Source organism: Mitsuaria sp. MSU3D, assembly GCF_056867975.1.
In genome coordinates this window covers 3,634,383-3,746,879 of sequence record NZ_CP200314.1, presented here as the reverse complement: position 1 = coordinate 3,746,879, position 112,497 = coordinate 3,634,383, and the positions used below count along the sequence as shown (strand labels likewise).

Annotated in this window: 103 protein-coding genes, 1 tRNA gene and 1 pseudogene (2 of these 105 running past the window's edge); 62 read left to right on the top strand and 43 right to left on the bottom strand. The window is 69.9% G+C overall.

Annotation, left to right across the window (positions count from 1 at the left end; genetic code table 11):
- The 21 genes from AC1VNM_RS16400 to AC1VNM_RS16300 form a co-directional block, all read left to right on the top strand.
- Positions 1-128 carry the 3' end of an EpsD family peptidyl-prolyl cis-trans isomerase gene (locus AC1VNM_RS16400; protein WP_483107604.1) on the top strand. The gene continues 889 nt to the left of window position 1, outside the view, so only the last 128 of its 1,017 coding nucleotides appear in the window; its start codon lies off the left edge, out of view; the stop codon is at positions 126-128.
- Positions 128-1,024, top strand: coding sequence for a polysaccharide export protein EpsE (epsE, locus tag AC1VNM_RS16395; protein ID WP_377160879.1), 897 nt, complete (start codon positions 128-130; stop codon positions 1,022-1,024). The genes AC1VNM_RS16400 and epsE overlap by 1 nt, the downstream gene beginning before the upstream one ends.
- A 43-nt stretch (positions 1,025-1,067) precedes the next feature.
- Entirely contained in the window at positions 1,068-2,486 is a 1,419-nt protein-coding gene (epsF, locus tag AC1VNM_RS16390) for a chain length determinant protein EpsF (RefSeq protein ID WP_377160881.1), read from the top strand.
- Between the two features lie 44 nt (positions 2,487-2,530).
- Positions 2,531-3,406 (top strand): polysaccharide biosynthesis tyrosine autokinase, encoded by an 876-nt coding sequence (locus AC1VNM_RS16385; RefSeq protein WP_377160883.1) that lies wholly within the window; start codon positions 2,531-2,533, stop codon positions 3,404-3,406.
- A gap of 133 nt (positions 3,407-3,539) precedes the next feature.
- Positions 3,540-4,472 (top strand): exosortase B, encoded by a 933-nt coding sequence (gene xrtB, locus AC1VNM_RS16380; protein WP_431099900.1) that lies wholly within the window; start codon positions 3,540-3,542, stop codon positions 4,470-4,472.
- The gene (locus AC1VNM_RS16375) at positions 4,469-5,245 is read left to right on the top strand and encodes an exosortase C-terminal domain/associated protein EpsI (protein ID WP_483107603.1); all 777 of its coding nucleotides are present in this window, start codon (positions 4,469-4,471) and stop codon (positions 5,243-5,245) included. Before xrtB ends, AC1VNM_RS16375 begins: the two co-directional genes overlap by 4 nt.
- Positions 5,246-5,271: 26 nt before the next feature.
- The gene (locus AC1VNM_RS16370; protein ID WP_483107602.1) at positions 5,272-6,891 is read left to right on the top strand and encodes an O-antigen ligase family protein; all 1,620 of its coding nucleotides are present in this window, start codon (positions 5,272-5,274) and stop codon (positions 6,889-6,891) included.
- A complete protein-coding gene (locus tag AC1VNM_RS16365; RefSeq protein ID WP_377160892.1) occupies positions 6,888-7,955 on the top strand; it encodes an acyltransferase family protein in 1,068 nt (355 codons plus the stop codon). The genes AC1VNM_RS16370 and AC1VNM_RS16365 overlap by 4 nt, the downstream gene beginning before the upstream one ends.
- Before the next feature lies 1 nt (position 7,956).
- Entirely contained in the window at positions 7,957-8,580 is a 624-nt protein-coding gene (locus AC1VNM_RS16360; protein ID WP_483107601.1) for a serine acetyltransferase, read from the top strand.
- Positions 8,581-8,584: 4 nt separating this feature from the next.
- Positions 8,585-10,063, top strand: coding sequence for an Atrophin-1 multi-domain protein (locus tag AC1VNM_RS16355; protein ID WP_483107600.1), 1,479 nt, complete (start codon positions 8,585-8,587; stop codon positions 10,061-10,063).
- Between the two features lie 44 nt (positions 10,064-10,107).
- Complete coding sequence (locus AC1VNM_RS16350) at positions 10,108-11,415, top strand: glycosyltransferase family 4 protein (protein ID WP_377160898.1); 1,308 nt, start codon at positions 10,108-10,110, stop codon at positions 11,413-11,415.
- Positions 11,408-12,628: a glycosyltransferase family 2 protein gene (locus AC1VNM_RS16345; RefSeq protein WP_377160900.1), complete on the top strand. Its 1,221-nt coding sequence runs from the start codon at positions 11,408-11,410 to the stop codon at positions 12,626-12,628. Before AC1VNM_RS16350 ends, AC1VNM_RS16345 begins: the two co-directional genes overlap by 8 nt.
- A 4-nt stretch (positions 12,629-12,632) precedes the next feature.
- A complete protein-coding gene (locus AC1VNM_RS16340) occupies positions 12,633-13,535 on the top strand; it encodes a WecB/TagA/CpsF family glycosyltransferase (protein ID WP_483107599.1) in 903 nt (300 codons plus the stop codon).
- A gap of 125 nt (positions 13,536-13,660) precedes the next feature.
- Positions 13,661-14,797, top strand: coding sequence for a polysaccharide pyruvyl transferase family protein (locus tag AC1VNM_RS16335; protein ID WP_483107598.1), 1,137 nt, complete (start codon positions 13,661-13,663; stop codon positions 14,795-14,797).
- Complete coding sequence (locus tag AC1VNM_RS16330; RefSeq protein ID WP_377160906.1) at positions 14,797-15,846, top strand: glycosyltransferase family 2 protein; 1,050 nt, start codon at positions 14,797-14,799, stop codon at positions 15,844-15,846. Before AC1VNM_RS16335 ends, AC1VNM_RS16330 begins: the two co-directional genes overlap by 1 nt.
- A 1-nt stretch (position 15,847) precedes the next feature.
- On the top strand, positions 15,848-17,365 hold the full coding sequence (locus AC1VNM_RS16325; RefSeq protein ID WP_483107597.1) for a lipopolysaccharide biosynthesis protein: 1,518 nt from the start codon (positions 15,848-15,850) through the stop codon (positions 17,363-17,365).
- Between the two features lie 123 nt (positions 17,366-17,488).
- Positions 17,489-18,049 (top strand): acyltransferase, encoded by a 561-nt coding sequence (locus tag AC1VNM_RS16320; RefSeq protein ID WP_377160910.1) that lies wholly within the window; start codon positions 17,489-17,491, stop codon positions 18,047-18,049.
- A gap of 31 nt (positions 18,050-18,080) precedes the next feature.
- Positions 18,081-19,160, top strand: coding sequence for an acyltransferase family protein (locus AC1VNM_RS16315; RefSeq protein ID WP_483107596.1), 1,080 nt, complete (start codon positions 18,081-18,083; stop codon positions 19,158-19,160).
- Between the two features lie 200 nt (positions 19,161-19,360).
- Entirely contained in the window at positions 19,361-20,461 is a 1,101-nt protein-coding gene (locus tag AC1VNM_RS16310; protein WP_483107595.1) for a glycosyltransferase family 2 protein, read from the top strand.
- A gap of 86 nt (positions 20,462-20,547) precedes the next feature.
- A complete protein-coding gene (locus tag AC1VNM_RS16305; protein ID WP_377160916.1) occupies positions 20,548-21,555 on the top strand; it encodes an NAD-dependent epimerase in 1,008 nt (335 codons plus the stop codon).
- A 46-nt stretch (positions 21,556-21,601) separates the two neighbouring features.
- Positions 21,602-22,942 (top strand): UDP-glucose dehydrogenase family protein, encoded by a 1,341-nt coding sequence (locus tag AC1VNM_RS16300; protein ID WP_377160918.1) that lies wholly within the window; start codon positions 21,602-21,604, stop codon positions 22,940-22,942.
- Positions 22,943-23,034: 92 nt separating this feature from the next.
- Here the strand turns inward: AC1VNM_RS16300 and AC1VNM_RS16295 are convergent, their stop codons facing one another.
- Complete coding sequence (locus tag AC1VNM_RS16295; RefSeq protein ID WP_483107594.1) at positions 23,035-24,666, bottom strand: Atrophin-1 multi-domain protein; 1,632 nt, start codon at positions 24,664-24,666, stop codon at positions 23,035-23,037.
- A 562-nt stretch (positions 24,667-25,228) separates the two neighbouring features.
- Here AC1VNM_RS16295 and kdsA point away from each other — a divergent pair.
- A complete protein-coding gene (gene kdsA / locus AC1VNM_RS16290; RefSeq protein WP_377160922.1) occupies positions 25,229-26,068 on the top strand; it encodes a 3-deoxy-8-phosphooctulonate synthase in 840 nt (279 codons plus the stop codon).
- 25 nt (positions 26,069-26,093) lie between these two features.
- On the opposite strand, the gene AC1VNM_RS16285 is transcribed toward kdsA, so the two are convergent.
- The 11 genes and pseudogenes from AC1VNM_RS16285 to AC1VNM_RS16235 form a co-directional block, all read right to left on the bottom strand.
- Positions 26,094-27,398 (bottom strand): acyltransferase family protein, encoded by a 1,305-nt coding sequence (locus AC1VNM_RS16285; protein WP_483107593.1) that lies wholly within the window; start codon positions 27,396-27,398, stop codon positions 26,094-26,096.
- Between the two features lie 129 nt (positions 27,399-27,527).
- Positions 27,528-28,781 (bottom strand): non-hydrolyzing UDP-N-acetylglucosamine 2-epimerase, encoded by a 1,254-nt coding sequence (wecB, locus tag AC1VNM_RS16280; RefSeq protein ID WP_483107592.1) that lies wholly within the window; start codon positions 28,779-28,781, stop codon positions 27,528-27,530.
- A 7-nt stretch (positions 28,782-28,788) separates the two neighbouring features.
- Positions 28,789-29,340 carry a dTDP-4-dehydrorhamnose 3,5-epimerase gene (rfbC, locus tag AC1VNM_RS16275; RefSeq protein WP_377160928.1) on the bottom strand — a complete coding sequence of 184 codons (552 nt, stop codon included), beginning with the start codon at positions 29,338-29,340 and terminating at the stop codon, positions 28,789-28,791.
- Positions 29,340-30,230 carry a glucose-1-phosphate thymidylyltransferase RfbA gene (gene rfbA, locus AC1VNM_RS16270; protein ID WP_377160930.1) on the bottom strand — a complete coding sequence of 297 codons (891 nt, stop codon included), beginning with the start codon at positions 30,228-30,230 and terminating at the stop codon, positions 29,340-29,342. The genes rfbC and rfbA overlap by 1 nt, the downstream gene beginning before the upstream one ends.
- A gap of 14 nt (positions 30,231-30,244) precedes the next feature.
- On the bottom strand, positions 30,245-31,126 hold the full coding sequence (gene rfbD / locus AC1VNM_RS16265; protein WP_483107591.1) for a dTDP-4-dehydrorhamnose reductase: 882 nt from the start codon (positions 31,124-31,126) through the stop codon (positions 30,245-30,247).
- Positions 31,127-31,213: 87 nt separating this feature from the next.
- The gene (gene rfbB, locus AC1VNM_RS16260; RefSeq protein WP_483107590.1) at positions 31,214-32,278 is read right to left on the bottom strand and encodes a dTDP-glucose 4,6-dehydratase; all 1,065 of its coding nucleotides are present in this window, start codon (positions 32,276-32,278) and stop codon (positions 31,214-31,216) included.
- 85 nt (positions 32,279-32,363) lie between these two features.
- Positions 32,364-33,644 carry a nucleotide sugar dehydrogenase gene (locus AC1VNM_RS16255; RefSeq protein WP_483107589.1) on the bottom strand — a complete coding sequence of 427 codons (1,281 nt, stop codon included), beginning with the start codon at positions 33,642-33,644 and terminating at the stop codon, positions 32,364-32,366.
- A gap of 106 nt (positions 33,645-33,750) precedes the next feature.
- Positions 33,751-35,138 (bottom strand): annotated as a pseudogene (locus tag AC1VNM_RS16250) (mannose-1-phosphate guanylyltransferase/mannose-6-phosphate isomerase).
- Positions 35,139-35,266: 128 nt separating this feature from the next.
- On the bottom strand, positions 35,267-36,289 hold the full coding sequence (gene galE, locus AC1VNM_RS16245; protein ID WP_483107588.1) for a UDP-glucose 4-epimerase GalE: 1,023 nt from the start codon (positions 36,287-36,289) through the stop codon (positions 35,267-35,269).
- 16 nt (positions 36,290-36,305) lie between these two features.
- Entirely contained in the window at positions 36,306-37,478 is a 1,173-nt protein-coding gene (locus tag AC1VNM_RS16240) for a porin family protein (protein ID WP_377160940.1), read from the bottom strand.
- A 41-nt stretch (positions 37,479-37,519) separates the two neighbouring features.
- A complete protein-coding gene (locus tag AC1VNM_RS16235; RefSeq protein WP_483107587.1) occupies positions 37,520-38,914 on the bottom strand; it encodes an undecaprenyl-phosphate glucose phosphotransferase in 1,395 nt (464 codons plus the stop codon).
- Between the two features lie 137 nt (positions 38,915-39,051).
- On the opposite strand from AC1VNM_RS16235, the gene AC1VNM_RS16230 reads away from it, so the two are divergent.
- Together AC1VNM_RS16230 and ubiB are read left to right on the top strand one after the other, a co-directional pair.
- The gene (locus tag AC1VNM_RS16230; protein WP_377160944.1) at positions 39,052-39,585 is read left to right on the top strand and encodes a hypothetical protein; all 534 of its coding nucleotides are present in this window, start codon (positions 39,052-39,054) and stop codon (positions 39,583-39,585) included.
- A 22-nt stretch (positions 39,586-39,607) separates the two neighbouring features.
- Positions 39,608-41,161, top strand: coding sequence for a ubiquinone biosynthesis regulatory protein kinase UbiB (gene ubiB / locus AC1VNM_RS16225; RefSeq protein WP_483107586.1), 1,554 nt, complete (start codon positions 39,608-39,610; stop codon positions 41,159-41,161).
- Positions 41,162-41,313: 152 nt separating this feature from the next.
- Here the strand turns inward: ubiB and AC1VNM_RS16220 are convergent, their stop codons facing one another.
- From AC1VNM_RS16220 to AC1VNM_RS16200, 5 genes are all read right to left on the bottom strand, one after another.
- A complete protein-coding gene (locus AC1VNM_RS16220) occupies positions 41,314-42,168 on the bottom strand; it encodes a sigma-70 family RNA polymerase sigma factor (protein WP_483107585.1) in 855 nt (284 codons plus the stop codon).
- 148 nt (positions 42,169-42,316) lie between these two features.
- Positions 42,317-42,586: a type III secretion system export apparatus subunit SctS gene (gene sctS / locus AC1VNM_RS16215; RefSeq protein WP_483107584.1), complete on the bottom strand. Its 270-nt coding sequence runs from the start codon at positions 42,584-42,586 to the stop codon at positions 42,317-42,319.
- Between the two features lie 10 nt (positions 42,587-42,596).
- Positions 42,597-43,286 carry a type III secretion system export apparatus subunit SctR gene (sctR, locus tag AC1VNM_RS16210; RefSeq protein ID WP_483107583.1) on the bottom strand — a complete coding sequence of 230 codons (690 nt, stop codon included), beginning with the start codon at positions 43,284-43,286 and terminating at the stop codon, positions 42,597-42,599.
- The gene (locus AC1VNM_RS16205) at positions 43,283-43,504 is read right to left on the bottom strand and encodes a FliM/FliN family flagellar motor switch protein (protein ID WP_483107582.1); all 222 of its coding nucleotides are present in this window, start codon (positions 43,502-43,504) and stop codon (positions 43,283-43,285) included. The genes sctR and AC1VNM_RS16205 overlap by 4 nt, the downstream gene beginning before the upstream one ends.
- Before the next feature lie 131 nt (positions 43,505-43,635).
- Positions 43,636-44,265 carry a hypothetical protein gene (locus AC1VNM_RS16200; RefSeq protein ID WP_483107581.1) on the bottom strand — a complete coding sequence of 210 codons (630 nt, stop codon included), beginning with the start codon at positions 44,263-44,265 and terminating at the stop codon, positions 43,636-43,638.
- A 251-nt stretch (positions 44,266-44,516) separates the two neighbouring features.
- On the opposite strand from AC1VNM_RS16200, the gene AC1VNM_RS16195 reads away from it, so the two are divergent.
- The 8 genes from AC1VNM_RS16195 (at position 44,517) to AC1VNM_RS16160 (ending at position 53,729) form a co-directional block, all read left to right on the top strand.
- A complete protein-coding gene (locus tag AC1VNM_RS16195) occupies positions 44,517-45,242 on the top strand; it encodes a FliH/SctL family protein (RefSeq protein ID WP_483107580.1) in 726 nt (241 codons plus the stop codon).
- Positions 45,239-45,451, top strand: coding sequence for a hypothetical protein (locus AC1VNM_RS16190; protein ID WP_483107579.1), 213 nt, complete (start codon positions 45,239-45,241; stop codon positions 45,449-45,451). Before AC1VNM_RS16195 ends, AC1VNM_RS16190 begins: the two co-directional genes overlap by 4 nt.
- Positions 45,448-47,259 carry a type III secretion system outer membrane ring subunit SctC gene (sctC, locus tag AC1VNM_RS16185; protein WP_483107578.1) on the top strand — a complete coding sequence of 604 codons (1,812 nt, stop codon included), beginning with the start codon at positions 45,448-45,450 and terminating at the stop codon, positions 47,257-47,259. The genes AC1VNM_RS16190 and sctC overlap by 4 nt, the downstream gene beginning before the upstream one ends.
- Before the next feature lie 42 nt (positions 47,260-47,301).
- Complete coding sequence (locus AC1VNM_RS16180) at positions 47,302-48,558, top strand: hypothetical protein (RefSeq protein WP_483107577.1); 1,257 nt, start codon at positions 47,302-47,304, stop codon at positions 48,556-48,558.
- 85 nt (positions 48,559-48,643) lie between these two features.
- Positions 48,644-50,770, top strand: a complete 2,127-nt coding sequence (locus AC1VNM_RS16175; RefSeq protein WP_483107576.1) for an FHIPEP family type III secretion protein — start codon at positions 48,644-48,646, stop codon at positions 50,768-50,770.
- Between the two features lies 1 nt (position 50,771).
- On the top strand, positions 50,772-51,821 hold the full coding sequence (locus AC1VNM_RS16170) for a hypothetical protein (RefSeq protein ID WP_483107575.1): 1,050 nt from the start codon (positions 50,772-50,774) through the stop codon (positions 51,819-51,821).
- Positions 51,815-53,182, top strand: coding sequence for a FliI/YscN family ATPase (locus AC1VNM_RS16165; protein ID WP_483107574.1), 1,368 nt, complete (start codon positions 51,815-51,817; stop codon positions 53,180-53,182). The genes AC1VNM_RS16170 and AC1VNM_RS16165 overlap by 7 nt, the downstream gene beginning before the upstream one ends.
- 19 nt (positions 53,183-53,201) lie before the next feature.
- Complete coding sequence (locus tag AC1VNM_RS16160; RefSeq protein WP_483107573.1) at positions 53,202-53,729, top strand: hypothetical protein; 528 nt, start codon at positions 53,202-53,204, stop codon at positions 53,727-53,729.
- 46 nt (positions 53,730-53,775) lie between these two features.
- Here the strand turns inward: AC1VNM_RS16160 and AC1VNM_RS16155 are convergent, their stop codons facing one another.
- The 9 genes from AC1VNM_RS16155 to AC1VNM_RS16115 form a co-directional block, all read right to left on the bottom strand.
- Positions 53,776-54,918 (bottom strand): EscU/YscU/HrcU family type III secretion system export apparatus switch protein, encoded by a 1,143-nt coding sequence (locus AC1VNM_RS16155; protein WP_483107572.1) that lies wholly within the window; start codon positions 54,916-54,918, stop codon positions 53,776-53,778.
- A gap of 18 nt (positions 54,919-54,936) precedes the next feature.
- On the bottom strand, positions 54,937-55,767 hold the full coding sequence (locus tag AC1VNM_RS16150) for an EscT/YscT/HrcT family type III secretion system export apparatus protein (protein ID WP_483107571.1): 831 nt from the start codon (positions 55,765-55,767) through the stop codon (positions 54,937-54,939).
- Positions 55,768-55,809: 42 nt separating this feature from the next.
- Positions 55,810-56,538, bottom strand: a complete 729-nt coding sequence (locus AC1VNM_RS16145) for a GNAT family N-acetyltransferase (protein ID WP_483107570.1) — start codon at positions 56,536-56,538, stop codon at positions 55,810-55,812.
- Positions 56,535-57,254, bottom strand: coding sequence for a hypothetical protein (locus tag AC1VNM_RS16140; RefSeq protein ID WP_483107569.1), 720 nt, complete (start codon positions 57,252-57,254; stop codon positions 56,535-56,537). Before AC1VNM_RS16140 ends, AC1VNM_RS16145 begins: the two co-directional genes overlap by 4 nt.
- The gene (gene sctJ / locus AC1VNM_RS16135) at positions 57,251-58,066 is read right to left on the bottom strand and encodes a type III secretion system inner membrane ring lipoprotein SctJ (protein ID WP_483107568.1); all 816 of its coding nucleotides are present in this window, start codon (positions 58,064-58,066) and stop codon (positions 57,251-57,253) included. The genes AC1VNM_RS16140 and sctJ overlap by 4 nt, the downstream gene beginning before the upstream one ends.
- Positions 58,066-58,425: a hypothetical protein gene (locus AC1VNM_RS16130; RefSeq protein ID WP_483107567.1), complete on the bottom strand. Its 360-nt coding sequence runs from the start codon at positions 58,423-58,425 to the stop codon at positions 58,066-58,068. Before AC1VNM_RS16130 ends, sctJ begins: the two co-directional genes overlap by 1 nt.
- Positions 58,426-58,438: 13 nt before the next feature.
- Entirely contained in the window at positions 58,439-58,993 is a 555-nt protein-coding gene (locus AC1VNM_RS16125; RefSeq protein ID WP_483107566.1) for a hypothetical protein, read from the bottom strand.
- Positions 58,994-59,083: 90 nt separating this feature from the next.
- Complete coding sequence (locus AC1VNM_RS16120) at positions 59,084-59,227, bottom strand: hypothetical protein (RefSeq protein ID WP_483107565.1); 144 nt, start codon at positions 59,225-59,227, stop codon at positions 59,084-59,086.
- A gap of 149 nt (positions 59,228-59,376) precedes the next feature.
- The gene (locus AC1VNM_RS16115; RefSeq protein ID WP_377160952.1) at positions 59,377-59,583 is read right to left on the bottom strand and encodes a hypothetical protein; all 207 of its coding nucleotides are present in this window, start codon (positions 59,581-59,583) and stop codon (positions 59,377-59,379) included.
- 180 nt (positions 59,584-59,763) lie between these two features.
- On the opposite strand from AC1VNM_RS16115, the gene AC1VNM_RS16110 reads away from it, so the two are divergent.
- The 4 genes from AC1VNM_RS16110 (at position 59,764) to aspS (ending at position 64,331) form a co-directional block, all read left to right on the top strand.
- Positions 59,764-61,209, top strand: a complete 1,446-nt coding sequence (locus AC1VNM_RS16110) for a high affinity choline transporter 1 (protein WP_377160954.1) — start codon at positions 59,764-59,766, stop codon at positions 61,207-61,209.
- A gap of 127 nt (positions 61,210-61,336) precedes the next feature.
- The gene (locus AC1VNM_RS16105) at positions 61,337-61,675 is read left to right on the top strand and encodes an FmdB family zinc ribbon protein (protein ID WP_483107564.1); all 339 of its coding nucleotides are present in this window, start codon (positions 61,337-61,339) and stop codon (positions 61,673-61,675) included.
- A 21-nt stretch (positions 61,676-61,696) separates the two neighbouring features.
- On the top strand, positions 61,697-62,371 hold the full coding sequence (locus AC1VNM_RS16100; protein ID WP_377160958.1) for a DUF502 domain-containing protein: 675 nt from the start codon (positions 61,697-61,699) through the stop codon (positions 62,369-62,371).
- A gap of 166 nt (positions 62,372-62,537) precedes the next feature.
- A complete protein-coding gene (gene aspS / locus AC1VNM_RS16095) occupies positions 62,538-64,331 on the top strand; it encodes an aspartate--tRNA ligase (RefSeq protein ID WP_377160960.1) in 1,794 nt (597 codons plus the stop codon).
- Between the two features lie 95 nt (positions 64,332-64,426).
- Here aspS and AC1VNM_RS16090 read toward each other — a convergent pair whose 3' ends face one another.
- Positions 64,427-64,936, bottom strand: coding sequence for a hypothetical protein (locus AC1VNM_RS16090; RefSeq protein WP_483107563.1), 510 nt, complete (start codon positions 64,934-64,936; stop codon positions 64,427-64,429).
- Positions 64,937-65,157: 221 nt separating this feature from the next.
- Between AC1VNM_RS16090 and AC1VNM_RS16085 the strand changes: the two genes are divergently transcribed.
- Entirely contained in the window at positions 65,158-66,750 is a 1,593-nt protein-coding gene (locus AC1VNM_RS16085; protein ID WP_377160964.1) for a hypothetical protein, read from the top strand.
- Positions 66,751-66,796: 46 nt separating this feature from the next.
- Here the strand turns inward: AC1VNM_RS16085 and AC1VNM_RS16080 are convergent, their stop codons facing one another.
- From AC1VNM_RS16080 to AC1VNM_RS16070, 3 genes are all read right to left on the bottom strand, one after another.
- A complete protein-coding gene (locus tag AC1VNM_RS16080) occupies positions 66,797-67,540 on the bottom strand; it encodes a flagellar basal body L-ring protein FlgH (RefSeq protein ID WP_483107562.1) in 744 nt (247 codons plus the stop codon).
- 69 nt (positions 67,541-67,609) lie between these two features.
- Complete coding sequence (locus tag AC1VNM_RS16075) at positions 67,610-68,239, bottom strand: cell division protein FtsI (protein ID WP_483107561.1); 630 nt, start codon at positions 68,237-68,239, stop codon at positions 67,610-67,612.
- A gap of 2 nt (positions 68,240-68,241) precedes the next feature.
- Complete coding sequence (locus tag AC1VNM_RS16070; protein WP_431099856.1) at positions 68,242-68,655, bottom strand: hypothetical protein; 414 nt, start codon at positions 68,653-68,655, stop codon at positions 68,242-68,244.
- 303 nt (positions 68,656-68,958) lie between these two features.
- On the opposite strand from AC1VNM_RS16070, the gene nudB reads away from it, so the two are divergent.
- From nudB to clsB, 3 genes are all read left to right on the top strand, one after another.
- On the top strand, positions 68,959-69,537 hold the full coding sequence (gene nudB, locus AC1VNM_RS16065) for a dihydroneopterin triphosphate diphosphatase (protein WP_483107560.1): 579 nt from the start codon (positions 68,959-68,961) through the stop codon (positions 69,535-69,537).
- Positions 69,538-69,656: 119 nt separating this feature from the next.
- Entirely contained in the window at positions 69,657-70,361 is a 705-nt protein-coding gene (locus AC1VNM_RS16060) for an endonuclease/exonuclease/phosphatase family protein (RefSeq protein WP_377161774.1), read from the top strand.
- A complete protein-coding gene (gene clsB, locus AC1VNM_RS16055) occupies positions 70,358-71,632 on the top strand; it encodes a cardiolipin synthase ClsB (RefSeq protein ID WP_377160974.1) in 1,275 nt (424 codons plus the stop codon). Before AC1VNM_RS16060 ends, clsB begins: the two co-directional genes overlap by 4 nt.
- A gap of 207 nt (positions 71,633-71,839) precedes the next feature.
- On the opposite strand, the gene AC1VNM_RS16050 is transcribed toward clsB, so the two are convergent.
- The 3 genes from AC1VNM_RS16050 to hutU form a co-directional block, all read right to left on the bottom strand.
- Positions 71,840-73,213 (bottom strand): alpha/beta hydrolase, encoded by a 1,374-nt coding sequence (locus tag AC1VNM_RS16050; protein ID WP_483107559.1) that lies wholly within the window; start codon positions 73,211-73,213, stop codon positions 71,840-71,842.
- A 49-nt stretch (positions 73,214-73,262) separates the two neighbouring features.
- Positions 73,263-74,822, bottom strand: a complete 1,560-nt coding sequence (gene hutH, locus AC1VNM_RS16045) for a histidine ammonia-lyase (protein ID WP_483107558.1) — start codon at positions 74,820-74,822, stop codon at positions 73,263-73,265.
- A gap of 75 nt (positions 74,823-74,897) precedes the next feature.
- On the bottom strand, positions 74,898-76,613 hold the full coding sequence (gene hutU, locus AC1VNM_RS16040; protein WP_483107557.1) for a urocanate hydratase: 1,716 nt from the start codon (positions 76,611-76,613) through the stop codon (positions 74,898-74,900).
- A 141-nt stretch (positions 76,614-76,754) separates the two neighbouring features.
- Between hutU and hutC the strand changes: the two genes are divergently transcribed.
- The 7 genes from hutC to AC1VNM_RS16005 all read left to right on the top strand — a co-directional run bounded on the left by hutC (position 76,755) and on the right by AC1VNM_RS16005 (position 85,120).
- Entirely contained in the window at positions 76,755-77,489 is a 735-nt protein-coding gene (gene hutC / locus AC1VNM_RS16035) for a histidine utilization repressor (RefSeq protein ID WP_483107556.1), read from the top strand.
- A 122-nt stretch (positions 77,490-77,611) separates the two neighbouring features.
- The gene (locus AC1VNM_RS16030) at positions 77,612-78,166 is read left to right on the top strand and encodes a HutD/Ves family protein (protein ID WP_377160987.1); all 555 of its coding nucleotides are present in this window, start codon (positions 77,612-77,614) and stop codon (positions 78,164-78,166) included.
- A complete protein-coding gene (gene hutI / locus AC1VNM_RS16025; RefSeq protein ID WP_483107555.1) occupies positions 78,163-79,416 on the top strand; it encodes an imidazolonepropionase in 1,254 nt (417 codons plus the stop codon). Before AC1VNM_RS16030 ends, hutI begins: the two co-directional genes overlap by 4 nt.
- Positions 79,417-79,485: 69 nt before the next feature.
- A complete protein-coding gene (hutG, locus tag AC1VNM_RS16020; protein ID WP_483107554.1) occupies positions 79,486-80,310 on the top strand; it encodes an N-formylglutamate deformylase in 825 nt (274 codons plus the stop codon).
- Positions 80,307-81,662: a formimidoylglutamate deiminase gene (gene hutF / locus AC1VNM_RS16015; protein ID WP_483107553.1), complete on the top strand. Its 1,356-nt coding sequence runs from the start codon at positions 80,307-80,309 to the stop codon at positions 81,660-81,662. The genes hutG and hutF overlap by 4 nt, the downstream gene beginning before the upstream one ends.
- A gap of 79 nt (positions 81,663-81,741) precedes the next feature.
- Positions 81,742-83,298, top strand: coding sequence for a methyl-accepting chemotaxis protein (locus AC1VNM_RS16010; RefSeq protein WP_377160995.1), 1,557 nt, complete (start codon positions 81,742-81,744; stop codon positions 83,296-83,298).
- A gap of 265 nt (positions 83,299-83,563) precedes the next feature.
- A complete protein-coding gene (locus AC1VNM_RS16005) occupies positions 83,564-85,120 on the top strand; it encodes a methyl-accepting chemotaxis protein (protein ID WP_483107552.1) in 1,557 nt (518 codons plus the stop codon).
- Position 85,121: 1 nt separating this feature from the next.
- Here AC1VNM_RS16005 and AC1VNM_RS16000 read toward each other — a convergent pair whose 3' ends face one another.
- The gene (locus AC1VNM_RS16000) at positions 85,122-86,804 is read right to left on the bottom strand and encodes a GGDEF domain-containing protein (protein ID WP_377160999.1); all 1,683 of its coding nucleotides are present in this window, start codon (positions 86,802-86,804) and stop codon (positions 85,122-85,124) included.
- Between the two features lie 110 nt (positions 86,805-86,914).
- On the opposite strand from AC1VNM_RS16000, the gene AC1VNM_RS15995 reads away from it, so the two are divergent.
- Together AC1VNM_RS15995 and AC1VNM_RS15990 are read left to right on the top strand one after the other, a co-directional pair.
- Positions 86,915-87,799 (top strand): DUF429 domain-containing protein, encoded by an 885-nt coding sequence (locus AC1VNM_RS15995; RefSeq protein WP_483107551.1) that lies wholly within the window; start codon positions 86,915-86,917, stop codon positions 87,797-87,799.
- Positions 87,800-87,877: 78 nt separating this feature from the next.
- A complete protein-coding gene (locus AC1VNM_RS15990) occupies positions 87,878-88,810 on the top strand; it encodes a ketopantoate reductase family protein (protein WP_483107550.1) in 933 nt (310 codons plus the stop codon).
- Between the two features lie 75 nt (positions 88,811-88,885).
- Here AC1VNM_RS15990 and rocF read toward each other — a convergent pair whose 3' ends face one another.
- The 4 genes from rocF to AC1VNM_RS15970 all read right to left on the bottom strand — a co-directional run bounded on the left by rocF (position 88,886) and on the right by AC1VNM_RS15970 (position 92,843).
- A complete protein-coding gene (rocF, locus tag AC1VNM_RS15985; protein WP_377161005.1) occupies positions 88,886-89,806 on the bottom strand; it encodes an arginase in 921 nt (306 codons plus the stop codon).
- 44 nt (positions 89,807-89,850) lie between these two features.
- On the bottom strand, positions 89,851-90,798 hold the full coding sequence (locus AC1VNM_RS15980; protein WP_377161007.1) for an LOG family protein: 948 nt from the start codon (positions 90,796-90,798) through the stop codon (positions 89,851-89,853).
- A gap of 120 nt (positions 90,799-90,918) precedes the next feature.
- Positions 90,919-91,668, bottom strand: a complete 750-nt coding sequence (locus AC1VNM_RS15975; protein WP_483107549.1) for a HesA/MoeB/ThiF family protein — start codon at positions 91,666-91,668, stop codon at positions 90,919-90,921.
- A 14-nt stretch (positions 91,669-91,682) separates the two neighbouring features.
- Positions 91,683-92,843: a trypsin-like peptidase domain-containing protein gene (locus tag AC1VNM_RS15970; RefSeq protein WP_377161011.1), complete on the bottom strand. Its 1,161-nt coding sequence runs from the start codon at positions 92,841-92,843 to the stop codon at positions 91,683-91,685.
- Positions 92,844-92,856: 13 nt separating this feature from the next.
- Between AC1VNM_RS15970 and AC1VNM_RS15965 the strand changes: the two genes are divergently transcribed.
- Together AC1VNM_RS15965 and pdxA are read left to right on the top strand one after the other, a co-directional pair.
- Positions 92,857-93,609 carry a Nif3-like dinuclear metal center hexameric protein gene (locus tag AC1VNM_RS15965; protein ID WP_377161013.1) on the top strand — a complete coding sequence of 251 codons (753 nt, stop codon included), beginning with the start codon at positions 92,857-92,859 and terminating at the stop codon, positions 93,607-93,609.
- Complete coding sequence (gene pdxA, locus AC1VNM_RS15960) at positions 93,606-94,634, top strand: 4-hydroxythreonine-4-phosphate dehydrogenase PdxA (RefSeq protein ID WP_483107548.1); 1,029 nt, start codon at positions 93,606-93,608, stop codon at positions 94,632-94,634. The genes AC1VNM_RS15965 and pdxA overlap by 4 nt, the downstream gene beginning before the upstream one ends.
- A gap of 36 nt (positions 94,635-94,670) precedes the next feature.
- Here pdxA and AC1VNM_RS15955 read toward each other — a convergent pair whose 3' ends face one another.
- Together AC1VNM_RS15955 and mscL are read right to left on the bottom strand one after the other, a co-directional pair.
- Positions 94,671-97,088, bottom strand: coding sequence for a DUF1631 family protein (locus AC1VNM_RS15955; RefSeq protein WP_483107547.1), 2,418 nt, complete (start codon positions 97,086-97,088; stop codon positions 94,671-94,673).
- Between the two features lie 117 nt (positions 97,089-97,205).
- A complete protein-coding gene (gene mscL / locus AC1VNM_RS15950) occupies positions 97,206-97,649 on the bottom strand; it encodes a large conductance mechanosensitive channel protein MscL (RefSeq protein ID WP_377161020.1) in 444 nt (147 codons plus the stop codon).
- A 221-nt stretch (positions 97,650-97,870) separates the two neighbouring features.
- On the opposite strand from mscL, the gene petA reads away from it, so the two are divergent.
- The 7 genes from petA (at position 97,871) to AC1VNM_RS15915 (ending at position 103,195) form a co-directional block, all read left to right on the top strand.
- A complete protein-coding gene (petA, locus tag AC1VNM_RS15945) occupies positions 97,871-98,467 on the top strand; it encodes a ubiquinol-cytochrome c reductase iron-sulfur subunit (protein WP_297529861.1) in 597 nt (198 codons plus the stop codon).
- 32 nt (positions 98,468-98,499) lie between these two features.
- Positions 98,500-99,900 (top strand): cytochrome b, encoded by a 1,401-nt coding sequence (locus AC1VNM_RS15940; protein WP_377161023.1) that lies wholly within the window; start codon positions 98,500-98,502, stop codon positions 99,898-99,900.
- Positions 99,901-99,926: 26 nt separating this feature from the next.
- Positions 99,927-100,709 carry a cytochrome c1 gene (locus AC1VNM_RS15935; RefSeq protein ID WP_483107546.1) on the top strand — a complete coding sequence of 261 codons (783 nt, stop codon included), beginning with the start codon at positions 99,927-99,929 and terminating at the stop codon, positions 100,707-100,709.
- Positions 100,710-100,875: 166 nt separating this feature from the next.
- Positions 100,876-101,493 carry a glutathione S-transferase N-terminal domain-containing protein gene (locus AC1VNM_RS15930; RefSeq protein WP_067276593.1) on the top strand — a complete coding sequence of 206 codons (618 nt, stop codon included), beginning with the start codon at positions 100,876-100,878 and terminating at the stop codon, positions 101,491-101,493.
- A gap of 13 nt (positions 101,494-101,506) precedes the next feature.
- Positions 101,507-102,043 carry a ClpXP protease specificity-enhancing factor gene (locus AC1VNM_RS15925; protein WP_483107545.1) on the top strand — a complete coding sequence of 179 codons (537 nt, stop codon included), beginning with the start codon at positions 101,507-101,509 and terminating at the stop codon, positions 102,041-102,043.
- A 130-nt stretch (positions 102,044-102,173) separates the two neighbouring features.
- Positions 102,174-102,249: transfer RNA gene (locus AC1VNM_RS15920), tRNA-Thr, on the top strand.
- A 265-nt stretch (positions 102,250-102,514) separates the two neighbouring features.
- Positions 102,515-103,195: a DVUA0089 family protein gene (locus AC1VNM_RS15915; RefSeq protein WP_483107544.1), complete on the top strand. Its 681-nt coding sequence runs from the start codon at positions 102,515-102,517 to the stop codon at positions 103,193-103,195.
- 100 nt (positions 103,196-103,295) lie between these two features.
- On the opposite strand, the gene AC1VNM_RS15910 is transcribed toward AC1VNM_RS15915, so the two are convergent.
- The gene (locus AC1VNM_RS15910) at positions 103,296-103,631 is read right to left on the bottom strand and encodes a hypothetical protein (RefSeq protein WP_088403237.1); all 336 of its coding nucleotides are present in this window, start codon (positions 103,629-103,631) and stop codon (positions 103,296-103,298) included.
- Positions 103,632-103,887: 256 nt separating this feature from the next.
- Between AC1VNM_RS15910 and secA the strand changes: the two genes are divergently transcribed.
- Both secA and AC1VNM_RS15900 read left to right on the top strand, forming a co-directional pair.
- A complete protein-coding gene (gene secA, locus AC1VNM_RS15905; RefSeq protein WP_483107543.1) occupies positions 103,888-106,647 on the top strand; it encodes a preprotein translocase subunit SecA in 2,760 nt (919 codons plus the stop codon).
- 336 nt (positions 106,648-106,983) lie between these two features.
- Positions 106,984-108,081, top strand: coding sequence for an FxDxF family double-cut PEP-CTERM protein (locus AC1VNM_RS15900; RefSeq protein WP_483107542.1), 1,098 nt, complete (start codon positions 106,984-106,986; stop codon positions 108,079-108,081).
- On the opposite strand, the gene AC1VNM_RS15895 is transcribed toward AC1VNM_RS15900, so the two are convergent.
- Positions 108,082-109,350, bottom strand: coding sequence for a hypothetical protein (locus AC1VNM_RS15895; RefSeq protein WP_483107541.1), 1,269 nt, complete (start codon positions 109,348-109,350; stop codon positions 108,082-108,084).
- A gap of 138 nt (positions 109,351-109,488) precedes the next feature.
- On the opposite strand from AC1VNM_RS15895, the gene argJ reads away from it, so the two are divergent.
- Positions 109,489-110,718, top strand: a complete 1,230-nt coding sequence (argJ, locus tag AC1VNM_RS15890; protein WP_377161037.1) for a bifunctional glutamate N-acetyltransferase/amino-acid acetyltransferase ArgJ — start codon at positions 109,489-109,491, stop codon at positions 110,716-110,718.
- A 62-nt stretch (positions 110,719-110,780) separates the two neighbouring features.
- Here the strand turns inward: argJ and AC1VNM_RS15885 are convergent, their stop codons facing one another.
- The gene (locus AC1VNM_RS15885; protein ID WP_483107540.1) at positions 110,781-112,184 is read right to left on the bottom strand and encodes a hypothetical protein; all 1,404 of its coding nucleotides are present in this window, start codon (positions 112,182-112,184) and stop codon (positions 110,781-110,783) included.
- A 146-nt stretch (positions 112,185-112,330) separates the two neighbouring features.
- Here AC1VNM_RS15885 and AC1VNM_RS15880 point away from each other — a divergent pair, with 146 nt between their 5' ends.
- Positions 112,331-112,497, top strand: partial view of a response regulator gene (locus AC1VNM_RS15880; protein ID WP_483107539.1) — the beginning only. 811 nt of this gene lie beyond the right edge of the window; the window shows 167 of its 978 coding nt (coding positions 1-167); it begins with the start codon at positions 112,331-112,333; its stop codon lies off the right edge, out of view.

The following is a 112,497-nucleotide window of genomic DNA, read 5'->3' as shown; positions in this document are numbered from 1 at the left end:
CCACCGGCACTCCGGCGCCCACCCCCGATCCCGCGGTGCCGGCCGTCACGCCCGCCGCCTCCGACAGCCCCACCGGCGCCAGCGGCCCGGTGGACAACAACCTTGCCAAGGGCCTAGGCATCAAATGATGAATACGCGTCGCTTCCCGATCCTCTCCTTCGCTTCGGCGGCCTCCACGGCCGTCACGGCGGTCCTCGCGCTGTCCCTCGCCGGCGGCGCCGTCGCGCAGGCGCCGGCCCGTCCAGCCGCCGTGTCGACCGTGCCCGCCGCGCCGACCGGCCTGGCCTCCGGCGCCACCGCCGAATACCGCCTGGGATCGGGCGACGCCATCCGCATCAGCGTGTTCCAGAACCCGGACATGCTGCTCGAGACCCGCGTGTCCGAAGCGGGCACCATCACCTTCCCGCTGCTGGGATCGATCCGCATCGGCGGCCTGTCGATCAGCGACGCCGAACAGCGCATCGCCGACGGCCTGAAGAAGGGCAACTTCGTCAAGCAGCCGCAGGTCACCATCGTGGTCCTGAAGGTCACCGGCAACCAGGCCAGCGTGCTGGGCCAGGTGAACCAGCCGGGCCGCTATCCGCTCGAGGTCGCCGACACGCGCCTGACCGACCTGCTGGCCAACGCGCGCGGCGTGGCGTCCACCGGCGGCGACACGGTCGTGCTGTCCGGCGTGCGCGGCGGCAAGCCGTTCCGCCTCGAGGTGGACCTGCCCACGCTGTTCGGCGCCAACGGTCGCGAACAGGATGTGGTCGTGCTCAACGGCGACGTGCTGTGGGTCGACCGCTTCCCGATGGTCTACATCTACGGCGAGGTCCAGAAGCCCGGCCAGATTCGCCTGGAGCGCGGCATGACGCTGCTGCAGGGCCTGGCGGCCGGCGGCGGTCTGACGCTGCGCGGCACCGACCGCGGCATCCGCGTGCACCGCAAGGACGCGTCGGGCAAGGTGCAGGAGATCAAGCCCGGCATGGACGAGGCGCTGAAGGACGGCGACGTGATCTTCGTCCGAGAGAGCCTGTTCTGAGTTGTGTGATGCCGGGCCGTCGAGGTCCGGCTGAGGAGTGCCCGTGACGCCAAGCAAACTGTTTTCCATCCTGCGCGCGCGCTGGTCCCTGGTCCTGCTCGTCGTGCTGCTGACCACGCTGACCGCCTTCGCCGTCAGCCTGGTGCTGCCCAAGAAGTACGTCGCCACGGCCTCGGTGGTGGTGGACGCCAAGCCCGATCCGATCTCGGCGCTGATCTATCCGGGCCTGGCGTCGCCGGCCTTCATGAACACCCAGGTCGACGTGATCAGCAGCGACCGCGTCGCGCTGCGCGTCGTGCGCGACCTGCGCCTGTCGGAGGTCCCCGCGATCCGCGAGCAGTGGCAGACCGCCACCAGCGGCGAGGGCACGATCGAGCAGTGGCTGATCGCCTTCCTGCAGGCCAACATGGACGTGAAGCCCTCGAAGGAGAGCAACGTGCTGACGGTGGCCTACCGCGCGCCGGACCCGCAGTTCGCGGCCGCGCTCGCCAACGCCTTCGTCAAGGCCTACGTCTCGACGACGCTGGACCTGCGCGTCGACCCCGCGCGCCAGTACGCCGGCTACTTCGACCAGCAGGCCAAGGTCGCGCTGGAGAAGCTCGAGAGCACGCGCGCCAAGCTCTCCGCCTATGAGCGCGAGCACGGCATCATCGCCACCGACGAACGCCTGGACGTCGAGAGCAACCGCCTCTCGGAGCTGTCCTCGCAACTGGTGGCGCTGCAGGCGCTGTCGGCCGAGTCCGGCAGCCGCCAGGGCCAGGCCGCGCGCGGCGCGGACCAGCTGCCCGACGTGCTGGCCAACCCGGTGGTGATGCAGCTCAAGGCCGACCTGAGCCGCGCCGAGAGCAAGCTGCAGGAACTGAGCACCCGCTACGGCGACAACCACCCGCAGGTGATCGAGGCCAAGGCCACGGTGACCGACGTGCGCGGCAGGCTGCGCACCGAGATCGGGCGCGTCAGCGGCGGCGTCACCGTCACCAACACGATCAACAAGCAGCGCGAGGCGGAGATCCGCGCCTCGCTGGAGGCGCAGCGCGAGAAGGTCGCCAAGCTCAAGGCCGCGCGCGACGACGCCAGCGGTCTGATGCGCGAGGCCGAGAGCGCCCAGCGCGCCTACGAGAACATCACCACGCGGCTGACGCAGACCAGCCTCGAGAGCCAGACCACGCAGAGCAACGTCAACATCCTGACCGAGGCGGTCGCGCCGCTGAAGCCCTCGTCGCCGAAGATCCTGCTGAACACCGCGCTGGCCTTCGTCGCCAGCGTGATCCTGGCGGTCGGCCTGGCGCTGCTGCTGGAGATGCGCGACCGCAAGGTGCGCGATGCCGACGATGTCATGGCCGTGCTGCCGCTGCCGATGCTGGGCGTGCTGCCCGCGCCGGGCCGGCGCGCCTCGGCGCTGCCGTCGGCGGAACGTCGACTGCTCGGGCATACCGCCCGACCCGGCCGAGGGACCGCCTGATGTCCGATGTGAAGGAACCCATTCCGTTGGCCCAGAGGAAATCCGTGGACGCACCGACCAACAGCAAGTCTTCCGGCCCGGGCGTGCATGACCGCTCGATCGGCGCGATCATCGCCGAGACCCGCAACCTCAGCGCCGACCAGGTCGAGCGCGTGCTGCAGTACCAGCGCGAACGCGGCATCCGCTTCGGCGAGGCTGCCGTGGCGCTGGGCTACGCCAACGCCGAGGACGTGCTGGAAGCGCTGTCCAAGCAGTTCCACTACCCCTACGCCCCGAGCGAGCGCAAGGTCCGCAGCCCCGAGCTGGTGGCGCTGAACACGCCGTTCTCGTCGCAGGCCGAAGTCTTCCGCGGCATCCGCAGCCAGATCACGATGCGGCTGTATCGCGAGAACGAGCCGCGCCGCGCGCTGGCCGTGATCAGCCCCGACTCGCTGGACGGCAAGAGCTACTTCACGGCCAACCTGGCGGTGACGCTGGCCCAACTGGGCGGCCGCACGCTGCTGGTGGACGCGGACCTGCGCCGCCCGCGCCAGCACGAGATCTTCGACGTCAACAACCAGGCCGGTCTGTCCTCGATCCTGTCGGGCCGCAGTGAGCCGCGCGTGATCCAGCAGGTGGAGGGCATGAACAGCCTGTTCATCCTGCCGGTGGGCGCGGTGCCGCCCAACCCGGTGGAGCTGCTGGAGCGGCCCGCCTTCGGGCTGCTGATGCGCGAGCTGGCCGGCAAGTTCGACCACGTGCTGGTGGACACCTCCGCGGGCCAGTACGGCGCCGACGCGGCGATCGTGGCCGCGCGCTGCGGCGCGGCGCTGGTGCTGGCGCGACAGAACAAGTCGCGGGTCACCGCGCTGCAGGAACTCACCGACAGCCTCGACGGCGTGTCCACGACACTCGTCGGGACCGTCATGAACGAGTATTGAGTCAGGGCCGCGAAGAGCCCTCGTCGGCCCGGCATGCACCGGGCCTCCGCCGCGACGCGCGCGATCCCCGCCGGATCGCGACGTCGCCGTCTGCCCGTCGCCGACCGTCTTTGCAGGGATCGCAGTGAAAGTCATGGCTAGCAATCTGTTCCTACGCTCGGGTGACCGCGCGGGCCCCGGGCCGGGGCGCGGCTTCTGGGCGCTCAACCGGCTGGCGCTGGTGGCGCTGGCCGTGGGCCTGGCGCTGCTGTACGTGCCGACCTTCATCGACTTCATCCACGGCCCGTGGCGCGGCGACCGCAACTCCCACGGTCCGATCGTGCTGGCGCTGTCGGCCTGGTACTTCTATTTCCAGACCCGTCGGCTGGCCTCGCAGGGCGAGACCTTCGACGTGCGGCCCGCGCCGCTGGCCGGCTGGTCCGTGCTGGTGCTGGGCCTGGCCGGCTATGTGCTGGGACGCTCGCAGTCGATCGCGCTGCTGGAGCTGGGCTCGCTGCTGCCGGTCCTGCTGGGGCTGGCGCTGATCCTGGCCGGCCCCGCGATCGCGCGCCGCTATTGGTTCGCGTTCTTCCTGCTGCTGTTCGCGGTGCCGCTGCCGGCGTCCATCGTCGACGTCATCACCCAGCCGATGAAGCTGGCCGCGTCCTGGGGCGCCGAGCACATGATGTTCGCGCTGGGTTACCCGGTGGCCCGCGCCGGCGTGATCCTGCAGATCGGGCCCTACCAGCTGATGGTGGCGGACGCCTGCGCGGGCTTGAACTCGCTGTTCACGCTCGAGGCGCTGGGCCTGCTCTACATGAACGTGGTGCGCCATGAATCGGTGTTCCGCAACATCGCGCTGGCCATCCTGATCGTGCCGATCTCGTACTGCTCCAACGTGATCCGCATCCTCATCCTCGCGCTGCTGACCTACCACTTCGGCGACGACGTGGGGCAGGGCTTCATGCACGAGTTCTCCGGCATGGCGCTGTTCCTGACGGCGCTGATGCTGATCGTGGTCGTGGACGGCCTGCTGCGCACGTTCTCGCTGCGCTGGGCCCGCTGGCGCGGCAAGGAGGCGGCATGAGCACGTCGATGAATCCGGGAACCCCGGGAACGCCCGCCACCCCGCCGGCGTCGACGCCGCCCGCGATGCTGCGACTGCCCAAGCTGTCCGTGGCCACCTGCCTGGCCGGCGTGGCGCTGATGGCCGTCGCGGCCGGCGGCGCGTGGCTGGCGACGCCGCGTCTGCAGGCGGTGCAGGGCGCGCCCAGCCTGGATGCGACCGTGCCCAAGGCCTTCGGCGACTGGCGGGCGATCGTGGACTCGGCGCCGCAGATCGACGTTTCGCAGGGTGTGGAGACGGTGCAGGAACAGCCCTACGACCAGACGGTGATGCGCACCTACGTCAACAGCCGCGGCGACCAGGTGATGGTGGCGCTGGCCTGGGGCGAGCGGCAGCGGCAGGACGTCAAGGTCCACCGGCCCGAGGTCTGCTATCCGGCGCAAGGCTACTTCGTGCGCGCGATCGGCGACGGCCGCGCGGTGCCGACGGCCGGTCGCGCCGAGCCGGTGCCCACGACGCAACTGCTGACCGAGGCCCGCGGCGGCGGCGGCTACGAGGCGGTGCGCTACTGGATCCGCATCGGCACGCAATACGGCGGCGACGGCCTGGCCGCGCGCTGGTACATCCTCAACGAGGGTTTCCGCGGCCGCATCCCCGACGGGATGCTGGTGCGCGCGTCGCAGCGGCTGAACCGGCCCGAAGGCGCCGCGCAGTCGCAGGTGGTGATGGAAGGTTTCCTGCGCGAGCTGGTGGACGCGGTGCCTCCGGGCACGCGGCCGCTGCTGGTGCGCTGAAGCCCGGATGACAGGATGACGGCGGCATGAGGATCGGATTGCGGACAGGATCAGGCACGGAGATCGGGCGCGGAGATCGGGCGGCGGGCGCGGTCGGACGGATCGCGGGCGCGTGGCGCGTCTGGCGCGATGGCCTGGACGGGATGTCCCTGCTCGGCCTGGCCGGGCTGCTGGCCGGCGCCGTCGCGATCGGCCTGATGACGGTGATGGTCGGCGGCATGGCATCGGACCGCCCCGCGCTGCTGGCGGTGCTGCCGCTGATGCTGGTCACGGCCTTCCTGTTCCTCTACAGCCGCGAGGCCTTCCTGCTGGCGGTGCTGCTGGTGCGCGCCGGCGCCAATCCGATTTTCGAGGAGACCCGGCTCGCGGCCATCGGCGGCCTGGGCGGCCTGCTGAACGCGCTGATCATCGTGCTGGCGGGGATCATCATCGCGCGCGATCCCAAGCGCGTGCCGCGCGTCGCCTGGATGGTGTGGCTGCCCTTCGTGGCGGTGCAGGCGCTGGGGCTGCTGTATTCGCCGGACAAGGTGCAGGCGCTGCGGCTCTATCTGGGCCAGCTGTCGGTGATGGCGCTGTTCCTGGTCAGCTTCTACCTGGTCAAGGAAGAAGCGGATCTGAACAGGATGCTCAAGTTGGTCACCTGGTCGTCGGTGCCTGTCGCAGTTGTCACGCTGATTTACATCGGCCTGGGCAAGACCGCTGGTAGCGTGGACGCCTTCGAAGCTTCCGCCGGCCGGTACGGCGGACCGTTCCCTCACGCCAACATCCTGGCGTTCTATCTCGTGTTGTCCGTGGGCGTCATCTTCTATCGCTGGAAGAGCGGTCTGGCCGGCCGCGGCGTCCTGGCGACCGCGACGGTCGTGCTCTATCTGCTGCTGCTGATCGGGCTGCTGTTCGCGACCAAGACCCGCAGCGCGTGGATCTCCGTGCTGTTCATCTTCGTCGTCTACGGCCTGTTCCGCGAGCGGCGCTATCTCATCTATCTGGTGATCGGCGGCATGCTGGCCATGCTGATCCCCGAGGTGCGCGAGCGCGTCGTGGGCCTGGCCGAAGGCAACCAGGTGGTGCAGTTCGCCAAGCTGAATTCCTTCGCCTGGCGCAAGCTGCTGTGGTCGGACGCGCTGTCGTGGATGGCCACCTCGCGCATGGCTTTCGGCTACGGCGCGGAGTCCTTCGTCTTCCATTCGCAGACCTTCTTCTCGATGGCCGGCGGCCGCAGCTGGGGCGCGCACAGCGCCGTGGTGCAGGTGTTCTTCGAATACGGCGCACTGGGCGTCGCGGCCTACGGCTGGGTCTTCCTGTCGACCGCGCGCATGCTGCGCGCGCTGCTGCCGGTGCGCAGCCTGCTGGCGCTGATCTCGCTGGCGCTGCTGTTGTCCAACTTCCTGGTCTCGTTGTCGGACAACATGCTGTCCTACCTCATCTACAACTGGTACTTCTGGTTGACGATGGGCGTGGTGTGCGCGCTGGCCTGCCGCATCGCCGGCGCGGCCGAGGCGCGCAAGCGCCTGCCGTGGGGCATCCGGCCGAGCAAGTACCGGCCGCGGCAGCCGCATGACCGCGTCAGCGAGTTCCCCGCCACGCTGCCCCGCGTCAGCGAGTTCTCGGCCACGCTGCCGATGCACGGCGCGGAGCACGCGCGATGAGCGTCGACCCGGACCGCGATCAGCGCCGCGACCAGGGCCTGGATCTGGCCCTCGCCGCCGGCCACCGGCCCAGCGAGCGCCAGCCCGCGCTGGACGGCGTGCGCGCGGTCAGCATCCTGGCCGTGCTGTGGACCCACCTGTTCCCGCTGCGCGTCGGCGGCACGCCGTTGAACGAGTCGCTGGGCATCTTCGGCATGGCGCTGTTCTTCATCCTGTCGGGCTACCTGATCACCGGGCAGCTGCTGAAGCGGCCGACGGTGTCGTCCTTCATCGCACGGCGGCTGCTGCGCGTCGTGCCGGCCGCGTGGATCTGCCTGGCGGTGGTCTGGTCGGTCAAGCCGGAGAGCCTGGACACGGCGCTCAGCTACCTGCTCTTCTACGCCAACCTGCCGCCGCAGCGGCTGGTGCCGCCGACCGACCACTTCTGGAGCCTGTGCCTGGAGGTGCAGTTCTACATGCTGTCGGCGCTGCTGCTGTGGCTGCGCCCGCGCGCGATCTGGTGGCTGTTCCCGGCCCTGCTGCTGGCGACCACGGCGATGCGCGTCGGGCACCAGGTGACCGCGTCCAGCATCACCTGGTTCCGCTGCGACGACCTGCTGGCCGGCGCCTGCCTGGCGCTGCTGATGCACTCGCGCCACTGGGCAGTGGCACGCGACGTGCTTGCACGTACCGGCATGGTTCCGCTGTTGCTCGTCGTGCTGCTGGCCTGCAGCTTCCTGCCGCATCCGGGGGTGAATCCGCTGGGCTTCCTGCGGCCGTATGTCGCCGCGGCCTTCGTCGGATCGCTGCTGGCGCAGCCCACGCACCGCTTGTCGCGCGTGCTGGGCGGGCGGGTGTTCATCTACATCGCGACGGTCTCCTACGCCCTCTACATCTGGCATCTGCCATTGGCCGCCACCTGGCTGGGCAGCGGCGACGTGGTCACCAAGTACCTGAAGCGGCCGCTGCTGCTGATCGCGCTGTTCGCGATCGCGCATGTGTCGACTTTCCAGGTCGAGCGCCGGTTCAACGACCTCGCCAAGCGCGTCGGCGCCGGGCGCGGCCAACGGTTGAAGGAGGTCTGAGATGACGTCCACGACCCATGTGCCGCGTGCGCCTCGCAATGCCCGCGAAGACGCCGACTGGCAGGCCGATCTGGCCCGCTGCGGCGGTGCGTCCGCGCTGCGCCGCGAGCAGTCGCTGTGGGCGCTGCGGGTCTACCGCTACGGCCGGCGCGTCGACGCGATGCCCGAGGGCAGCGCGCGGCGCTGGTCCCTGCGCTTCTACTGGCTGGCCTTCCGCGCGGTGGAGACCGTCACCGGCATCAGCCTGCCCAAGGAATGCCGCATCGGGCCCGGCCTGCGGATCTGGCATTTCGGCGGCGTGTTCGTGAACCCGGGCACCGTCATCGGCGCGAACTGCACCCTGCGCCAGGGCGTGACGCTGGGCAACCGCGTCGAGGACGGGCCGTGCCCGGTGCTCGAGGACGGCGTCGAGCTCGGCGCCTATGCGCAGGTGCTGGGCGGCGTGCGCCTGGGCGCGGGCTGCAAGGTGGGCGCGATGTCGGTCGTGCTGCGCGACGTGCCGGCGGGCGCGACCGCGGTCGGCAATCCGGCGCGGGTCGTCGCGCGTGAGACGACGCCGTCGTCCGACGAGGTCGCCGCGCGCGTTCCGTCGGACCTCGCGTCCCCGATGACCATGGAGGAATGACACGATGACCTGGGATCGACGACGCTGGTGCGCGGCCGCGGGACTGAGCCTGACGGCCACCGCGCTGCCATCGGCGCTGTGGGCCGCCGGGGAGGGGCGTGACGCCCGCGCCACGCGTGACACGCGCGCGGCCGACGCGGCCCGGGGCGAGCGTTTCGGCACGGTGCTGCGGCCGTTCTCGGCGCAGTCGCCGTGGAACAGCCGGCCGGTCGAGCCGGTGCTGGACGACTGGGAGATTCCCAAGGCGTCCTACTCGCCGGCGCTGGAGTCGGGCAAGTGGTCGACCGGCGTCTTCGTCTGCCAGCCGGATGATCCGCCGATGCGCGTGCTCGGCCTGCCGGGCCAGAAGGGCGTCTGGGATCCGGATGCCGAGACGACGCAGCCGGAAGTCGTGCTGCCGCACTGGCCTGCCAGCGTGAATCCGGCCGAGGGCCTGGACGGCCACGCCGACATCGTCGACGCCGAGGCCGGCATCATCCATTCCTTCTACAAGCTCACCCGCGTCGACGACCAGTGGTGCGCCAAGCAATACGCCTGGACGCGGCTGGACGGCCGCGGCTGGGGCGACCCGGCCCACTACTTCCAGGGCGCGCGCGCGGCCGCGGTGCCGACGATGGGCGGGCTGGTGCGCCGCCATGAGCTGGAGGAGGGCGCCGGCCCGATCCGCCACGCGCTGGCGATCTCGCTGACCTTCAACGGGCTGAGCGCGGACCCGGGGTATGTCTTCCCCGCGACCTCGGCGGACGCCGGGCTCAACAACAACAACGGCCGCATCCCCGAAGGCGCGCTGCTGATGCTGCCGCCGGACTTCGACGTCTCCAAGGTGGACGACGCGCGGCTGCGCCGCATCGCCGAGGCGCTGAAGGTCTACGGCGGCTACGTCGTCGATCGCAACGTGGGCACGCCCTTCGTCGTCTATTGCGAGATCGGCAGCAACGCCAAGCTGCACACCGCCAAGCTCTGGAACAGCCGCGCCGCCAGCGACCTGGAGCGCATGCGCCTGGCGCTGCGCCGGGTGAGCTCGGCCAAGGGCTGGCTCGATGGCAACGGCAAGCCGGTCGAATTGCGCCAGCCGATGAACCTGCTGTCGATGCGCGGCGCGTGGCGCTCCGAGCGCGACGACGCGCAGGCGCGCTTCGAGACCTGGCAGCAGGCCGTCGTGCTGAAGGACGCCAAGGCGGGCCTGGCCGTCGTCAACAACTCGGGCCGCCACATCACCGCGGTGAACTGGGCCAAGCCGCAGCCGGGCCAGAAGCTGACGCTGACCGCGCGCACCGGCAACGGCGCGACGCTGCGCCTGCAGCTGCGCGGCGGCGAGCAGGGCGCCAAGGGCGCCGTCGCCTACGACAGCGGCGACCTGGCGGACGGCAAGTCGGTCACCTTCGAGTGGCCAGAGAAATTCGCGGGCTCGCGCCTGGTGGTGCGTGCCACGGCGTCGGGCGATTGCTGGGCCCGCGGCGACCTGCTGCCGGCCTCGACCTGACAGATCCGCGCTGAATCCGGGAGGAACGATTGATCACGAAGCAGTTGGATGACCAAGCCCCTCAAGGCCAGCCCCCGGCCGGCGCGCGCCCGCGCGTCGCCTACCTGGTGAACCATTACCCCAAGGTCAGCCATACCTTCATCCGCCGCGAGATCCTCGCGGTCGAGCAGCAGGGCCTGGACGTGCTGCGCCTGGCCATCCGCGGCTGGGACGACGACGCGCCCGATCCGATCGACCAGGCCGAGAAGGCCCGCACGCACTACCTGCTGAAGGACGGCACGGTCGGCCTGCTGAAGGCGACGCTGGCGCAGGCCGCGCGCGCGCCGGGCCGCTTCCTGTCCGCGCTGAAGCTGGCGCTGCGCATGAGCCGCCGCGCCGACCGGCCCTGGCCCTTCCACCTGGTCTACCTGATGGAGGCCTGCGCCGCGATGCCGGTGCTGCGCGCCGCGCGCATCCAGCACCTGCACATCCACTTCGGCACCAACCCCGCGGAAGTGGGCATGCTGATCGAGGCGCTCGGCGGTCCGGGCTACAGCATGACGGTGCACGGTCCGGAGGAATTCGACCGGCCGGACTTCCTGCACCTGGGCGCGAAGATCCGCGGCGCGCGCTTCGTCGCCGCGATCACTTCGTTCTGCCGCAGCCAGCTGTCGCGCTGGGTCGCGTACACCGAGTGGCCCAAGCTGCGCATCGTCCATTGCGGGCTGGATCCGGAATTCCATTCGGTCGAGGCGCCGCCGCCGCACGGCAAGCGCCTGATCTGCATCGGCCGCATGACCGAGCAGAAGGGCCATCTGCTGCTGATCGAAGCCGCCGCGCTGGTCGCGCGCGAGGTGCCGGACTTCGAGCTGGTGCTGGCCGGCGACGGCGAACTGCGCAAGACCATCGAGCAGCGCATCGCGCAGCTCGGCCTGCGGCGCAATGTCCGCATCACCGGCTGGATCTCCAGCGATACCGTGCGCAGCGAACTGCTCGCGGCGCGCGCGCTGGTGCTGGCGAGCTTCGCCGAGGGCCTGCCGGTCGTGATCATGGAAGCGATGGCGCTGGGCCGCCCTTGCGTCAGCACCTGCATCGCGGGCATCCCCGAACTGATCCGCGACGGCGAGAACGGCTGGCTGCTGCCCGCCGGCGATCCCGAGGCGCTGGCGCGCGCCATGCTCGCCTGCCTGAGGCTGGACGACGCCGAGCTGGCGCGTGTGGGCCAGCGCGCGCGGGCGTCGGCGCTGGAGCGCCACGACGTCGATCGCGAGGCCGCCAAGCTGGTCGCGCTGTTCGAGGAGTACGCTTCGCCCGCGAAGACCTATTCGCCTCATCGTGCCGCATCGGCCGCGAAGGAGGGGGCGCATGCCTGAGCTGTTGTCCACCGTGTCCGCCGTGGCCTGGACGCTGATGCTCGTGATCAGCCTGCTGGTGCTCGCGCCGGCGGCGCTGGTGCTGTGGCAGGTGCTGCTGGCGCTGCTGCCGGACCGCCGCGAGCTGCCCGCGTTCGAGCGGCCACCGCGCATCGCCGTCGTCATGCCGGCGCACAACGAAGGGCGCGGCCTGCGGCCGACGCTGATGCAGGCGCTGGCGCAACTCGGACCATCGGACCGCATCGTCGTCGTGGCCGACAACTGCAGCGACGACACCGCCGCGCAGGCGCGCGAGTTCGACGTGACCGTGGTCGAGCGCACGCACGCGACCGAACGCGGCAAGGGCTACGCCCTGGACTTCGGCGTGCGCGCGCTGGAGCGCATCTCGCTCGAGACCGGGCAGGCGCCGGACGTCGTGATCGTGCTGGATGCCGACTGCACGCTCGGCCCGCAGCTGTTGACGCGCATCGCCGCCGTGGCGCATGCGACGGGCCGGCCGGTGCAGGCGACCTACCTGATGTCGGCCGCCAACGACGGCCTGAAGGCGCGCGTGGCGGAGTTCGCGATGCGCGTGAAGAACCTGGTGCGGCCGCGCGGCATGCACCAGGTCGGCCTGCCTTGCGGGCTCTACGGCACCGGCATGGCCTTCCCGTGGGACGTGGCGGTGCAGGCGCCGCTGGCCAGCGGCCACCTGGCCGAGGACATGCAGCTGGGCGTGCGCCTGGCCCAGCTGGGCGCGCCGCCGCTGCTCTGCGAGGACGCGCGCGTGACCAGCGTCTTCGCCAACAGCAGCGAGGGCGAGGCCAGCCAGCGCACGCGCTGGGAGCACGGTCACCTGGCGATGCTGGTCGGCGAAGGGCCGCGGCTGCTGTGGCAGTCGATGCGTCCGGGACGCGGCGCGCAGCTGCTGCAGGTGATGGACATGCTGGTGCCGCCGCTGGCGCTGCTCGGCATGCTGCTGGTCGGCTGGACGCTGGTCCAGCTGCTGCTGGCGCTGGTGCTGGGCTGGACGGCGCCGTTCGTGCTGTCGCTGCTGGGCCTGGGTGCGCTGCTGCTGGCGATCGTGCTGGCGCAGCACCGCTGGGCCGGCGACATCCTGACGCTGGGCGAGCTGGCCCGCGCGCCGTTCATCCTGCTGGCCAAGATTCCGCTGTACCTGCGCTTCATCGTCAAGCGTCAGGTGGACTGGGTGAGAACCAAACGAGATGTCTGATCCCATGAGCCTCACACCCCCTCCGCCGGCGACGTCCGCCACGCCCGCGACGTCCTTGCCTCCGGTCGCGTCCACGGCGTCCACGGCGTCCACGGTGTCCACGACGCCCGCCGGCGCCACTGACACCGGCCCCGCGGCGCTGCCGACCATCCACGTCGACGGGCTGCCCTTCGTCGCCACCACGGTGCCGGTGTTGACCGCCCACATCGTCGACGAGGCCACCGCCGGTCGCGGCGGCTGGGTGGTGACGCCCAACATCGACATCCTGCGCCGCTGGCGCCTGGAGCCCGCCTTCCGCGCGCTGGTGGCCGATGCGACGGTGTTCACCGCCGACGGCCGTCCCATCGTGTGGGCCAGCCAGCTGCAGGGCACGCCGCTGCCGACGCGGTTGACCGGCTCCGACCTGTTCAACGCGCTGATGGGCGCGGCCGCTGCGGCCGGACTGCGCATCGCGCTGATCGGCGGCAACGAAGGCGCAGCCGAAGCCGCCGCCGCGCGCCTGATCCCGGAGGCCGTGGCCGCGGGCCGCGTGCGCTGCCTGTGCCCGCCGTTCGGTTTCGAGCAGCAGCCGCAGGAGATGGCCAGGATCGAGACCTTGCTGACGGGCTGGCAGCCGCACATCGTCTTCATCGGGCTGGGCTCGCCCAAGCAGGAGAAGCTGGCTGCGCGTCTGCGACCGCTGGCGCCGCGCGCCTGGTACCTGGGCGTGGGCGTGAGCTTCAGCTTCGTGGCCGGCGACGTGAAGCGCGCGCCGGGCTGGATGCAGCGCAGCGGCCTGGAATGGGTGCACCGCTTGACGCAGGAACCCGGCCGGCTGGCGCGGCGTTACCTCGTCGACGGCATTCCCTTCGCGGCCGGGCTGCTGTGGCGATCGGCCACGCGGCGAGGCCGGAGTTCCGCAGTCTGAGCAAGACCTGGCCCCGCGCCGATCACGAGCTGCATTCCGAACCCGTCCCGACTTCCGACTCCCGACGCCAGATTCCGTCCCGCCCCCCACGGCCCCCGACCTGGTCCCACCTTTCCGGATTCCGCATGACCGACTTCCTGTTCAACGGCTACTACGGCTACCGCAACACCGGCGACGACGTGTTCTGCGTCGTGGCGGACTGGGGCAGCCGCAAGTACTGGGGCGCCCGCGACCTGGCCTTCGTCGCCACCGAGCTGCCGGTGTTGAGCCAGCCCGCGCAGGCCATCATCCCGATCGAGCGCCGCTACCCCGGCCAGCAGACGCTGTCGCGCACGCTGTCGGGCCTGAGCGCGCGGCACATGGTGTATTTCGGCGGCTCGACGCTGCACTCGCCGCAGGAGCTGTGGGTGAACCTGCTGCGCCAGTCGCTGGTGCAGAAGGTCGGCCGCAAGTCGATCGCGGCGGCCGGCGTGTCGGTCGGCCCGTTCAAGTCCACGGACGGTGAACGCGAGATCCGCAAGCTGATCGGCGAGATGAGCTACATCGCGGTGCGCGATCGCGCGTCGTTCGAGATCGTGAAGGCGATGAACGTCGACACGCCGGTGATCCAGGCCTTCGATCCGGCGCTGCTGATGCTGGACGTGATGGCGGACTCGCCGGCGCCGGTGCTGCCGGCGCGGGCGACGGGACGGCCGGTGATCGGCGTGAGCGTGTGCAACGTGGAGCGCTACTACGGCAAGGGCAACCTGGAGAACGAGCAGCGCCGCGTGGCCTCGGTGAAGGCGACGGTGAAGGCGCTGGCGGAGGAGGGCTTCGCGCTGCGCTTCTTCGTGTTCAACGGGCATGCGGCGTCGGGCGACGACGCGGTGACCGACGAGGTGATCGCCTCGCTGGACGGTTATCCGCATGTGGAGCGGCTGCCGTACGACGACGATCCCAAGCGGGTCTACGCCGAGCTGCAGCGCTGCGACGCGATCTTCGGCGTGCGGCTGCATGCGTGCATCCTGGCCTACACGGCGGGCGTGCCCTTCATCCTGGTCGAGTACCACCGCAAGTGCGGCGACTTCCTCGACGAGATCGGCTACCGGCCCGAGGGTCGCGTGGGCGATGCGACCGCCGATCCGGTCGAGGCCGCGCGCCGCATCGCGAAGCTGGCCGTCGGCGGCCGCGCCGCGCCGCCGTGGACGCGTTCGATCCAGGACTCGTGCGAGATGGCGCGCCTGAACTTCACGGCCGCGCCGTACAGCGAGGGGCGCCGCTGATGTCCGTGCCGTCTTCCTCCTTCGCTCCTTCCGGCGGCGTCGACGCGGTGCCGCGGATCTCCGTCGTCATCCCGCTCTACAACAAGGAAGGGCAGATCGCCCGCGCGCTGGATTCGGTCTTCGCGCAGAGCTTCCAGGACTTCGAGATCGTCGTCATCGACGACGGCTCCAAGGACCGCGGCGCCGACGTGGTCGCGGCGATCGCCGATCCGCGCGTGCGGCTCCATCGGCAGGCCAATGCCGGCGTGTCGGTGGCGCGCAATCGCGCCGTCGAGCTCGCGCGGGCGGACGTGATCGCCTTCCTCGACGGCGACGATGCCTGGTACCCCGATCACCTCGAACGCCTGTGGCAACTGCGCGCGGACTACCCGGGCACCGTCGCGTGGGCGATGAACTACCACGTGGTGGACCTGGCCGGCAGGCTGACGCCCGGCGTGTCGGTCGTGACCGAGCCGCGGCTGGTGCTGACGCCGGAGAACTACTTCCGCATCGCGCGGCATGGCACGCCGGTCTTCTCGTCCGCGGTGGCGGTGGACAAGGCGGCGCTGCAGCGCGTCGGCGGATTCCCCGCCGGCGTGCGGCTGGGCGAGGACCTGGACACGTGGATCCGGCTGCTGTTCTCGGGACCGATCGCCTTCGACGCGCGGCCCGGCGCGTACTACCACGCGGACGGCGACGACCGCGCGCTGGTGCGCAACCCGCCGCCGCCGCGTTACGTGTTCTTCGACACCGACGAGGCCTGGATGCGCGCGCATCCCGAGGCCACGCAGGTGGCGCAGGACATCGAGGCCTTCCACGATTTCTTCCGGCTGGCGCATGCGCATCACCAGATCAAGTGGGGCGACAAGGCCGCGGGGCGCGCAGTGCTCAAGGACTGCCGCTCGCGCGCCTTCGCGGCGGAACGCGACCGCCTGAAGCGCCTGAGCCTGCTGCCGCAGCCGCTGTACCGCGCGCTGGGACGGGTGCAGGCGACGCTGCGGCGGCGCGCCGAGGCGCCGTCGGCGTCGCCCTCGTCGCCCTCGTCGACCACGCAGGCGTCGCGGGGCTGACGTGGGACAAGGCAAGCTCGGGGCCAACCTGGTCAGCAACGTCGCGTTCTTCGCGCTGAACATCGTCGTCTCGCTGTGGCTGGTCTCCTACCTGGTGCGCCAACTGGGCGTCGCCGCCTACGGCCTCGTGCCGCTGGCGGTGACCGTGGCGGGCTACTTCAACGTCATCACCGCGGGCTTGAATGCCGCGGTGGGGCGGCATCTGACGGTGGCGATGAGCAGCGGCGACCAGGCGCGCGCCAACGGCATCTTCAACTCCTCGCTGTGGGCGTCCGCGCTGGTCGGCCTGCTGATGTGCGTGCTGGGCCTGCCGCTGCTGACCCAGATCGCGCACTGGATCGACGTGCCGGCCGGCTGGGAGCGCGACGCGGGCTGGCTGTTCTTCCTCACGGTGGGCGGACTGGCGGTGACGACGCTGGGCACGCCCTTCCAGTCGGTGGTCTACAGCCGCAACCGCTTCGACCTGCAGAACCTGGGCAACATCCTCGGCCTGGTGGCGCGCGTCGTCGTCGTGCTGGTGCTGTTCCAGCTCACGATGCCCAAGCTCTGGCACGTCGGCGCGAGCGTGCTGTGCGCGGCGCTGGCCACGATCGGCGTGGTGATCGTGGCGTCGCGCCGGCTCGCCCCCGCGCTGCGACCGCGTCTGGACGGCTTCTCATGGCCGGTGGTGAAGGAACTCGGCGGCACCGGCGGCTGGGTCTTCATCAGCCAGATCGGCACGCTGCTGCTGATCAACATCGACCTGCTGGTGGCCAACAAGGTTGTCGGCGCGGCGGCGGGCGGGCAGTACGCGCTGGTGCTGCAGTGGTCGATGCTGCTGCGCAATTTCGCGCTGGTGGTGTCGGGGGTGTTCGGTCCGACCATCCTCACGCTGCACGCGCAAGGCAAGCTCGACGAGATGATCGACTACGCGCGCGCCTCGGTCCGCAACCTCGGGCTGGTGATGGCGATCCCGATCGGCATCGTCTGCGGCTTCTCGGAGTCGATCCTGCATGTCTGGCTCGGTCCCACGTTCGCGCCGCTGTGGCTGGTGATGGTGCTCGCGACCGGGCATCTGGCGCTCAACCTCGCCTACCTGCCGCTGCACAACGTCAGCTTGGCCACCAACCACGTGAAGGTGCCCGGCGTCCTGCAGGTCGTGGCCGGCGTGGTGAACCTGGTGCTGGCGATCGCGATGGCCAGGGCCTGGGGCCTTTACGGCATCGCCATCGCGGGCGGCCTGGTGCTGCTGCTGCGCAACCTGATCTTCACGCCGCTGTACGCCGCGCACATCCTGCAGCGGCCCTGGTGGACCTTCGCCCGCGAGGCGCTGCCCATCCTGATGATGGCGATGCTGGTCTTCCTGGCCTCGCTGGCGGTGTCGCGACTGGCGGTGCCGGCATCCTGGCCCGCGCTCGCGCTGGCCACCTGCAGCGTGGGCGCCGGCGCGGCGCTGCTGCTGTGGACGGCGTTCCTGCGGCGCGAGGATCGCGACGCGGTGCTGGGCAAGCTGCGGCGCAAGCTGAAACGCGCGGGCTGAGGCCGCGCGCTTGAGACGGTATTCAGGGGCGCGCGCACATTGCGACGGCGCACCGGCGGGACCAGCATCCTCCACGGGAGCAGCAGGTGCCGCCACGATGGACGGACAACGGAGAAACACGGCATGGGAAGGCTCTCGAGGATGGTGCGGCGCCTGCTGGGACGACCCGCGCCGACGGTGACGTTCAAGTCGCGCGGCGACGGTTGCGGCATCGCCGGCCGCAACGATTTCGTATTCCCGGAACGGATCTCGCTCGGCCACCACGTCCACATCGAGGGCGGTGGCTATTTCAACGGGCAGGGCGGGCTGACGATCGGCGACCACGTCATCTTCGCGCCCGGTGTCGCGGTGATGACCTCGATGCATCGCTACAAGGACGCGACGATGGTCCCGTACGACGAGGTCGACCTGTTGCGTCCGGTCACCATCGAGCGCTTCGTCTGGGTCGGCATGCGGGCGATGATCCTGCCCGGCGTGACGTTGCGCGAGGGGACCATCGTGGGCGCCGGCGCGGTGGTCACGAAGTCCCATCCGCCGGGCGCGATCCTCGGCGGGAATCCCGCGGTGCAGATCGGCACGCGCGACATGGCGGCCTTCCAGGCGATGGTCGACGGCGGCCGGCACTACCTGAAGCTCAAGCAGGAGCAGGGCCTGCGCAAGCGCGAGGTCCTGGATCCGCGTTAGGCAGTTCAAGGACGTTCAAGGCAGTACGACGATGACGACGGCGCGGCTCTCCTCTCCCGACGCGGCGCGATCCGACTGGGTCGACATCGCCAAGGGCTTCGGCATCCTGCTGGTGGTGTATGGCCACGTCGCGCGCGGGCTGGTCAACGGCGGCGTGGCGATGGATCCGTGGTGGTTCACGACGCTGGACTCGGCGATCTACAGCTTCCACATGCCGCTGTTCTTCCTGCTGTCGGGCTGGTTCTTCGTCGGCTCGCTGACGCGGCGCGGCCCGCGCGACTACCTCGCCGGCCGCGTGGCCACCGTCCTCTATCCCTACGTGCTGTGGTCGCTGCTGCAAGGCGGCATCGAGTTGCTGATGTCGCGCTGGACCAGCAAGCCCGTCTCGCTGGCCGAGGTGCTCGCGCTGGGCTGGACGCCGCGGGCGCAGTTCTGGTTCCTCTACGCGCTGTTCCTGATGAGCCTGCTCGGCGTCGCGATGTGCTGGCGCCGCCCGAAGGCCGGCGTCGCCGCGTTGACGCTCACGGGCGCGGCGCTGATGGCCCTGCAGCAGCGCGACTGGCCGATGCCGGCGGCGCTGGTGTCCAGCCACCTGCTGTACTTCGCCGCCGGCGCGTGGCTCGGCGCACGCGGGCTCGGCACGGCGACCGCCTCGCGGCTCGCGCTGGCGGGCGTGCTCGCGGGCGGAGTCGCCCTCATCGCGTTGCAGGCCGCGGGCATCGGCGAAGCCAAGCTGCTGCGGCTCGCCGCCGCGACGCTGGGGCTGTCGCTCGTGTGCGTGCTGGCCATCGCGCTGGCCACCGGCGGCCACGGGCAGCGGATGGCGGCCCTGGGGCGGGCGTCGATGGCCATCTTCCTGGCCCACATCCTCGTGGCCAGCGGTGTCCGCATCGTGTTGACCAAGGTGTTCGGCATCACCAGTCCCTGGCCGCACCTGATCGTCGGCGTTGCCGCAGGCACGCTGCTGCCCTGGTGGTTCTGGCGCGCCGCCCAGGGGCGTGCCGCGATGGTGCTGTTCGAATTGCCCGCCGTCTGGCGCCGGCGCCTGGCCGGTTCCGCGCCACGCCGCCATGACGCGCCTGTGACCGCCGCCGCCCACGGCGAGCGCTGAAGGCGCGCCGCCGAGCCGTCCTTCGGGGACAACGCCGCCATGACGCCGCGTTGGTGCGGCGTTAACCTCTTTGGTGCGTATGGCGTGCAGCCGGCACCAGGCCGGGGCAAATCCAAGCTCCCGCGGCAACAACGTGGAGCGCCGACGTCCTTGCCGGGCTCGCGGGCTCCCGGTCGCGTGTGATCGCCACCGGGACTGCCATGAGCACCTCGTCCATCCCTGCGACTGCGTCCGACGACGTGCGTCTGTCCGTCGTCATCCCGCTCTACAACAAGGAAGGGCAGATCGTCCGCGCGCTCGACTCGGTCTGCGCGCAGACGGTTCGTGACTTCGAGGTGGTCGTCGTCGACGACGGTTCCACCGACGGCGGCGCCGCGCTGGTCCAGGCGTACGGCGATGCACGCGTGCGTCTCCTCCGGCAGCCCAACGGCGGCGTGTCCTCCGCCCGCAACCTCGGCGTCGAGGCGGCGCGATGCCCGGTGGTGGCCTTCCTGGACGCCGACGACACCTGGTACCCCGACCACCTCGAGCGGCTCTGGCGCCTGCGCCTCGAGTACCCGCAGGCCGTCGGCTGGGCCACGAACTACGAGGTCGCCTCCCCCGACGGCCGCCGCACGCCCGGCGTGAGCTCCGAGACCGCGCCGCGCGTCGTGCTGACGCCGGCGAACTACTACCGCATCGCGCTGCAGGGCTCGCCGGTGTGCTCGTCGGCGGTGATGGTGGACAAGGCCGCCCTGGCGAACGTCGGCGGCTTCCCGGTCGGCGTGCGGCTGGGCGAAGACCTCGACACCTGGATCCGCCTGATGTTCACCGGGCCCATCGTCTTCGACCCGAAGCCCGGCGCCTGCTACCACGCCGACGGCGACGACCGGGCGCTCAACCGCCATGCGCCGCCGGCCCGCTACCGGTTCTTCGAGACCGGCGAGGCCTGGCGCCGTGCCCATCCGGAGGCGGTCCAGGTCGGCGCGGACATGGAAGAGTTCCACAACTTCTTCCGCATCTCCCATGCGCACCACCAGATCAAGTATGGCGACAAGTTCGCGGGTCGCTCGGTGCTCAAGGGCGTCCAGACGCAGGTCTTCGCCGACGAGCGCCGCCGCCTGCTGCGCATGAGCCTGATGCCGCAGGCGCTCTACCAGGGGCTGACCCGCCTCAAGCGCGCGCTGCGCCCGCCGCCCGGCGCGGCGGCAACGGATTCCGCCTTCGATTCGACGCTCGATTCCACCCTGGGCGCGACTCCGGCCGCCGCGGCAGGCACGGCGGCCGCTTCCGGGAAGCCGGCCACCCGCGTTTACCCCTGACTGAGCGGGGCCGGAGACGCGGCGGCGTCATCCGGCTGGGTGAGAATCGGCGCCTTCGCGTTACGTCTCATCCCCGGGGAGCAGGTTTGAAAGTTCTCGTCACCGGCGCCGCCGGCTTCATCGGCATGCACGTGAGCCAGATCCTGCTGGCCCGCGGCGACCAGGTCGTCGGCCTGGACAACCTCAACGACTACTACGACCCGACGCTCAAGCACGCCCGCCTGGCGCGGCTGAGCGGGAAGCCGGGCTTCGAGTTCGTGCAGATGGACGTCGCCGACCGCGCGGGCATCGCCGAGCTGTTCGCCAAGCACGGCTTCGATCGCGTCGTGCACCTGGCCGCGCAGGCCGGCGTGCGCTACTCGCTGGTGAACCCGCATGCCTACATCGAGTCCAACATCGTCGGCTTCACCAACATCCTCGAGGGCTGCCGCCATTCGGGCGTGAAGCACCTGGCCTACGCGTCCAGCTCCAGCGTCTACGGCGGCAACACGCACATGCCCTTCAGCGAGCATCACGGCGTGGACCACCCGGTCAGCCTGTACGCCGCGACCAAGAAGGCCAACGAGCTGATGGCCCACACCTACAGCCACCTGTTCAACCTGCCGACGACGGGGCTGCGCTTCTTCACCGTGTACGGGCCCTGGGGCCGGCCGGACATGGCGCTGTTCCTGTTCACGAAGGCGATCCTCGCGGGCGAGCCGATCAAGGTGTTCAACCACGGGAAGATGATCCGCGACTTCACCTACATCGACGACATCGCCGAAGGCGTGGTGCGCGTGCTCGACCGCACCGCGACGGCCGACCCGGCCTACGACCCGGTGCAGGCGGATCCGGCGCGCTCCAACGCGCCGTACCGCGTCTTCAACATCGGCAACCACGACCCGATCCCGCTGATGGACTTCATCGGCGCGATCGAGCAGGCCGTGGGCCGCGAGGCGGTCAAGGAGTTCCTGCCGCTGCAGGACGGCGACGTGCCGGCCACGCATGCGGACGTCGAGGAACTGGCCGCGTGGACGGGCTTCCGTCCCGCGATGCCGGTGCCCGAGGGCATCCGCCGCTTCGTCGCGTGGTACCGCGACTACTACCAGGTCTGACCGGCCGCCACCACCGACCGCCACTGCTTCCAGCTGGAGAGAACGAATGAAAGTGACGACCATCGGCACCGGCTACGTGGGTCTCGTGACCGGCGCGTGCCTGGCCGAAATGGGCAACCACGTGGTGTGCCTCGACGTGAACCCCGACAAGATCCAGGTCCTCAACGACGGGGGCATCCCCATCCACGAGCCAGGCCTGGACGCGGTCGTGGCGCGCAACCGCGCCGCGGGCCGGCTGCAGTTCACCACCGACGTCGACGCCGCCGTCGCGCACGGCACGCTGCTGTTCATCGCCGTGGGCACGCCTCCGGGCGAGGACGGCTCGGCCGACTTGCAGTACGTGCTGGCCGCCGCGCGCTCGATCGGCGAGCGCATGACCGACTACAAGGTCATCGTCGACAAGAGCACCGTGCCGGTCGGCACCGCGGACAAGGTCCGCGCCGCCGTCGCCGAGGCCCTGGCCCGGCGCGGCGTCGACGTGAACTTCTCGGTGGTCTCCAACCCGGAGTTCCTGAAGGAAGGCGCGGCGCTGGAAGACTTCATGAAGCCGGACCGCATCGTCGTCGGCTCCGACGACGAGCAGGCCACGCTGATGATGCGCGCGCTGTACGCGCCGTTCACCCGCAGCCACGACCGGCTGATGGTGATGGACGTCAGGAGCGCCGAGTTCACCAAGTACGCCGCCAACGCGATGCTGGCCACGCGCATCAGCTTCATGAACGAGCTGGCGCTGCTGGCCGAGAAGGTCGGCGCCGACATCGAGCTGGTGCGCCGCGGCATCGGCTCCGATCCGCGCATCGGCTACCAGTTCCTGTACGCGGGCGCCGGCTACGGCGGCTCGTGTTTCCCCAAGGACGTGAAGGCGCTGGTGCGCACCGGCCGCGAACACGGCCAGGACCTGAAGGTGCTGAACGCCGTCGAGGAAGCCAACGACCGCCAGAAGCTGGTGCTCGTGGACAAGGTGGTGGAGCGCTTCGGCCCGGACCTGAGCGGCCGGCGCTTCGCGCTGTGGGGCCTGGCCTTCAAGCCCAACACCGACGACATGCGCGAGGCGCCGTCGCTGGTGGTGGTGGAGGAACTGGCGCGGCGCGGCGCGGCGGTCGCGGCCTACGACCCCGTCGCGATGGGCGAGGCCGCGAAGCTGCTGAGCCAGGTGCCCGGCGTCAGCTTCTGCGAGCGGGCCGAGCACGCGCTGAGCGACTCCGACGCGCTGATCGTGATCACCGAGTGGAAGGAGTTCCGCACGCCGGACTTCGACCGCATCAAGACAGCGCTGAAGCAGCCGGTGGTCTTCGACGGCCGCAACCTGTACGAGCCGGCGACGATGGCGATGCTCGGCATCGAGCATCACGCGATCGGCCGCGGCACCGGGCCCAAGCCCGTCTGATCAGTCCTGCCGAAGCCCGGCTGACCGTCGCGCTGCCGACCGCCTGATCCAGCGCCGCGGCAGGCTGCATCAGCCCGCCGCGGCCAGTCCGGTCAACCGGCGCAGACGCTGCCGGCCGGTCCGCCGGTCTTGACCAGCGTCGGACGCAGCGTCGATTCGACGTTGTCCACGCCGCTGCGGGCCCAGGTGGTCACCTTGAAGCTGGCCACGTTGGGCCAGACCAGCGTGGTCGACTGCCCGTCGGTCAGGTAGCCGCTGTCGTAGACCACGGCACCGCTGACCTTGTCCGCGATGGTCATGCGGAACGAGGCCCCGCCGGTCGCGTCGACGTCCAGGCGGAAGGTCTCGCCGGTGGCCGGGACGGCCCAGGTGACCGGGTTCATCGCGCGGCCGGTGGCGTTGGCCTGCTCGATCTGCGTGATCGTCGCCGGGAACACCAGCGCCTGGCGCCAGGTGTCGAACTCGCCGCTGACCGTGCCCTTGGTGCGCCACCAGCCGCCGCGCATCGACAGCAGGTTCAGCGCCGTGCTGGTCACCGTCGAGCTGGTGTTGCCGTTGCCGTCCTTCCAGGCCGAGGCGCTTTCCACCGGGCGCATCGCCGCGCGCATCAGCTCCAGGTCGTTCGCGGTGGCGTTGCTCCAGCCGTTGCGGTGCAGCTTGAGGTCGGCACCGATCTCGACGTAGATGACGAAGGGCGTGCCGGTGTTGCGGTCCACCACGTAGGCGCCGTAGGCCTTCAGCGTTTCGGCCACCTTGCGCAGCTCGGGCGTCGCCAGGGCCTGTGCGTTGAAGCTGGCCGGCAGCATCATCAGCGTGCCCATCGGGATCTGGCCGCTGTTGGTCGTCGCGGCATTGCTGTCGGCGGACGTGGCCGGGAAGCGGTAGGTCGGCGCGGCGCTCAGGCCGGTGGCGTCCAGCGACATGGCCAGCGCGTGGCGGTACATCGTGTCGCCGTCGACGGCCTCGGCGGTGCGGATCAGGCCGCCGAGCGTCGACACGCCGGCCGCGCGCGCGCCCTGGTAGTAGTGCGAGGGATCGCCCATGCCGCGACCGGCCAGCGGGGTCCAGGCGTACTGCTTCGCGACCCAGGCGCCGTTGACCTGCTTGAGGCCCCAGAACGAATGGACGATGCCGGTGCTCGGGTCGACGATCTCGGCGTGGCCGTCGGTGCCGGTGGCCGGCGTGGTCGCGGCCGGCCAGTGGGCGATGGTGACGCTGGGGCGATAGACCTCGCTGTCCGGGTCCCAGACGCCTTGCGTGGTGGCGCCGGTGACGACCATCGGCGCGTCGCCGGCGGAGGCCTCGAAGGCGGCGCTCGACCAGGCGCCGGCGGCGACGGTCGGGGTGTACAGCGCGGTGGGAATCGTCGCCGTGCCGAGCACCGGCGAGACCGGACGGCTGTTCCACGGCGAGTCCGGGCTGAACGGGCGGGCGAAGCTGCCGAAGTTGCCGGCCGTGCAGGCGGCCGCCGCGGCGGGGCGGGCGGTTGTGGCCAGCACCACGGACACGCCGGCGACGGCCTCGCTGGCCGCGGGGCTGACCGGCGTGCCGGCCGTGGCGGCGGGTACCGACGCCACGATGGGCGGCGTTTCCAGCGATTGGATGGCGACCGTGGCGCCACTGCCGCCGCCACCACCGCCGCAACCGGTCAGCAGCAGGCCGACCGCCAGGGCGCAGGCGCTCAGGCCGGTGGAAACTCGCAGGGAAGAAGAGATATTCGTCATGGTGATTGAATTACTGCTGATGCGCGTGAGCGCGTTGACGATTAATAGGCCTCGATCTCTTCTTCTTGCGCGCCGCGAATGACACGTCATTCGTCGGGCGGGATTCTTGTTACTGGATGTTGGCGACCCGGATATCTGGCTGCTGATTTCCTCCATGCCCGGGAGGTGTTGCAGCCATGAGTCAGTATGGGGAGAGGACGCGGCGGTTCTCCACCCGCTGGTCGGGTCGCGTGGCGTGATTCCGTGGAATATTCGGCGCCTCTCAGGACGTACCGTTTGAAACATCCGGGTCGAGGATTGACAACCCCACGAATGTCTCGGATCACGGGGTTATTGCGGTCCGTTACATACTCGGAGGTCGGGAGGGATATTCCGTTCGATATTCGAAATTGAAACCCGCAAAACGCACGGAAACGCGTCGGGAAAAACCGCCGGGACGTGTCGGCGAAACGCTGTCATCACGCCAGCGCGGGTCGGCGCGCCCGCCGATCGAGGGGGTGGACACGGGGCGGGCCCGCCGGGGGCGCGTGGGATACTGCCGCCTTCGTCTGAGGGAATCGAGATGGTCAAGATCAATGACATCGTGGTCGACAACGCCAAGCCGTTCGTGCTGTTCGGCGGGGTCAACGTGCTGGAGTCGGAGCAGTTCGCCGTCGACGTCTGCGGCGAGTACGTCCGCGTGACGAAGGAACTGGGCATCCCCTACGTGTTCAAGGCCTCGTTCGACAAGGCCAACCGCTCCTCGATCAAGAGCTATCGCGGTCCCGGCCTGGAAGCCGGCCTGAAGATCTTCGAGGCGGTCAAGAAGGCCCACGGCGTAGCCGTGCTGACGGACGTGCATGAGCCCCACCAGGCCGCCGAAGTGGCCGCCGTGTGCGAGGTGCTCCAGCTGCCGGCCTTCCTGGCGCGCCAGACCGATCTGGTGATCGCGCTGGCCAAGACCGGCCGGGTCATCAACATCAAGAAGCCGCAGTTCGTCAGCCCGCCGCAGATGAAGAACATCGTCGAGAAGTTCCAGGAGGGCGGCAACCCGAACGTGATGCTGTGCGATCGTGGCGCGCAGTTCGGCTACGACAACCTGGTCGTCGACATGCTGGGCTTCGGCGTGATGAAGCAGGTCAGCGGCGGCAAGCCGGTGATCTTCGACGTGACCCATGCGCTGCAGCAGCGCGAGTCCGGGGCCGCCGCGTCGGGCGGCCGCCGCGGCCAGGTGACGGAGCTGGCCCGCGCCGGCATGGCGATCGGCCTGGCGGGGCTGTTCCTGGAAGCGCATCCGGACCCGGAGAAGGCGCTCTGCGACGGTCCCAGCGCGCTGCGCCTGTCGCAGCTCAAGCCCTTCCTGGAACAGGTCAAGGCCGTTGACGACCTGGTCAAGGGTTTCCCGGCGCTCGACACGCAGTGAGTCGTGCCGCGGCGCAGGCCGCCCGTCAGGCCCGTCCTGGCGTGGGGGTGACGGGCTGCGCTTGCGCGGTCGCCGGCAGGCGGCCGTTGAACAGCAGCCGGGTCACGGCGAAAGGCCGCACCACCCAGCGGTGGAAGGCCAGGCTCAGCGCCAGCGTGCCGCAGGCGATGAGCGCGAACTTCAGTGTCGCGGGCCAGTCCAGCGGCAGCAGCAGCAGCGCCAGCGCCACCACCATCAGGTGGTGGACCAGGAAGATCGTGTAGCTCGCGTCGGCGAGCGCGCTGCTCAGACGCTCGCCCACACCGCCGTGCGGGCGTCCCCGCCACCGGGCGAGCAGGCCGATGACCGCCCCGGTGGCCAGCCAGATGCCGAGCAGTTCCACCGCCAGCGCCAACTCGCGCGCCAGCGCGTGGGGCAACGTGCCGCTGGCGGCGTCGCCCCAGTTGGCGGCGAAGGCCGCCACCGGCAGCAGCCACCACGGCGTGCGCAGCCAGCCGTCCAGCCATGTCGGGTGCTGTCGCATCGCCAGTCCGGCCAGGAACATCGGTGCATGGAAAGCCAGGTTGAACAGCGTCAGGCCGCCCGGACCTGGCGCATAGGCCAGGCCGCTCAGCCGGACGAGGACGAGCAGGGCGTGGCTCAGCAGGGCGCCGGCCAGTGCGACGGTCAGCCAATGGATCGGTGTCGCCGCGCCGCCGCTGAATCCGGCCAGACGCTGCGCCGGCTTCCGGGTGATCCGGGCCATCCATCGCGGAGCGATGCCCCGCGCGGCCGGTTGCGCGGCCGGTGTCGGCATGGCGCCGCGGATTGCCACGCACCCCAGTACCAGCAGGTTCATCACCAGCAGGTCGCGAACGAACCAGAGGTGGGACATCGGCGTCGATAACGACGCCAGCGCGGCCCAGGGATCGCCGCCGCGGTGCCAGGCCAGCAGGGCGGTCTGCGCGGCGTTGAGCAGGGCCCAGCAGGTCAGCAGCGGCACGCCCAGGCGCACCATCTGGCGCAGCACCAGGTCCGGTGCCGCATGGCGCGTCAGGCTGCCGGCGAAGAGCAGTCCCGACAGCAGGAAGAAGCCGGGAACCCGGAAACTGTGGATCAGCGCGACCAGCGCGTCGAAGGCGACGCCGCGGTGCGTGTCGGCGACCAGCCAGTCCCCGGCGCTGACGAAGACGTCCGCGGCATGCAAGGCGATGCCCAGCACCATCAGGGTGGCGCGGATCCTGTCGAAGTCGATGCCGGCCGAGCCGGCTGCCGCGGTTGTCGCGGTGGTGGACGGCCCGCCAACGGCGGAACCGGCCACCTCCCCGTGCGGGGCGATGGGAACGTGCATGGCTTACCTCCTCTGCACCAGCCGGCGCCTCTCCGTGCGCCTGAGCCCGCGACTGTACGAGGCGCGCACCGCTCACGTGCATCCACCTGTAAGCAGTTCTTTCAGAGCCCCCCGGAACGAGGGGGAGACTCAGCGGAGCAGGTCCTCGGCAAGCCGGGAGACGATGCGGGTGGCGGTGTGGCCGTCCCACAGTGGCGGGCGGCGCACTTCAACGTTGGGCTGGCCCTCACCCTCACCCTCTCCCGCAAGCGGGAGAGGGAGTTCCGCACTGCGCCTGCCACCCCCTCTCCCGCTTGCGGGAGAGGGCAGGGGTGAGGGCCTGCGGCCGTCGATGTCATCGAGCCGTTGCAGCGCCAAAGCCAGGATCCGCGCCGGATCGGTGCCGGCGATCTGGTTGGTGCCGAGGTCCACCGTCACCGGCCGCTCGGTGTTGTCGCGCAGCGTGAGGCAGGGGATGCCCAAGGCGGTGGTCTCTTCCTGGAGTCCGCCGCTGTCGGTGAGGACCAGCGCCGCGCGGCGCCACAGGGCCAGGAACGGGCGGTAGGGCAGGGGAGGCAGCAGGTGCAGCCCCGGCGCGGGCGTGAGGCCGATTGCCTCCAGGCGTGCGCGCGTGCGCGGATGCACCGGGAACAGCAGCGGCAGCCGGGCCGCCAGCGTGCCGAGCGCCTGCATCAGTGCGGCGAGCTGCGCCGGATCGTCCACGTTGGCCGGCCGGTGGAGCGTGACGACACCGAATCGGCCCAGGGTCGCATCGCTGGCGCCAGCGGCGGCGAGCGCCGCCTGCGCCGCTGCTTCGGCGGTCTGCGCGTCGGCATCGCCGGCATCGAGCCGTTGCAGCTGGAAGAGCAGGTTGTCGACCATGACGTGGCCGACCTCGACGATGCGGGCGTCCGGATGGCCTTCGCGGCGCAGGTGCGCGGCCGCGCTGGGTTCGGTCGTGAAGAGCCAGTCCGCGATCGCATCGGTCGCGCGGCGGTTGATCTCTTCGGGCATGGTCATGTCGCCGCTGCGCAGTCCGGCTTCGACGTGCGCCACCGGCACGCCGAGCTTGCGCGCCGTCAGCGCGCAGGCCAGCGTGGAATCGACATCGCCGACGACGATGCAGGCCGCGGGACGGTCCGCGATCACGTGCGGCTCATAGGCCTGCATGATCCGCGCGGTCAGCTGCGCATGACCGCCGCCATGGCAGTCCAGCGAGACGTCGGGCGGCGGCAGGCCGAGTTCGTCGAAGAACACGCCGCTCATCGCGGCGTCGTGGTGCTGCCCGGTGTGGATCAGTTTCCACGCGAGCCGGCCGTCGGCCCGCAGCGCTCGCACCAGCGGCGCGAGCTTCATGAAATTCGGTCGCGCGCCGGCGATCAGATGAATCAGCGGCGCGGCCATCGGCAGCTCAGTCGAAATATTTCGCGTCCGCGAGCAACGGCGCCTTGGCGTCCTTCTCGGCGAGCTTGAATTCGACGGGCAGCTTCGGCCAGTCGATGCCGATCGCCGGATCGTCCCAGCGCACCGAGCCCTCGGCCTGCGGGGCGTAGAGGTCGGTGGTCTTGTAGAGGAAGTCGGCCGTCTCGCTCAGCACCAGGAAGCCGTGCGCGAAGCCCGGCGGGATCCACAGCTGGCGGTGGTTCTCGCCGGTCAGCTCGACACCGACCCACTGGCCGAAGTTGGCGCTGGAGCGGCGCATGTCGACGGCGACGTCGAACACCGCGCCCGCCGTGCAACGCACCAGCTTGCCCTGCGCATGCGGCGGCAACTGGAAGTGCAGGCCGCGCAGCACGCCCTGGCTGGAGCGCGAATGGTTGTCCTGCACGAAGCGCACGTCATCGCCGGCGGCGGCGTTGAACTTCGGCTCGGTCCAGCTTTCCATGAAGAAGCCGCGCGCATCGCCGAAGACCTTCGGCTCGATGATCAGCACCTCGGGCAGCGCGGTCGGAATCACATTCATCAGAACACCTTCTCGTTGAGCACCTGCTTCAGGTATTGCCCGTAACCGTTCTTGAGCATCGGCTGCGCCAGCTTCTCAAGCTGCTCGGCCGTGATCCAGCCCTTGCGGAAGGCAATCTCCTCGGGGCAGGCGACCTTCAGGCCCTGGCGCTTCTCCAGCGTCGCGATGAACTGGCCGGCTTCCATCAGGCTGTCGTGCGTGCCGGTGTCCAGCCACGCGTAACCGCGGCCCATGATCTCGACACGCAGCTGCTGCTGCGCGAGGTAGCGCGCATTGACGTCGGTGATCTCGAGCTCGCCGCGCGGGCTGGGCTGGATGTCGGCGGCGATGTCGCAGACCTGGCGGTCGTAGAAGTACAGGCCGGTGACGGCGTAATGGCTCTTCGGCGCCTTGGGCTTTTCCTCGATGCTGACCGCGCGCTTGGCGGCGTCGAACTCGACCACGCCGTAGCGCTCCGGGTCGTGCACGTGGTACGCGAAGACGGTGGCGCCGTCGGTCTGCACGTCGGCGCTGTCCAGCAGGCCGGCGAAGTCGTGGCCGTAGAAGATGTTGTCGCCCAGCACCAGCGCGCTCGGGGCGCCGCCGATGAAGTCCTTGCCCAGGATGAAGGCCTGCGCCAGGCCGTCCGGGCTGGGCTGCACGCAGTACTGCAGGTTGATGCCCCAGCGCGCGCCGTCGCCCAGCAGGGCCTCGAAGCGCGGCAGGTCCTGCGGCGTGCTGATCAGCAGGATGTCGCGCATGCCCGCCAGCATCAGCGTGCTGAGCGGGTAGTAGACCATCGGCTTGTCGTAGACCGGCAGCAGCTGCTTGCTGATCGCCAGCGTCGCCGGATGCAGCCGGGTGCCGGAGCCGCCGGCCAGGATGATGCCCTTGCGGGTGTCGTTGCCCATCGTGCTGTCTCCTCTCACAGGATCTCGTCGAGCAGCCGGTCCACGCCGGTCTGCCAGTGCGGCAGCACCAGGCCGAAACGGTCCTGCAGCTTGTGGTTGTCCAGGCGCGAATTCAGCGGGCGCGGGGCCGGCGTCGGGTAGGCGCTGCTGGGCAGCGCCTCGACCTGCTCGGGCTGGACCTTCAGCGCCACGCCCTTGTCCCGCGCGCGCGTCAGCACGTGTTTCGCGTACTGGTGCCAGCTGGTCTCGCCGCTGGCGACCGCGTGGTAGGTGCCGCACAGGGCGCGGTCCTGCAGCGTCGCGCGGATCAGGTGCGCGGTGATATCGGCGAGCAGGTCCGCGCCGGTGGGCGCGCCGATCTGGTCGGCGACGACCTTCAACTGCTCGCGCTCGGCGGCGAGCCGCAGCATCGTCCTGGCGAAGTTGCCGCCGCGCGCCGCGTAGACCCAGCTGGTGCGCAGCACCAGCGCGTCCGCGCCGCTCGCGGCGATCAGTTGCTCGCCTTCGAGCTTGGTCTTGCCGTAGACGCTCAGCGGACCGGTGGGCGCGTCCTCGAAGCGCCAGTCGTCGCCGGCGCCGTCGAAGACGTAGTCGGTCGAGTAGTGCACCAGCAGCGCGCCGAGTGCCTTGGCCTCCTCGGCCAGCACGCCGGTGGCGAGCGCATTGATCTGGCGGGCGGCGTCGGGCTCGCTTTCGGCCTTGTCGACGGCCGTGTAGGCCGCGGCATTGACGATGACGTCCGGCGCGACGCGGCGCACCATGGCGCGCAGCGTGTCGCTGTCGCCGAGGTCGCCGCCTTCGCTGCGGTCCAGCGCGATCAGCTCACCGAGCGGGACGAGCGCGCGCTGGAGTTCCCAACCCAGCTGGCCGTTCTTTCCAAGCAGCAGGACTTTCATGTCAGCCCCTCGCGTGCCGGGTACGGCCCGCGATCCCCCGAGGGGATGCGAGTCGGCTTGGGGCGGCCCGGCGCTCGACTCGCGCGTTCATGGGGTGCTCCCGTACTGCTTGGACACCCACTCGCGGTACGCGCCCGAGAGCACGCGCGAGGACCATTCCTCATTCGCGAGGTACCACTGCACCGTCTTGCGGATGCCGGTCTCGAAGGTCTCGGCGGGGCGCCAGCCCAGGTCGCGTTCGATCTTGCGGGCGTCGATCGCGTAGCGGCGGTCGTGGCCGGGGCGGTCCTTGACGTAGGTGATGAGGCGGGCATATGGACCGGCCGGATCGGGGCGAAGCTCGTCGAGCAGCGCGCACACCGTCTTCACGATGTCGATGTTGGCCTGCTCGTTCCAGCCGCCGATGTTGTAGGTCTCGCCCAGCGTGCCGCCGGCCAGCACCGCGCGGATGCCCGAGCAGTGGTCGGTGACGTAGAGCCAGTCGCGGATCTGCTGGCCGTCGCCGTACACGGGCAGCGGTTTGCCGGCCAGCGCGTTGACGATCATCAGCGGGATCAGCTTCTCGGGGAAGTGGTACGGGCCGTAGTTGTTGCTGCAGTTGGTCGTGACCACCGGCAGGCCGTAGGTGTGGTGCCAGGCGCGGACCAGATGGTCGCTGGCCGCCTTGGAGGCTGAGTACGGGCTGTTGGGCTCGTAGGGGTTCGACTCGGCGAAGGGCGGGTCCTCGGCCTTCAGCGAGCCGTAGACCTCGTCGGTCGAGACGTGGTGGAAGCGGAAGGCCGCCTTGGCGTCGCCCTCGAGCGCTGACCAGAACGCGCGCGCCGCCTCGAGCAGCGTGAACGTGCCCTCGACGTTGGTGCGCATGAAGGCGCCGGGACCGTGGATGGAGCGGTCGACGTGCGACTCGGCGGCGAAGTGCACGATCGCGCGCGGCTGGTGCGTGGCGAGCAGCTGGTCGACGAGCGCGCGGTCGCAGATGTCGCCCTGGACGAAGACGTGTCGCGCGTCGTCCTTCAGCGAGGCCAGGTTCTCGAGGTTGCCCGCGTAGGTGAGGGCGTCGAGGTTGACCACCGGCTCGTCCGACGTCTTGAACCAGTCGAGCACGAAATTGCTGCCGATGAAGCCGGCGCCGCCGGTGACGAGGATCGTCATGGAACTTCCCTGAAATGTCTGTGATCCACGCGGATCGTCGGTGATGAAGGCGGGCGCGGCGACGGCGACCCGGCGCCGTCCGGCGTCAGAGTCGCCAGACCCGCAGGCCGGCCGCGCGCAGATTGTCGCTGTTAAAGGCGGCCTTCACGTCGATGAAGGCGCCGCCCTCGACCAGCTTGCCGGCGAGGTCGGCGGCGTTCAGCGCCTTGTACTCGCGGTGGGCCACCGCGGCGACGATCGCATCGGCGCGCGGCAGGTCCTCGTAGGCGTGCAGCTGCACGCCGTACTCGTGCATCGCCTCGTCGGCCTCGGCGGCGGGGTCGGTCACGAAGACCTCGACGCCGTAGCTGCGCAGCTCATGGATGATGTCGATGACCTTGGAGTTGCGCAGGTCGCCGCAGTCCTCCTTGAAGGTCAGGCCCAGCACGTTGACCTTGGCGCCCTTGACGTGCGAGCCCGCGGCGATCATCTGCTTGATGGTCTGCTCCGCGATGAACTTGCCCATGCCGTCGTTGATGCGCCGGCCCGCCAGGATGACCTGCGGGTGGTAGCCAAGCATGTCGGCCTTGTGGGTCAGGTAGTACGGATCCACCCCGATGCAGTGGCCGCCGACCAGGCCCGGCTTGAACTTGAGGAAGTTCCACTTCGTGCCCGCGGCCTCCAGCACCTCGGAGGTGTCCAGGCCGAGGCGCTCGAAGATGATCGCCAGCTCGTTCATCAGCGCGATGTTCAGGTCGCGCTGCGTGTTCTCGATGACCTTGGCGGCCTCCGCCGTCTTGATGCTCGACGCGCGGTGCACGCCGGGCACGATGATCTTCTCGTAGGTCTTCGCGACGATGTCCAGCGTCTGCGGCGTGTCACCGGAGACGATCTTGAGGATCTTCGTCAGCGTGTGGGCCTTGTCCCCCGGGTTGATGCGCTCCGGGCTGTAGCCGACGAAGAAGTCCTGTTTCCATTTCAGGCCGGATTCGCGTTCCAGCACCGGGATACAGACCTCCTCGGTCGCGCCGGGGTAAACGGTCGATTCGTAGACGACGACGGCGCCGCGCTTCATGTGGCGCCCGACGCTGGTGGACGAGCCGATCAGCGGCTTGAAGTCGGGGATGTGGGCCTGGTCGACCGGCGTCGGCACGGCCACGATGATGACGTCGGCCTCGGCCAGGCAGGCCGGATCGCTGTGGTATTCGGCGTGGACGGCGGCCCGGACTTCCTCGTCCGTCAGTTCCCGCGAGGGGTCGGTGCCGGCGCGGCACTTGGCGACCTTGTCCACCGCGATGTCGAAGCCGATCGTCCGGCCGTGCTTGCCGAATTCGACCACCAGCGGCAGTCCCACATATCCCAACCCGACGACGGCGATCACGGACACGGCCTTCTCCTGTTCTTTCCGAGGACGGCTTTGTATCCGACTTTCGTCCGTCTTTCGTGTCGCTGCCCGAACCGTCCCCCCGGGTGAGGGTCCGGGCGGGACGGGCTCAGTTCCGGCCGTAGGTGTCCTGGTAACGCACGATGTCGTCCTCGCCCAGGTAGGAGCCGGACTGGACCTCGATGATCTCCAGCGGCAGCTTGCCGGGGTTGGACAGCCGGTGCACCTGGCCCAGCGGGATGTAGGTGGACTGGTTCTCGGTCAGCAGCAGGGTCTTGTCGCCGTTGACGATCTCGGCCGTGCCCTGCACGACGATCCAGTGCTCCGCGCGGTGGTGGTGCATCTGCAGGCTCAGCGACGCGCCGGGCTTGACCATGATGCGCTTGACCTGGAAGCGCTCGCCCATGTCGATGCTGTCGTACCAGCCCCAGGGGCGGTGCACCTTGCGGTGCAGGTTCTGCTCGCCGCGCTGCGTGGCGGTCAGCTGGTTGACGATCTTCTTGACGTCCTGGCTCTTGCTGCGGTCGGCGACCAGCACCGCGTCCGGCGTCTCGACGACGACGATGTTGTCCAGCCCCACCGCGGACACCAGGCGGCTGGTGGCGTGCACCAGCGTGTTGCGGCTGTCCGCGATGATCGCGTCGCCGCGGCTCGCGTTGCCGGATTCATCCTTGTCCGCGACCTGCCAGACGGCTTCCCACGCGCCCAGGTCGTTCCAGCCGGCGTCCAGCGGCACCATGCGCAGCGCTCCATCACGGCGTAGTCGATCGATTCCGACGGCACGGCCGCGAAAGCGTCCTTGGCCGGCCGCACGAAGGCGCCGTCCACCGCCTTGGCGGCGAAGGCGACGCGCGTGGCCTGGTCGATGTCGGGGCGGAACTGCTGCAGCGCTTGCAGCCAGACGCTGGCGCGCAGCACGAACATGCCGCTGTTCCAGTAGTAGCCGCCCTGGTCGAGGTACTTCTGCGCGGTCGCCGCGTCGGGCTTCTCGACGAAGGCCTCGACGCGCAGGCCGGCGCCCTCGGCACCGGCGCGGATGTAGCCGTAGCCGGTTTCCGGCCGGTCGGGCGTGATGCCCAGGATCACGATGGCACCGTCCCTGGCCTGACGCACCGCGTCCTGCAAGGCGGCGGTGAAGGCCGGGCTGTCGGTGACGGTCTGGTCCGCGGGGGTGACGACGAGCACCGGGTCCTCGCCGCCTTCGATCGCCTGCAGTGCCGCGAGCGTGATGGCCGGCGCGGTGTTGCGGCCGACCGGCTCCAGCACGACGGCGCCAGGCACGAGCTTCTGCTCACGCAACTGGTCCAGCACCATGAAGCGGTGCTCCTCGTTGCCGACGACGATCGGGGCCTTCACCGCGATGTCCTCGGCGGACAGCGCGGCCAGCCGCTCCGCGGCCTGCTGGAACAGGCTGTTGTTGCCGCTCAGCACGAGGAACTGCTTCGGGTAGCCGGCACGCGAGAGCGGCCACAGCCGTGTGCCGCTGCCGCCGGCCATGATCACTGGTTGCGTGTCGATTTTGCTCAAGGTACTGCTCCCTCTGTCTGGGCGCGCCCGTCCGTCGAACGAGGGCGCGTGTGGTTCTGCGGATTCTGGAAAAGGGCGGTAGTGTCGCCGACGGCCGATCAGCCTTCGAAGCCGTTCGGATTGGCCGACTGCCAGCGCCAGCTGTCCTCGCACATGCGCTGGAGGTCGAACCGGGCGGTCCAGCCGAGCTTGTCCCGCGCCAGCGCCGGATCGGCGTAGCAGGCGGCGACGTCGCCGGGGCGGCGGGCGACGACCTCGTACGGGACCTCGCGGCCGCTGGCGGCGGCGAAGGCCTGGACCAGTTCCAGCACGCTGTAGCCGCGGCCGGTCCCGAGGTTGACCCAGATCGATTCGTCGCCGCGCAGCAGGAAATTCAGCGCCGCGACGTGGCCTTCGGCCAGGTCGACGACGTGGATGTAGTCGCGCACGCCGGTGCCGTCGGGGGTGTCGTAGTCGTCGCCGAAGACCGACAGCTTCGCGCGCCGGCCCACGGCCACCTGCGTCACGTAGGGCATCAGGTTGTTGGGGATGCCGCGCGGGTCCTCGCCGATGCGGCCGCTCTCGTGCGCGCCGACCGGGTTGAAGTAGCGCAGGCAGGCGGTCTGCCAGCGCGGATCCGACGCGCCCAGGTCGCGCAGGATGCCTTCGCCGATCAGCTTGGTCGCGCCGTACGGGTTGACGGCCATCAGCTCCGCGTCTTCGCGCAGCGGCAGGGTCTTGGGCTGGCCGTAGACGGTCGCGCTGGACGAGAAGACGATGCGCTTGCACTCGTGGCGGCGCATCGTCTCGCAGACGGTCAGCAGGCCGTCGATGTTGTTGCGGTAGTAGCTCAGCGGCTTGGTCGTGGACTCGCCGACCGCCTTGTAGGCGGCGAAGTGCACCACGGCCGCGGGCTGGTACTCGCTGAAGACGGCGTCCAGCGCCGCGCCGTCGCAGACGTCGAGCTTCTCGAACAGCGGCGTCTGGCCGCTGAGTTCGGCCAGGCGCTCCAGCACCTTGGGCGAGCTGTTGCTGAAGTTGTCCACGCCGACGACGCGGTACCCGGCGGCCTGCAGCGCGAGCCAGGTGTGGGAGGCGATGTAGCCGGTCGCGCCGGTCAGCAGGATGGTGTCGTTGGCCATGTGGGAGTCCCGGGTCTCAGCGGATCATGCCTTGCACGTAGCAGCCGGCGGTGTAGGCGTTGTAGGAGTAAAGCACGTTGGACGTGTCGCGATCGAATCGCGTGTACGAACAGCCCACGGTCACGTTGCGCAGCGCCTCCCAGGCCAGGCCCAGGCTGTACTGCTTGGAGTCGTCCCTGGCGCCGGCGCCGGGCAGGGCGATGTCGCCGTTGCGGCTCAGCTTCGTGATGCCCAGGCCGGCCGTCGCGGTGACCTTGCCGCTCAGCCGGTAGCTGAGCTGCGACTGCAGCGCGGTCTGCACGCGGTTGAAGTCCGCCAGGCCGTTGTTGATGCCGAGGTAGTAGGCCTCGACGCCGGTGTCGCGCGACAGCTTGGTGTTGAGCGACCAGCGCCCGCCGGGGGACAGGTTCCAGCTCAGCGAGCCGGTGACGCCGGTGAAGGAGTCCGAGGTGCTGCGGCTGATCCGCGCGTCCAGGCTGCTGGAGCCGGTGGCCCGCCAGCGCGCGGTGAGGTCGATGTCCTTGCGGTCCCACTCGAAGCCGTTGGACGGCACACGGCCCTTGGTGTAGCGCCCCGCCACGCCGAAGCGCCACGCGCTGCTGGCGTTGTAGAGCACCCCCAGCGACGACATGTTCTGGCGGTACTCCTGGCTGTCCCAGAGCGCCAGCGAGTAGTCGCGCTCCCGGCGCGAGAACGTGCCTTCCAGCGTGAACGGCGAGAGGTTGGGCAGGCCCAGCCGGATGCTGCCGCCCAGGCTGCGGTCGGTCTGCAGGTTGCGCTCGGTGGTGGGGGCGATGCCGGTGTTGCTGTTGAAGTCGGCCAGCGTGCGCGCGGTGGTGTAGTCCAGCGTGCCGGACAGGTTGCCCGCGGTCTCCCAGTCGAGGCCCGTGTCGATGTTGTAGCCGCGGTTGTTCAGGCTGCTGTTGTGCTGGTAGCGCGTGTCGTTGAAGCGCGCGTCGGCATGGACGCGTTGACGACCCAGCCGCGTGTCGGCGCCGGCCAGCAGGCTCAGCGAGGTCAGCTGGTCGCTGTTGGAGGCGGCATTCGAGCGGAACACGTTGTCCGTGTAGTAGTGACCCAGCGAGGCCCCGAGGTACCAGGGGCTGCCGGCATCGCTCTGCGCCCGGACGGTCCCGGAGGCGGCGGCCAGGAGGACGGCCGGCAGGGCCAGGCGGTGGAGTCGCTTCATCGGTGGGGTCCCCTTCTTGTGGTCGTCATCTGCTGTCGTCATCAATAGGCATGGCGATCGAACAGCATCAGCCGGACCGTCCGGACGATGATCTGGAGATCCAGTCCCAGCGACCAGTTGCGCAGGTACTCGAGATCGTATTCGACGCGCGCCTTCATCTTGTCCACGGTGTCCGTCTCGCCGCGCAGGCCGTTGACCTGCGCCCAGCCGGTGATGCCCGGCTTGACCTTGTGGCGGACCATGTAGGCCTTGATGATCTGGCGGTATTCCTCGTTGTGCGCGACCGCGTGCGGGCGCGGTCCGACGATGCTCATGCGTCCCTGCAGCACGTTGATGAACTGCGGCAGCTCGTCCAGCGAGGTCTTGCGGATGAAGGCGCCGAACGGCGTGATGCGCGGGTCGCCCTTGGTCGCCTGCTTGACGACCGCGCCGTTGTCCATCGAGCGCATCGAGCGGAACTTGTAGACCATGATCTCTTCGCCGTCCAAGCCGTTGCGGCGCTGGCGGAAGATCACCGGCCCTGGCGAGCTCATCTTCACGCCGATGGCCAGCATCACCAGGATCGGCGAGATCAGCACCAGGATCAGCGACGCCAGCACGATGTCGCTGATCCGCTTGACGACCTCGTTCACGCCGGTGAACGGCGTTTCCAGGATGCCGACGACGGGCACGCCGTTCACGTCCTGCAAGCGGCCCTGGATGATGCTGATGCCGAAGACGTCGGGCACGAAGAACAGCGACGCGGTCGTGCCCTGCAACTGCTCCAGCAGGCGCAGGATGCGCGGCTGCGAGCCCAGCGGCAGCGTGATGTAGACCTCCCGCACGCCGTGCGTGCGGACGTAGTCGCTGAGCTGCGGCAGCGTGCCCAGCACGCGGCCCAGGCAGTCGGGATGCAGCCGGTCGTCGGTGCGGTCCTCGAAGAAGCCCAGGCAGTCCGCGCCGCCGACGGGGCCGAACTGCAGCGCCCGCGCGACCTTCGCCCCCAGCGGCCCCGCGCCGATGATCACCGCGGTGCGCCGGATCCACGGCTGGCGCGAACGCCAGCGCAGCACGCGCCGGCCGATCTCGACCGCGACGATCTGTGCCAGCGGCGTCAGCAGCGCCCACCACAGCAGCACCGGCCGCTCGAAGTAATGGAAGCTGCTGGTCGCGTAGGCGAACATGCCCAGGATCAGCAGCAGCATCAACCACGAACCGACGATGTCGGTGACGGCACTGGCGGGATGGTCGGCAAAGCGGTTGCGTCCCGGGAAGGTCAGTGCGAACACCAGCATGCACAGCGTGTACGTGGAACGCATCACCGGCTCGCCGAACCAGGCCAGCAGGGTCAGATAGACCAGGACGATCAGTGTCGGTTCCAGGAAGGCCGCGATGAAGGATTGGACCGACTGCGGCGCGCTGTAGAAGGTTCTTTTGTAATTTCGGTCCTCAAACATCACCCAGTGGTCCTTCCCCGGCCAAGAGCCGGAAATTCTCGCTCAATAAGTTGCGCGGACTCGTAACCGGACCCCCTAGCTTGTCACCGGTTCCGCCGCGGCCGGGCCACTCTCGCGCCCTGCCTACAATCCGCCCCATGCTTCAAGAATGGTCCAAGCTCCTCGCCCCCGCGGTCCAGGATCGCATCACGCTGTTGCTCAACCATGTCATGTCCCGCGAGCCCGTCGCCACCGCGCGCCTGGCCCCGCACACGGGCAAGACCTTGCGACTGCGTCTGGCCGGCTGGCCGGCGATGCTGCCGGCCGCGCCGGATCTGCGCCTGCGCATCACCCCGGCCGGTCTTCTGGAACGGTTGGGCGACGAGGATGCCCCTAGGCAAGAACCGGACCTGCTCATCGAGCTGGACGCGTCCAACCCCGCCGCCGCGGCCTTCGCGGCGCTGTCGGGCGCGCGTCCGGATGTACGGGTGCAGGGCGACGCGCAACTGGCCGGCGACTTCAACTGGCTGATCGACCACGTGCGCTGGGACATCGAGGACGACCTCGCGGCCATCACCGGTCCGGCCGTGGCGCACCAGCTCGGCCGTGTCGGCCGCGCGGCCGCCGGGGCGATGGCGACGCTGGCCCGGCAGGCGGGTCGCTTCATGCCCGACGGCCAGGGCCGGACATGAGCGCCCGGACCGAGATCCGGGCATGAGGTATCTGTCCCGCCTGCTGGTCATCGTCTGGACCCTCTATCGACACGGGCTGGACGAGCTGGCGCTGTCCACGCTCAAGCGCCGGCGGTTCCGCTTCCTGCGCCGGCTGATCACGGTCGGCCGCGCCTGGGACCAGCCCCGCGGCGTGCGCCTGCGGCTGGCGCTGGAGCGGCTGGGGCCGATCTTCGTCAAGTTCGGCCAGCTGCTGTCCACGCGGCGCGACCTGGTGCCGCCGGACATGATCGAGGAACTGTCCCGGCTGCAGGACAACGTGCCGCCGTTCCCCGCCGAGCTCTCGCGCGAACTGATCGAGCGCGCCTTCGGCCGCCGCATCGAGGAGCTGTTCGCCACCTTCGACGCCGAGCCGGTGGCCAGCGCCTCGATCGCGCAGGTGCACTTCGCGACGCTGCACGACGGGCGTGAAGTCGCCGTCAAGGTGCTGCGGCCGGGCATGCTCGACATCATCGAGGACGACCTGGCGCTGATGCGCACGCTGGCGGGCTGGGTGGAGCGTTTCTCCGCCGACGGCCGGCGACTGAAGCCGCGCGAGGTCGTCGCCGAGTTCAACACCTACCTGCACGACGAGCTGGACCTGGTGCGCGAGGCCGCCAACGCGGCCCAGCTCCGTCGCAACATGCAGGACCTGCAGCTGGTGATGGTGCCGGAGATGATCTGGGAGCTCTGCCGGAGCGAGGTCATCGTGATGGAGCGCATGCGCGGCGTGCCGATCTCGCAGCTGGAGCGGTTGCGCGAGGCGGGCGTGGACATCAGGAAGCTGGCCCGCGACGGGGTGACGATCTTCTTCACGCAGGTGTTCCGCGACGGCTTCTTCCATGCCGACATGCACCCCGGGAACATCCAGGTCAGCCTGGAGCCGCACACCTTCGGCCGTTACATCGCGTTGGACTTCGGGATCATCGGCACGCTGACCGAGGTCGACAAGGACTACCTGGCGCAGAACTTCATCGCCTTCTTCCGCCGCGACTACAAGCGCGTCGCCGAGCTGCACATCGAATCCGGCTGGGTGCCGCCCGAGACCCGCGTCGATGAACTCGAGGGCGCGGTGCGCACCGTCTGCGAGCCGCATTTCGACAAGCCGCTCAAGGACATCTCGCTGGGCCAGGTGTTGATGCGCCTGTTTCAGATCTCCCGCAGATTTAACGTGGAGATTCAGCCTCAGCTGGTTTTGCTGCAAAAAACGCTGCTCAACATTGAAGGTTTGGGCAGGCAGCTCGATCCCGAACTGGACCTCTGGGCGACGGCCAAGCCGTTCCTCGAGCGCTGGATGGACGAGCAGATCGGCTGGCGAGCCTTCCTGCGCCAGCTGAAGAAGGAGGCGCCGCGCTTTGCGCAGATGGTGCCGGAGTTCCCCCGGCTGATGCACGAGGTGCTGCGCCAGCGCGCCGAGGACGGTCATGCCGACCTGACGCGTCAGCTGCTGGTGGAGCAGCGCCGCACCAATCACCTGTTGCAGGCACTGCTGTGGGGCGTGGGCGGCTTCATGCTGGCGCTCGTGCTCACCCAGCTGGCGATGCGCTGGATCGACTGAGGATCGTTCGCCGCGCCGTGGCCACGCAAACCGCCCCTCGTGGGGGCGGTGGACGGGTGGGGAAGGGGCCCCTTGGGGGCTTTCTGGGGAAGCGGAAGGGAAAGCCGGCTTTCGAGTCAGGTCGTGCGTCAGGTCGCGCGTCAGGTCGCGCGTCAGGTGGCGTAGTCGGCGAAGCCCTGCTTCAGGCGCGAGCGCAGCAGCGTCCGCACGCGGTTCACGCGCGAGCGCACCGTGCCGATCGGGATCGCCTGGATCTCGGCGACATCGCGGTAGGACTCCTCCTGCAGGCAGGCCAGGTCGAAGGTGCCTCGCAGGTCGGGCGACAGTCCGGACAGGGTCACGTCGACGATGCCGGCCAGTTGCCGGTAGGCGACCTGCTGGCTGACATCCATCGACGACTCGCGCGGCCGGTGCGCCGATTCCGAATCCATCATGTGCGGCGATTCATCCAGGCTCTCCATCTGGCCGCTGCGCTTGGAACAGCGCGCCACGTGGTTGCGCGCGACGTTGGCGGCGATCCCGAAGAACCAGGTCTCCACCGAGGAGCGCGCCTGGAAGCGATCGGCGCAGCGCGTCGCCTCCAGCATCGCATCCTGGATGATGTCGTCGAGCTCGCCCGGCGAGCGCTCATAGCGCCGCAGGAAGCGTTTGAGCTTGCTGGAATCGCTGCGCGAATCCCGGGCGATCTTGACGATGTGGGTCAGCACCAGCTGCTGGCGTTGCCGGACGAGTTCCGGGTCCACGGGCTCGACCGGTTCAAGCTGCGCGACCGGGTCGACCGGTTCGACCTGTTCGATCTGTTCGACCTGCTCGACCGGTTCGGCCTGTTCGATCAGTTCGACGGCCGGGTCAGGCACCGTGTCGTGGTCGTCGATCGCGATGGCGACCGCGATCTCGCAGTCGGGCGCCGGGGTCGGCGTTGCGGGCATGGCGGGCGTGGCGGGCCTTGTGAGCTCTTGCGAGCGGGCGTCGCCCATACGACCCTTGGCTTCGGTGGAGTGGTTCATAGACAGACTCGAAGAAGGCCCGGGTCCCCGTTCGGCTCGGTGTTGGGCGCGTGCCCGACGGGGATCTTCCGGAGCCGGGGGCTCCCTGGGACAGAGGAGAGGGCGCGCCGCGCCAGGCGCGTGGGAGGAAACAGGGGCGGGGCGGCGGTCATGGCCGACCTCCGAAGGTGACCAGCGCCGCGAGGGCCTGGTCGCCCAGCGCCAGCAGCTGCAGCGCCATCCATCGGCCGGTCATCGCCAGCACGAGGCCGACGGCGAACAGCTTCACGGCGAAGGGGATGCTCTGGTCCTGCATCGACAGGACCGTCTGCACCAGCGACACCAGCACGCCGGCCAGCACCGCGACGATCAGCGGCGGCAGCGACAGCCAGATCACGAGCAGCAGACCCTTCTGGAAGAACGCGATGGTCTCGATCACGGCGCGGTCCTCAGGCGTAGGAACGGACCAGGCCGTCGAAGAGGCGCGTCCAGCCGTCGAGCAGCACGAACAGCAGGATCTTCAGCGGCAGCGAGACCACCATCGGCGAGACCATCTGCATGCCCAGCGCGAGCAGCAGGTTGGACAGCAGCAGGTCGATGACGACGAAGGGGACGTAGAGCACGAAGCCGGCCTTCAATGCCAGTTCCAGCTCGCTGACGACGAAGCAGGGAATCAGCACGACGTAGTCGGTGTCGCCGGGCGCGGCCATGCGGACGCCCCACTGCTGGCGGGCGAGGTCGACGAACTTCTGCCGCTTCTCCGGCAGCGTGTTGGCCAGCATGAAGCCGCGCATCGGCTCGAAGGCATGGGCCAGGTCGGGCAGGCCGAGGCGCGCGGACGTCGAGCGCTGGGGCGCCTGCGCCGAGGGGGACTGGCCGGACAGGGGCGAGACGTTGACGGGCAGCCGCGACACGACCTCGTTGAGCACCGGGGCCATCACGAACAGCGTGGCGGCGAGCGCCATGCCGTTGAGGGCCATCGTCGGCGGGACCTGTTGAACGCCCAGCGCGTTGCGCACGATCATCAGCACCACGGAGATCTTCAGATAACTCGTCGTGCAGACCAGCAGCAGCGGCAGCAGCGTCAGGCCCACCAGCAGGAATGCCAGCGAGACCGGATCGAGGCCGCCCCCGTTCACCGCGGACTCCCCCAGCTCAGGATCTCGACGGCGAGCCGGCCTTCGACCTCGACCAGCTGTCCCGCGCCGAGTTCGGTGCCGTGCGCGACGATGCGCACCGAGGCGGGCGTCAGGGCTTGCAGGGGAATGATCTGACCGGCCGCGAGCGCGCTCAGTTCGCCGACGGTCATGGCGACGCGGCCAACGATGAAGTCCAGGTCTACGGTCAGGGCATCCACGTTTTGGGGCTCCGTTGGGGGTGGAAAGGCATGAGGTGAATTGGACGGCGCACCCCCCGTCGAGCCCCATCCCTGGAACTCACGTGTGAGGTGGTCGACCTGGCCTAAATGAACTAGTTGCCTCCCGCAAACTAAGCAGAGCGGACTGCTTTCCCCCGCCCATCGGAGGGAAGCCAGACGGCATCGCCGGGCCGGAGGGTGGGCAGTCGCGCGGCGGGCATCGCGACCCGCGCGAGCTGAAGGCCGACCTGCAGGACGATCGCGGCGACGGCCGCAGGCATCGGGTGTGGCGCGGGAGGCGCCTGCCAGCCCGGCGCCGTCGCGCAGGCGCGCAGCGTGCGTGCCGACGCGCGGATCGGCACGCCTTGTCTGGCGCCGTCGCGGCTGACGAAGGTCAAGACCGCGGCGTGGAGGCCCGCTTGACGCCTGCCGCGTTCCGCGACCAGCGGGGTCGGCGCATCGCCGAGCGCGCGGCAGAGGGCAGGGGGCCAGGTCGTGCACGCCAGGCGCAGGAGACCTTCATCCATGCGGCCGTCCGCGCCCCGGGGCAGGTGCGCGCCGGTCGCGATCGCGAGGAGGGTGTCGTCCTCGAGGAAGAGCACCCCGTGCGGCGTGCCCAGGGCCAGGCTGTCGGCGGTCGGCGTGGTCGGCGCGGTCCCGCGGTCCTCGTCCGCCGGCGCGAGCCTCAGCTCGAAGGCACGCCACGGCGACGCCGTGTCGTCGACCTGCCACGCGGCGCCTCGCTGAAGCCTCAGGCGCAAGTGCACGTCCTCGGCCTCCCGTGCCGGGACCCGAAGCGGCGACGGTGAATCCCGGGCCGGAGCGGACAGGACGGGGGCGCCGAGGGGAGCGGCGAGGGCGGTCGGATCGGCAGGCATCGGAACGGGCCACCGGTGGCGCGGGCGGCGGGGGAAGCGGAGGTCCGGATGAGTGCGATGTCATGGGCATGCCGTTCTCGCGATGCCGCGTCGCTCCCGGAACCCGACCGGGTTGTTCAGACACTAGTTGCGCCATGAACCCCGCCTGGATCTCCCGACGTCTGCTGCTGAACGGCTTGGTCCTGCGCATCGAGGACGGGGAAGACGGGGGCACCGCCGTGCTGCGACGCGAGTCGCTGGACGTGGTGCGCTCGGCCGACGAGGTGGTCCGCGCGGCCCGGCGGGCGTGCGCGGGTCGACTGCGCGCCGCGCGCGAGCGCGCGCGCCGCTGGCGGCAACGGGCGCGCGATCAGTGCATGGACCGCCTCGCCCGCGAGGCGGCCGAACGGCAGCACCAGGCGCTGGCCGAGGCGTCGCGGATGGCGATCGCGCTGAACGATGAGCGTGAGCAATGGCTCGCCGCCGCCGACACCCTGCTGATCGAGATCGCGCATCAGGCGGCCCGCCGTCTGTTGCTCGACCTCCCCGCCGAGCAGCTGGCGCGATCCAGTGCGCGCCTGCTGCGCGACCAGTGGCGCGCGATGCGTGGGGAGGGCCAGTCCCAGCTGCGCGCGCACCCGGACGATCTCGCGTTCCTGCAGGACCTCGCGGCCGACGCCGGCTGGTCGCTGGCGCCCGACGCGCTGCTTGATCGCGGCCATTGCGTGCTCTCGCATCCCGCGGGCAGCCTGCACGCCCATTACGACGACAACGTCCACGCGTTGCTGGAGGCGCTGCCGGGCGCTCGCGCCGCGTCGACGCGCCTTCCGCCGTCCGCCCAGGACACCCCCTCACCGCTCACCCAGGAGACCCCCGCATGACCTCGATCACTTCCACATCACGCCAACTGAACAGCTCCCTGGCCAACACGAACCGCCTGTCGCAGGCCATGGAACGCATCGGCATCGATGACCTGCAGCGGGCGATCAAGATCAAGGGCCAGATGCAGGTGGAACTCTCGGTGCAGAAGGTCGAGATCCAGGAGACCCGCCAGTTCGAACGCAAGCTCCTCAACGAAGTGGTGAGATGAGACGCTCGGCAGCGCCGGCGGGATCCGGACTGCGCGCCGTCCTGTGCGCGCTGGTCCTGGCGGGGCCGTTCGGTCCCGCGCTCACCGAGGCTGTCGCGGTCGCGCCGTCCGCATGGCGCGACACGCTCTACAGCTATCGCGCCGATGAAGAGCAGTCGCTGGCGCAGGTCCTCGACCGCTTCTCGTCGACGCTGGGCCTGGAGGTGAAGCTGGCCGATCCCTCGCTGGGCAGGCGCAAGGTGCGCCTGGGCGGCAAGGGGGCGTCGCCCGCGGTGTTCCTCGACCGGCTTGCCGACGCGCAGGGGCTGGACTGGTTCGTCTACCGCGGCGTGCTGCATCTCTCGGCCCGGTCGACGGCCATGAGCGAGCGGATCTCCCTCGGTCCGCAGAGCCCGTCCGACGCCAAGGACGCCCTGATCGGCATCGGGCTCTTCGAGAGCCGGTTCGGTTGGGGCGAATTCGATTCCGACCCGCCCACCGTGCTGGTGTCTGGCCCCCCCGCCTATGTGAGCGAGGTGCGGCGGGTGCTCGCCGTTCCGCCCGAGAAGCCGCGCAAGGAACGTCCGCGGCTGATGGTGTTCCGCCTGAAGCATGCCTCCGCGGCCGACCGCGAGATGCGCACGCGCGATCGCAGCGTCACGCTGCCGGGCCTGGTCACCACGCTGAATCAGGTCCTGCCCAACTCCCGCACCCTCCAACTTCAGACGTCGCTCAAGGGCGGGCGCGGGACCGGCGGGACGTCCCTGACCTCCGGTACCGAGGACCCGTGGGCCGCGCTGGCGAGGGAACTCGCGGGCGGGGAGGGGCCGTCGGGTCCGTCGGGCGCGGCGGGCGCCGGATTGGCCGCGGCACTGGCGGCCGCACGCCTGCCGACGCCGTCGTCGACCGCCGGCGCCTCCGGGCGCGACGATGCGGCGGACGCGGCGTCGTCGGCGCTCGCGGCACCGGTCGCCGCCCGCAGGCACGCGGCGCGCGGCGGCGATCCGGACGAGCCCGAGGTCGTCCCGTCGATCGCCGCGTACACGCCGCTCAACGCGGTCCTGGTCTGGGACCTGCCGTCCCGTCGCGAGGAGTACCGCGAGCTCATCGACGCGCTCGATGTGCCCAGCCGTCTGATCGAGATCAACGTGACCATCCTCGACGTCAGCGCGGACGCCTTGCGTGACTGGTCGGTCGATCTCGCGGTCGGGTCCGGCGCGGCCCACGTGGCGATCGGCGCCGACGGCAAGCTCGGCGCGTCGCCCACGGACACCGGCGTCAAGGGATCGACGATGGTGCTCTGGGCGTCGAATCGTCTCGAGCTGCGCGTGCGCGCGCTGGAATCGCGCGGACAGGCGCAGGTGCTGTCGCGCCCGTCGGTCCTGACCCTGAACAACGTCGGGGCCCTGCTGGACATGAACCAGTCGGCCTACGTGAAGCTCGTCGGCGAACGCAGCACCGACCTGCGCACGGTCACCGCCGGCACCTTGCTCAAGGTCACGCCGAGCATCGTCGGCGACGGCACCGTCGGCGCGGACGACCAGGGCATCCGCGTCACCCTGGACATCGAGGACGGCCAGTTGACACGGGCCAGCAGCGACCAGGGCACGCCCAGCGTCGGCAACAGCGCGGTCAGCACCGAGGCCGTCGTGAAGCCCGGCGAATCGCTGGTCGTCGGCGGCTACCGTCGACAGGATCGCCAGGTGTCCAACTCGCGCGTGCCGGGCCTGTCGGCCATCCCGCTGATCGGCGCGCTGTTCCGCAGCGACAGCGCCGTGAACAGCGAGCGCGAGCGCCTCTTCATCCTGACGGCGCGCGCGCTGCCCTGACCGTCCTTCTTTCCTCCGTTCTTCTCACTCCCGAGTTCCGCCATGAGCACGATCACCTCCCGCCAAGGCCATGCCGCCTTTGAGTCCGGCCCGGAAACCAGCCTCCGCGACAAGGAAGCGATCCGACAGGGCGCCGCGCGCCAGCAGGCCTCGGATCGCTCGTCCGAGTCGATGGCGCGCGAGCAGGCGCAACTCGTCGAGCGGCGAGCCGCGGCTGCGGCTGCTGCCGCATTGGCCGCGGCCGTGGCCGCGTCGAACTCGGGCGGACTCGGCGCCAGCGCGGAGGAGATCACCTTCGGCACCAGCGAGCGGGCCGAGCTGGAAACGCACGACGAGTCCCGCGACGCGCGCGATCGCAGGGAGGAGCGCATCGAGGCCCTGATGCGCATCGACGCCATCCACGCGTTGATGAGGCAGATCGCGGGCGAGCAGGAGTTCGCATCGATCCGTCAACGCGCGGAGCGCTTCGCGAGGCTGTGGGCCGAGGGCAAGTCGCGGCAGGCGATGGACGAGCTGGACACCGACGCCTTCGCGGTCGCCGAGCGCCAGGCCTTGCTGACGCTCGCGCTGGACAAGCTGCCGCGCGGGGCGGATGCGGAGCCGCTGAACGCCCGGCTGCGCGAGCTGGATCTCGATGGCGACGGCGACGGGCGCGGCACCGTTCGGCGATTGATGCGGACGGCCGCGATGGCCGATGCTTCCGCGACCGCCAAGGGGGCGTTCGCGCCGGGCTCGCCCTTGCTGGCGGTCCTGCAGTCGCCGCCGACACCGAAGCTGGTCCTGGAGGCCGCCAGCGGTCTGGGCCGCGACGGCCTCCAGCGGCTGGAAGTCCTGGCCGTTCCCCGCCATCGCGTCGACGCGCGGCTCACGCGCGGCGGGGAAGTGTTCCTGTCCCTGACGCTGCTGCGGATGATCCAGCAGGTCCGCCAGGTGGAGCAGTCCGGCATCCGCATGATGCGGGCCGGCGCCGCCGGGCCCTGCCCCGGCGCCGACGATCCGGAGGAGGTTCGCAAGACGGCACGCTGGATCCTCGACACGACCCTGGCCCCCGCCCCTCAAGGCGCGATGGCCAGGATGGAGACCGTGTTCAAGGTCAAGCGCGAGGCGCTGTCGCGCGTGCGCCGCGAGATGCAACGCGAGCTGGACAAGTTGCCGGCGGGCGTGTGGCTCAACGGCGATACCAAGCAGATCGTGAGCACCGAGTTGAAGAACTTCAACAAGATCGACCTGGTGCAGCAGGGACGGCTGAATCGGAACGGGTTGACGCGTGACGTCCTTCGCGCCGCCTCCGCCGCCTGACAGGCCAGCAGATACAGGTGGCGAACCTCGGGCGACGGCCTGCGACTGACCGTCCATCATGCCTTTGCCATCTCCTCGAAGCGCCGTGCGCGGCGTTGCCCCTCCCCCCGCCGCGGACGCGCTCCTGTCACCGGCGCAGGCCCTGGCGAGGCAGATCGCCCCGCGCGGCGAACGGGCCGAGATCGTCGTCACCGCGCTGGTCGTGGCGGTGGTCTTCGCGCTGCTGCTCCCGGTTCCGACCTGGCTGCTGGACCTGCTGATCGCGATCAACCTCTGCGTGTCGGCCTTCCTGATCGTGCTGGTGATGCAGGTGAAGCAGACGACCGGCCTGTCGGCGTTCCCGTCGCTGTTCCTCGTCACCACGCTGTTCCGCGTCGCGCTCAGCGTGGCCAGCACGCGGCAGATCCTGCTCAACGCCGAAGCCGGCCACATCATCGCGGCCTTCGGCGAGATCGTCGTCGGCGGCAACCTGGTGGTCGGCCTCGTGGTGTTCCTGGTGCTGACCGTGGTGCAGTTCATCGTGATCACGAAGGGCTCCGAACGCGTGGCCGAGGTCGGCGCGCGCTTCTCGCTGGACGCGATGCCGGGCCGGCAGATGGCCATCGACATGGAACGCAAGGCGGGCGGCATCACGCAGGAAGAGGCCAAGACCCAGCGCGACGCGCTGACCGAGGAGAGCCAGTTCTTCGGCGCGATGGACGGCACGATGAAGTTCGCCAAGGGCGACGCCGTCGTCGGCATCGTCATCGTGCTGGTGAACCTGCTGGGCGGCCTGTCGGTGGGCGTGTTCCAGCGGGGCATTCCCGCGTCCGAGGCGCTGCAGGTCTACGCGATCCTGACCATCGGCGACGGGCTCGTGGCGCAGATCCCGGCCCTGCTGATGTCCATGACCGCCGGTCTGCTGGTCACGCGGGTGTCCAAGCCCACCGGCGGCCGGGCGATCGGCAACGAGCTGACCGCCCAGCTGCTGCACCAGCCCAAGGCCTGGGTCACGGCCAGCGGCGCGATGCTGGCCTTCGGGCTGCTGCCGGGCATGCCGCTGCTGGCCTTTGCCGGACTGGCGACGGGCTCCGCCACGGTCGGCCTGACGATGATGCATCGCAAGCTCAGGACGGAACGCGAGGAGACGCAGCAGCGCGAAGCGGCCGTGGAGGCGCTGCGCGACTTCGATCTCGTGCGCCCCTTCGCGCTGCGCGTCAGCAGCCGCATCGATCCCGAGCGCGCCCAGCGCGCGCTCAACCTCTGCCGGCAGGTCCGCAACCGCCTGGTGCGGCGCCTGGCGCTCGTGACCCCGGCGATCGACTTCGATGCCGACGTCGAGCTCGAGCACGCGGACATCGAGTTCTGCCACGGCGAAGTCCCGGTGTTCTCGATGTGGCTGCGGGAGGACCTGCGGACCTGCACCTGGACGCTCGGCGATCCGGCCGATCTGGGCCTGCCGCCGGAGCAGGTGGAGACGCGCGGCGGCACGGCCTGCGCGCCGCGCATCTGGCTGCCGGAGGCGGACGCGCTCGCGCTCGACCCGGTGCCGGCGGATCTGCGGGACTGCTGGCAACGCCTGGACGAACTCTGCGAGGAGACGCTGCTGCGCGTCGGTCCGATGTACTTCGGCATGGAGGAGACCCAGAAGATCACCGCCTGGTGCAGCCGCAAGACGCCGGAAGTGGCGAAGGAACTGGAACGCGCCGTGCCGCTCAGCCGGATGGCCGAGGTGCTGCGTCGCCTGCTCATGGAGAACGTCGGCATCCGCAACGTGCCGATCATCCTGAACGCCTTGATCGACTGGGGGCCGCGCGAGCGCGACCCGTCGGTGCTGACCGAATGCGTGCGCGCCGCGCTGCAGCGCGAGATCTGCGACGCCTACGCGGTGCGCAAGGAACTGCGGGCGCTCATGTTCGACAGCGAGCTCGAAGCCCAGGTCCGGGCCGCCATCCGCCAGACCGCCTATGGCGACTTCCTGGCGCTGGATGCCGACCTGACCGATGCCATCCTCGACGAGACCGCCGCCGCCTACCTGGCCGCCTGCGACGGCGGGCGTCCGGTCATGGTCTGCGCGCAGGACGTGCGACCGCATCTCCGCAAGCTGCTGGCCGATCGCATCCCGCCGCTGGGCGTGATCGGCATGTCCGAGCTGCCCCCGGACTTCCGCGTCAACGTGCGCGCCGTGATCAGCGTCCCCCTGGAGGGACGCGCCTTGCCGGAGATGTACTGACATGACGGCACCGGCCACGGTGGCGGACCTGCTGGAGCTGCGCGTCCTGAGCGGCCTGCAGTCCGGCGCGGCGCTGCCGCTAGAGGAGACCTTGACGGTCGGTCCCGGCGAGGACGCCGACCTGCTGCTGCTGGACGACGGCAGGGTGCCGGCGCAGCTGCGCGTGTGCCTGGCGCCGGACGGCCGCCTCGAACTGGAGGCGGTGGAGGAGGGCGTCGTGCTGGCGGGCGGGGTCGTGCTGGCGGGCGGTCAGACCGTGCCGCTGGCGCCCGCGCAGGCGTTCAGGACCGGCGACGTCTGGTTGACGGTCCGTGACGCGAGCGACCCCTGGGAGGCCTGGACGCCGCCGGCGATCGAGCCGCCCGCCATGGAACCGCCGGCCGTGGAACTGGCGGAGAACGCGCTGCCTGAGCCGGCGCTCCAGGTCCGCGGGCCTTCGGAGGATCCGGGCATGGTGGCGGACGTCCGGCCCGCCGGGACGGGCCGCCGGAACGCATCGCGCGTGCCGCGACCGATGCGGACCCTGGGCAGCCTGATCGTGGCGGCGGGGCTGCTGTCGACGATGCTGGGCGTGGCCGCGCTGGTCCGGCAGGTCCAGGAGAGCGAGGCGGCGATCGAGCCGGACGACGAGACCAGGAAGCGACGGTCCTCGACCACCGAGCCGAGGCAGAAGCGGCCGTCCGCCGACGGTCCCAAGCCTGGCGCGCCGGTGGCGGCGGATGTCGATGCGCGCACCGCGGCCGTGCCAGGCGATGCGTCACGCGAGGCCCCGGCCTCCCCGGCTGCGGCCGCGACGGTCGAGGCGACGTCCGGCACCACCGTCGACCGGCGCGGCGGACGGGGTCGGCTGCTGGTGAACATCCCGGGCGACGGCACCGTGGTCCTGCCTTTCGACATCCAGGAGGTGATGCTCGGGTCGGGCAGTCACGTGATGCTGACCGACGGTCGCAGGCTCGAACCCGGCGAGCGCGTCGGCGATTGGCGGCTGGCCGAGATCCGACCCGGCACGCTGGTCTTCGACGGTCCCCGCAAGGTGCAGATCGGATGGTGACGCCGCGCGAGATCGCCGCCCGCGAATCCACCGCCATTGCCGCCGCCATCGCCGCCGCGATGGCGGACGTCCCGCTGATCCGCCAGCTCGGCCAGGTGCATCGCGTGCTGGGCATGCTGATCGAAGGTACCGTGCCGGGCGCGAGCATCGGCGAACTCTGCGAGGTCTACCACCCCGCGTCGCCGGGCAGGATCTGGCGCTGCGAGGTCGTCGGCTTCACCGGCCCCCATGTGCTGCTGTCATCGCTGATGGCGCTGGAGGGCATCTCCGGCGGATGCGTGATCCGGCCGCTGCGCACCGTGCATCACGTCGCCGTGGGGCGGCCGCTGCTGGGGCGCATCCTCGACGGCTTCGGCCATCCGCTCGACGACGGTCCGCCGCTGCGCCCCGGCGAGGACGGGCTCGCCTGGCGCCCGGTGATCGCGGACGCGCCGCCCCCGGTCGAGCGATGGCGCATCAAGGACCGGTTTCCCACCGGCGTGCGCAGCCTCGATACCCTGCTGACGATCGGTCAGGGCCAACGGGTGGGCCTGTTCGCCGGTCCCGGTTGCGGCAAGACGACGCTGATGGCGGCCGTGGGTCGAGGCAGTCCGGCCGACGCGATCGTTGTCGGCCTGATCGGCGAACGCGGCCGCGAGGTCCGCGAGTTCACCGAGCATGAGTTCGACCCCGCGTTGATGGCGCGCACGGTGATCGTCTGCGCGACCTCGGACCGGACCTCGATCGAACGCGTGCGCGCCGCGTTCACCGCCACCGCCATCGCCGAGGGCCTGCGCGACCAGGGCCTGAACGTGCTGCTGATGGTGGACTCGCTGACCCGGCTGGCGCGCGCGCAGCGCGAGATCGGCCTGGCAGCGGGCGAGGCGCCCGCGCGCGCCGGCTTCCCGCCGTCGGTCTACGCCTTGCTGCCGCGGCTCATCGAGCGCGCGGGCAATGCCGCGGGCGGCTCCATCACCGCGATCTACACCGTCCTGCTGGAAGGAGAACTGCGCTCCGACCCGATCAGCGAGGAAGCGGTCTCGCTGCTGGACGGCCACATCGTGCTGTCGCGCAAGCTGGCCGAGCAGGGGCAGTACCCGGCCGTCGACGTGCTGGCCAGCCTGAGCCGCGTGATGTCCAACATCGTGCCCCGGGAGCACGGCCGCGCGGCCAACCGGATCCGGCAGGTGCTGTCCGGCTACCGCGACATGGAGCTGATGGTGCGTCTGGGCGAGTACCGGCCGGGCCTGGACCCGGAGACCGATCGCATCGTCTCGGACTATCCCAAGGTGATCGACTTCCTGCGCCAGGACACGCGCACGCCCGTCCCCTGGGAGGACAGCCTGTCCAGGCTGCATGCGCTGACCGCCGGCGCGGTGTGAGCGGACGATGGAGGCCGTCATGACGCCCGGCCGCCCCCCTGCCGACCGCCCTGACGATCGCTCCTCCGATCGCCCCTCCGATCGCCCCGCGCCGCGCCGGGCCCCGCATGAATTCGAGACGCCCGCACCACCTGACCCCCGGATTCCCGGCGTCCGTCGCATCGGCGCCCTGGCGAGCCGGCGGGCGACCCTGGCCGAGGCGGAACTGTTGCGGGCCCAGCGCGCCAGCGAAGCCGCCGCGGCGGCGCTGGCGGCGGCGGAGCAGGCCCTGAGCGATTGCATCGACGACGTGGCCGCGCAGCGCGCCGCGCTGCGGGCCGCCTGTCAGGCGGAACCCGGCGGCTCGCCCGTCCTGAAGCGGTGGCGTCACGCCGACCAGGCGCAACTGGATCGCGTGCCTCCCGCCCGACAGGCGGTGGCCGATCGTCAGCGCGAGTGCGATGCCGCCGAGCTGGCACTGGGCGAAGCGGCCGACCGGCATCGGGCCCTGGCGCGCCGCCGCGAGAAGTACGCGCTGCTCGAGGAGCAGCTCCGCGACGACGCCTGAGCCCGAACCCCCGCTGCCGACGCCGCGCCGCCCCGTCGCGGTGTCCTCACGTCAGATCCAGCATCTCCTGCCCGATCTCGTCGTCCACGGTCGCCAGGTCCAGGTGCAGTTCGTTGTCGCCGGCGCGCAAGGCGGGGCGAAGCAGCTCGGGCGCCTGCTTCTCGTACTCCTCGATGACGCGCAGCAGGAGCGCCACCGCGCGGAAGCTGTGCTCGGGCACCGGCTGCCCGACCTCGCCCGACGCGAGGAGGTAGCGCGCCAGGCCCACGTAACGCACGACCGGCACACCGTTCTCGCGCGCCTCGCGCCGCAGCGCGAGCGCTTCCTCGTCGCTGCGCTTGTCCAGGATCAGCGGCATCTCGGTCAGCTCGGGGTCGTAGAACAGGGAGACCGCCACGTGCTCCGGATTGACGACCACCGCGCTGGGCCGCTGCTGCGTCCCGGGGCTTTCGGACATGGCGATCTCCTTGGCGATCTGCTTGCGCGTGGCCTTGAGCAAGGGATCGCCTTCGTTCTGCTTGTGGTCGCGGCGGACCTCGCTGATGTCCATGCGCAGCTGGCGGAAGATCAGATAACGCTGGAGCAGGATGTCGGTGACGATCAGCAGCACCAGCACGACGATGCACTGGCGTTCCAGGCTCTTGAGCATGGCCAGCGACAGCGTCCAGCCCTGGGCGGCGTCGGCGCGGAAGGCCAGGGCGATGTCGGGCAGGCTGTCGCGGATCTTCAGCCAGGCGACCGTCAGCAGCGACAGGCTGCGCACCGGTCCGAGCACGGCCATCATGAGCTTCTGCCCGGACACCAGGCCCTTCAGGTTGTTGCCGGGGTTGAGCTTGTCGACGCCCTTGCCGAGCGCCTTCCCCGCGAAGTTGAACCGTGTCTGCGCCAGCGTGCCGAGCACGGCGACGAGCGCCGGCAGTACCGCCATCACCAGCAGCGCGACGAGGGCCGGGAAGAACGAGGCCCAGCTCATCGCCAGTCCCGCCTCGCCCGGACGCGCGGTCTGGCGCAGGGCGGCCTCTAGCATCGCGTCGACCAGGCCGCGCCACAGCGGCTCGGTGGCGAACGCCACTTCCGCCATCAGCAGCAGGCGCAGGATCTTGATCGAGTCCTGGCTGACGCCGAGCTGGCCGTCCTCGCGCGCCTGGCGTTTGCGGGACTCGGTCGGGGGGAGGTTCTTCTCGGACATCGGCCGCTCGTCGACCGGTCAGCGCGCCAGCGGCAGGGCCAGGCCGAGGGCGTCCAGGATCCCTTCCTGCCACCAGCGCAGCGCATCGTCCAGGATCTTGTCGAACAGCGGCGCCGCGATCAGCACCACGATGAACAGGGCCGAGATCGACTTCACCGCCATCGCCGACGCGTAGACGTCGAAGCCCTGCACGGCGGTGCTGGCGATGGCCAGCGCCAGCTCGACCATCAGCAGCAGCAGCAGGGCCGGCCCGGCGAGCAGCAGCGCCTGGGTCAGCGTGCCCGCCAGGGCCTGGAGCAGTCCGCGCTGGCGCGCCGCGTCGAGGGCCGGGAACAGGTCCAGCATCGGCCATTGCGCGTGGCTGACGGACAGGACCGTGAAGGTCGTCTGCAGCAGGCCTAGGTCCACCAGGAGCGCGATGAGTGCGCGTTCGGACAGCTCGCCCAGCAGGGTGGCGTCGGCCTGCAGCGCCGGATTGACCTGCTGGGCGGCGTTGGCGCCGCGCTGGTTGTCGATCAGGGTGCCCATGCCCCGCACGGCCCAGAAAGGGATGGCCGCCAGCATGCCGAGCAGACCGCCGATCAGGCCCTCCTTGAGCGTCAGGATCAGCAGCACCTCGGGCGACGGCGGCGAGACGGCGAACGCGGGCCAGACCTGGACGACCGCGGGCAGCGACAGCGCCAGGCAGAGCGCACCGCGCACCGTCGCGGTGGTCTGCTGGCGCGCCAGGAACGGCAGGAAGATGACCATGCCGCCCGCGCGCGCCACGGAGAGCGCCATGACCTGGGCGAACAGCAGCAGCGAGAGGGGCGAGTCGAGCGGCGAATCGAGCGGCGAAACGAGGGGCATGGCGGGCGGCGCGATCACATGGGCGAGATCACATGGGCGCGATCAGGCAGTCAAGGGCAACGTGACGGCGGCGGCGGGCGCGGCGCATGTCTCGATCGCGGCCGCGTGGTGTCGCGCCGCGCGCAGGCGTTCGATGCCCGCCTGGCGACGCCCCAGCCGGTCCATGTGGGCCAGCCAGGCGGGATCGTCGAGGCGGCAGCCCCACACCTCGAGATCGAAGCGGAGTCCGCCGTAGTCGACGACGGCGGGCATCAACGCCCAGCGCTCGAGCCGGCAGGCGCGGACCAGGGAGAGACTGCGGCGGTTGCTGCCGAGGATCCAGCAGGTGACGGTGTCGAAGCCGTAGCGGCGGCATTCCTTGAAGACGCCGCGGACCATGCGCATCGCGATGCCGCTGCCCTGCCAATCCTCGGCCACGTAGAGCCAGAGGTCGCCAGCGCTGCGGCACGCGCCGGCCCCCCAGGCGATCGTGCGCAGATGGGCCCAGGCGACCGGCACGCGAGGCGCGTCGGCGCCAGGGTCGCCATGGCCGTCGTCGGTCGGGACCGGCGCCGTCATCACCCAGACCGGCCACCCCTTGTGGCGGCTGTGCGCCAGGAGCGCCAGCATCGCCTCTTCGTTGCCGTTCTCCAGCGTCGGCGAATGGCCGCCGCCGCCGACGGACTCGTTGTAGATGCGGATCAGGTCGCCCGCGTCGGCGGGCCGGGCCGGACGCCAGTGCAGCGTCGCGGTGTCGCGCGCTGCGGCGCGGGGCGGAGTGGCAGTCGTCATGGTGGTGTGGCGAAGGTGTCGGGCGCGGCGGCGCCGGTGCGCCAGATGCGCCAGGCCTGCCGTCGCAACGCGGCGGCGGAGTCGGGAATGCGCGGCGCCAGCGCGGCCTCGCGCAGGAGGTCGGGGGCGCAGCGCAGGCGCAACCTCGACCAGGCGCCGGGCAGGGCGTCCTCGATCAGGCGGCCCATCAGCGGCAGCGCCCAGCGACGCAGCGCAAGGTCCGAGGCGTCCGTCGGCGGCGGGGCGCCTTCGGGACGCAAGGGCCGCGCCTTGGCCTGGCGCAGCGCATCGCGCCACATCGTCGCGTCGCCGCGCTGCGGGGAGAACAGATCGGCCAGATCGCGGTGCGCGCCGGCCAGGCAATGGCTCGCGTGGGCGACCCGGCCCAGGGCCAGGGCGGCCCGGTCCAGCGCGTCGCTGTCCAAGGGCAGATGCGCCGGCAAGGCCGCGAGACGCTCCAGCGGCAGCGGTGCCTCCGCATCGATGCCGAAGCGGCCGCAGAACCAGCGATAGGCGAGTCGCAGCGACGGGCCCGGTGAGCGGAAGCGCGCGAGCCAGTGCGCGGTCGCGCGGCAGGCGTCGCCGCCCGACGGATCGTCCAGCCAGCCGGGGTGCATCCGGTGCCAGGGCTCGTACCAGAGCTCCAGCCAACCGGCCTGCGAGGCGGGAGGACACGCGAGGGCGTCCCCGTCGCGCGGTGCGGCCCGGGCCGTCATGGCGCCGGGGAACCGGTGAGCGGGTCCGTGCCGTCGAGACCGAGCGGATCGTCGTCCGCGGCGGCCGGCATCGGGCCGGGGTGTCGCCGTCGTTGCCAGAACCACCAGCCCGCCGGCGCGCCGACGCCCAGGACCACGGCCAGGCCGCCGGTGATCCAGCCCGCCATGGCGCTCATGAGACCGGCGCCGTCGCCCCGTGCGGCCGCCGGCGCCGTCGCGATCACCTCGGCCGGCACGAACACGACCGCCACCTTCTCCGGGGAGTCGGCCAGGCCGGGGATGCTGGACACCACCAGCTTGCGGATGCGCGGTTCGTAGGCGGCGGTGTTCCAGCCCGCCACGTGCTTGATCAGGATGGAGCAGGACGACGGCAGCACCGGTTCGCCGGGGACGACCCGCTCCGGCAGCACGGGGTGGACCCGCGCGAGCACCACGCCGTCGATCTGGGACAGCGTGCTCTCCAGTTCCTGGGCCAGCGCCGAGAGCAGGCGGGCGCGTTCCTCGGTCGGCGTCGAGATCATGCCGTCCTTCTTGAAGACGTCCCCCATGCGCGCGAGCGGACTGCGCGGCAGCCCGGCCGCCTGCAGGACGGCCACCGCCGTGGCGAATCGATCCTGCGGCACGCGCACGGCGAACAGCTGCTTGCCGACGGCCGCCTTGGCGGCATCGACACCGTGGCGGTCGAGTTCCGCGGTGACCTCGTTGGCGTCCCGCTCGTTCAAGCCGGTATAGAGGTCGATCGAGCCGGAGCAGCCCGCGAGCATCGCCGCCAGCCACATCGACGCGACGAGAAGGCGTCCGACCGACCTCATCAGGCGGCCGTCGCGACTTCTTTGATCGTGGATCCGATCTTGCCGAGCGCCTTGGCGACCAGCGTGGACCGGTAGTCGAGTTCCTGCATCTGCTGCGCGATCAGGGGCGCGATGCTGGCGTCGCCGGTGCGTCGCATCCGGTCCTGCAGGTGGTCCAGCCGGGCCTTGGACTCGTCCACCGAAGCCACCAGGCGCGCCATGGCCTGGGGGTCGCGCGCCCGGTCGAGCGCGGGCGACAGCGGGCCCTGGATGCGGGCCACCTGGGCCACGGCTTCGGCGAACCGGGTGCCGGCCGCGGAGGGGGCGGGACGACCGCCGAGGGCGTCGACGCTGCGCCCGGGTTGGAGGGGGATCGTCATGTCGCTTCCCGGTTCAGTCCTGGTGCATGGCCTGATCGAGGTCGATCAGCACGATGCGCTTGGCGGTTTCCAGCAGGTCCTGCATGAACGGCGTTTCCGCCGGCAGGGCGCTGAAGCTCGATTCGATGGTCTGGTGCAGTTCGCTGCCTTCGGCCAGGCCCATCTGGACCGCGGTCTTGTACAGCGACATCGCGCGAGCCATCGTGGCGACCTCATCGTCGGCGGCGTCCGGCGAGGCGATGGCCATCACGGCGGGATCGGGCTCGATCTCGCCGAGACCTTCTTCCCTGGCCAGGTCGAACGCCGACTGCATGTCGAAGTCCGAGGGGGTGCGGTCCTGCGCGGAACGGATGGCCTGCACGATGCGGCCGGTGGCCTGGTCGAGGACGCGTTCCTCGTGTTCATCGGGCGGCGTGGACTGGCCGGCGAAGGCGGTCCAGGTGCCGGCGCTCGTGGGCGCGGCAAAGATGTCGGGATGGCTGTCCATGAAGGCGGCGATGCAGGCGCGCTTCTCCAGGACGTGAGCCGGTACGGGGGCCTGTTCGGCTGCGGGAGCAAGATCGATCATGGCGTTGGCGGATGAAAAGCGGCGCCGTGCGCCGCGGGAGCGGGCGGCGCCGCGCGGCGCCGCCCAGCGGGGAGGTCGACGACTGAACCGTTACCAGCCGAAGCCTCGGCCGAAGCCGCCGCCGAAGCCGCGGAAGCAGTTCGCCATGTTGGCGGCGCAGCTGCCCATGAACGAGCCGCAGAAGCCGGACGCGAAGTCCATGCCGCGGCCGAAGAAGCCGCGCTGGCTGGTCATGGCGCCTTGTTGTCGCATGCCGTCGTTGAGGCCCCTCTGATAGGCCAGTTCCTGTTTCACTGCGTGGATTTCTCCGGACATAAAAGTTCCTTCTTTCTTGATGTTTAAGGGGGGTAGAGCGAGCGCGTCTGGCGCTCGCGAGGGAGACGTCAGCGCATGCTGACCTTGTCGATGAGGGCGATCTGGGCGTTGGCCATTTCGATGCGCATGCCGGTCTTGGCGTTTGCCAATTGCTGCTGCGACTTCATCTGCTGCAGTTCCCCGGCTTCCGCTGCGTTTTCGTCGCTTTGGAACTGGCTCGATTGGGATTGCATCTGCTGATTGGCAAAGTTGCCGTAGTCATAATTCGAGGGCATTGAATTCCTTTCAAAGGCGCGCGCGGCGCTGAAACGATCAGTAGGGGCGACGGAAAGCGGAGTTCGCGGGGCGGGAGGACCCTGGGCAACCCGATGTGAGGTTCCGGGGATAATCCGCGCGCTTTTTTGTGTGTGGACCCCCCACGCGTTTGCATCCCCGCATTCCCAAGGCCCGCTGCCATGCTCCTGACCCTGGTCATCCTCTACCTGCTTGTCACCATCGCGATCGGCCTGTGGGCCGCCAAGCGGGTGAAGAACACGGCGGACTTCGCCATTGCCGGGCGACACCTGCCCTTGGTGATGATCATCACGACGACGTTCGCGACGTGGTTCGGCTCCGAGACCGTGCTGGGCATCCCGGCCAAGTTCGTGCAGACGGGGCTGAACGGCGTCGTGGAGGACCCGTTCGGGGCCGGGTCGTGCCTGATCCTGGTGGGCCTGTTCTTCGCGGCCAAGCTCTACAGGATGACGCTGCTGACGATCAGCGACTACTACCGCGAGCGCTACGGCCGCGTGGTCGAGGTGGTCTGCAGCTTCATCATCATCCTGTCCTACCTCGGCTGGGTCGCGGCGCAGGTGACGGCGCTGGGCCTGGTGTTCAAGCTGCTGTCGGGCGGCGCGATCAGCATCCCCGTGGGCATGATGATCGGCACCGCGTCCATCCTGGCCTACACGCTGTTCGGCGGCATGTGGTCGGTGGCCGTGACCGACTTCATCCAGATGATCATCCTGGTGGTCGGCCTGTCCATCATTGCCTGGTTCGCCGCCGACATGGCCGGCGGCGCCGACAAGGTCATCACGCTGGCCAGCAGCCAGGACATGTTCCGCTTCCTGCCTGAGCCGAGCTTCCACGACATCGTGTTCTTCCTCGGCGCGGCCGTGACGATGATGCTGGGCTCGATCCCGCAGCAGGACGTGTTCCAGCGCGTGATGTCGGCCAAGGACATCAAGGCCGCGACGCGCGGTCCGGTCATCGGCGGCATCTGCTACATCCTGTTCGCCTTCGTGCCGATGTTCATCGTCGTCAGCGCGCTGATCATCATGCCGGAGGCCGCCAAGCAGCTGATCGCCGAGGACCCGCAGCAGGTCATCCCGCGCCTGGTGATGGACCGCATGCCCTTCATCATGCAGGTGATCTTCTTCGGCGCGCTGCTGTCGGCGCTGAAGTCGACCGCCTCGGCCACGCTGCTGGCGCCGTCGGTGACCTTCGTCGAGAACATCTGGCGCCAGTTCTTCCCGCGCGTCTCGGACAAGCAGGAACTGCGCACGATGCGCATCGCGGTGCTGCTGTTCTCGGTCTGCGTCTGCGGCTACGCGATCGCGCTGCAGGGCACCTCGATCTACGAGATGGTCTCCAGCGCCTACCAGGTCACCCTGGTCGGCGCCTTCGTCCCGCTGGTCTTCGGCCTGTACTGGCAGCGCGCGACGACGCAGGGCGCCATCTTCGCGATCGTGCTGGGCGTGATCACCTGGCTGCTGTTCCTCGTGACGCCCGCGGGCGAGCAGTTCCCGGCGCAACTGGCGGGCCTGCTGGCGGGCATCGTCGGCATGCTGGTCGGGTCGCTGGGGCCGCAGGCGATCCGGGATTCCCACGGATCGCACCACCGCCTGGCCGGCGGAGCCTGAGCCCGGCGAGCGGGCAGCCAGAGGGCAGCCAGAGGGCAGCCAGAGGGCAGCATGAGGGCAGCATGAGTCGGGCGTCGGCGGCGCCCTCTATATAATTTCGGGTTTTTGACCCGGTAGTCCCCACAACATGCCGATCTACGCTTACCGCTGCGGCGCCTGCGGCCACGCCAAAGACGTGCTGCAGAAGCTGTCCGACGCCCCGCTGACCGTCTGCCCCGCCTGTGGCGCGGAGAGCTTCTCGAAGCAGGTGACCGCCGCCGGTTTCCAGTTGAAGGGATCCGGCTGGTACGCGACCGACTTCCGGGGCGGCTCGACCGCGGCCGCGGCAACGTCCGCCGCCGCGCCGGCCGCCGGTGCCGAAGGCGCGTCGACGTCGGGCGGTGCTTCCGCCGCCGCGTCCGAGTCGTCCTCCGGCTCGGCGACGTCGTCGGGCACGGCCTGCGGCGGCTCCTGCGCCTGCCACTGAGATCGAGGCCCGGACCCAGGCATGCGCAAGTACATCATCACCGGCCTGCTGGTCTGGCTCCCGCTCGCGATCACCGTCTGGGTGCTCCTCTGGGTGCTCGGCATGATCGACGGCGTCTTCATGTGGCTGCTGTCGGCCGTCGGCGCGGTGCTGCCGCTGGCCGCCCAGGAATCGCTCAAGCAGCTGCACGACATCCCCGGCCTGGGGGTGGTCGTCATGGTCGCGCTGCTGATGCTGACCGGCATGTTCGTCGCGAACATCTTCGGCCAGTGGTGGCTGCGCCAGTGGGACCGGCTGCTCTACAAGATCCCCATCGTCAAGAGCATCTACAGCTCGGTCAAGCAGGTCTCGGACACGCTGTTCTCGTCCAGCGGCAACGCCTTCCGCGAGGCGGTGCTGGTGCCGTATCCGCACCAGGGCTCCTGGACCATCGCCTTCGTCACCGGCACGCCGCGCGGCGAGGTCGCCCAGCAGCTGGGCACGCTCAGCGGCGCCGAGGCCGACGAGCACGTGGCGCTGTACGTGCCCACGACGCCCAACCCGACCTCGGGCTTCTTCCTGATGATGCCCCGGGCGCAGTTGCGGCCTTTGGCGATGAGCGTGGACGAAGCGCTCAAATACATCATCTCGATGGGCGTCGTCGCTCCTCAAGGGGATCCCGCGATCGTCCTGCCGAGCGAAGCCACCCGAAATTGACCGGGCTGAGCGCCCCGGCAAGCGCTCAGTCCTGAGGGTCCGCAGGACCCCGCCAGCGCCCCTTTGAATCGCTGGCCGCGCCCGTCGTCGAGCCCCGTGCCGACAACGTCTTGAAGGCGCGCCGCCAGCCCCGCCCCGAACACTGAAGAATTTCCGGAGAACCCCCATGCGTACCTGCTATGCCGGCCAAGTCAGCGAGAAGCTGCTGGACCAGACCGTGACCCTGATGGGCTGGGCCCATCGCAGCCGCGACCACGGCGGCGTCATCTTCATCGAACTGCGCGACCGCGAAGGCCTCGTGCAGGTCGTCTGCGACCCCGACCGCCCCGAGATGTTCAAGGTGGCCGAAAGCGTGCGCAGCGAGTTCTGCATCAAGGTCGTCGGCAAGGTGCGCGCGCGCCCGGCCGACAAGCAGAACGCCAACGTCGCCAGCGGCAAGGTCGAAGTCCTGTGCCATGAGCTGGAAGTGCTGAACCCGTCGGTGACGCCGGCCTTCCCGCTGGACGACGAGAACATCTCCGAGACCACGCGCCTGACGCACCGCGTGCTGGACCTGCGCCGCCCGTACATGCAGAACAACCTGATGCTGCGCTACCGCGTGGCGATGGAAGCGCGCAAGTTCCTGGACGAGCACGGCTTCGTCGACATCGAGACGCCGATGCTCACGAAGAGCACCCCGGAAGGCGCGCGCGACTACCTGGTCCCGTCGCGTGTCCATGACGGCATGTTCTTCGCGCTGCCGCAGTCGCCGCAGCTGTTCAAGCAGCTGCTGATGGTGGCGGGCTTCGACCGCTACTACCAGATCACGAAGTGCTTCCGCGACGAGGACCTGCGCGCCGACCGCCAGCCCGAGTTCACGCAGATCGACATCGAGACCTCGTTCCTGGGCGAGGAAGAGATCCGCGCGATGTTCGAGGGCATGATCCGCCACGTCTTCCGCAAGGCGCTGAATGTCGAGCTGGGCGACTACCCGGTGATGAAGTACGCCGAGGCGATGCACCGCTTCGGCTCCGACAAGCCGGACCTGCGCGTCAAGCTCGAGTTCACCGAGCTGACCGACGTGATGGGCGACGTCGACTTCAAGGTCTTCTCCGGTCCGGCCACGACGCCCGGCGGTCGCGTGGTCGCGCTGCGCGTGCCCGGCGGCGCCCAGATGAGCCGCGGCGAGATCGACAGCTACACCGAGTTCGTCAAGATCTACGGCGCCAAGGGCCTGGCCTGGATCAAGGTCAACGAGACGGCCAAGGGCCGCGAGGGCCTGCAGTCGCCGATCGTGAAGAACCTGCACGACAAGGCGGTCGCGGACATCCTGTCGCGCACCGGCGCGCAGGACGGCGACCTGATCTTCTTCGGCGCGGACAAGGCCAAGGTCGTCAACGACGCGATCGGCGGGCTGCGCCTGAAGATCGGTCACAGCGAGTTCGGCAAGACCAGCGGCCTGTTCGAGGACAAGTGGGCGCCGCTGTGGGTCGTCGACTTCCCGATGTTCGAGGAAGACGAGGAGAACAAGCGCTGGGCCGCCGTGCACCACCCGTTCACCGCGCCGAAGGACGGCCACGAGGACCTGATGGTCACGGACCCGGGCAAGTGCGTGGCCAAGGCCTATGACATGGTGCTCAACGGCTGGGAGCTGGGCGGCGGTTCGGTGCGGATCCACAAGGCCGACGTGCAGGCCAAGGTCTTCGAGGCGCTCAACATCAGCCCCGAGGAACAGCGCGTGAAGTTCGGCTTCCTGCTGGACGCGCTGCAGTACGGCGCGCCGCCGCACGGTGGCCTGGCCTTCGGCCTGGACCGCCTGGTGACGCTGATGACCAAGGCCGAGTCGATCCGCGACGTGATCGCGTTCCCGAAGACGCAGCGCGCGCAGTGCCTGCTGACCGGCGCGCCGTCCTTCGTCGACGAGAAGCAGCTGCGCGAGCTGCACATCCGCCTGCGCAACCCGGGCGCCGCGACGGCCTGACGATCGCCCACCGGTGGCGCTGAAGGCGCCGCCGCACGAAGCACAACGCCCCGAGGCTCAAGCCGTCGGGGCGTTGTCTTTTCAATCCGGACCCATCAATCGAGCTTGAGCCTGTATCCGTATCGGAACGATTCGACGCTGGTGGGTGTGTCGGCGCCGCGGCCCTGCAGGCTGCGTTCGCGCGAAGGGCCGTAGTTGATGCCGGGAGCGCCGGTCTGTTGATCGCCGACGAGTCGCGTGTCGTGGTGGCGCAGGACGGTCCGGGTTTCCACCGTCGTGTTGCCCGACGAGGACGTCACGGTGCGATGCTCGAGGACATCGCCGTCGACGCCGCGCTCACGGCTCGTGACCTCGGTGCCGGCGAACGTCGAGCGCGTCGGTCCACGGGTCAGGAGGCGCGTGACGAGGGGCGGTCGATGCAGGCTCGACGCGGGGCCGGCCAGCTTGTTGTGCTGGGCGGCGGACGCGACCGGATGCGCCGGAACCGGCGGCGTCTCCGCTTTCGCCGGCAGGACGATGACCAGGCCGAAGATCGCGGCGGTGATCACCGTGGACAGGACGATGGCGCAGGCGGCGCGGGTGGGCTGGAGAGGCGGTGTTGTCATGTGCATGGGGATGTCGAACAGAGATGGCGATCCTCCTGTTTTGACGTGATCCCCTTCAATGGCACGAGTGAGTGAGAGTGGCTCCTCTACCGACTTGAATGAGTGTGCTCAACCCGGTTATCAGTCGGAATCGTTGAAAGAGCGCCCCGGGCGGCGTGATCCATCGGGGCGTTTATGCTCCGGTCGTTCCCCGCAGCGGGGCGGCATTGAACGGGACGGACATGGCGACGGGCGAGCGAGGCGAACGCGGGAGCAAGGGCAGGGACGGGCGCACGCGGCAGGCGGGCGCACGACGCGGCACCGGTGCGGGGGGACGCCTGCCCTTGACGCCGCAGGCGCGCTGGGAACGGCTGGTGATGCGTCGCCCCGGCCTGGCCCTGCCGCGGCTGCAGCGCCTGATCGCGCGCGAGGGCGAGCCGCCGTTCCAGGCCCTGCTCGGCGCCTTTTTCATCCTTGAGCGCTGGGGTCGCGGACCGGAACTGCAGGCCGAACTGGAACGCGCCATCGCCCGCGCATTGCAGCACCGGCTGCTGGAGGAGGCGGCGGAGCTCAGCGAGGCGCTGGGCCGCATGCACTACCAGCGCGGCGACTACGTCCAGGCCTGCAATGCCTGGAGCCAGACGCTGGAGCTGGCCGACGACGAGACCCGCTGGGCCTGCCTGGCCCGGATCGGCCTGGCGCACCTGTGTTTCGCGCTCGGCGACTGGGCGCGCGGCGGCCGGGTGCTGGATCAGGCCGAGCTGCACTATCCGCAGCTGGGCGACGACCCCTACATGCGCTCCAAGATCGCGCTGAACCGCGCCGTCTCGCTGCGCGCGACGCAGGGCCCGCAGGCCGCGCTGCCGCGCCTGGACGAGGCCCGCGCCGACGCGCGCGCCGTCGGCCACCGCGACTACGAGGCCGAGGCGATGTGGCACCACGCGCGCTGCGCGCGCGACAGCGGCGCGGTGGAGCACGCCCTGACCCTGGCGGCGGAGGCGGAAGATCTCTCGCGGCGCTGCCGCTACCGCTGGTTGCAGGCGCAGACGCTGCTGCTGATCAGCGAGCTGCGACGCGGGACCGAGGCCGTGCCGCCCGCGCAGCAGGCGCTCGCGCTGGGCGAGGAGATCCAGTCGAGGTCCTTGCAGGCGGCGGCGCACGGGCGGCTGGGACAGCTGATGGCGGAGCAGGAGCAACTCGGGCCGAGCTGGTATCACCAGCAGCAGCGGCAGCGCCTGGAGGCGACGCTCGGGCAGACGGAACTGCCGGCGCGGCTGGAACAGCTCGCGCGCTTCGACACGGATCCGCACGGTGCGGAAGGATTGCTGCTGACGCTGGGACGTTCCGGCGCGGCGGTGGCGACGACCGCGGACGTCGAATCGCAATGGGGCCAGGCACGGCCGCGGCTGTTGGAAGCCCTGGCGCTGACGGGCCTGGATCTGCGCTGGACCGCGGGGGGCTCCGCCTCGCTCGTGGGCGCCGCGGCGCGCGCGGGCCGCTCGTCGCAGACGCTGTCGCTGAGGAACGCGGCCGGCGCGGTGGTCGGGGAACTGGTGCTGGAACGGGCGGAAGGCGCCGTCTGGTCGCGCGCCGACCGCAGCCGGGCCGAGCGGCTCGCCGGCTGGCTGCAGCGCCTGATCGCCCAACTGCCCGCGCCGCAGGCGCCGGGCGGCACGTCCGACGCCGCCGACCCGGGGGCGCAGGCGCGGACGCTGGTGGCGGTGCTGGAGCGGCTTGCCAGCAGCCCCGGCGATGCCGCGGACGCCGACGCGGGACGTGCCGGTCTGACGGAAGCGCTCGAGCTCGCGCGGCGGCTCGCCGCGCGGCTCGCCTGAGCCGACGTCCTGACGTGCCTGGCGGAACGCGCTTCGCGGGACGCGGTCACCAGATGGCGAGGCTCGACGTCAGCACGCGTTGAAGCCAGCTGCGGCGGGCCGCGTCTGATACCTCGCCCTTGCCGGCGATCTCCATCCTCGCATTGACGACGTCCGCGGACTGGACCTGGTTGCCCGTGCGGATGTCCTGCGGATTGACGACGCCCGAGAAGCGCAGCGTCTGCAGCCCGCCGTTCATCGCGATGCTGCGCTCGCCGGCGACGACGAGGTGGCCGTTGGGCAGCACGTTGATCACGGAGACGGCCATCTGTCCGCTCAGGCTGCCGCTGGCCTCGGTATCGCCGGAGCCCTTGTACGAATCGCTGCCCGACGCGGTGGCGTCGGCCTTGAGCAGCCGGTCGACGATGCCGACGTTGCTGGAGCCGCCCGGTCCCTTGACCGCGAGCTTGTTGTCGCGGCTGGTGTCGGTCTTGCTCTTCTGCGTGGCGCTGAGCGACTCGCTGATGGCGACCTTCAGCGAATCGCCGACCTGGCGCGCGCGGCGCTCGGTGGTGAAGAGCGAGGCCGCGGCCATGCCGGGCTGGTAGATCGCGCCGTTGTTGACGCGCTCGACATAGGCGCCGTCCGGCACCGGCATCACCTGCACCGGACCCTGGACCAGCGCGTCGTGCGAGGCGCAGGCGCTCAGGACCGCGGCGCCCAGCAGCGCCAACAGCCGCGGCAACAGCAATGACGCCAGCAGTGATGGCAGGAGCATGCCGCGTCGCGCGGCCGTGGAGACGTTGACCATGATTCCCTCGTCGATGCGATCGTTGTTCTGGAGTTCTTCCGGGCGCGGTCCTGATGTCCGGCGCCGCGCTCAGCCTTCGAAGCCGGTCAGCAGCGCCCGCACCACCGGTGCGAGCTTGTTGCGCGTGCTGGCCCACTTGCCCATGCCCAGCGCCGCGTCGTCGCTGCGGTAGCTGCTGGCGGCCATCAGGCGGCCGCCGGCGTCGTGCAGGCTCAGCGTGGCCTGCGCGAGGTAGGGCCGGATCTGGTCCGACAGCGGCGGCTTGTCCCACTGCTGCAGGCCCTGGTAGTGCACCCAGGCGGGGCAGGCCTCGTCGCCGGGCCGCACGCCGGCTTCGAAGACGCGGGCCTGGACCTCGTGCTCGCGCAGTTCGGCGATCAGCGCCGGGACGAATTCGGGCAGCGCGAGCGAGCGGTTGTATTCGATGCAGACGCGCTCCGGCAGCGCCGCGTCGTGGAACACCGTCTGCGTCGCCCGCGTCGGCCCCTGGCCGATCGCCATCGTCGCCATGCCGGCCGTCGCCTTGGCCAGCTCGACGGTGGGCATCGGGCTCAGCAGCGAGCAGCCGGCCAGCGGCATCGCGGTGCCGATCACGAGCGCGGTCGTGAAGACGCCGGCGAGCGCGCGGGCACTGGCGCGGGCCCGGGCGACGGCGCGGGCCACGGCGACGGCGCTGGCCAGGGCGACGGCGGCGCGCATGGTCAGAGGATCTCGTCGATCAGCGCCTTGCCCGCGACGGCGCCCGCGGCGAGGTAGCCGCCGACGGTGCTGCCGAACTCGCCGGCTTCCTTCATGACCGTGCTGGTGCCGCTGGCGACGGCATCCTTCACGTCGCCGGCCAGCTCCTTCACCTCGGACAGGCCGGTCGAGATCGCGTGGCCCACGTCCTTGGCGCCGTCCTCGAGCGCCTGCAGGCCTTCCTCGCTCCAATGCACGACGGTGCTGACGGCGTTCTCGCCGCCCTGATACGCGGCCTGCGCCAGGCCGATCGCGCCGGCGGCGACGGTGCCGTACTCGCGGGCGTTGATCTCGAAGCTGCCGCTCGGGCGGTTCACGAGTTGACGGGAGGCGACCAGCGGAGCGCCGGTGCCGGTCGTGGTGGGGACGGTGGACATGACTTCTCCTGGGTGGTGGTGACGATGGAAGCCATTCTTCCGGGGGCCGGCACGGCGGATGCCCTCATGAACAGCGGCGTCCGACGGCTCTACAAACTTTCTATATTTCCTGCCGCACATCTGCCGACGCCGTTGTTCGCCGACTGTGAACAAGCGTTGCCCGCGCACGCGGCCGGCGTGTCAGGCACCGCGATGCGCCCGTTCGTGTCGGCTGTTTGTCGCGCGTGTGGGAGTCCATGTCGGCGGCGTGCCAGGCCCGGCACACGCCGGCCGCGCCATGACCCTGGGATATGCTTGCCTGCTATGAGCGACGTGCCTCTCGCCCCTGCCGCCACCCCGCTCCCGGCCGCCGCCGAAACGGTCACTGCCGAAACGGCCGACGCCGAACCGGCCGCGCGCGCCTACAAGATCCCCGAGTCCGTGCTGGTCGTGATCCACACCGACGCGTTGGACGTGCTGATGCTGGAACGGGCCGACCGGCCCGGCTTCTGGCAGTGCGTGACCGGGTCGAAGGACGCGCCCGACGAGCCCCTGAGCGAGACCGCCCGGCGCGAGGTGCTGGAGGAAACCGGCATCCGCGTGCAAGACCTGGCCCCGGCGGCGCTCGTCGACTGGCAGGTGGCCAACGTCTACGACATCTACCCGGTCTGGCGCCACCGCTACGCGCCGGGCGTGACGCGCAACACCGAACATGTCTTCGGCCTGACGGTGCCGTCGGGCACGGCGGTGACGCTGGCGCCGCGCGAGCACCTCGATTTCCGCTGGCTGCCGTGGCGCGAGGCGGCGGACCTGTGCTTCTCGCCGTCCAACGCGGAAGCCATCCTCCAACTGCCCGCCCACATCGCGTCGATCCGGGCGCGCCACGAAAAGGCCGCGCCATGATCCGCCGAACGCCGCGTCACGCGGCCCTGACCAATTCGGCGACCACGGACACCTCGCCCGCCGACAGCGTCGGCCGCCTGCGCGTCGCGACCTACAACATCCACAAGGGCGTGCGCGGGATGGGCCCGGGCAAGCGGCTGGAGATCCACAACCTCGGCATGGGCGTGCAGGCGCTGGACGCGGACCTGGTGTTCCTGCAGGAGGTCCGGCTGTTCCATCACCGCGAGGCGCGCCAGTTCGACCGCAGCTGGTTCGGCTGGCCGGAGCAGGGGCAGGCGGAGTTCCTCGCGCCGGAAGGCTACGAGGTGGCCTACCGCACCAACGCGGTCACGCGCCACGGCGAGCACGGCAATGCGCTGCTGTCGCGTTATCCGCTGGGAGACATCGGCCATCACGACGTGTCGGACCACCGCTTCGAGCAGCGCGGCCTGCTGCACGTGCCGGTGCATTGGCAGGGGACCGAGGTGCACGCGGTGGTGGCGCACCTGGGCCTGATCCATGGCAGCCGGGTGCGCCAGATCCAGAAGCTGGCGGCCTTCATCGAGGACCACGTGCCGCACGGCGCGCCGCTGGTGGTGGCCGGCGACTTCAACGACTGGGGCGAGCGGCTGGACGAGCCCATGCGCGCGACCGGCCTGGGCCGGGCGATGCTGCCCGGCGCGAAGCGCTCGCTGCCGACCTTCCCGTCGCGGGTGCCGGTGTTCTCGCTGGACCGGATCTACATGCGCGGCCTGCGCTGCGTCGACATGAAGGTCCCGCGCGGTCCGGCGTGGGCGCGCATGTCCGACCACCTGCCGCTGCTCGCCGAGCTCGTGCTGACTTGAAGCGGCCGCAGGAACCCCTCTTCCCCTGGACCCTCGGGTCCCAGCCCAGCTTCACCGGCGGGAACGCGGTGCGGCTGCTGTGCGGCGGCGATGCGCTGTTCCCGGCGCAGATCGAGGCGATCGATCGGGCCGAGCAGGAGGTCTGGCTCGCGACCTACATCTTCCACGACGACGAGGCCGGTGCCGCGACCGTGGCGGCGCTGAAGCGCGCCGCGTTACGCGGCGTGCGGGTGAGGGTGGTGGTGGACGGCTTCGGCTCGAAGGGCAGCCTGGGCTGGCTGCGGGGGGAAGTCGACGGCACGCCGGTGGCGCTGGCGGTGTTCCGTCCGATCGACCGGTGGTGGAACTGGCTGCATCCCGGTCAATTGCGGCGGCTGCACCAGAAGCTGTGCGTGGTCGATGGACGCGTGGGGTTCGTCGGCGGCATCAACGTGATCGACGACCGCGTCGACCTCCATCACGGCCGCACGGAGACGCCGCGGCTGGACTTCGCCGTCAGCGTCGGCGGGCCCGCGGTGCGGGCTATCGAGCAGGCGGCGCGTGCCGTGTGGACGCGCGCGTGGCTGGGCCACGACTTCGGCGACGAGATGCGGGCGATGATCCGCAGCGCCTCGCCGGCGCGGCGCGCGAAGCGCCTGATGCGGCGCATCCGGATGCCGCGCGGGGAACACCGCCGGCGCGACCCCACCCGCCTGCCGCCGGTGCGCGCGGCCTTCGTGCTGCGCGACAACCTGCGCCAGCGCCGCACCATCGAGCGCGCCTACGTCGACGCGATCCGCGCCGCGACCGCGCGCGTGGACCTGATCACGCCGTACTTCTATCCGGGGCAGCGCTTCCGTCGCGCCCTGAAGGACGCGGCGCAGCGCGGTGTCCAGGTGCGGCTGCTGCTCCAGGGCAAGGTCGACTACCGGATCGCCGCGCTGGCCGCGCATGCGCTCTATGACGAGCTGCTCGGGCACGGCGTCCAGATCTACGAGTACACGCCGGCCTTCCTGCACGCCAAGATCTGCGTCGTCGACAACGACTGGGCCACCATCGGCAGCTCCAACATCGATCCGCTGTCGTTGCTGCTCAACCTCGAAGCCAACGTCGTCGTGCGCGACGCCGCCTTCGCGGGCGATGTCGCGCGGGAGTTCGATGCGGCGGTGGCGAAGTCCCACCGCGTCGAGCCGACCGCCGGGCGCGGGCTGCGGGGCTTCCTCGGCCGCGCGCTCGTCGCGTGGGTCGCCTACGTCTACCTGCGGGTGGCGGGGGCGACCGGGCGCTACTGACGCGGGTCTGACTCCCTCTCCCGCTTGCGGGAGAGGGCAGGGGTGAGGGCCAGCAGCCTCACGCACGAACCAAAAGCGCTATTGACTGCGGGTCGCCAAGCGCGGGCTCTCCACGCATCAGGGGGCATCCCTCCGGGAACCCCCAGAAGCATTCCGGCCCCACTCGCAGTCGCTGACTTCAGCGGTTTGGGACCGATGACTGCGGGGTCACTTGGTGTAGGTGCCGGGGCCTGGCGGCATCGACGGCCGCACGCCGGTGGGGAAAGGATCCTGCTGCGTCTTGTTGCCGCTGCTCGCCGGCGCATTGAACTGCCTGTCGATGAATCTCAGCATCGGCTCGACGCGCGCGGCCCAACTGCCCTCGTCATGTCCGGCACCCTCGGCTTCGAGGTAACCGATGTCGGCGCCGGCCCAGCCTCGCGCGGACAGCACCGAGCGCAGCTTGCGCAACTGCTTGATCGAGTCCGGACCTTCGTTCGTGCCCATGTCCAGCCACAGTTTCGGTCGCGGCAGCGACATCGGCAGCGGCGTCTTCTGCGTGTCGCGGATCGGGAACTCGTCGTCCCACCACAGCGACGGCGACACCACCAACGCCGTGCCGAAGACGTCGCCGTGATGCACCGCCAGCCACAGGCTCATGATGCCGCCCAGCGAGGAGCCACCCACCGCCGTGTGCGCCGCATCGGGCAGCGTGCGGTAGCGCGCGTCGATCGAGGGCTTGAGCTGCTCGATCAGGTAGCGCGCGTAGGCCGGCGCGAGACCGCCCCGCGTCTGGCCCTCGTACGTCCTCGCGGTCGCGGTGTACTCGTCGATGCGGCGCGAGGTGTTGTTGACCGCCACGATGATCAGCGGCTGGATCTGGCCATCGACGACCAGGCGTTGCGCGGTCTCGTCGACCTGCCACTCGGCGCCCGCCGCGGCGGCGTCGAAGACGTTCTGGCCGTCGTGCAGGTAGAGCACGGGGTAGCGGCGCTCGGTGTTGCGCTCGTAGTCGGGCGGCAGCCAGACCTGCACCGGACGCTGCGCGACGAAGTTGCCGGGCAGCGGCGCCAGCCGCTCGATCGTGCCGGCGCGGCTCAGCGAGATCGGCGCGCCGGGCGCGTTGAACGCGCGCGTGACGCGCACCTCGTCGGAGACCAGTTCCAGCGACCGGTTGGAGCCGGTCTCCCAGTCGCCTTCGGGATCGTTCTGGCCGGGGTGCTCGACGTGGAACTTGTAGGGCACGTTGCCGCCGGCCGGGATGCGCTCGAAGACGGCGGTGGCGCTGTACCAGCCCTCGCGTCCCAGGCCCGCGGCCGGCGCGACCAGCGAGCGCCCCCAGTTGAGCGGCGCCGCGCCGCCGCGCACGCCCACGATGTCCTTGGCGGGATCGAAGCGGCCGGCGGCGATCTCCTCGCGCATGTCGATGTCGAAGACGACCTTGGTCGCGGCGAAGGCGTGCGGCGCGACGAGCATCGCCGCGATCAGCAGCAACAGGCCCGCAACGAAGCGCACAAGCTGGGGCGAGGCGCGTTCCGGCGCGGGCAGGGTGGAAACGCGAACGGCGCGCGGAGAGCGCGCCGTCGAGGCGGTGTGTGGCATGCGGGACTCGCGCGAAGCTGGCGGGCGAGGCCCGCCGAGGCCTCGGATATTAGTCCAGCACGACCATCTCCGTGCGCGCGCGCAGCAGCGCGGCCGGACCGCGCGGGCCGTCGTCGTTGACCAGCACGAAGGCGCGCTCGATGTCGGGCGCCAGGTAGTGGTCGGTGGGCATCGCCGGGCAGCGCTCGCGCAGCAGCGCGTGCACGTCCTCCAGCGGCGCGGAGCTGCGCAGCGGCCGCAGGAACTCGATGCCCTGCGCGGCGGCCAGCAGTTCGATGGCGACGATGTGCGCGGTGTTGTCCAGCATCGGCCCCAGGCGACGGGCGCCGAAGGTGGCCATCGAGACGTGGTCTTCCTGGTTGGCGGAGGTCGGCAGGCTGTCGACGCTCGCCGGATGCGCGAGCGACTTGTTCTCGCTGGCCAGCGCCGCGGCGGTGACGTGCGCGATCATGAAGCCGGAATTCAGGCCGGCGTTCTCGGTCAGGAAGGCGGGCAGGCGCGAGACGCCGGTGTCGATCAGCATCGCGATGCGGCGCTCGGCGATGGCGCCGACCTCGGCGATCGCGCAGGCCAGCGCGTCGGCGGCCAGCGCCACCGGCTCGGCGTGGAAGTTGCCGCCGGAGACCATCGCGGCGGGGCCGTCCTCCGACGCGAACACCAGCGGGTTGTCCGTCACCGCGTTGGCCTCGCGCAGCAGCACGTCGCGGACGTAGCGCGACTGGTCCAGGCAGGCGCCCATGACCTGCGGCTGGCAGCGCAGGCAGTACGGGTCCTGCACGCGGTCGTCGCCGTCGCGATGCGACTGGCGGATCGGGCTGCCGGCGAGCAGCGCGCGGTAGGCGGCCGCGGCCTCGATCTGGCCGGGCTGGCCGCGCACCTCATGGATGCGGGGATCGAAGGGACCGTCGCTGCCGCGCGCGGCGTCCAGGCTCAGCGCGCCGCTGACGACAGCGGCGGCGTAGACGGTCTCGAAGCGCAACAGGCCTTCCAGCGCCAGCGCCGTCGAGGTCTGCGTGCCGTTGATCAGCGCCAGGCCTTCCTTGGCCTCGAGCACCAGCGGCTTCAGGCCGGCCTTCTCCAGCGCCGCCAGCGCGGGCTGGCGCTGGCCGTCGACCAGCATCTCGCCTTCGCCCATCAGCGCCAGCGTCATGTGCGACAGCGGCGCCAGGTCGCCCGACGCGCCCACCGAGCCTTGCGCCGGCACGTAGGGCACGAGGCCGGCGTTGAAGGCGTCGAGGATGCTCTGCACCACCGATTCGCGCACGCCGGAGAAACCGCGCGCCAGCGAGGCGGCCTTCGTCGCCAGCATCAGCCGCACGACCGGCGGCGCCAGCGGCGCGCCGACGCCGACGCAGTGCGAGCGGATCAGGTTGCGCTGCAGGGCGGCCAGTTCGTCCTTGCCGATGCGCTTGGACGCGAGCTTGCCGAAGCCGGTGTTGACGCCGTAGACCGGGTCGTCGCCGGCCGCGGCGGCCTGCACGACGGCGGCGCCGCGGCGGATCGCCGGCCAGGCGTCGGCGTGCAGCGCGAGCGTCACGCCGCCGGCGCGGATGCGGCGCAGCTGCTCCAGCGAGAGCTTGCCGGGGATGAGTTCAAGGGAGGTCGTCATGGGATCTCGGATCGAAGTCTGAGCGGAGTCTGGGGCGGGCGGGTTCAGGAGACGCGGGGCCGGGCCGGCAGGGGCTCAGCGGCCCAGCATCGGCAGCTTCAGGCCGCGCTCCTGCGCGGTCTTCTCCGCCAGCTCGTAGCCCGCGTCGGCGTGGCGCATGACGCCGGTGCCGGGGTCGTTCCACAGCACGCGGGAGAGGCGCTTGTCGGCCGCTTCCGTGCCGTCGCACACGATCACCACGCCGCTGTGCTGCGAGTAGCCCATGCCCACGCCGCCGCCGTGATGCAGCGAGACCCAGGTCGCGCCGCCGGCGGTGTTGAGCATGGCGTTGAGCAGCGGCCAGTCGGAGACGGCGTCGGAGCCGTCCCGCATCGATTCGGTCTCGCGGTTGGGGCTGGCCACCGAGCCGGAGTCCAGGTGGTCGCGGCCGATGACGATCGGCGCCTTCAGCTCGCCGGTGCGGACCATCTCGTTGAAGGCCAGGCCGGCCTTGTGGCGCTCGCCCAGGCCCAGCCAGCAGATGCGCGCGGGCAGACCCTGGAAGGCGATGCGCTCGCGCGCCATGTCCAGCCAGCGGTGCACGCCGGCATGGTGCGGGAACAGCTCCTTGATCTTGGCGTCGGTCTTGTAGATGTCCTCCGGATCGCCGGACAGCGCGACCCAGCGGAACGGGCCGCGACCTTCGCAGAACTGCGGGCGCACGTAGGCGGGCACGAAGCCGGGGAAGTCGAAGGCGTTCTTCACGCCCTGGTCGAAGGCGACCTGGCGGATGTTGTTGCCGTAGTCGACGGTCGCGATGCCCATGGCCTGGAAGTCCAGCATCGCCTGCACATGCACCGCGCAGCCGCGCGCGGCGGCGGCCTTCAGGTCCGCGTGCTTGGCCGGATCGGCGGCCGCGGCCTTCCATTGCTCGACGCTCCAGCCCGCCGGCAGGTAGCCGTTGATCAGGTCGTGCGCCGAGGTCTGGTCGGTGACCAGGTCCGGCTTGATCGCGCTGCCGGCCTTCACGCGCGCGACCAGCGCGGGCAGGACCTCCGCCGCGTTGCCCAGCAGGGCGATGGAGACGGCCTTCTTCTCGGCCGTGTACCTGGCGATGCGCGCCAGCGCGTCGTCGAGGTCCGTCGCCTGCTCGTCGACGTAGCGCGTCTTCAGGCGGAAATCGATGCGCGACTGCTGGCACTCGATGGTCAGCGAGCAGGCGCCGGCGAAGGTCGCCGCCAGCGGCTGCGCGCCGCCCATGCCGCCCAGGCCCGCGGTCAGCACCCAGCGGCCGACCATGTCGCCGCCGAAGTGCTGGCGGCCGGCTTCCGCGAAGGTCTCGTACGTGCCCTGCACGATGCCCTGCGAGCCGATGTAGATCCACGAGCCGGCCGTCATCTGGCCGTACATCATGAGGCCCTTGCGGTCGAGCTCGTTGAAGTGCTCCCAGTTCGCCCACGCCGGCACGAGGTTGGAGTTGGCCAGCAGCACGCGCGGCGCGTCGACATGCGACGGGAACACGCCGACCGGCTTGCCCGACTGGATCAGCAGCGTCTCGTCCTCGTTGAGGTTCTTCAGCGAGCTCAGGATCTGCTCGAAGCAGTCCCAGTTGCGCGCCGCCTTGCCGATGCCGCCGTAGACCACGAGCGCATCGGGGTTCTCCGCCACGGCCGGATCCAGGTTGTTCTGGATCATCCGGTAGGCGGCCTCGATCAGCCAGTTCTTGCAGCTCAGCTGCGTGCCGGTGGGGGCGCGCACCGGGCGCGGCTGGGCGGAGTGGATGGGCGTCGTGGTCGTCGGTGTCGTCGTCATCGAGATCTCCTGGTCTGAGCTGCGAGGTCCGGCCGCCGTGGATGGCTCGGCCGGCCGGTGCTGTGCGGTCCGATGGGGCGCGATCATAGGATCGCTTTCCGTGGTTGTCTATACAAGTACAGTCAAGTAGGATGCCGCCCCATGGCGACCCCCTCATCGAGCCCGGGCGGCGGCGGTCCCGCGCCGCAATACCTGAAGGTGAAGACGCATCTGCGCGAAGGCATCGCCAGCGGACGCTGGCGCCCGGGCGAGCGCCTGCCGTCCGAGGCGGAACTGACCGGGACCTTCGGCGTCAGCCGGATGACGGTGAACCGCGCGCTGCGCGAGTTGCATCAGGAAGGCATGATCGACCGCGTGCAGGGCGTGGGCACCTTCGTCGCGGAGCTGCACCGGATCGCCTCGACGCTGACGGTGCGCGACGTGCATGAGGAGATCGCCGAGCGCGGTCACCGGCACGAGGCCAAGGTCCATGTGCTGGAGACCTTGAAGGCGAGCGCCGAGCAGGCCGCGATGCTCGGCCTGCGCGCCGGCTCGACCTTGTTCCACAGCGTCATCGTGCACCGCGAGAACGGCATCGCGATCCAGTGCGAGGATCGCCTCGTCAATCCGGCCTGCGCCCCGGGCTACATGGACCAGGATTTCGAGCGCGTGACCCCGACGCATTACCTGCTGGAGGTCGCGCCGCTGTCGGAGGCGCGCTATACGATCGAGGCGGCCATGCCCAATGCCCTCGAGGCGAAACTGCTGGGCATGCCGCGCGGCGAGCCCTGCCTCGTGGTCAAGCGCGCCACGTCGAGCCAGGGCCGCACGGTGACGGCGGTGCGGCTGGTGCACCCGGCCAGTCGCTATTTCCTTGAAGGCAGCTTCCAGGCGTGACGCTGTTCACGAGTGGGCGGGCAAGTTGTGGCAGGAGGGCGGATGTGACGTTTCGTGACGTGACGAGATGGATGAGTCTTCGAAAATCCCGGGCTTCAACAAAAACCAACAAGCTGCCGGACATGAGCTGGATGAGGATCACCGCCGATGATGTCGCGCCCACCCCGTGGCGCAACGGGGGAGGCCGGACGCGCGAGTTGCTCGCCTGGCCGCACGTGGCGGACTGGAAGGTCCGCGTCAGCATCGCGGACATCGACCGCGACGGGCCGTTCTCCGCCTTCCCGGGCGTGGACCGCTGGTTCGGCGTGCTGTCGGGCGCAGGCGTGATCCTGCGCGGCCGGGCGCTGAAACCCAACGAGGGCATCGTGCAGTTCGCCGGCGAAGACGCACCGAATTGCGTGCTCATCGACGGTCCGACGCAGGACTTCAACGCGATGCACCGCCGCGACGCGGGCGTGTTCCGCGTGCAGCCGGCCGACCGGCCCGTGATCCCGCACGGGGCGCAGTGGCTGGGGCTGTTCACGCAGGAGGGCGGGATGATCATCCACGGTCATCGTTCGGTGCCGCTGGCGCCGCACACGCTCGCGTGGTGCGAGTCGCCGGCCTCGCAGAGCTGCGTCTTCGACGATGGCGATCAACACGGCCCCGCCTGGTGGCTGATCTGGAGCGAGTCATGACGATCGAGTCCTCGACGGCCGCGGCGGCGTCGGCAGGTGCGCCGCGGCGCGTGCTGTACGCCAATGCGACGCTGACCACCCTGGCGGGCGACCGCGACTGGGGCCTGGTGAACGACGGCGCACTGCTGGTCGAGGGCGAACAACTGCGCTGGGTCGGCCCGATGGCGGACCTGCCCGCCGACCTGCGCGACAGCGCGGGCGAGCTGCGCGACCTGGGCGGCCTGCTGGTGACGCCGGGCTTGATCGATTGCCACACGCACCTGGTCTATGGCGGCGAGCGCTCGGCGGAATTCGAGCAGCGCCTGCAGGGCGCGACCTACGAGGAGATCGCGCGCGCCGGCGGCGGCATCCGCTCGACGGTCGCCGCGACGCGGGCGGCAAGCGAGCCGGCGCTGCACGCGCTCGCCGTGGCGCGTGCCCGGGCGCTGATGGCCGAGGGGCTGACGACGCTGGAGGTGAAGTCCGGCTACGGCCTGTCGCTGGCGGACGAGGCCAAGTGCCTGCGCGTCGCGCGCCAGCTGGGCGAGCTCGGCTTGACGGTGAAGACGACCTACCTCGGCGCGCATGCGCTGCCGCCCGAATTCGACGGCCGTCAGGACGACTACGTCGACGCCGTCTGCGCGTGGTTGCCGGAGTTGCATCAGCAGGGCCTGGTCGATGCGGTCGATGCCTTCTGTGAACGCATCGGCTTCACGCCGGAGCAGACGCGTCGCGTGTTCGAGGCGGCCCGCGCGCTCGGCCTGCCGGTGAAGCTGCATGCGGAGCAGCTCAGCGACCAGGGCGGCGCCGCGCTCGCGGCCGGGTTCAACGCGCTGTCCTGCGACCACCTCGAATACCTGAGCGATGCGGGCATCGCCGCGATGGCCCGGGCCGGCACGGTGGCGGTGCTGCTGCCCGGCGCCTTCTACTTCCTGCGCGAGACGAAGCTGCCGCCGATCCAGGCGCTGCGCGACGCCGGCGTGCCGATCGCGCTGGCCACCGATCACAACCCGGGCAGTTCGCCGGGGCTGTCGCTGCTGCTGATGCTGAACATGGCCTGCACCTTCTTCCGGATGACGCCGGAAGAGGCGCTGCGCGGCCTCACGACGAACGCGGCTCGGGCCCTCGGTTTGCCCGATCGCGGGCGGCTGGCGGCAGGCCAGCGCGCCGATTTCTGCGTCTGGGACGCGACGCACCCGCGCGAGCTGAGCTACTGGTTCGGCCGCAATCCGCTGCGGCAGACGGTCGTGGGCGGCCGGCCGCGCGGCTGAGACGAACAATGAGCCCGCGGCGCGCCCGAGGCGCCTGCCGCGGCCTCATGGAGACAAGAGGAACGAGCGATGAAGCACGACGTCTTTGAACTGCGGCGCGGCCGCACCCCGCTGCTGATCAGCATGCCGCACGTGGGCCGCGAGATCCCGGCCGACCAGCACCACCGCTACGTCGAGCGCGCGCTCGGCAGCGAGGACACCGACTGGCACCTGGAGCCGCTGTACGCGCCGATCGCCGAGCAGCTCGGCGCCGGGCTGCTGGTGCCGCGCTTCTCGCGTTACCTGATCGACCTGAACCGCCCGCCCGAGGACACGCCGATGTACCCCGGCGCCTCCAACACCGAGCTGTGCCCGACGCGGTTCTTCACCGGCGAGCCGCTCTACAAGGAGGGCCTCGCGCCCGATGCCGAGGAGAAGCAGCGCCGCATCGAGACCTACTGGGCGCCGTACCACCAGGCGCTGCAGGGCGAGCTGCAGCGGCTGCGCCAGGAGCACGGCTTCGCGCTGCTGTTCGAGGCGCACAGCATCCGCTCGGAACTGCCCTGGCTCTTCGAGGGCCGCTTGCCCGACCTGAACATCGGCACCGTCGAGGGCAAGTCCTGCAAGCAGGTCACGCGCCAGGCGATGGAGATCGCGCTGCAGGCGCAGGACCGCTTCAGCTGGGTGGTCGACGGGCGCTTCAAGGGCGGCTACATCACGCGTCAGTACGGGCGGCCGGAACTCGGCCAGCAGGCCGTGCAGCTGGAGATGTGCTATCGCTGCTACATGGTCGAGAACGACCTGGGCTACACCGGTTATGAGCTCGACGCGGCCTGCGTCGAGAGCGTCCGGCCCGTGCTGACGACGCTGCTGCAGGCCTACCTGCTGGCCAATCCGACGCGGAACGCCGCATGAGTCCGACGACCTTCCACGCGGCGCTGGCCTGGCTCGACGGGCGCTGGCAGGCGGACGTGCTGATGCGCGTCGGGGCCGATGGCCATTGGGTCGAGCTGGTCGCCGGCACGCCGGCCCCGGTGGACGCCGTGCGCCTGGGCGGGCCGGTGATGCCGACGCTGGTCGACGCGCACAGCCATGCGTTCCAACGCGCCTTCGCGGGACTGGCCGAGCAGCGCGACAGCGACAGCGACGACTTCTGGTCCTGGCGCGACCGCATGTACGGCGTCGCGCTGCGCGTGACGCCGGCGCAGCTGAAGACCATCGCGGCGCAGCTCTACACCGAGCTGCTGGCCGGCGGCTACACGCAGGTCTGCGAGTTCCACTACCTGCATCATCGCGATGACGGAACGCCGTACGAGGACGAACTCGCCATGGCGATGGCGCTGGCCGAGGCGGCCCAGGAGACCGGCATCGGCCTGACGCTGCTGCCGGTGCTGTACGCGCATGCCGGCTTCGCGCACACGGGCTTGCGGGACACGCAGCGGCGCTTCCGCACCGATGCGGCATGGGTGTGGCGCGCCTGCGAGCGCATCAACGCGGCGGGCCTGCCGCTGGTGCGCGCCGGCGTGGCGGTGCACTCGTTGCGGGCGGCCCATGCCGAGGATGTGCGAGCGCTGCAGGCGCTCGTCGGCGACGCGGACATCCCCATCCATGTGCACGTCGCGGAGCAGCAGCAGGAAGTCGACGATTGCCTGTCGGCGACCGGGAAGCGGCCGATCGACCTGCTGGCCGACTACGGGCTGGATCCGCGCTGGCACCTGGTGCACGCGACGCACAGCACGCGGGACGAGATCGCGCGCATCGCCGCGAGCGGTGCCGGCGTGGTGATCTGTCCGGGCACCGAAGGCAACCTCGGCGACGGACTGGCGGACCTGCCCGGCTGGCTGGCGGCGGACGTGCCGCTGACGGTGGGGTCGGACAGCCAGGTCACGCGCGGCTGGGTCGAGGAGCTGCGCTGGCTGGAATACGGCCAGCGCCTCGGCCTGCAACGGCGCAATGTGGCGGCGCGGCCGGGGCGGCAACCGTCGACGGCGGCCCGGCTGTTCGACGCCTGCGTCGCGGGCGGCGCGCGGGCGGCGGGCTTGCCCGCATGGGGCCTGAAGGCCGGCGCGCGCGCGGACTTCCTGGTGCTCGACACGGCCGCGAGCGGCCTGGCCGGACTGCCGGAGGCGGCGCTGCTGGACGGGCTCATCTTCGCCAGCCAGGGGCCGACCTGGCGCGAGGTCTACGTCGCCGGCCAGCGGCGCTCGATCGACGATGCCGGCCGCCGCGAGGACTTCGTCGCGACGATGAACACGCTCTGGCGCTGACCCCCCGTTTCCGCAGGATGTCCGGCAGGCACGCCGGCTGCTAGGCTTTTCCCACTCCTTCTTCAACGGTGGGAATGCCATGTGGTCCATGCGTAACTTCACGATCCGGACGCGCCTCATGGCGCTCGGCCTGTTGTCGGTGTTCGCGATGCTGCTGATCGGCGGCGACGGGCTGTGGGCGATGGCCCGCACGAAACAGGACGTCGAGCACTACGTGAAGCACGATGTCGAGTCGCTGGTGCAGCTCTCCGAGATCCGGGCCGGCGTCGGCAACCTGCGGCGCTACGAGAAGGACATGCTGATCAACATCGGCGACGACGCCGCCGTGAGGCGCTACCAGGAGGATTGGCGCAAGGCCTTCGAGGGCGTCAACAAGAGCCTGGACGCCATCGGCCAGCTCGACATCCTGCCGGAGATCAAGTCGATGCCGTCGGCGATGAAGGCCTCGCTGGGGAGTTATCGCAGCGGACTCGACGGCATCGTCGAGCGCATCCTGAAGCAGGAGTTCGTCGATTCCGCCGAGGCCAACCGGCAGACCGAGCCGATCAAGGGTCCGGTCCGCGAGATGGACAAGCAGCTCGGCGCCATGACGAAGGCGATCATGGAACGCGGCAACCAGGAGGTGCAGCGCATCGACGCCGAAGAGACCCGCATCCGGATGGCGCTGGGCGGCGTGATGCTCGTGGGCGTGCTGGTGATCGGGACCTTCACCTTCTTCAACATCGCGTCCATCCTGACGCCGCTGGCCCAGGCGGTCAGCACGACCGAGCGCATCGCGCGCCAGGACCTCAGCGAACGTCTCGACGTGCTCGGCACCGACGAGACCGCCGCGATGATGCGCGGCGTGCAGGGGATGCAGACCTCGATCCGCGACGTGGTCAGCGGCGTGCGCAGCGCCACCGACAGCATCGCGACGGCCTCGCGCGAGGTCGCGGCCGGGGCGCACGACCTCAGCTACCGCACGGAGCAGGCCGCCTCCAACCTCGAGGAGACCGCGTCGGCGATGGAGCAGCTCACCGCGAGCGTGCAGCACAACGCGGACTCGGCGCGGCAGGCCAATGCACTGGCGGAAGAGGCGGCCGGCGCCGCCGGACGCGGCGTCAACGTGGTGGGCGAGGTGGTCCAGACCATGGGCAGGATCAGCGCGTCGTCCGCGCGCATCGGCGACATCATCGGCACCATCGACGGGATCGCGTTCCAGACCAACATCCTCGCGCTGAACGCGGCCGTCGAGGCGGCCCGCGCGGGCGAGCAGGGGCGCGGCTTCGCCGTCGTCGCCAGCGAGGTGCGCTCGCTCGCCCAGCGCAGCGCCGAAGCGGCCAAGGAGATCAAGCAGCTGATCACCGCCAGCGGGGACAGCGTCTCCAGCGGCGCCGCCCTTGTCGAACGCGCGGGGCAGACGATGAACGAGATCTCCGATTCGATCACCCGTGTGTCGCGCATCGTGGCCGAGATCAGCCACGCCACCACCGAGCAGAGCGGCGGCATCAACCAGATCGGCTCGGCGATCTCGCAGCTGGATCAGATGACGCAGCAGAACGCCGCCCTCGTCGAGGAGTCGGCGGCGGCGGCGCAGAGTCTCCAGCATCAGGCGGATGCGCTGTCTCAGTCGGTGGCGGTGTTCAAGCTGGGTTGAATGCCTGTCCTTCGACTGTCGGGGCGTTGGCCGCCATGTCATGGGGCCTTGGCGGCAAGCGCCAAAACCCCACGACATGCCGTCCCCGATCACTGTCGTACTTCCGCGGTTTTGCGACCGAGGACTGCGGGCGCTCGGGCGGGCCGTCGGGTGTGACATCGGTGCGGGAGAACTCCACGCTTGTCAGGCTTTAGAGTGCGGTGTCCTCGGGCGGTGGCATGGCGGCTGCTAGGCTTTTCCCATCGATCCATCTCGTTGGGAAAACATGCAGTCTCTGCGCAACTACACGATCCGGACACGCCTGCTCGGCCTGGGCCTCCTGTCCGTCCTCGCGCTCCTGGTCATCGGCGGCGCCGGCCTCTGGGCCATGGGCAGCTCGCGGTCCGACTTCCAGCAGTACGTCGCGCAGGACGTCGGCGCACTGACGCAACTCTCCGAAGTCCGCGCCGGCATCGGCAACCTGCGCCGCTTCGAGAAGGACATGCTCATCAACATCGGCGACGACGGCACCGTCAAGCAGGCACAGGCCGATTGGCAGAAGACCTACGCCGGCGTGATCCGCTCGCTCGACACCCTGGCCGCGCTCGAGACCAGCCCGGAGATCCGCGGACTGCCGCCCAAGCTCAAGCAGTCGCTCGAGGCCTACAAGGCCGGCGTCGATGACATCGCCAAACGCATCCTGAACGCCGACTTCGTGGACGCCGCCGAGGCGAACCGCTCCACCGACGTCATCAAGGCGCCCGTGCAAGCGATGGACAGCGGCGTCGGTGAGATGACGCAAGCCATCCTGCGGCACGGCCAGGATGAGGTCGAACGCCTTGGCACGCGGGAATCGAGCGTGCGCGGCGTGCTCGGTATCGTGATGCTGATCGGCGCCGCGCTGATCGGCCTGCTCACCGTGTTGAACATCCGCTCCATCCTGGCGCCGCTGGCCCAGGCCGTGAGCACGACCGAACGCATCGCCCGCAAGGACCTGAGCCAGCCCGTCGAGGCGGAAGGCGCCGACGAGACCGCCGCGATGGCGCGCGGGGTGCAGGGCATGCAGGCCTCGATCCGGGAGGTCGTCAGCGGCGTGCGCAACGCCACCGACAGCATCGCGACGGCGTCGCGCGAAGTCGCCGCCGGCGCGCACGACCTGAGCCAGCGGACCGAGCAGGCCGCGTCGAATCTGCAGGCCACCGCCTCGGCAATGGGGCAGTTGACCTCGAGCGTGCAGCACAACGCGGCGTCCGCCGGCGAGGCGAAGGCGCTGGCCGAGCAGGCCGCCGAGGTCGCCGTCCGCGGCGTGAGCGTGGTGGGCGAGGTCGTGCAGACGATGGGCAGGATCAGCACCTCGTCGGCACGCATCGGCGACATCATCGGCACGATCGACGGCATCGCCTTCCAGACCAATATCCTGGCGCTGAACGCGGCGGTGGAAGCGGCCCGCGCCGGGGAGCAGGGCCGTGGTTTCGCGGTGGTCGCGAGCGAGGTCCGATCGCTCGCGCGGCGCAGCGCCGAAGCCGCCAAGGAGATCAAGCAGCTGATCACCGCCAGCGGCGAGAGCGTCTCCAGCGGCGCCGTGCTCGTCGAGCGCGCCGGCCAGACGATCAACGAGATCTCCGACTCGATCTCGCGGGTGTCGCGCATCGTGGCGGAGATCAGCCACGCCACTGCGGAGCAGAGCGGCGGCATCAACCAGATCGGCTCGGCGATCTCGCAGCTGGATCAGATGACGCAGCAGAACGCGGCGCTCGTCGAGGAGTCCGCGGCCGCCGCGCAGAGCCTGCAGCATCAGGCCGACGCGCTCGCCCAGTCGGTCGCGGTCTTCAAGCTCCACTGATTCAGCAGGCCATGAACTGCACGCGGTTGCGCCCCGCGTGCTTCGCGGCGTAGAGCGCCTGGTCGGCGGTTTCGACCAGGAGGGACGGTTTCGCGGGCGGCTCGCCCGCGGCCAGGCCGATGGAGACGGTGACCTGCAAGCCCGCCACCAGTTCGCCCCAGTCGTGGCTGGCGATTGCGCCGCGCAGCCGCTCGCAGATGTCCTGCGCGCGCTCGGGCGGAACGCCGACGAAGACCAGCATGAATTCTTCGCCGCCGACCCGCGCCAGCAGGTCCGCGCTGCGCAACTGACGCCGCAGCAACTGCGCGACCTTCTGCAGCGCCTGATCGCCGGCGCCATGGCCGAACGCGTCGTTGACCTGTTTGAAGTGGTCGATGTCCAGCAAGCCCAGCGAGATCGGCTTGTCCTCCTGCCGCGCGCGCTCCAGCAGCAAGGGCAGCGCGAACTCCGCATGCCGGCGGTTGTTGAGCCCCGTCAGCGCGTCCTCATGCGCCATGCGACCGAGCTCGGCCGCCTGACGCCGCAGGCGTTGCTGCTCCTGTTCCGCGAGGTCCGCGCGCTCGCGCTCGCGCCGCGCGTCCTGCATCGCGTGCTCGGCGCGCGCCTGCGCCTGCTGGAACTCCTGCCGGATCAGCATCGCCTCGGTCTGCAAGGCCATCGCGTTGCGTGCCGACTGGCGCTCCAGCGCGGTCAGCTGCTCGTGCGCCGCCAGCGCTTTCACCGCGTCGCCGCGGAGCTTGTAGCCGCGATAGATCGCCAGCGTGAGCTGCCGCCGCAAGCGGGCCGGCAGCGATTGCGGCGCCTGCTGGCCGACCAGGTCCTGGAGCGTCTCGAGCGCGGGCAAGGCGTCTCGCGCGCCCGCGGCGTCGTCGCGCTTGAGCTGCAGCAGCGCCCGCTGCGCCCGCGCCTGCAGCACCATGCCGGCATAACCGTGCCGCTGCGCGAGACGCTCGTATTCATCGGCGATCTGGAGCGCTTCCTCGATCGCGCCGGTGCCGAGCTGCAGTTCGACCAGATTGGACAGGGAGACGACGACCAGGAAGGGATTGCCTTCCTCCCGCACCAGCGTGGCGGCCCGCACCGCGTAGGGCTCGGCCTGGGCGAGCGCCTCGGCGGAGGCGGTCCTGTCCTCGTCCCGGATGGCTTCCCCATGCGCCTGCAACCAGAAATGGGCGAGGTTGTTCAGGCACGACAGCAGCAGTTCCCGCTCGCCGGGCGCCTGCTGCTGGACGATCTCCAGCGCCTGCAGCGTGTGCTGGCAGGCCTGCTCGACCTGGTCCGACACCGCGAAGGCCACGGCCAGCCGGTTCAGCGCCCAGGCCTCGCGGGCCGGATCCTCGGCGCGGCGGGCCGCCGCGAGGGCCTGCCAACCGGCCTGCATCGCGTCCCGGCCCATCTGGAACTGCGCGTAGACGTAACAGAGCTCGGTGAGCGCCTCGGCCGTCCAGGCGTCCTGGTCGTCGCCGTCGATCAGCCGGACCAGCGCCGCGGCCTCGCTCGCGCGCCGCAGCGCGCCCTGCAGGTCGCCCTGGCGGGGCAGGTTGTGGGCGATGAGGATCAGCGCCCGCGCCCGGTCGCGCACCGTGTCGGCGGCCACCAGGGACAGCTCCAGCGCATCGGTGGCGTCGCGGTAGGCACCGCGGCGGCTCAGATGCAGGGCTCGGGCCAGTTCGCGTTGGAACAAGGCGGACTCTCCTCCGTCGATGTTGTCGACCTTGATGCCGCAGCATTCGCCGCCGCATAGCGCACGTCAATGGCGACTGGCCCCAGTGGACGATGGATACAGTCGCAGGCATGCCAAAAGTCTCGAAAGCGCCTGCCGCATCCGGCCTCATCGCGGAGCCGCCTGCGGCCCGGCCGGCGACCGCGGTGGACCGGGCGCTGGTGGGCGTCGACTTCACCAGCGCGCCGACGGCCCGCAAGCCGATCCGGCTGGCCTTCGGCCGTCGGCAAGGGAGCGTCCTGAAGCTGGAACGCCAGGTGGCGATCGCGAGCCTGGACGCCTTCGAGGCGTGGCTCGCGGAACCCGCGCCTTGGCTCGGCGGCTTCGACCTGCCGTTCGGCCTGCCGCGCGAGCTCGTCGTCACCCTGGGCTGGCCGACCGAGTGGGCGGCGCTGATCGCGCATTACGCGAGCCTGTCGCGCGCGCAGATCCGGGACACCTTCGCCGCGTTCTGCGATGCCCGCCCGGTCGGCGGCAAGTTCGCGCACCGCGCCTGCGACGGTCCGGCGGGTTCGTCGCCGAGCATGAAGTGGGTCAATCCCCCGGTGGCCTACATGCTGCATGCCGGCGTGCCGCGTCTGCTGCGGGCGGGCGTCCATCTGCCGGGGCTGCATGCCGGCGACGAGACGCGCGTAGCCCTGGAGGCCTATCCGGGCCTGCTGGCGCGCGAGTTGATCGGCACACGCAGCTACAAGAGCGACGATCGCGCCAAGCAGACGCCCGACCGGTTGATCGCCCGCAAGGATCTGCTCGAAGCGCTGGAGCAAGGCCGCAGCCGTCTGGGCCTGCGCCTGAAGCTCAGCCACGCGCAGCGGGACGAACTCGCCGACGACGGCAGCGGCGACAAGCTCGACGCGGTGCTGTGCCTGATGCAGGCGGCCTGGGCCGATGCGCGCCCGGACTACGGTCTGCCCGCCGGGATGGATCCGCTCGAGGGCTGGATCGTCTGTGCCTGACGGCCTGTCCGTTCCCCGCCCATTTGCTTGCCCACTTCTCCGCCCACTTTCCCGACTTCCCACCACGAGGATGACGCCATGACCCGCATCGATGACACGCCGGCCCCGCAGACGCCGCTCCAGGTCGCCGTGATGGGCGCGGGCGCGGTGGGATGCTTCTTCGGCGGCATGCTGGCCCGCGCCGGGCACGATGTGACGCTGATCGGCCGCCCCGGCCATGTGGAAGCGATCCGTGACCGTGGCCTGCGCATGGAGACGCGGATGTTCGATGAGCAGGTCCGTCTGCGCGCCGACACCGAGCCTTCCGCCGCGCGCGGCGCGCAGGTCGTGCTGTTCTGCGTGAAGTCGACCGACACGGTGTCCGCCGCGCAGGCGCTGGCGCCGTACATCGGCGCGGACACGCTGCTGCTGTCGATGCAGAACGGTGTCGACAACGCCGAGCGGCTGCGCGACACGGTGCCGCAACCCGTGTCGGCGGCGGTGGTCTATGTGGCGACGGAGATGGCCGGTCCCGGCCATGTGAAGCACCACGGGCGCGGCGAACTGGTCATCGAGCCGGCCCCCGGCGCCGAGCGCGTCGCGCAGGCGCTGATCGCGGCGGGCGTGCCCACCGAGGTCTCGGACAACGTGCGCGGCGCGCTGTGGTCCAAGCTGCTGATCAACTGCGCCTACAACGCGCTGTCGGCGCTGGCGCAGCAGCCCTACGGCGAGCTGGTGAAGGGCGAGGGCGTGTGGACGGTGATGGACCAGCTCGTCGACGAGGGCCTGGCGGTGGCCGCGGCGGATGGCGTCACGCTGGTGGGGGACGTGCGCCAGGCCGTGCGCAGGATCGCCGAGACGATGCCGGGACAGTTCTCCTCGACCGCGCAGGACATGAGCCGTGGCAAGCGCACCGAGATCGATCATCTCAACGGCTTTCTGGTCCGCCGTGGCGAGGCGCTGGGCGTGCCCACGCCCGCCAACCGCGTGCTGCACACGCTGGTGCGACTCGCCGAACTCAGTCGGGACTGAGAAGGGCAGGCGCGAGCTCGGATACCGACCGCGCGTGCATGAAGCGCACGGCGGTGGCGGGTCGCCCGTCGCCCGTCACTTGCGCATCAGCGTCGACTTGCCGAACAGCGATTCGACAAGGTCCACCGCGACCAGCGCCGTCTTGTTCCGGACATCCAGCGCCGGGTTGAGCTCCATGATGTCCAGCGACCCCAGCCGCCCGGTGTCGGCGATCATCTCCATGCAGAGCTGGGCTTCGCGATAGGTCGGGCCGCCGGGGATCGTGGTGCCGACGCCGGGCGCGACGTCCGGATCGAGGAAGTCGACGTCGAAGCTCACATGCAGATGGGTGTTGGCGTCCATCGTCGCCAGCGCCAGTTCCATCGTGTGGCGCATGCCCATCTCGTCGATGTAGCGCATGTCGAAGACCTCGAGGCCGACCTCGTGCACGAAGCGCTTCTCGCCCTCGTCCACGCTGCGGATGCCGATCTGGCGGATCCATTTCGGATCGATGGCCGGGACCTTGCCGCCGATCTCGATCAGCTCCTGCGGACCGTAGCCGCACAGGCAGGCGACCGGCATGCCGTGGATGTTGCCGCTGGGCGTGAGCTTGCTGGTGTTGAAGTCGGCATGCGCGTCCAGCCACAGCACGCGCAGCTTCTTGCCGGTGTCGCGGCAGTGGTGGGCCACCGCGGCGATCGATCCCAGTCCCAGGCAGTGGTCGCCGCCGAGCAGGACGGACATGCGCCCGCCGTTGAGCTCCGCGTAGACCGCGTCGTGCACGGCCTGGTTCCAGGCCGTCACTTCGTCCAGGTGGCGGTAGCCGTCCGTCGGCGGCTGCCAGGGATTGGACGGCCCCACGAGGTTGCCGCAGTCCTTGACCTCGACGCCGTGCGCCCGCAGCGCTTCGGCCAGTCCGGCGACCCGCAGGGCCTCCGGTCCCATGCTGGCGCCTCGGGCGCCGGCGCCCACGTCGGTCGGGGCGCCGATCAGGCTCACGTGTCGTGCTGCGGTCATGGTCGAACCTCTCTTGCTTGCTGGATGGCCCCGCGGGGCCGGAATCAGGGGCTGTCGCCCGCGACCGCGCCGGTCCCGGGGCTGCCAGTCGTGCCGCTCGTACCGCTCGTGCCGTTCGTGGCTCCGCCGATGTCGTATTCCTTCTTCAGCAGGGCCCAGGCCTCGTCGGCGGTTTCAACGTAGTGGAAGAGCTGCTCGTCGCCGGGGCTGATCATGCCGGTGTCGATCAGCAGCTCGAAGTCGATCAGGCGCGACCAGAAGTCGCGTCCGAACAGCAGGATCGGACGCCGACGGCACTTGCCGGTCTGGATCAGCGTCAGCGTCTCGAAGAGCTCGTCCAGCGTCCCGTAGCCGCCCGGGAACGCCGCCAGCGCCACCGAGCGCATCAGGAAGTGCATCTTGCGCAGCCCGAAGTAGTGGAAGCGGAAGCAGAGTTCCGGCGTGATGTACTGGTTCGGACGCTGCTCGTGCGGCAGCACGATGTTCAGTCCGATGCTGCGGCCGCCGGCCTCGTGCGCACCGCGGTTGCCCGCTTCCATGATGCCAGGCCCGCCGCCGGTGACCACATACAGCGGATGGGCGAAGTCCTTGGTCGTCTCGGTGACCAGCCGCGCGAACTTGCGCGCTTCCTCGTAATAGCCGCTCATCACCAGGCGGCGCTCGGCGCGTTGCACCGCCGCCTCGTCCTTGGCGGCGCGGGCGGCGTCGACGGCAGCCTGCGCCGACTCGCGGTCGGCGATGCGCGCGCTGCCGAAGATCACCACCGTCGACTGGATGTTCAGCTCCTGCTGGATCAGCTCCGGCTTCAGCAGTTCCAGCTGCATGCGCACCGGGCGAAGTTCGGGGCGGACCAGGAAGTCGGTGTCGGTGAACGCCAACTGGTAGGCCGCGGGCGGATTCGCGTCGAAGGTCGTTTCGAAAGAGGCCTGCTGTTGGACCTCCTCCTGCGCGGAGGGGAAGTTGCGGGCGGTGAGTTTGTCGCTTCTGATCATGATTCGATGGCCCGAGAGATTACGGGCGTTGGCACTTAATTTCCGTTCGTTCGCCGGCGCCGTGCGCGACCCCGGGCGGTGGTTTGTTGCGCGGGGGCGCCTGCGTGCTCCTCGACGGGGTCAGTCCGTGCCACAGCACGGGCAGCGCGGGTCGCGAGCGACCTTCAGGTCGGTCCATTCCATGCGGCGCGCGTCCAGCATCAGCAGCCGACCCGGGAGCGTCGAGCCCATCCCCGCCAGCAGCTTCAGGGCCTCGGCCGCCTGCATGCTGCCGATGATCCCGACCAGTGGCGCGAACACGCCCATCACCGCGCAGCGCTGTTCCTCGGGCGGCTGGTCGGCAGGGAACAGGCAGGCATAGCAGGGGAACGCACGATCGCGGCTGTCGTAGACGCTCAGCTGTGCGTCGAAGCCCAGCGCCGCACCGGAGACCAGCGGCTTGCCGTGCTTCACGCAGGCGGCGTTGACCAGGTGGCGCGTGGGGAAGTTGTCGGTGCAGTCGAGGACGACGTCGGCCGACGGCACCAGTTCGTCCAGCAGCGCCGCATCGGCGCGTTCGGTGACGGCCCGGACGCGCGGTTCCGGATTGATCGCCGCGATGCCGGCCGCGGCCGATTCGGCCTTGGGCTGGTCCACCCGCGCGAGGCTGTGGGCGATCTGGCGCTGCAGATTGGTCACGTCGACGCGGTCGTGATCGACCAGCGTGATGCGGCCGACGCCCGCCGTGCCCAGGAACAGCGCCGCGGGCGATCCGAGCCCCCCCGCGCCGATCACCAGCGCGTGCGCCTCCATCAGGCGCTGCTGGCCCTCGACACCGATGTCGTCCAGCAGGATGTGGCGCGAATAGCGCAGCAGTTGGTCGTCATCCATGGATCACTCCGCCCTCATTCCGGCACGGCGTCGTCCGTCGTCTGCGGCTGCCGCAGGCCGACCTGCAGCGGCAGCTTCAGCGATTCCTTGCCGCGTTGAACCGAGATCAGCGTCTGGCTCTCCGGCTTCAGTGCCGCGACGACGTTGACCAGCTCGCGCGGCGAGCGCACGGCCTGGCCGGCCACCGCGGTGACGACGTCGCCCGCCTCCAGGCCGGCCTTGGCCGCCGGACTGGCCTTGAAGACTTCCTTGACCAGCACGCCGTGGTCGACCGACAGCTTGAGCGTGTCGACGACCTCCGGGTTGATGTCGCCGGTGATCACGCCCAGCCAGCCGCGCGAGACCTTGCCGTCCTTCACCAGCGCCTCCAGCACCTGGTACGCCGAGTCCACCGGGATCGCGAACCCGATGCCCAGGCTGCCGCCGCCGGTGCGCGAATAGATCGCCGTGTTGATGCCGACCAGCCGCCCCTGCACGTCGACGAGCGCGCCGCCGGAGTTGCCGGGGTTGATCGCGGCGTCGGTCTGGATGAAGTTCTCGAAGGTGCTCAGGCCGAGCTGGGTGCGGCCCAGCGCGCTGATGATGCCGGAGGTGACGGTCTGGCCGACGTTGAACGGATTGCCGATGGCCAGCACCACGTCGCCGACCTGCAGCTCGCCGGCCTTGCCGGGATGGATCACCGGCAGCGGCGCCGGCAGCGTGATGCGCAGGACGGCCAGGTCGGTTTCCGGATCGGTGCCGACCAGGCGCGCCGGCGTGTCGCGGCCGTCGGCGAGCTGCACGCGGATCTCGGTCGCACCGGCGACGACATGGTTGTTGGTCAGCACGTAGCCTTCGGGCGAGACGATCACGCCGGAGCCCAGGCCCGTCTGCGGGCGCTGCTGCTGCGGCCGCTTGCCGAAGTGGAAACGCAGCCAGGGATCGGCGTCGATCTCGCGCTGGCTGGGCGCGGGCTTGTTGGCCAGCACCGCGACCACCGCCGGCGACGCCGCCTGCGCCGCCGCGGCGAAGCTGAACTGGACCGACGCGCGCGGCGGCGCGCCCGCGGCGGCCGGCAGCGTGGGCACGATCCTGGGGGCCTCGTGCAACCATTCGGGCTTGAGCGTCGACACGACGAAATAGCCGGCCAGCGCCACCGTGGTGGCCTGGGAGAAAATCAGCCAGGTTTGACGCAAGAGAGATCCTGTCATGGCACATCGCACGGAGCTGGAGCGGCTGCTCGCCGCCACGCTGGAGCCCACGCGCTTCAAGGATTATGGGCCGAACGGTCTTCAGGTCGAGGGCCGCGACCAGATCCGGCAACTGGTGTGCGGGGTCACCGCCAGCCTCGCGCTGATCGACGCCGCCATCGAGTCCGGCGCCGATGCGATCCTGGTCCACCACGGCCTGTTCTGGCGCGGCCAGGACGGTCGCGTCACCGGCTGGATGAAGCAGCGCCTGTCGCGGCTGCTGACCCACGAGGTCAACTTGTTCGCCTACCACCTGCCGCTGGATGCGCATCCGGAACTCGGCAACAACGCGCAACTCGCGAAACATCTGGGCTGGGCCGCCGAGGGCCGGTTCGGCGACCAGGATCTGGGCTGCATCGGCGCGCTGCCGACGGCGTTCGAGTCGCTGGATGCGCTGAGCGCCCATGTCGAGCAGCGGCTCGGCCGCGCGACGATCCAGGCCGCCGGAGATGGTCGTCCGCTCAAGCGAGTCGCCTGGTGCACCGGCGGGGCGCAGGGCTACTTCGAGGCCGCGATCGCCGCGGGCGCGGACGTGTTCATCACCGGCGAGATCTCCGAGCCGCAGGCGCATTACGCGGCCGAGACCGGTGTCGCGTTCATCGCCGCCGGACACCATGCGACCGAACGCTACGGCGTGCAGGCGTTGGGCCGTCAGGTGGCCGAACAGCTGGGCCTGCAATACCGCTTCATCGACATCCCGAACCCCGCATGAGCACCGTCATCGAGAGTTCCCGCCCGTTGCTGCTGACGATGGGCGATGCCTGCGGCATCGGCCCCGAGATCGCCGTCGCGGCCTGGTCGAAGGATCGCGGGGCGGACCTGCGTCTGGTCGGCGACGTCGAGGTCTTCCGACGGGCGCTGGGCTTCGTGGGTTTGCGTTTGCCGGTGGCGGTGCTTGAGCGCGCCGACGATCCGGCTCCCCCCGATTGCCTGCCCGTGTGGCAGCCGTCGGGATTGCCGGGCGATCTGCTTGCGCAGCCGCTGGGCCGGGTGAGCGCCGCCGCCGGCGCCGCGGCGGCGCGCTGCATCGTCGCCGCCACGCAGGAGCAACGGGCGGGACGATCCCGCGCGCTGGTGACGGCGCCGATCCACAAGGAAGCCCTGCATGCCGCCGGCATCGATCATCCCGGCCACACCGAGCTGCTCCAGGCGCTGTGCGCGGATCCGGACGGTCGGCTTCCGCCGGTGCGGATGATGCTCGCCAACGAGGAGCTTCGTGTCGTGCTGGTGACCATCCACGTGGCACTGCGGCAGGCGGTCGATCAGATCACCACGGGCCGTGTGCTGCAGACGATCCGCATCGCCGATGCCGCGCTGCGTCGCGCGGGCATCGCCGCGCCGCGCATCGCGGTGGCGGGCTTGAATCCGCATGCCGGGGAAGGCGGCCTGTTCGGCGGCGAGGAGATCGAGCACATCGCCCCGGCGATCGAGCAGGCGCGCACGCTGGGCATCGATGCACGCGGTCCGTTCGCGCCGGACACGGTGTTCATGCGGGCGCGCCATGCACCGCCCAAGCATCCGGGCGAGTTCGACGTGGTGGTCGCGATGACGCACGACCAGGGGTTGATCCCGGTGAAGTACCTCGGCGTGGAAGAGGGCGTCAACGTGACGCTGGGCCTGCCGCTGGTACGGACGAGTCCCGATCACGGCACCGCCTTCGACATCGCCGGGACGGGCCGCGCGGACCCGTCGAGCATGTCCGCGGCGATCCGCATGGCTCGCGCGCTGGCGGGCTGAGCCTCAGTCCGGATTCAATCCGGGTTCAGCCCGGCGTCAGTGCTTGGCGCCAAGCGCCGCCAGCTGCTGCCGCGCCCGCGCCGTGGCGCGCTCCAGCAGGTGGGCGTGTTCGAACGCCCGCAGCCGGCCGGCCTCGCACAGCTTGTGCAGCATGCGCGAGGTCATCGTCAGCGTCTCCTGGTGCTTCGTCCCGTGGGTGAAGATGAAGAAACTGCGCGTGGCGCTGATGTGGGCGAGCCGCACCTTGATCCAGTCGCCGTCGCGGTGCATCCGGTAGGCGGTGCCGATCTGCAGGTGGTCGATCAGCAGCTCGCCCGTGGGCGGGGAAGGGGCCTCCTCCGCGGCGGGCAGGCCGTCGATGCTGATGTCGACCGCCTGCAGCGGCTGGTGTTCGTCGGCGCCGAGGTCGAGGTCGATGTCGACATGCCCGTCCCAGTCGACGTGCTCGTCCTCCATCAGGCCGAGCCGCTTGGCTTCCTCATCGGAGAGCTTCTCGCTCAGGTCGAGGTCCAGCGGCGTCGAACCGGCCGCGGGCAGGTCCTGCTCGCGCGGAGGCGCCATGCCGAAGACGGACTCCAGCTGCTTGGCCAGCAGGTTGTATTCGAGCGGGCTGAGGGCTTGTCCCTTCAGCGAATCGGCATGCGCCGGCAGCAGCTCGGCGAAGAATTTCTTGCGGTCCGGCTCGGGCCAGCGGACCAGGTCCAGGCCCTCGTTGAGCGTGCGCATCAGCACCGGCAGCGAGGCCAGGAAGCCTTGTCGCTGCTGCGGTGTCGTCTTCGGCTGGACCGACAGGACCAGGTCGCGACCCATGTTGCGCAGCCGCTCGACCAGGGCCGCGTCCAGGTCCGGATGGCGCGAGGCGTGCACCAACACCTCGCTCCAGGTCTGGGTCAGGAAGTCGCGCAGGAAATCGCGCATGTCCACGCTGGACATCGCCTGCTGCAGCTGCTGCATGTAGCGGCGCTGCAGGCGGAGCTCGGTCTCCTTGCGCTCCAGCAAGGCCGCCGTGTCGCCCTGCGACTTCAGCGTCTGGGCGGTCTGGTCCTGGATGAACTGTTCGAGCTGGCCCAGCTTGGACTCGTACAGCTCCATCCGGTCGAAGTCGCCGCTGACGACGTCCTGGATCAGGTCGCGCACCAGCGTCAGGTAGGACTTGCCGGGATCTTCGGTGAAGTCGTCGTAGGCGGCGGCCAGTGTCGCGATGCGATTGACCAGCCGTCGCACCGGGTGCCGGCGCGAAGAGAAGAAGGAGCGATCCCCCAGCGCCGCGCGCAGCACCGGGAGCTGCAGTCGCGCGATCTGCTGCGCCATCAGCGGCGGCAGCTTGGCGTCGGACAGGATCTGGTCGAACAGGCCGGCGACGACGTCGATCACCATGTGATCGAGCGAGCCGCTGGCCGCCTGCCGCAGTTCGTCGCGGTGCAGGTGGATCAGGTTGGGCGGCAGCACGATCGGGCCGCCCTCGACATAACTGCCGGGATCGCCGTCCCAGCCCTGCCATTGGCTGTTCACGGGCAGCGCGCCGCTGCCGGTCACGGGCATGCCGACGGACGGGCTCATGGCCAGCCGCCGCATCAGGTCCATCAGTTGCGGATCGACCGACCATCCGCCCATGCCGCCACCGGCAGGACCGCCGCCGGTCGTTGCGTAGCCTTCGTGGCTGCCGCCGTGGAATCCACCGGCCATGCTGTGCAGACCGCCCGCGCGGCTGCCGTGGACGGCGGGATGCAGCGCGCCGGGCAGGGTGGCGTAGCGGCTGTCGTGCAGCGGCACGCCGGATGTCGTGCCGCCATGCAAGGACTGACCCCGCGAGGTTCCCGCCGTCGCCCGCACGCGCAGGTCCTGCGGACGCAGGCCGCGGCTGCGGAACAGGCCGGCGATGTCGGCATAGCAGGCGCGCATCTCCAGCGCCAGCGCCCGGGTGAGTTCGTCGGTCAGGACCTGGCGCGTGTCCGGATCGTCGGTGACGGCGTTGACGCCCTCGATCAGCGCCTGCGCGATCGCCTGCGGGCGCAGCGGGTGGCGGTCCTCGGCGATGCCGGGGATGTCGCCCATGTAGGAATTGACCTCGCGCAGCTCCCACTCGCTCTGGTGACCGAGCGCCAGGCCGATCCGGTCGGTCGCGACCATCGTGTTGACCTGGTCGTCGTCCATCAGCGAGAGCTCGTCCCACTGCGTCGCCTTGGGCGCCGCGCGCGACGCGGTGGTCGGGGCGGACCCGGCGCCCGGCGTTTCAGCCGCCTGCTGGCGCATCGACTGGTCGAAGCGCTGGGAGAACAGGGCCTGGTGCTTGCGGAAGAGGAATTGCGCGGACAGCAGCGCATCCCGCCGCTTGGCCTGTCCAGAGGACAGGGCGGCGAGACCGAGACCTTCAGCGCCGCGTTCCGCGGCTTGTTCCGCCGCGAGGCGTACGCGTTGGAGCGCAGCGTCGACGTGGGGGTTCAGACGGTTCATCGAGGCATCGAGCACATTGTGGTGACCGCACCACACGCCAAGTATCGGCGATGGCCATCCCCCGTCCGGGTGGGGCTCACCCGGCTTGTGCGCAAAAGGTGACGAATGAGAGCAGCTTTACGCTTTGTCACGCCTCAGCGCGTCGCGGATCTCGCGCAGCAGCTGGATGTCTTCCGGCGTCGCGGCGGGTTCCGCCGGCGCCGCGGGGGTGTCGCGCTTCAGGCGGTTCACCTGCTTCACCATGATGAAGATGATGAAGGCCAGGATGATGAAGTTCAACAGCACCGTCAGGAAGTTGCCGTAGGCGAAGAGCGGCACGCCCGCCTTGGTGAGGGCCTCGTAGGTCATCGGCCCCGCGTAGTTGGCCGGCGGGTCCGACAGGGTGATGAAGTAGCTGCTGAAGTCCAGTCCGCCGACCGCCTTGCCGACGATCGGCATGATGAGGTCCTTGACCACCGAGTCGACGATCTTTCCGAAGGCGGCGCCGATGATCACGCCCACGGCGAGGTCCATCACGTTGCCCTTGACGGCGAACTCACGGAATTCGGTCAAAAAACCCATCGCTTGCTCCTTGTGCTCCACGTGTGCGAAGGCGCCAACTACCAAGCGCTTTCCCGGGGGCGCCCTCCGCCTCCGGGCAAGCATCCTAACGGCGTTTGCACCACGACAAATGTCAACGTGGTGCACCGATGCACATCGGTAGAGCGCCTAGGGGCGGACCGGCACTTTCTTACCTAGAATCTTTGGTTGCCCCTGATCAGAAGTTCCCTGTAAGGACCCTCATGAGTGACCCACAAGTGGACCAAGGCAAGCGCACCTGGCTGATCGCCACCGGTTGCGCGGGAGCAGTAGGCGGCGTGGCCACCGCCGTCCCGTTCGTCAGTACCTTCGCTCCGAGCGAGCGCGCCAAGGCGGCCGGTGCCGCCGTCGAGGTGGACATCGGCGGCCTCGCCCCCGGTCAGAAGCTGACCGTCGAATGGCGTGGCAAGCCGGTGTGGATCGTCCGCCGGACCAAGGAGCAGCTCGACGCGCTCAAAGGCAACGATCCGGAACTGGCCGACCCGCAGTCCGATCGCAAGGCGTTCCCCATCCCGGAGTACGCGAAGAACGAATGGCGCTCCCTCAAGCCGGAGTACCTGGTCGTGGTGGGCATCTGCAGCCACCTCGGCTGCTCGCCCAGCGACAAGTTCCAGTCCGGTCCGCAGCCCTCGCTGCCGGACAACTGGCACGGCGGCTTCCTCTGCCCCTGCCACGGCTCGACCTTCGACATGGCCGGTCGCGTCTTCAAGAACAAGCCCGCGCCCGACAACCTCGAGGTGCCGCCGTACGCGTTCCTGTCCGACACCCGGCTGTTGATCGGTGAAGACAAGAAAGCCTAACTCCCCAGGAACAGGACCGAGGCAGACAACACATGGCTGAATTCAAGGAAGCACCCGCCGGAGCCCCCTTGGGCGTCAAGCTGATGACCTGGGTGGACAACCGGTTCCCCGCGTCCAAGCTCTACAAGGAGCACATGTCGGAGTACTACGCGCCGAAGAACTTCAACTGGTGGTACATCTTCGGCTCGCTGGCGCTGCTGGTGCTGGTGATCCAGATCGTCACCGGGATCTTCCTGGTGATGCACTACAAGCCGGACTCGACGCTCGCGTTCGCGTCGGTCGAATACATCATGCGGGACGTCCCCTGGGGATGGCTGATCCGCTACATGCATTCGACGGGCGCGTCGGCGTTCTTCGTCGTCGTCTACCTGCACATGTTCCGCGGGCTGCTGTACGGCTCGTACCGCAAGCCGCGCGAACTGGTGTGGATCTTCGGCTGCGCGATCTTCCTGTGCCTGATGGCCGAGGCCTTCATGGGCTACCTGCTGCCGTGGGGCCAGATGTCCTACTGGGGCGCGCAGGTGATCGTGAACCTGTTCGCCGCCGTGCCCTTCGTCGGCAACGACCTGGCGCTGCTGATCCGCGGCGACTACGTGGTCGGGGACGCGACGCTGAACCGCTTCTTCAGCTTCCACGTGATCGCGGTGCCGCTGGTGCTGCTGGGGCTGGTCGTCGCGCACATCATCGCGCTGCACGAGGTGGGCTCGAACAACCCGGACGGCGTGGAGATCAAGGCGAAGAAGGGACCGGACGGCCATCCGCTGGACGGCATCCCGTTCCATCCGTACTACACGGTGCACGACATCTTCGGCGTGGGCCTGTTCCTGATGGCCTTCTCGGCGGTGATCTTCTTCGCGCCGGAACTGGGCGGCTACTTCCTGGAGTACAACAACTTCATCCCCGCCGACCCGCTGAAGACGCCGCCTCATATCGCGCCGGTCTGGTACTTCACGCCGTTCTATTCGATGCTGCGCGCCACGACCGACGTGATGGTGCAGGTGCTGTGCGGCGTGATCGCGCTGTCGGCGATCATCACGCTGCTGCGCGGCGGACTCTCGGTCCTGGGCAAGGGGATCGTCGTGGTCGGCGCGGTGGTCGGCATCGCGCTGCTGCTGACCTTCGACGCGAAGTTCTGGGGCGTGGTCGTCATGGGCGGCGCGGTCATCATCCTGTTCTTCCTGCCCTGGCTGGATCACAGCCCGGTCAAGTCGATCCGCTACCGGCCCGACTGGCACAAGTACCTCTACGGCATCTTCGTGCTGCTCTTCCTTGTGCTGGGCTACCTGGGCGTCAAGCCGCCGTCGGATGCGGGAACGATCGTGTCGCAGATCGGCACGCTGTACTACTTCGGCTTCTTCCTGCTGATGCCGTGGTGGAGCAAGGCCGGCCAGTTCAAGCCGGTGCCCGATCGCGTCACGTTTCACCCGCACTGAACCGCCAACGTCACGGAGTCGAACGAATGAAGAAAATCATCGCCACGCTGCTGACGTCGCTGTGCCTGGGCGCGGGTCTGACGTCGACGGCGCTCGCGTCTGAGGGCGGCATCGAGTGGGACCGTTTCCCGACGTCGAAGATGAACGATCTGGCCGCGCTGCAGCATGGGGCCAAGATCTTCGTCAACTACTGCCTGAACTGCCACAGCGCGAACTTCATGCGCTACAACCGGCTGAAGGACATCGGCCTGACCGACGAGCAGATCAAGGGCAACCTGCTGTTCGCCGGAGAGAAGGTGGGCGAGACGATGAAGGTCTCGCTGGACCCGAAACGGGCCAAGGAATGGTTCGGCGCACTGCCGCCGGACCTCACCGTGATCGCCCGTTCGCGGGCCGACGGCGCCAAGGGAACAGGGGCTGATTACCTCTATACCTACCTCAGAAAATACTACCGCGACGAAACCAAGGCCACGGGATGGAATAATCTCGCTTTCCCCAGCGTTGCCATGCCGCATGTGCTGTGGGAGCTCCAGGGCGTCCGCACCGCCAGGTTCGAGGAAGAAAAAGACCCGCATGACCCGAGCAAGGTCACGCATGTCTTCAAGGACTTCGTACAGGTGACGCCCGGGACGATGACGCCGCAGCAATACGACGAGTCCGTTGCCGACCTGGTCGCCTATCTCCAGTGGATGGGTGAACCGGCGCAAGGGACGCGTTTCCGGCTCGGGATCATCGTGGTGCTGTTCCTGCTGGGGTTCACCGTGTTCGCCTGGCGCTTGAATGCCTCCTTCTGGAAGGACATCAAGTAAGAACCGATGACTCGGCCGAAGGCCGGGTCCTCAAGCGCAGTGGGGCGCCGAACAGGCTCCCACTGCGTTGTCGTTTGTCTGTTCGGTCTTTGACCGCGCTGGCGTTGAACTGTGTTGTTTGTAGAAATCGATGAAGCCGAGAGGCTTCGATCAGGAGTCCACTGCCATGATGGTGCTTTATTCCGGAACCACTTGCCCCTACTCGCACCGTTGCCGGTTCGTGCTGTTCGAGAAGGGCATGGACTTCGAGATCCGTGACGTCGACCTGTTCGCCAAGCCCGAAGACATCGCGCTGATGAACCCGTACAACGAGGTGCCCATCCTCGTGGAACGCGACCTCATCCTGTATGAGTCGCACATCATCAACGAGTACATCGACGAGCGCTTCCCGCATCCGCAGCTGATGCCCGGCGACCCGGTGGCCCGCGCCCGCGTGCGCCTGTTCCTGTTCAACTTCGAGAAGGAGCTGTTCGCCCACGTCAACGTGCTGGAGAACCGCGGCCAGACGGTCAAGCCGACCGAGAAGCAGCTGGAAAAGGCGCGTTCGCAGATCCGCGACCGCCTGACGCAGCTGGCGCCGATCTTCCTGAAGAACAAGTACATGCTGGGCGACGACTTCTCGATGCTGGACGTCGCGATCGCCCCGCTGCTGTGGCGCCTGGATTACTACGGCATCGACATGTCGAAGAACGCCGTGCCGCTGCTCAAGTACGCGGAACGGATCTTCTCGCGTCCGGCCTACATCGAGGCGCTGACGCCGTCCGAGAAGGTGATGCGCAAGTAATACACTGGCTCCCATGGATGACAGCAAGGACGGCGGCGGTCTCGCCGCCAGCTCGACGCGGCCGTACCTGATCCGCGCCCTGCACGAATGGTGCACCGACAACGGGTTCACGCCCTATGTCGCGGTTCACGTGGATCGCACGGTGCAGGTGCCGCTGGAGTACGTCAGCAACAACGAGATCGTGCTCAACGTCGGTTTCGACGCGACCAGCAACCTGGACCTGGGCAATGAACTGATCCAGTTCAAAGCCCGGTTCGGTGGCGTGGCGCGCGAGATCATCGTGCCGGTCGATCACGTGGTGGCGATCTATGCGCGTGAGAACGGCCAGGGCATGGCCTTCCCGCCGCCGAATCCGGAAGATGCCGCCACGCGTCAGCCGGCGCCGAGCGCGCCGCGAGGTCTGCGCCTGGCATCCGACGTCAACGGCGGTGCGCCGCAAGGCGAGTCCAAGCCGGAGCCGGTCGCACCGGCGGCGGCGACACCGTCCGACGACGACGATCCGGGCGCGGGTCCGTCGGGCGGTCGCCCGGCACTCAAGCGCATCAAGTGATCATCCGAACCCCGTCCAAGTGCGGGGGGCGAGTCGAGAGGGAAGGCGCGGTTTTTTGCTCCGGACCTCTCGAAGCTGCGTCTAGAATGCAGCCCGCGCCGCAGCTTCTGCGGCGCTCCAGTTTCCTAGTGCCGGCTTAGCTCAGTTGGTAGAGCAACCGCCTTGTAAGCGGTAGGTCATCAGTTCGAATCCGATAGCCGGCACCATCGAACACACAGGCGACAGCCTGCCCGAAGCCCCGTTTCGTCGACCGACGAGCCGGGGCTTCGGTCTTTTCGCCTTCGCACCTTGAGCCCGAGCACCCCCAAAAGGCGGTGTCGCCGCGCTTGACACTTGTGTGACGTTACTCGCGTAACCGCATGTACGTTATTGATTTCAAAAGGAAATCAGTCGTGGCATAGCCTTTGCTGTGGCCGCCCCCGTGTTCAACATGCCGGTGACCTCCTTGCACCGGCTCTCACGGGAAACTTCATGCACAGCTTGTTCCGTCGTGGTGTCGCCGCCCTGGCCGCCGTCGCAGCCCTTGGCATCTCTGTCGTCGCGCATGCGGCGCCGACCAACTTCTCGTTCGCCGGCAGCTTCGCGCAGGCCAACGATGTCCAGACCTTCACCTTCACGGCGAACGGCTCGTCGGCGGTCCGTCTGATCACCTACAGCTACGCGGGCGGCAGGCAGTCCAACGGCAACGTGGTCGCCGCCGGCGGCTTCGACCCGATCCTGGCGCTGTTCAACGCCAGCGGCGTGCTGGTCGGCCAGAACGACGATGCCACCAGCAGCACGCCCGGCACCTGCGGCGGCGCCGCGGTGAATCCCGATCCGGAGGGCGGCATGCGTTGGGACACCTGCCTGGACCTCACCCTGGGCGCCGGGGTCTACACGGTCGCCGTCATGCAGTTCGACAACTTCGCCCTCGGCCCCAACCTGGCCAACGGCTTCACCTATGACGGCAACCCCAACTTTCTGAACGGCAAGTGCGCCAACGGCGTGTTCTGCGATGCCGGCGGCCGTGAGCGCAACGCGCTGTGGGCCTTCGACATCCTGAACGTCGAAGGCGCCCAGCAGAACGATGTGCCGGAACCGGCCTCGCTGGCTCTGGCCGTCATCGCCCTGGCTGGCCTGGGCGGCGCGCGCCGTCTGCGTCGCAAGGCCTGACCCCGACGCGGGGGAACGACAAGGGACCGCCTCGGCGGTCCCTTTCCTTTTGTTGAGCGAAGTGAGGTTGGAAAGGCAGGCGGCGGGAAAGGCGGGCGGATCAGGATTGCCTGACGCGGATCCGCAGTTCGCCTTCCAGCAACAGGCCTTCCTCGCGCAGCAGGCGCAGCAGGGTGGGCTGCAGGTGCCGCAGCTTGGCCGCGATGGCGGCGTTGTCGGCCACCAGGGTCCAGCCCTGCTCGTCGAGCGTGCCGGCCTGGACGAAGCGCTTCATCGCGCCCGGCAGCGCCACGCTCACCGCCGCCAGATGCCGCCGCGACAGCGCCAACTGGTTCCCCAACCTGGCCAGCATCCCGTTCTGCGACATGGCCCGGCCGAAGTCCAGCGGATCGGGCGCATCGGGCTTGGCGCGGGGGGGCAGATAGCGGGTGGCCATGGGGCGTCAGTGTAGTGCCGCCGCTCGGAAACCCGGAGTCCGCCGCCGGTCCGGGGCGGTGGCCGCCGCCCGGTGCCGCCAGGGGCCCGGTGCTAAACTCCGCCGGTTTTTCTCCGCGCAGACGCTTGCAACCCGAGGCTCCCGTCCTCATGTGCACCGGTCGCGCGGCGCTGCCCTCATCAGGCCGCCCACGAGGCGGTCCGCCGGGCGTCCAGGCCCGGTCGACCGGGCCTTCCACAGAACTTCAAAAAGCCGCATGTTGCCCAAGCTTTTGACCCAGATTTTCGGCAGTCGCAACGAGCGCCTGCTCAAGACCTATCGCAAGGACGTCGAGCGCATCAATGCGCTGGAACCGCAGTTCGAGGGCCTGAGCGACGACCAGTTGCGCGCGAAGACCGAGGAGTTCAAGCAGCGCATCGCCAACGGCGAGACCGTCGACGACATCCTGCCGGAGGCGTTCGCCGTCTGCCGCGAGGGCAGCAAGCGCGTCCTCAAGATGCGTCACTTCGACGTGCAACTGATCGGCGGCATGGTCCTGAACGCCGGCAAGATCGCTGAAATGCGCACCGGCGAAGGCAAGACGCTGATGGCGACGCTGCCGGTCTACCTGAACGCGCTGACCGGCAAGGGCGTGCACGTCGTGACGGTCAACGACTACCTGGCCCGCCGCGACGCCGAATGGATGGGTCGCCTGTACCGCTTCCTCGGCCTGACCGTGGGCATCAACTACTCCGGCCTGCCGCGCGACGAGAAGCAGGCCGCCTACGGCGCCGACGTCACCTACGGCACCAACAACGAGTACGGCTTCGACCACCTGCGCGACAACATGGTCTACGAGGTCCGCGACCGCGTGCAGCGCAGCCTGGCCTACGCGATCGTCGACGAGGTGGACTCGATCCTGATCGACGAGGCGCGCACGCCGCTGATCATCTCCGGCCAGGCCGAAGACCACACCCAGATGTACGTGGCGATCAATGCGGTGTCGCCGCAGTTGAAGCGCCAGGTCGGCGAACTGGATCCCCGCACCGGCGAGGGCGTGATCGAGCCGGGCGACTTCACCGTCGACGAGAAGTCGCACCAGATCTACCTGACCGAGGACGGTCACGAGAACGCCGAGCGCCTGCTGAGCCAGGCCGGCCTGCTGGCCGAGGGCGCGTCGCTGTACGACGCCGCCAACATCACGCTGATGCACCACCTGTACGCGTCGCTGCGCGCACACCACGTGTATCACCGCGATACCAACTACGTCGTGCAGAACGGCGAGGTCATCATCGTCGACGAGTTCACCGGCCGCCTGATGACCGGCCGCCGCTGGAGCGACGGCCTGCACCAGGCTGTCGAGGCCAAGGAAGGCGTGCAGATCCAGGCCGAGAACCAGACGCTGGCCTCGGTCACCTTCCAGAATTACTTCCGCATGTACGGCAAGCTGTCGGGCATGACCGGCACGGCCGACACCGAGGCCTACGAGTTCCAGGAGATCTACGGCCTCGAGACCGTGGTGATCCCGCCGAACCGACCGACGGTGCGCAAGGACGAGCTGGACCTGGTCTACAAGACGACCAAGGAGAAGTACGACGCCGTCACGCAGGACGTGCGCGACTGCCACGAGCGCGGCCAGCCGGTGCTGGTGGGCACGACCTCGATCGAGAACTCCGAGAAGGTCGCCGAGCTGCTGACCAAGGCCAAGCTGCCGCACCAGGTGCTGAACGCCAAGCAGCACGCCAGAGAGGCCGACATCATCACGCAGGCCGGTCGTCCGGGCGTGATCACGATCGCGACGAACATGGCCGGCCGCGGCACGGACATCGTGCTGGGCGGCAGCATCGAGAAGGACGTCGTCGCCATCGAGAACGACGAGTCGCTGTCGGAGTCCGACAAGCAGGCGAAGATCGCCGCGCTGAAGGCCGAGTGGCAGAAGCTGCACGAGCAGGTGAAGGCCGCGGGCGGCCTGCGCGTGATCTCGACCGAACGTCACGAGAGCCGCCGCATCGACAACCAGCTGCGGGGCCGTTCCGGTCGCCAGGGCGATCCGGGCTCGTCGCGCTTCTACCTGTCGCTGGACGACCAGCTGATGCGCATCTTCGCCGGCGACCGTGTCCGCGCGATCATGGACCGGCTCAAGATGCCGGAAGGCGAGGCGATCGAGGCCGGCATCGTCACGCGCTCCATCGAGAGCGCGCAGCGCAAGGTCGAGGCCCGCAACTTCGACATCCGCAAGCAGCTGCTCGAGTACGACGACGTGTCGAACGACCAGCGCAAGGTCATCTACCAGCAGCGCAACGAGATCCTCGAGGCGCAGGAAGTGCTGGAGCAGATCACCCATCTGCGCAAGGGCACGCTGACGGACGTGGTCCGCGGCTTCGTCCCCGAGGAATCGCTGGAAGAGCAGTGGGACCTGGCCGCGCTGGAGCGCGTGCTGCGCGACGAGTGGAAGCTCGAGGTGCCGCTGACCGAGATGCTCAAGAAGAGCGAGACGCTGACCGACGAGGACGTGCTGGACGCCGTGCTGAAGGCGGGCGACGCGTCCTTCCAGGACAAGCTGGACCGTGTCGGCCTGGAGCAGTTCACGCCGTTCATGCGCATGGTGCTGCTGCAGAGCATCGACCAGCACTGGCGCGAGCATCTGGCCTCGCTGGACTACCTGCGCCAGGGCATCCACCTGCGCGGTTACGCCCAGAAGAACCCGAAGCAGGAATACAAGCGCGAGGCCTTCGAGCTGTTCTCGCAATTGCTAGACGCGGTGAAGCTGGAAGTGACGCGCGTGCTGCTGAATGTGCGCATCCAGTCGCAGGAGGAGGCCTCCGCCGCCGCCGAAGCGATCGAACAGCGCGCCGAGAGCGTCGGCAACGTGACCTACACGCATCCGAACGAGGATGGGTCGGTGTCGCAGGACGCGGCGCCGATCGCGGGCGGTACCGAGGCCGTGCCCGCCGAGTGGGGCCACGTCGGCCGCAACGACCCCTGCCCGTGCGGCAGCGGCAAGAAGTTCAAGAGCTGCCACGGCAAGCTGGCCTGATCGGTCGCTTCTCCCCGCGACGACGGCGCCCTTCGGGGCGCCGTCGTCGTTTCCGGCCGGGAACCTGCTCGGGGATCCGCTCGGGGATCCGCCGGGCGTGCGGCAAAGGACCGTGCAGCGGCACCGTGCCGGGGTCAGTCCTTGCGTGAGGCGTCGTGGATGGTGCGTGGCGCCCGGCGGACGCGGCGTGTCCGCCCTGTGCGCTTTCTCACGGGAACGGCGCGCATGCGCGTCGCTCCCCCCGTGGCGCGGGGGACACCGTACGGCACCCCCTCGATAGAGTCCGCCGCATCGACCTGCCGCCGCGGGTCTCCGAGGTCCCCGGACCGCATCGCCATGAAGCTCACGACCCGTCTCTTCGCCGCTGCCATCCTGACCGCTGCCGCCGCTTCCACCGCGCTGGCCGCGCCGGTGACCGCGGCCCAGTCCGTCGCGCTCCAGCAGGGCGCGAGCGCCGATACCAAGACGGCGGGCTTCAGCATCGTGCATTCGACGGCCGGGGAGTTCGTCGACACCTTCACCTTCACCGGCATCGATCGCTGGGGCATGGTCAACGCCAGCCTGACGACGATCGGCATGTCGGCCGCGTTCGACATCAACTTCGTCAGCGCAGTGCTCAACGGCGCGACCTACAACTTCACGCGCTCGACGATGGGCGGCTACAGGAACGCGCTCGAGATCGCCGCGCTGCCCGATGCGCGCCTGAGCGGGCCGCTGGTGCTGACCGTGCGCGGCTACGCCGGGCAGGGCCTGGCGGCGGGCACGCCGATCAGCGCGAGCTACTCCGGCACGCTCAATGTCACGCAGGTCCCCGAGCCCGGCACGCTGGCGCTGGCCGTGCTGGCGCTGCTGGGCGGCGGCCTGATCGTGGCGCGCCGTCGGCAAGCCCTGGTCCGTGGCGGTGCCGCGGCAGCGCTGCTGGCCGTGGCCGCGACCGGCGCCCAGGCGGTGGACCTGACCCAGAACGTCCCGTTGGCCGGCGCGGGCGCGGGCCTGACCGCGGCACCGATCGCGATCCACACCGAGGTCGGCAGCTTCGTCGACACCTTCCACTTCAGCTTCACCGGCAATGGCTGGGTCGATGCGTCGCTGATCACCGTGTACTCGGGTCAGTCGCAGCAGATCAGCTTCAGCGAAGCCACGCTGAACGGCCAGGCGCTGTCCATCGGTGCGCCGGACGGCGACGGCAATGGCACCAGCTGGATCAGCGCCAGCCTGCCCAGCAAGCTCGTCGCCGGCGACTACACGCTGATCGTCAAGGGCTACGCCGGCGGCAACCTGGCGGCCGGCACCAACGGCATTGCCGCGAGCTACTCGGGCACCTTCAACGTGCTGCCGGCCAGCGCCGTGCCGGAACCGCAGAGCTACGCGATGTTCATCGGCGGACTCGTGTTGGTGACGGCGATGCTCGGACGCCGCCGCCGCCAGTCCTGATCAGGCGCGACGACCGACGAAGCAACTGAGCAGGTTGCTGCGCCTCGCCTGACGACTGCGCGCGGCCTGTCGCGCTGGAGCGGCAGCGGTGGCGCCTTCCTTCGGCACGGCCGGAGACGGCGGGACGCGGTCCCACGAGCTGCGCGTCTGCATCGGTTCCGCCCGGCCGGTGGTTGTCAGATCCGTCGCTTCCTTCTGACTCAGCCATCCTTGCAACAGGGCGCGATCGATGCACTTGATCAGCAGCGCATGGCAGGCGGGCTGACGCTGGGCCAGTTCGCCCATGGACCAACCGCGTGGCAAGCAGCGGCTGAATGCCTCCCGCAGGCCGTCAACGGGCAACTCATGGTGTTGGGCGGCATCGAAGAGCCGCTTGAAGTAGAGGCTGAGGTGGGCGCCTTTCCCCGATCGGAATGCTTCACGCAAGGGAGCGTTCGATGCGGTATCGGATGGCAGTGCCAAGCTCAGATACTGCGACGCGTCGATGTCCAACAGGCCATTGCTGTAGACGCGCTGGTCGCGGCATCGCTTGAGGTGATGGCCATGCAAGCCCAGCAGATGACTCATGTAAGCGCCTAGGAGCTTCGCTTCGGGATGATCGAACGCCGCGTCGAGCGTCGTACCTTGAGGACCTTTTCCGAGCATCAGGGTGGCGACTTGTTCGCTGCGCAGGCCGAATGTCCAGTTGTTGCAGCGGCGCATCTCTGTCAGAAAGGCATCGAAGGCATCGGCGGAGCAACGACCGCGGATGACGTCCTGAAGCAGCGTGCCGCATTGCGGCGAACCGATGAGCACCGTTGCCATGTCCGATTCATTCAGCCAGTGCTTCTCGCGTTTCGCGTCCATGCACGCATCCATGTGCATGGCGACGAGTGAGCGGGGAGCCGTCGACGCCAGCACGTGAAAGAGCCCGCGTTCCGTCGATGAGCGACCCGACTCCGCGCCGCGCCCGGCCAGCAATTGCATGAAGCTGCCATCTCCGATGGCGCGGCACGCGCGCAATGCCGACAAGGTGCGGTACCAATGTCCCGCCGCCGCGCTGTCGCCGTCCTGCATCCACTGGACGATCATGGCAGGCGATCCGGGACGCTGCCAGTCGGTGAGCCGGCGCACGATGGCGTCCTCGTCCAAGCGGGCTGCGCGCGCCTCGGCCAACACCGCGTCGAGGCAGGCACTGGCGTAACCCGGAGGTTCATCCGGCGGCGCGGACGCTTCACGATAAGGCGGCGTCACGAGCAGAGAGGCATCCGGCAACGGGAGCTTGAACATCGGGTAGGCCTTTGGCAGTCATGTCAGAGACTGGGATCAGTGGGCCCTTCTACAATTCCGTGCACTGATGCTGTCGATTGATCTCATCCCGAACGCATCTGTCCGGACATCGTCTCTCCTTACCTTCTTCGCCCTGCCATGCCCGTCAACCTGACCGCTCCCGATCCGCAAGCCTTGCTGCCCGTGCCCGGCGTCCGCCTCGGCGTCACGATGGCGGGGGTGCGCAAGGCCAATCGCCGCGACCTGACCGTGATCGCGCTCGACGAGGGCGCCAGCGTCGCGGGCGTGTTCACCGCCAACCGCTTCTGCGCCGCGCCGGTCCAGGTCTGCCGCGAGCACCTCGCCGCCGGCAGCGCGATCCGCGCGATCGTGATCAACACCGGCAATGCCAACGCCGGCACCGGCGCGGACGGCCTGGCCCGTGCGCGCCAGACCTGCGACGCGCTCGCCGCCGAACTCCAGCTCGATGCGCGGCAGGTGCTGCCGTTCTCGACCGGCGTGATCATGGAGACGCTGCCGGTCGACCGCATCATCGCGGGCCTCCCGGCCGCGATCGCCGCGCTGAAGGCCGACAACTGGGCCGAGGCCGCCGCCGGCATCATGACCACGGACACGCTGCCCAAGGCCTGTTCGAAGCAGGTCTCGATCGGCGGCAAGACGGTCACGATCTCCGGTGTCTCCAAAGGCGCCGGCATGATCCGTCCGAACATGGCGACGATGCTGGGCTTCGTCGCGACCGACGCGGTCCTGGCGCCGGAGCTGCTGCAGCCGCTGGTCAAGGAAGCGGCGGACCTGTCCTTCAACCGCATCACGATCGACGGCGACACGTCGACGAACGACTCGTTCGTGCTGATCGCGACGCATCAGGCCGGCCACGCCCCGATCACCTCGCTGACCAGCGCCGAAGGCCGCGCGCTGCGCGACGCGGTCGTGGCGGTGTCGCAGCAGCTGGCGCAGGCCATCGTGCGCGACGGCGAGGGCGCGACCAAGTTCATCTCGGTGGTGATCGAGGGCGGCAGGGACGAGGCCGAGTGCCGCAAGGCCGCCTATGCGATCGCGCACTCGCCGCTGGTCAAGACCGCCTTCTTCGCCAGCGACCCCAACCTGGGTCGCATCCTGGCGGCGGTCGGTTATGCCGGCATCGACGACCTCGACCAGAGCCTGATCGACCTGCACCTGGACGACGTCCACGTGGTCACGCAGGGCGGCCGCCGCCCCGAGTACAAGGAAGAGGACGGTCAGCGCGTCATGAAGCAGAGCGAGATCACCGTGCGCGTGGGCCTGAACCGCGGATCGGCCCAGACCACGGTCTGGACCTGCGACTTCAGCCACGAGTACGTGACGATCAACGCCGACTACCGGTCCTGAGTGTCCGGGCTGTCCTGAGGCTCCAGGGCGCGTGGGATCCCGAGCGGTCCTGAGGGGCCCGATCAGAAGTCGACGGCCCGGGTCCCGCGGATCCCGCGGGCCAGCAGCGTGGCGTTGATCAGCTGCGCTTCCTCGCGGCTGCCGAAGGGCCACACGGCCGCGCGCCAGCCGTCCTTGGTCTGGAAGACCTCGCCGTTCGGGACCGTGCGGCCGCCGAGCGTGGCGCCGATCATCTCGCGCATGCGCGCCAGTTGTGCTTCGGCGTCGGCCTTGTCCTTGTGCGGCTGGCCCACCAGCGCCACCAGCTTGGCGCCGGGCGCGGCGTCGCGCCTCATGAGACTGGTCAGCCCGGCGTCGTCGACGCTCACGCGGCGCTCGGCGTCGGACGTCGGGGCGGAGGCGCCCGGCCGGGCCGGATCGGCAGCAGCCGTTGCACCCGCCGACCCCGAGGGTGCCGTCGTTGCCGGTGCCGGCGGCTTCTCACCTGCGGCGCGTTCGACGGCGCCCTGTAGCGTCGGACGGATGTTGGGGATCGCCCCGGCGGGCGTCGAGGCGGCGGGGCTCTGCGCCGGCGCGGAGGCCGAAGCGCTCGCGGCCGAAGCCGGCTCGGTGGCCGTGACGGCGGAAGCGGATGCGGAAGCCGCGGAGGCGGCTTGCGCGGCCAGCGCCGCCTGACCGGCCGCGGCAGCCAGGGCGGCTGCCGAGGCGGCCTGGGCGGCGGATGCGGCGGAGGCCGCTTCGGCGGCCGCCAGCGCGGCCAGCGCCTCCTTGGAGGGCTTCGACGAGGGCCACAGGGCCCAGATCGCCGCGATCAGCACCAAGGCCGCCACGCTGCCGGCCACGCCCAGCCGCGCCGGATCCAGCGCGCGTTGTCCCAGCACCTGGTCGCGACGCCCCACGAGCACGCGTCGCCGCGCCGGACCTGCATCGAAAGCGGCGCTCAGCAGCACCAATTCCATCGGCCACGCACCAGGCTGGTTCGCGTCGGCGGCCAGTGCCCGCTCGTCGATGTCGACGCGGCGCAGCGGCAACTCGTCGGGCGCGGTGGTGAAGCCGTTGTCCAGGGCCATCGTGGCGACCGCCGCGGTCTTCAGGCCGGGAATGAATTCGTCGATCCACGCAGGCCGCGGCCCCGCGCCCGCGGCCTTGCGCTGCCAGGGCAGGCGGCGACGGGGCGGGGAGGGCGCCGCCTCGGCGGGCGTGCCGCCCTCGAGGCTGGGCTCCTTGGGCAGCGCCTGCGCCATGAAGGGCAGGGCCACGGCGCCGACCGTGTGGACGTCGGCGATGGCGAGCCGGCGCGCCAGCGGATGCTTGTTGTGCCAGTTCACCAGCAGCCAGGCGACGACATCGGGCGACGGCCCTTCCCACGGCGCCGCGGGGGCGGCGGGTGCGGGGACAGGCGCGGCGACCCCGCCGGTGGGCGGGGCGGTCGGATCGATGTCGGGCGAGGCGGGGGTATCGTCCATGGCGCCGGCCATTGTGCGTCAGCGCTCGCGGCGCCGATCGTGGCGGGACGGGGGCGATCGCCCCGGAGTTCGCGGCTTCTGCCCCGCGTCTTTCCCGCGACGGCGGCGTCTTGAGAGGCGGGCACGGGACTTGTATGGTGAAGGCCATGCCCATGCCGCCGCCCGCCGACCTGCCCCTTCCGCGCACCGCCGCGCCGGCGCGACTCCTGGTCGTCCAGTCGCTGGCCGTGCAGCCGCTCGCGGCGGTGCTGGAGGAGAGCGGTTATGAGCTCCTGCGCGCGGCGGATGCGATCGCCGCGATGCAAGGTCTGGG

Bases quoted from the DNA above. Each gene is read 5' to 3' on its own strand.
- AC1VNM_RS16100 (WP_377160958.1), top strand. From the start codon at position 61,697: ATGCGCAAGTACATCATCACCGGCCTGCTGGTCTGGCTCCCGCTCGCG.
- AC1VNM_RS16370 (WP_483107602.1), top strand. From the start codon at position 5,272: ATGAGGATCGGATTGCGGACAGGATCAGGCACGGAGATCGGGCGCGGA.
- wecB (WP_483107592.1), bottom strand. From the start codon at position 28,781: ATGGCCGCGCCGCTGATTCATCTGATCGCCGGCGCGCGACCGAATTTC.
- ubiB (WP_483107586.1), top strand. From the start codon at position 39,608: ATGAGGTATCTGTCCCGCCTGCTGGTCATCGTCTGGACCCTCTATCGA.
- AC1VNM_RS16295 (WP_483107594.1), bottom strand. From the start codon at position 24,666: ATGACGAATATCTCTTCTTCCCTGCGAGTTTCCACCGGCCTGAGCGCC.
- xrtB (WP_431099900.1), top strand. From the start codon at position 3,540: ATGGCTAGCAATCTGTTCCTACGCTCGGGTGACCGCGCGGGCCCCGGG.
- AC1VNM_RS16150 (WP_483107571.1), bottom strand. From the start codon at position 55,767: ATGCCCCTCGTTTCGCCGCTCGATTCGCCGCTCGACTCGCCCCTCTCG.
- mscL (WP_377161020.1), bottom strand. From the start codon at position 97,649: ATGGGTTTTTTGACCGAATTCCGTGAGTTCGCCGTCAAGGGCAACGTG.
- rfbA (WP_377160930.1), bottom strand. From the start codon at position 30,230: ATGGGCAACGACACCCGCAAGGGCATCATCCTGGCCGGCGGCTCCGGC.
- AC1VNM_RS15935 (WP_483107546.1), top strand. From the start codon at position 99,927: ATGAAGAAAATCATCGCCACGCTGCTGACGTCGCTGTGCCTGGGCGCG.
- AC1VNM_RS15965 (WP_377161013.1), top strand. From the start codon at position 92,857: ATGGCACATCGCACGGAGCTGGAGCGGCTGCTCGCCGCCACGCTGGAG.
- AC1VNM_RS16365 (WP_377160892.1), top strand. From the start codon at position 6,888: ATGAGCGTCGACCCGGACCGCGATCAGCGCCGCGACCAGGGCCTGGAT.
- AC1VNM_RS16170 (WP_483107575.1), top strand. From the start codon at position 50,772: ATGACGGCACCGGCCACGGTGGCGGACCTGCTGGAGCTGCGCGTCCTG.
- petA (WP_297529861.1), top strand. From the start codon at position 97,871: ATGAGTGACCCACAAGTGGACCAAGGCAAGCGCACCTGGCTGATCGCC.
- aspS (WP_377160960.1), top strand. From the start codon at position 62,538: ATGCGTACCTGCTATGCCGGCCAAGTCAGCGAGAAGCTGCTGGACCAG.
- AC1VNM_RS15995 (WP_483107551.1), top strand. From the start codon at position 86,915: ATGCCAAAAGTCTCGAAAGCGCCTGCCGCATCCGGCCTCATCGCGGAG.
- rocF (WP_377161005.1), bottom strand. From the start codon at position 89,806: ATGACCGCAGCACGACACGTGAGCCTGATCGGCGCCCCGACCGACGTG.
- AC1VNM_RS16140 (WP_483107569.1), bottom strand. From the start codon at position 57,254: ATGACGGCCCGGGCCGCACCGCGCGACGGGGACGCCCTCGCGTGTCCT.
- AC1VNM_RS16330 (WP_377160906.1), top strand. From the start codon at position 14,797: ATGTCCGTGCCGTCTTCCTCCTTCGCTCCTTCCGGCGGCGTCGACGCG.
- AC1VNM_RS16070 (WP_431099856.1), bottom strand. From the start codon at position 68,655: ATGTCCACCGTCCCCACCACGACCGGCACCGGCGCTCCGCTGGTCGCC.
- rfbD (WP_483107591.1), bottom strand. From the start codon at position 31,126: ATGAAAGTCCTGCTGCTTGGAAAGAACGGCCAGCTGGGTTGGGAACTC.
- AC1VNM_RS16355 (WP_483107600.1), top strand. From the start codon at position 8,585: ATGACCTGGGATCGACGACGCTGGTGCGCGGCCGCGGGACTGAGCCTG.
- nudB (WP_483107560.1), top strand. From the start codon at position 68,959: ATGAGCGACGTGCCTCTCGCCCCTGCCGCCACCCCGCTCCCGGCCGCC.
- AC1VNM_RS16190 (WP_483107579.1), top strand. From the start codon at position 45,239: ATGACCTCGATCACTTCCACATCACGCCAACTGAACAGCTCCCTGGCC.
- AC1VNM_RS15910 (WP_088403237.1), bottom strand. From the start codon at position 103,631: ATGGCCACCCGCTATCTGCCCCCCCGCGCCAAGCCCGATGCGCCCGAT.
- AC1VNM_RS16240 (WP_377160940.1), bottom strand. From the start codon at position 37,478: ATGAAGCGACTCCACCGCCTGGCCCTGCCGGCCGTCCTCCTGGCCGCC.
- AC1VNM_RS15900 (WP_483107542.1), top strand. From the start codon at position 106,984: ATGAAGCTCACGACCCGTCTCTTCGCCGCTGCCATCCTGACCGCTGCC.
- hutC (WP_483107556.1), top strand. From the start codon at position 76,755: ATGGCGACCCCCTCATCGAGCCCGGGCGGCGGCGGTCCCGCGCCGCAA.
- argJ (WP_377161037.1), top strand. From the start codon at position 109,489: ATGCCCGTCAACCTGACCGCTCCCGATCCGCAAGCCTTGCTGCCCGTG.
- AC1VNM_RS16010 (WP_377160995.1), top strand. From the start codon at position 81,742: ATGTGGTCCATGCGTAACTTCACGATCCGGACGCGCCTCATGGCGCTC.
- AC1VNM_RS16085 (WP_377160964.1), top strand. From the start codon at position 65,158: ATGGCGACGGGCGAGCGAGGCGAACGCGGGAGCAAGGGCAGGGACGGG.
- pdxA (WP_483107548.1), top strand. From the start codon at position 93,606: ATGAGCACCGTCATCGAGAGTTCCCGCCCGTTGCTGCTGACGATGGGC.
- AC1VNM_RS16220 (WP_483107585.1), bottom strand. From the start codon at position 42,168: ATGAACCACTCCACCGAAGCCAAGGGTCGTATGGGCGACGCCCGCTCG.
- AC1VNM_RS15915 (WP_483107544.1), top strand. From the start codon at position 102,515: ATGCACAGCTTGTTCCGTCGTGGTGTCGCCGCCCTGGCCGCCGTCGCA.
- AC1VNM_RS16060 (WP_377161774.1), top strand. From the start codon at position 69,657: ATGGGCCCGGGCAAGCGGCTGGAGATCCACAACCTCGGCATGGGCGTG.
- AC1VNM_RS15940 (WP_377161023.1), top strand. From the start codon at position 98,500: ATGGCTGAATTCAAGGAAGCACCCGCCGGAGCCCCCTTGGGCGTCAAG.
- AC1VNM_RS16320 (WP_377160910.1), top strand. From the start codon at position 17,489: ATGGGAAGGCTCTCGAGGATGGTGCGGCGCCTGCTGGGACGACCCGCG.
- AC1VNM_RS16235 (WP_483107587.1), bottom strand. From the start codon at position 38,914: ATGTTTGAGGACCGAAATTACAAAAGAACCTTCTACAGCGCGCCGCAG.
- AC1VNM_RS16160 (WP_483107573.1), top strand. From the start codon at position 53,202: ATGACGCCCGGCCGCCCCCCTGCCGACCGCCCTGACGATCGCTCCTCC.
- AC1VNM_RS16005 (WP_483107552.1), top strand. From the start codon at position 83,564: ATGCAGTCTCTGCGCAACTACACGATCCGGACACGCCTGCTCGGCCTG.
- hutU (WP_483107557.1), bottom strand. From the start codon at position 76,613: ATGACGACGACACCGACGACCACGACGCCCATCCACTCCGCCCAGCCG.
- sctJ (WP_483107568.1), bottom strand. From the start codon at position 58,066: ATGAGGTCGGTCGGACGCCTTCTCGTCGCGTCGATGTGGCTGGCGGCG.
- AC1VNM_RS15930 (WP_067276593.1), top strand. From the start codon at position 100,876: ATGATGGTGCTTTATTCCGGAACCACTTGCCCCTACTCGCACCGTTGC.
- sctC (WP_483107578.1), top strand. From the start codon at position 45,448: ATGAGACGCTCGGCAGCGCCGGCGGGATCCGGACTGCGCGCCGTCCTG.
- AC1VNM_RS15895 (WP_483107541.1), bottom strand. From the start codon at position 109,350: ATGTTCAAGCTCCCGTTGCCGGATGCCTCTCTGCTCGTGACGCCGCCT.
- AC1VNM_RS16310 (WP_483107595.1), top strand. From the start codon at position 19,361: ATGAGCACCTCGTCCATCCCTGCGACTGCGTCCGACGACGTGCGTCTG.
- AC1VNM_RS16110 (WP_377160954.1), top strand. From the start codon at position 59,764: ATGCTCCTGACCCTGGTCATCCTCTACCTGCTTGTCACCATCGCGATC.
- AC1VNM_RS16300 (WP_377160918.1), top strand. From the start codon at position 21,602: ATGAAAGTGACGACCATCGGCACCGGCTACGTGGGTCTCGTGACCGGC.
- AC1VNM_RS15885 (WP_483107540.1), bottom strand. From the start codon at position 112,184: ATGGACGATACCCCCGCCTCGCCCGACATCGATCCGACCGCCCCGCCC.
- AC1VNM_RS16285 (WP_483107593.1), bottom strand. From the start codon at position 27,398: ATGCACGTTCCCATCGCCCCGCACGGGGAGGTGGCCGGTTCCGCCGTT.
- AC1VNM_RS16360 (WP_483107601.1), top strand. From the start codon at position 7,957: ATGACGTCCACGACCCATGTGCCGCGTGCGCCTCGCAATGCCCGCGAA.
- AC1VNM_RS16075 (WP_483107561.1), bottom strand. From the start codon at position 68,239: ATGCGCGCCGCCGTCGCCCTGGCCAGCGCCGTCGCCGTGGCCCGCGCC.
- AC1VNM_RS16145 (WP_483107570.1), bottom strand. From the start codon at position 56,538: ATGACGACTGCCACTCCGCCCCGCGCCGCAGCGCGCGACACCGCGACG.
- AC1VNM_RS16130 (WP_483107567.1), bottom strand. From the start codon at position 58,425: ATGACGATCCCCCTCCAACCCGGGCGCAGCGTCGACGCCCTCGGCGGT.
- AC1VNM_RS16090 (WP_483107563.1), bottom strand. From the start codon at position 64,936: ATGACAACACCGCCTCTCCAGCCCACCCGCGCCGCCTGCGCCATCGTC.
- AC1VNM_RS16165 (WP_483107574.1), top strand. From the start codon at position 51,815: ATGGTGACGCCGCGCGAGATCGCCGCCCGCGAATCCACCGCCATTGCC.
- AC1VNM_RS15990 (WP_483107550.1), top strand. From the start codon at position 87,878: ATGACCCGCATCGATGACACGCCGGCCCCGCAGACGCCGCTCCAGGTC.
- AC1VNM_RS16115 (WP_377160952.1), bottom strand. From the start codon at position 59,583: ATGCCCTCGAATTATGACTACGGCAACTTTGCCAATCAGCAGATGCAA.
- kdsA (WP_377160922.1), top strand. From the start codon at position 25,229: ATGGTCAAGATCAATGACATCGTGGTCGACAACGCCAAGCCGTTCGTG.
- rfbC (WP_377160928.1), bottom strand. From the start codon at position 29,340: ATGAATGTGATTCCGACCGCGCTGCCCGAGGTGCTGATCATCGAGCCG.
- AC1VNM_RS15955 (WP_483107547.1), bottom strand. From the start codon at position 97,088: ATGAACCGTCTGAACCCCCACGTCGACGCTGCGCTCCAACGCGTACGC.
- AC1VNM_RS15980 (WP_377161007.1), bottom strand. From the start codon at position 90,798: ATGATCAGAAGCGACAAACTCACCGCCCGCAACTTCCCCTCCGCGCAG.
- AC1VNM_RS16180 (WP_483107577.1), top strand. From the start codon at position 47,302: ATGAGCACGATCACCTCCCGCCAAGGCCATGCCGCCTTTGAGTCCGGC.
- AC1VNM_RS16230 (WP_377160944.1), top strand. From the start codon at position 39,052: ATGCTTCAAGAATGGTCCAAGCTCCTCGCCCCCGCGGTCCAGGATCGC.
- AC1VNM_RS15975 (WP_483107549.1), bottom strand. From the start codon at position 91,668: ATGGATGACGACCAACTGCTGCGCTATTCGCGCCACATCCTGCTGGAC.
- AC1VNM_RS16375 (WP_483107603.1), top strand. From the start codon at position 4,469: ATGAGCACGTCGATGAATCCGGGAACCCCGGGAACGCCCGCCACCCCG.
- hutG (WP_483107554.1), top strand. From the start codon at position 79,486: ATGAAGCACGACGTCTTTGAACTGCGGCGCGGCCGCACCCCGCTGCTG.
- AC1VNM_RS16030 (WP_377160987.1), top strand. From the start codon at position 77,612: ATGAGCTGGATGAGGATCACCGCCGATGATGTCGCGCCCACCCCGTGG.
- hutF (WP_483107553.1), top strand. From the start codon at position 80,307: ATGAGTCCGACGACCTTCCACGCGGCGCTGGCCTGGCTCGACGGGCGC.
- hutH (WP_483107558.1), bottom strand. From the start codon at position 74,822: ATGACGACCTCCCTTGAACTCATCCCCGGCAAGCTCTCGCTGGAGCAG.
- AC1VNM_RS16340 (WP_483107599.1), top strand. From the start codon at position 12,633: ATGAGCCTCACACCCCCTCCGCCGGCGACGTCCGCCACGCCCGCGACG.
- AC1VNM_RS16345 (WP_377160900.1), top strand. From the start codon at position 11,408: ATGCCTGAGCTGTTGTCCACCGTGTCCGCCGTGGCCTGGACGCTGATG.
- AC1VNM_RS16105 (WP_483107564.1), top strand. From the start codon at position 61,337: ATGCCGATCTACGCTTACCGCTGCGGCGCCTGCGGCCACGCCAAAGAC.
- AC1VNM_RS15925 (WP_483107545.1), top strand. From the start codon at position 101,507: ATGGATGACAGCAAGGACGGCGGCGGTCTCGCCGCCAGCTCGACGCGG.
- AC1VNM_RS16195 (WP_483107580.1), top strand. From the start codon at position 44,517: ATGAACCCCGCCTGGATCTCCCGACGTCTGCTGCTGAACGGCTTGGTC.
- epsE (WP_377160879.1), top strand. From the start codon at position 128: ATGAATACGCGTCGCTTCCCGATCCTCTCCTTCGCTTCGGCGGCCTCC.
- galE (WP_483107588.1), bottom strand. From the start codon at position 36,289: ATGGCCAACGACACCATCCTGCTGACCGGCGCGACCGGCTACATCGCC.
- AC1VNM_RS16155 (WP_483107572.1), bottom strand. From the start codon at position 54,918: ATGTCCGAGAAGAACCTCCCCCCGACCGAGTCCCGCAAACGCCAGGCG.
- AC1VNM_RS16120 (WP_483107565.1), bottom strand. From the start codon at position 59,227: ATGACCAGCCAGCGCGGCTTCTTCGGCCGCGGCATGGACTTCGCGTCC.
- AC1VNM_RS16125 (WP_483107566.1), bottom strand. From the start codon at position 58,993: ATGATCGATCTTGCTCCCGCAGCCGAACAGGCCCCCGTACCGGCTCAC.
- AC1VNM_RS16315 (WP_483107596.1), top strand. From the start codon at position 18,081: ATGACGACGGCGCGGCTCTCCTCTCCCGACGCGGCGCGATCCGACTGG.
- rfbB (WP_483107590.1), bottom strand. From the start codon at position 32,278: ATGACGATCCTCGTCACCGGCGGCGCCGGCTTCATCGGCAGCAATTTC.
- AC1VNM_RS16080 (WP_483107562.1), bottom strand. From the start codon at position 67,540: ATGGTCAACGTCTCCACGGCCGCGCGACGCGGCATGCTCCTGCCATCA.
- AC1VNM_RS16335 (WP_483107598.1), top strand. From the start codon at position 13,661: ATGACCGACTTCCTGTTCAACGGCTACTACGGCTACCGCAACACCGGC.
- AC1VNM_RS16050 (WP_483107559.1), bottom strand. From the start codon at position 73,213: ATGCCACACACCGCCTCGACGGCGCGCTCTCCGCGCGCCGTTCGCGTT.
- secA (WP_483107543.1), top strand. From the start codon at position 103,888: ATGTTGCCCAAGCTTTTGACCCAGATTTTCGGCAGTCGCAACGAGCGC.
- hutI (WP_483107555.1), top strand. From the start codon at position 78,163: ATGACGATCGAGTCCTCGACGGCCGCGGCGGCGTCGGCAGGTGCGCCG.